This is a genomic window from Marseilla massiliensis, assembly GCF_016899855.1.
GTDB lineage: Bacteria > Bacteroidota > Bacteroidia > Bacteroidales > Bacteroidaceae > Prevotella.
The window spans coordinates 1-115,343 of sequence record NZ_JACJJG010000001.1; the positions used below are offsets into that span (position 1 = coordinate 1).

97 protein-coding genes and 4 pseudogenes (1 of these 101 running past the window's edge) are annotated in these 115,343 nt (G+C 46.8%); 79 read left to right on the plus strand and 22 right to left on the minus strand.

Annotated elements, in window-relative coordinates:
- Positions 1-6: 6 nt before the first annotated feature.
- Positions 7-381 carry a RagB/SusD family nutrient uptake outer membrane protein gene (locus H6A34_RS00005; RefSeq protein WP_205102678.1) on the minus strand — a complete coding sequence of 125 codons (375 nt, stop codon included), beginning with the start codon at positions 379-381 and terminating at the stop codon, positions 7-9.
- A gap of 39 nt (positions 382-420) precedes the next feature.
- On the opposite strand from H6A34_RS00005, the gene H6A34_RS00010 reads away from it, so the two are divergent.
- Both H6A34_RS00010 and H6A34_RS00015 read left to right on the plus strand, forming a co-directional pair.
- Complete coding sequence (locus tag H6A34_RS00010; RefSeq protein ID WP_338088575.1) at positions 421-933, plus strand: RagB/SusD family nutrient uptake outer membrane protein; 513 nt, start codon at positions 421-423, stop codon at positions 931-933.
- 29 nt (positions 934-962) lie between these two features.
- Positions 963-2,618 (plus strand): DUF5123 domain-containing protein, encoded by a 1,656-nt coding sequence (locus H6A34_RS00015; RefSeq protein WP_205102679.1) that lies wholly within the window; start codon positions 963-965, stop codon positions 2,616-2,618.
- Positions 2,619-2,985: 367 nt separating this feature from the next.
- Here H6A34_RS00015 and H6A34_RS00020 read toward each other — a convergent pair whose 3' ends face one another.
- The 14 genes from H6A34_RS00020 to H6A34_RS00090 form a co-directional block, all read right to left on the minus strand.
- Positions 2,986-5,001: an alpha-L-arabinofuranosidase C-terminal domain-containing protein gene (locus H6A34_RS00020; protein ID WP_205102681.1), complete on the minus strand. Its 2,016-nt coding sequence runs from the start codon at positions 4,999-5,001 to the stop codon at positions 2,986-2,988.
- A 291-nt stretch (positions 5,002-5,292) separates the two neighbouring features.
- Positions 5,293-7,626, minus strand: a complete 2,334-nt coding sequence (locus tag H6A34_RS00025; RefSeq protein WP_239480696.1) for a glycoside hydrolase family 3 N-terminal domain-containing protein — start codon at positions 7,624-7,626, stop codon at positions 5,293-5,295.
- A 41-nt stretch (positions 7,627-7,667) separates the two neighbouring features.
- The gene (locus H6A34_RS00035; RefSeq protein WP_420870780.1) at positions 7,668-9,953 is read right to left on the minus strand and encodes a glycoside hydrolase family 3 C-terminal domain-containing protein; all 2,286 of its coding nucleotides are present in this window, start codon (positions 9,951-9,953) and stop codon (positions 7,668-7,670) included.
- 116 nt (positions 9,954-10,069) lie between these two features.
- Positions 10,070-11,065 (minus strand): hypothetical protein, encoded by a 996-nt coding sequence (locus H6A34_RS00040; RefSeq protein ID WP_205102685.1) that lies wholly within the window; start codon positions 11,063-11,065, stop codon positions 10,070-10,072.
- Between the two features lie 22 nt (positions 11,066-11,087).
- Entirely contained in the window at positions 11,088-12,839 is a 1,752-nt protein-coding gene (locus H6A34_RS00045) for a SusD/RagB family nutrient-binding outer membrane lipoprotein (protein ID WP_205102687.1), read from the minus strand.
- 16 nt (positions 12,840-12,855) lie between these two features.
- Entirely contained in the window at positions 12,856-16,035 is a 3,180-nt protein-coding gene (locus H6A34_RS00050) for a SusC/RagA family TonB-linked outer membrane protein (protein WP_205102689.1), read from the minus strand.
- Positions 16,036-16,310: 275 nt separating this feature from the next.
- Positions 16,311-17,513 carry a glycoside hydrolase family 5 protein gene (locus H6A34_RS00055; protein ID WP_420870784.1) on the minus strand — a complete coding sequence of 401 codons (1,203 nt, stop codon included), beginning with the start codon at positions 17,511-17,513 and terminating at the stop codon, positions 16,311-16,313.
- A gap of 193 nt (positions 17,514-17,706) precedes the next feature.
- Positions 17,707-19,092, minus strand: coding sequence for an MFS transporter (locus tag H6A34_RS00060; protein WP_205102693.1), 1,386 nt, complete (start codon positions 19,090-19,092; stop codon positions 17,707-17,709).
- 34 nt (positions 19,093-19,126) lie between these two features.
- Complete coding sequence (locus tag H6A34_RS00065) at positions 19,127-21,619, minus strand: glycoside hydrolase family 94 protein (RefSeq protein WP_239480697.1); 2,493 nt, start codon at positions 21,617-21,619, stop codon at positions 19,127-19,129.
- Between the two features lie 28 nt (positions 21,620-21,647).
- Positions 21,648-22,763 carry a glycoside hydrolase family 5 protein gene (locus H6A34_RS00070; protein ID WP_205102695.1) on the minus strand — a complete coding sequence of 372 codons (1,116 nt, stop codon included), beginning with the start codon at positions 22,761-22,763 and terminating at the stop codon, positions 21,648-21,650.
- A 681-nt stretch (positions 22,764-23,444) separates the two neighbouring features.
- Positions 23,445-26,192 (minus strand): AraC family transcriptional regulator, encoded by a 2,748-nt coding sequence (locus tag H6A34_RS00075; RefSeq protein WP_205102697.1) that lies wholly within the window; start codon positions 26,190-26,192, stop codon positions 23,445-23,447.
- Between the two features lie 902 nt (positions 26,193-27,094).
- Positions 27,095-27,832 (minus strand): HNH endonuclease, encoded by a 738-nt coding sequence (locus H6A34_RS00080; protein WP_013619294.1) that lies wholly within the window; start codon positions 27,830-27,832, stop codon positions 27,095-27,097.
- Positions 27,829-29,154: an AAA family ATPase gene (locus H6A34_RS00085; protein WP_205102699.1), complete on the minus strand. Its 1,326-nt coding sequence runs from the start codon at positions 29,152-29,154 to the stop codon at positions 27,829-27,831. The genes H6A34_RS00080 and H6A34_RS00085 overlap by 4 nt, the downstream gene beginning before the upstream one ends.
- 1 nt (position 29,155) lies before the next feature.
- Positions 29,156-29,401 carry a helix-turn-helix transcriptional regulator gene (locus H6A34_RS00090; RefSeq protein ID WP_013619296.1) on the minus strand — a complete coding sequence of 82 codons (246 nt, stop codon included), beginning with the start codon at positions 29,399-29,401 and terminating at the stop codon, positions 29,156-29,158.
- Between the two features lie 321 nt (positions 29,402-29,722).
- On the opposite strand from H6A34_RS00090, the gene H6A34_RS00095 reads away from it, so the two are divergent.
- The 7 genes from H6A34_RS00095 (at position 29,723) to H6A34_RS00125 (ending at position 35,552) form a co-directional block, all read left to right on the plus strand.
- The gene (locus H6A34_RS00095; protein ID WP_013619298.1) at positions 29,723-30,028 is read left to right on the plus strand and encodes a helix-turn-helix domain-containing protein; all 306 of its coding nucleotides are present in this window, start codon (positions 29,723-29,725) and stop codon (positions 30,026-30,028) included.
- Positions 30,029-30,043: 15 nt separating this feature from the next.
- Positions 30,044-30,421 (plus strand): helix-turn-helix domain-containing protein, encoded by a 378-nt coding sequence (locus H6A34_RS00100; RefSeq protein WP_013619299.1) that lies wholly within the window; start codon positions 30,044-30,046, stop codon positions 30,419-30,421.
- Positions 30,418-32,460, plus strand: coding sequence for a toprim domain-containing protein (locus H6A34_RS00105; RefSeq protein WP_087248253.1), 2,043 nt, complete (start codon positions 30,418-30,420; stop codon positions 32,458-32,460). Before H6A34_RS00100 ends, H6A34_RS00105 begins: the two co-directional genes overlap by 4 nt.
- 108 nt (positions 32,461-32,568) lie before the next feature.
- The gene (locus H6A34_RS00110) at positions 32,569-32,775 is read left to right on the plus strand and encodes a helix-turn-helix domain-containing protein (RefSeq protein ID WP_239480707.1); all 207 of its coding nucleotides are present in this window, start codon (positions 32,569-32,571) and stop codon (positions 32,773-32,775) included.
- A 63-nt stretch (positions 32,776-32,838) separates the two neighbouring features.
- Positions 32,839-33,708, plus strand: a complete 870-nt coding sequence (locus H6A34_RS00115; RefSeq protein ID WP_338088569.1) for a toprim domain-containing protein — start codon at positions 32,839-32,841, stop codon at positions 33,706-33,708.
- Positions 33,709-33,874: 166 nt separating this feature from the next.
- The gene (locus H6A34_RS00120; protein WP_205102701.1) at positions 33,875-34,636 is read left to right on the plus strand and encodes a type IV toxin-antitoxin system AbiEi family antitoxin; all 762 of its coding nucleotides are present in this window, start codon (positions 33,875-33,877) and stop codon (positions 34,634-34,636) included.
- A complete protein-coding gene (locus tag H6A34_RS00125) occupies positions 34,629-35,552 on the plus strand; it encodes a nucleotidyl transferase AbiEii/AbiGii toxin family protein (RefSeq protein WP_205102703.1) in 924 nt (307 codons plus the stop codon). Before H6A34_RS00120 ends, H6A34_RS00125 begins: the two co-directional genes overlap by 8 nt.
- A gap of 135 nt (positions 35,553-35,687) precedes the next feature.
- Here the strand turns inward: H6A34_RS00125 and H6A34_RS00130 are convergent, their stop codons facing one another.
- Positions 35,688-36,206, minus strand: coding sequence for a hypothetical protein (locus H6A34_RS00130; RefSeq protein ID WP_205102705.1), 519 nt, complete (start codon positions 36,204-36,206; stop codon positions 35,688-35,690).
- 451 nt (positions 36,207-36,657) lie between these two features.
- Here H6A34_RS00130 and H6A34_RS00135 point away from each other — a divergent pair, with 451 nt between their 5' ends.
- The 53 genes and pseudogenes from H6A34_RS00135 (at position 36,658) to H6A34_RS00395 (ending at position 91,875) form a co-directional block, all read left to right on the plus strand.
- Positions 36,658-37,089, plus strand: coding sequence for a hypothetical protein (locus tag H6A34_RS00135; RefSeq protein WP_013619306.1), 432 nt, complete (start codon positions 36,658-36,660; stop codon positions 37,087-37,089).
- 1 nt (position 37,090) lies between these two features.
- Positions 37,091-37,411, plus strand: a complete 321-nt coding sequence (locus tag H6A34_RS00140; protein ID WP_301638875.1) for a DUF4134 family protein — start codon at positions 37,091-37,093, stop codon at positions 37,409-37,411.
- A gap of 51 nt (positions 37,412-37,462) precedes the next feature.
- A complete protein-coding gene (locus H6A34_RS00145; protein ID WP_041584103.1) occupies positions 37,463-37,831 on the plus strand; it encodes a DUF4134 domain-containing protein in 369 nt (122 codons plus the stop codon).
- A 3-nt stretch (positions 37,832-37,834) separates the two neighbouring features.
- Entirely contained in the window at positions 37,835-38,137 is a 303-nt protein-coding gene (locus H6A34_RS00150) for a DUF4133 domain-containing protein (protein WP_420870781.1), read from the plus strand.
- A 104-nt stretch (positions 38,138-38,241) separates the two neighbouring features.
- Positions 38,242-39,756 carry a hypothetical protein gene (locus H6A34_RS00155; protein WP_205102707.1) on the plus strand — a complete coding sequence of 505 codons (1,515 nt, stop codon included), beginning with the start codon at positions 38,242-38,244 and terminating at the stop codon, positions 39,754-39,756.
- A 15-nt stretch (positions 39,757-39,771) separates the two neighbouring features.
- Positions 39,772-42,492 carry a TraG/VirB4 family ATPase gene (locus tag H6A34_RS00160; RefSeq protein WP_205102709.1) on the plus strand — a complete coding sequence of 907 codons (2,721 nt, stop codon included), beginning with the start codon at positions 39,772-39,774 and terminating at the stop codon, positions 42,490-42,492.
- Positions 42,493-42,525: 33 nt separating this feature from the next.
- A complete protein-coding gene (locus H6A34_RS00165; protein ID WP_013619312.1) occupies positions 42,526-42,876 on the plus strand; it encodes a hypothetical protein in 351 nt (116 codons plus the stop codon).
- A 6-nt stretch (positions 42,877-42,882) separates the two neighbouring features.
- Positions 42,883-45,450 (plus strand): hypothetical protein, encoded by a 2,568-nt coding sequence (locus H6A34_RS00170; RefSeq protein ID WP_205102711.1) that lies wholly within the window; start codon positions 42,883-42,885, stop codon positions 45,448-45,450.
- Positions 45,447-46,193, plus strand: a complete 747-nt coding sequence (locus tag H6A34_RS00175) for a hypothetical protein (RefSeq protein WP_205102713.1) — start codon at positions 45,447-45,449, stop codon at positions 46,191-46,193. Before H6A34_RS00170 ends, H6A34_RS00175 begins: the two co-directional genes overlap by 4 nt.
- A gap of 62 nt (positions 46,194-46,255) precedes the next feature.
- Positions 46,256-46,987, plus strand: a complete 732-nt coding sequence (locus H6A34_RS00180) for a DUF5045 domain-containing protein (protein WP_205102853.1) — start codon at positions 46,256-46,258, stop codon at positions 46,985-46,987.
- 71 nt (positions 46,988-47,058) lie between these two features.
- On the plus strand, positions 47,059-47,886 hold the full coding sequence (locus H6A34_RS00185; protein ID WP_338088570.1) for a phage antirepressor: 828 nt from the start codon (positions 47,059-47,061) through the stop codon (positions 47,884-47,886).
- A gap of 4 nt (positions 47,887-47,890) precedes the next feature.
- Positions 47,891-49,021: a hypothetical protein gene (locus H6A34_RS00190; RefSeq protein ID WP_205102717.1), complete on the plus strand. Its 1,131-nt coding sequence runs from the start codon at positions 47,891-47,893 to the stop codon at positions 49,019-49,021.
- 38 nt (positions 49,022-49,059) lie between these two features.
- Complete coding sequence (traK, locus tag H6A34_RS00195; RefSeq protein ID WP_013619318.1) at positions 49,060-49,674, plus strand: conjugative transposon protein TraK; 615 nt, start codon at positions 49,060-49,062, stop codon at positions 49,672-49,674.
- A 49-nt stretch (positions 49,675-49,723) separates the two neighbouring features.
- Positions 49,724-50,065 carry a hypothetical protein gene (locus H6A34_RS00200; RefSeq protein WP_205102719.1) on the plus strand — a complete coding sequence of 114 codons (342 nt, stop codon included), beginning with the start codon at positions 49,724-49,726 and terminating at the stop codon, positions 50,063-50,065.
- Positions 50,046-51,293 (plus strand): conjugative transposon protein TraM, encoded by a 1,248-nt coding sequence (gene traM, locus H6A34_RS00205; protein WP_205102720.1) that lies wholly within the window; start codon positions 50,046-50,048, stop codon positions 51,291-51,293. The genes H6A34_RS00200 and traM overlap by 20 nt, the downstream gene beginning before the upstream one ends.
- 26 nt (positions 51,294-51,319) lie before the next feature.
- Complete coding sequence (gene traN / locus H6A34_RS00210; RefSeq protein WP_087248314.1) at positions 51,320-52,162, plus strand: conjugative transposon protein TraN; 843 nt, start codon at positions 51,320-51,322, stop codon at positions 52,160-52,162.
- A 5-nt stretch (positions 52,163-52,167) separates the two neighbouring features.
- Positions 52,168-52,710: a hypothetical protein gene (locus H6A34_RS00215; protein WP_087248316.1), complete on the plus strand. Its 543-nt coding sequence runs from the start codon at positions 52,168-52,170 to the stop codon at positions 52,708-52,710.
- A 76-nt stretch (positions 52,711-52,786) separates the two neighbouring features.
- Entirely contained in the window at positions 52,787-53,455 is a 669-nt protein-coding gene (locus H6A34_RS00220) for an Lcl C-terminal domain-containing protein (RefSeq protein WP_205102855.1), read from the plus strand.
- A 34-nt stretch (positions 53,456-53,489) separates the two neighbouring features.
- Positions 53,490-55,676 (plus strand): type IV secretory system conjugative DNA transfer family protein, encoded by a 2,187-nt coding sequence (locus tag H6A34_RS00225; RefSeq protein ID WP_205102722.1) that lies wholly within the window; start codon positions 53,490-53,492, stop codon positions 55,674-55,676.
- Positions 55,673-56,191 (plus strand): glycoside hydrolase family protein, encoded by a 519-nt coding sequence (locus H6A34_RS00230; RefSeq protein WP_205102724.1) that lies wholly within the window; start codon positions 55,673-55,675, stop codon positions 56,189-56,191. Before H6A34_RS00225 ends, H6A34_RS00230 begins: the two co-directional genes overlap by 4 nt.
- Before the next feature lie 111 nt (positions 56,192-56,302).
- Positions 56,303-57,520 carry a site-specific integrase gene (locus tag H6A34_RS00235; RefSeq protein ID WP_205102726.1) on the plus strand — a complete coding sequence of 406 codons (1,218 nt, stop codon included), beginning with the start codon at positions 56,303-56,305 and terminating at the stop codon, positions 57,518-57,520.
- 717 nt (positions 57,521-58,237) lie between these two features.
- Positions 58,238-59,740 carry a transcription termination/antitermination NusG family protein gene (locus tag H6A34_RS00240; RefSeq protein WP_205102728.1) on the plus strand — a complete coding sequence of 501 codons (1,503 nt, stop codon included), beginning with the start codon at positions 58,238-58,240 and terminating at the stop codon, positions 59,738-59,740.
- Positions 59,741-59,856: 116 nt separating this feature from the next.
- Positions 59,857-60,978, plus strand: a complete 1,122-nt coding sequence (locus tag H6A34_RS00245) for a hypothetical protein (protein WP_205102730.1) — start codon at positions 59,857-59,859, stop codon at positions 60,976-60,978.
- 21 nt (positions 60,979-60,999) lie between these two features.
- Positions 61,000-61,854: a tyrosine-type recombinase/integrase gene (locus tag H6A34_RS00250; protein ID WP_205102732.1), complete on the plus strand. Its 855-nt coding sequence runs from the start codon at positions 61,000-61,002 to the stop codon at positions 61,852-61,854.
- Between the two features lie 47 nt (positions 61,855-61,901).
- The gene (locus H6A34_RS00255; RefSeq protein ID WP_205102734.1) at positions 61,902-62,420 is read left to right on the plus strand and encodes a DUF2589 domain-containing protein; all 519 of its coding nucleotides are present in this window, start codon (positions 61,902-61,904) and stop codon (positions 62,418-62,420) included.
- Complete coding sequence (locus tag H6A34_RS00260; RefSeq protein ID WP_239480699.1) at positions 62,417-62,953, plus strand: hypothetical protein; 537 nt, start codon at positions 62,417-62,419, stop codon at positions 62,951-62,953. The genes H6A34_RS00255 and H6A34_RS00260 overlap by 4 nt, the downstream gene beginning before the upstream one ends.
- Before the next feature lie 152 nt (positions 62,954-63,105).
- The gene (gene rfbD / locus H6A34_RS00270) at positions 63,106-64,017 is read left to right on the plus strand and encodes a dTDP-4-dehydrorhamnose reductase (protein WP_205102736.1); all 912 of its coding nucleotides are present in this window, start codon (positions 63,106-63,108) and stop codon (positions 64,015-64,017) included.
- Positions 64,018-64,039: 22 nt separating this feature from the next.
- A complete protein-coding gene (locus tag H6A34_RS00275; RefSeq protein WP_205102738.1) occupies positions 64,040-65,179 on the plus strand; it encodes a dTDP-glucose 4,6-dehydratase in 1,140 nt (379 codons plus the stop codon).
- A 65-nt stretch (positions 65,180-65,244) separates the two neighbouring features.
- Positions 65,245-66,774 carry an MATE family efflux transporter gene (locus H6A34_RS00280; RefSeq protein WP_205102740.1) on the plus strand — a complete coding sequence of 510 codons (1,530 nt, stop codon included), beginning with the start codon at positions 65,245-65,247 and terminating at the stop codon, positions 66,772-66,774.
- Positions 66,774-67,832, plus strand: a complete 1,059-nt coding sequence (locus H6A34_RS00285) for a glycosyltransferase (RefSeq protein ID WP_205102742.1) — start codon at positions 66,774-66,776, stop codon at positions 67,830-67,832. The genes H6A34_RS00280 and H6A34_RS00285 overlap by 1 nt, the downstream gene beginning before the upstream one ends.
- Before the next feature lie 10 nt (positions 67,833-67,842).
- Positions 67,843-69,051 (plus strand): EpsG family protein, encoded by a 1,209-nt coding sequence (locus tag H6A34_RS00290; protein ID WP_205102745.1) that lies wholly within the window; start codon positions 67,843-67,845, stop codon positions 69,049-69,051.
- 18 nt (positions 69,052-69,069) lie between these two features.
- The gene (locus H6A34_RS00295; protein ID WP_205102747.1) at positions 69,070-70,032 is read left to right on the plus strand and encodes a glycosyltransferase family 92 protein; all 963 of its coding nucleotides are present in this window, start codon (positions 69,070-69,072) and stop codon (positions 70,030-70,032) included.
- Positions 70,029-70,997: a Coenzyme F420 hydrogenase/dehydrogenase, beta subunit C-terminal domain gene (locus H6A34_RS00300; RefSeq protein ID WP_205102749.1), complete on the plus strand. Its 969-nt coding sequence runs from the start codon at positions 70,029-70,031 to the stop codon at positions 70,995-70,997. Before H6A34_RS00295 ends, H6A34_RS00300 begins: the two co-directional genes overlap by 4 nt.
- A 120-nt stretch (positions 70,998-71,117) precedes the next feature.
- Positions 71,118-72,272 carry a polysaccharide pyruvyl transferase family protein gene (locus H6A34_RS00305; protein ID WP_205102751.1) on the plus strand — a complete coding sequence of 385 codons (1,155 nt, stop codon included), beginning with the start codon at positions 71,118-71,120 and terminating at the stop codon, positions 72,270-72,272.
- 43 nt (positions 72,273-72,315) lie between these two features.
- Positions 72,316-73,401 carry a glycosyltransferase WbsX family protein gene (locus H6A34_RS00310; protein WP_205102753.1) on the plus strand — a complete coding sequence of 362 codons (1,086 nt, stop codon included), beginning with the start codon at positions 72,316-72,318 and terminating at the stop codon, positions 73,399-73,401.
- Positions 73,398-74,354, plus strand: a complete 957-nt coding sequence (locus H6A34_RS00315) for a glycosyltransferase (protein WP_239480700.1) — start codon at positions 73,398-73,400, stop codon at positions 74,352-74,354. Before H6A34_RS00310 ends, H6A34_RS00315 begins: the two co-directional genes overlap by 4 nt.
- Complete coding sequence (locus H6A34_RS00320; protein ID WP_205102755.1) at positions 74,347-75,507, plus strand: polysaccharide pyruvyl transferase family protein; 1,161 nt, start codon at positions 74,347-74,349, stop codon at positions 75,505-75,507. Before H6A34_RS00315 ends, H6A34_RS00320 begins: the two co-directional genes overlap by 8 nt.
- Positions 75,494-75,646, plus strand: a pseudogene (locus tag H6A34_RS15505) (4Fe-4S binding protein); the annotation flags it as partial. The gene H6A34_RS00320 and the pseudogene H6A34_RS15505, both read left to right, overlap by 14 nt.
- A 15-nt stretch (positions 75,647-75,661) precedes the next feature.
- On the plus strand, positions 75,662-76,678 hold the full coding sequence (locus H6A34_RS00325; RefSeq protein WP_239480701.1) for a Coenzyme F420 hydrogenase/dehydrogenase, beta subunit C-terminal domain: 1,017 nt from the start codon (positions 75,662-75,664) through the stop codon (positions 76,676-76,678).
- Positions 76,679-76,731: 53 nt separating this feature from the next.
- Positions 76,732-77,844 (plus strand): glycosyltransferase, encoded by a 1,113-nt coding sequence (locus H6A34_RS00330; RefSeq protein WP_205102759.1) that lies wholly within the window; start codon positions 76,732-76,734, stop codon positions 77,842-77,844.
- Between the two features lie 113 nt (positions 77,845-77,957).
- Complete coding sequence (locus H6A34_RS00335) at positions 77,958-78,767, plus strand: glycosyltransferase family 2 protein (protein WP_205102761.1); 810 nt, start codon at positions 77,958-77,960, stop codon at positions 78,765-78,767.
- 29 nt (positions 78,768-78,796) lie between these two features.
- Positions 78,797-79,705 (plus strand): glucose-1-phosphate thymidylyltransferase RfbA, encoded by a 909-nt coding sequence (gene rfbA / locus H6A34_RS00340; RefSeq protein ID WP_205102763.1) that lies wholly within the window; start codon positions 78,797-78,799, stop codon positions 79,703-79,705.
- 4 nt (positions 79,706-79,709) lie between these two features.
- Positions 79,710-80,270: a dTDP-4-dehydrorhamnose 3,5-epimerase gene (rfbC, locus tag H6A34_RS00345; RefSeq protein WP_205102765.1), complete on the plus strand. Its 561-nt coding sequence runs from the start codon at positions 79,710-79,712 to the stop codon at positions 80,268-80,270.
- Between the two features lie 12 nt (positions 80,271-80,282).
- Positions 80,283-81,194 (plus strand): dTDP-4-dehydrorhamnose reductase, encoded by a 912-nt coding sequence (gene rfbD / locus H6A34_RS00350; RefSeq protein WP_205102767.1) that lies wholly within the window; start codon positions 80,283-80,285, stop codon positions 81,192-81,194.
- A gap of 25 nt (positions 81,195-81,219) precedes the next feature.
- Positions 81,220-82,358: pseudogene (locus H6A34_RS00355) on the plus strand (dTDP-glucose 4,6-dehydratase).
- Positions 82,359-82,539: 181 nt separating this feature from the next.
- On the plus strand, positions 82,540-83,313 hold the full coding sequence (locus H6A34_RS00360; protein WP_239480702.1) for a YjbH domain-containing protein: 774 nt from the start codon (positions 82,540-82,542) through the stop codon (positions 83,311-83,313).
- 85 nt (positions 83,314-83,398) lie between these two features.
- On the plus strand, positions 83,399-85,303 hold the full coding sequence (locus H6A34_RS00365) for an AbiJ-related protein (RefSeq protein WP_205102770.1): 1,905 nt from the start codon (positions 83,399-83,401) through the stop codon (positions 85,301-85,303).
- Complete coding sequence (locus tag H6A34_RS00370) at positions 85,296-86,153, plus strand: HNH endonuclease (RefSeq protein WP_205102772.1); 858 nt, start codon at positions 85,296-85,298, stop codon at positions 86,151-86,153. Before H6A34_RS00365 ends, H6A34_RS00370 begins: the two co-directional genes overlap by 8 nt.
- A gap of 9 nt (positions 86,154-86,162) precedes the next feature.
- Entirely contained in the window at positions 86,163-87,110 is a 948-nt protein-coding gene (locus tag H6A34_RS00375) for a putative phage abortive infection protein (RefSeq protein ID WP_205102774.1), read from the plus strand.
- Positions 87,111-87,136: 26 nt separating this feature from the next.
- Entirely contained in the window at positions 87,137-89,425 is a 2,289-nt protein-coding gene (locus tag H6A34_RS00380; RefSeq protein WP_205102776.1) for a DEAD/DEAH box helicase, read from the plus strand.
- A gap of 91 nt (positions 89,426-89,516) precedes the next feature.
- Positions 89,517-89,721 (plus strand): annotated as a pseudogene (locus H6A34_RS00385) (eCIS core domain-containing protein); the annotation flags it as partial.
- Between the two features lie 307 nt (positions 89,722-90,028).
- Positions 90,029-91,075 carry a leucine-rich repeat domain-containing protein gene (locus tag H6A34_RS00390; RefSeq protein ID WP_205102778.1) on the plus strand — a complete coding sequence of 349 codons (1,047 nt, stop codon included), beginning with the start codon at positions 90,029-90,031 and terminating at the stop codon, positions 91,073-91,075.
- A 416-nt stretch (positions 91,076-91,491) separates the two neighbouring features.
- A complete protein-coding gene (locus tag H6A34_RS00395) occupies positions 91,492-91,875 on the plus strand; it encodes a hypothetical protein (RefSeq protein WP_205102780.1) in 384 nt (127 codons plus the stop codon).
- A 2-nt stretch (positions 91,876-91,877) separates the two neighbouring features.
- Here the strand turns inward: H6A34_RS00395 and H6A34_RS00400 are convergent, their stop codons facing one another.
- Positions 91,878-92,534 carry a M23 family metallopeptidase gene (locus tag H6A34_RS00400; protein WP_205102782.1) on the minus strand — a complete coding sequence of 219 codons (657 nt, stop codon included), beginning with the start codon at positions 92,532-92,534 and terminating at the stop codon, positions 91,878-91,880.
- Positions 92,535-92,809: 275 nt separating this feature from the next.
- Between H6A34_RS00400 and H6A34_RS15360 the strand changes: the two genes are divergently transcribed.
- The 16 genes and pseudogenes from H6A34_RS15360 to H6A34_RS00480 all read left to right on the plus strand — a co-directional run.
- Positions 92,810-92,959: a Fic family protein gene (locus H6A34_RS15360; protein ID WP_338088571.1), complete on the plus strand. Its 150-nt coding sequence runs from the start codon at positions 92,810-92,812 to the stop codon at positions 92,957-92,959.
- Between the two features lie 217 nt (positions 92,960-93,176).
- Positions 93,177-93,941 (plus strand): DUF4099 domain-containing protein, encoded by a 765-nt coding sequence (locus H6A34_RS00410; RefSeq protein WP_205102785.1) that lies wholly within the window; start codon positions 93,177-93,179, stop codon positions 93,939-93,941.
- 6 nt (positions 93,942-93,947) lie between these two features.
- The gene (locus tag H6A34_RS00415; protein WP_013619360.1) at positions 93,948-94,172 is read left to right on the plus strand and encodes a hypothetical protein; all 225 of its coding nucleotides are present in this window, start codon (positions 93,948-93,950) and stop codon (positions 94,170-94,172) included.
- Positions 94,173-94,203: 31 nt separating this feature from the next.
- Positions 94,204-95,805 carry a hypothetical protein gene (locus H6A34_RS00420; RefSeq protein ID WP_205102787.1) on the plus strand — a complete coding sequence of 534 codons (1,602 nt, stop codon included), beginning with the start codon at positions 94,204-94,206 and terminating at the stop codon, positions 95,803-95,805.
- A gap of 46 nt (positions 95,806-95,851) precedes the next feature.
- On the plus strand, positions 95,852-97,102 hold the full coding sequence (locus tag H6A34_RS00425; protein ID WP_205102788.1) for a toprim domain-containing protein: 1,251 nt from the start codon (positions 95,852-95,854) through the stop codon (positions 97,100-97,102).
- Complete coding sequence (locus H6A34_RS00430) at positions 97,099-97,605, plus strand: PH domain-containing protein (RefSeq protein WP_205102790.1); 507 nt, start codon at positions 97,099-97,101, stop codon at positions 97,603-97,605. The genes H6A34_RS00425 and H6A34_RS00430 overlap by 4 nt, the downstream gene beginning before the upstream one ends.
- Positions 97,586-98,278, plus strand: a complete 693-nt coding sequence (locus H6A34_RS00435) for a hypothetical protein (protein ID WP_205102792.1) — start codon at positions 97,586-97,588, stop codon at positions 98,276-98,278. Before H6A34_RS00430 ends, H6A34_RS00435 begins: the two co-directional genes overlap by 20 nt.
- A gap of 43 nt (positions 98,279-98,321) precedes the next feature.
- The gene (locus H6A34_RS00440; protein ID WP_013619365.1) at positions 98,322-98,993 is read left to right on the plus strand and encodes a hypothetical protein; all 672 of its coding nucleotides are present in this window, start codon (positions 98,322-98,324) and stop codon (positions 98,991-98,993) included.
- 34 nt (positions 98,994-99,027) lie between these two features.
- The gene (locus H6A34_RS00445) at positions 99,028-99,663 is read left to right on the plus strand and encodes an antitoxin (RefSeq protein WP_205102793.1); all 636 of its coding nucleotides are present in this window, start codon (positions 99,028-99,030) and stop codon (positions 99,661-99,663) included.
- A 39-nt stretch (positions 99,664-99,702) separates the two neighbouring features.
- Positions 99,703-100,530, plus strand: a complete 828-nt coding sequence (locus H6A34_RS00450; protein ID WP_204502406.1) for a M23 family metallopeptidase — start codon at positions 99,703-99,705, stop codon at positions 100,528-100,530.
- Between the two features lie 11 nt (positions 100,531-100,541).
- Entirely contained in the window at positions 100,542-100,838 is a 297-nt protein-coding gene (locus H6A34_RS00455; RefSeq protein WP_204502440.1) for a hypothetical protein, read from the plus strand.
- On the plus strand, positions 100,835-102,631 hold the full coding sequence (locus tag H6A34_RS00460; protein WP_205102795.1) for a hypothetical protein: 1,797 nt from the start codon (positions 100,835-100,837) through the stop codon (positions 102,629-102,631). Before H6A34_RS00455 ends, H6A34_RS00460 begins: the two co-directional genes overlap by 4 nt.
- An 18-nt stretch (positions 102,632-102,649) precedes the next feature.
- Positions 102,650-105,286: a MutS N-terminal domain-containing protein gene (locus tag H6A34_RS00465; RefSeq protein WP_205102797.1), complete on the plus strand. Its 2,637-nt coding sequence runs from the start codon at positions 102,650-102,652 to the stop codon at positions 105,284-105,286.
- A 31-nt stretch (positions 105,287-105,317) separates the two neighbouring features.
- The gene (locus H6A34_RS00470) at positions 105,318-106,787 is read left to right on the plus strand and encodes a glucosaminidase domain-containing protein (protein ID WP_205102798.1); all 1,470 of its coding nucleotides are present in this window, start codon (positions 105,318-105,320) and stop codon (positions 106,785-106,787) included.
- 50 nt (positions 106,788-106,837) lie between these two features.
- Complete coding sequence (locus H6A34_RS00475) at positions 106,838-107,455, plus strand: hypothetical protein (RefSeq protein WP_205102800.1); 618 nt, start codon at positions 106,838-106,840, stop codon at positions 107,453-107,455.
- Between the two features lie 2 nt (positions 107,456-107,457).
- Positions 107,458-108,528 (plus strand): annotated as a pseudogene (locus tag H6A34_RS00480) (ArdC family protein); the annotation flags it as partial.
- Between the two features lie 202 nt (positions 108,529-108,730).
- On the opposite strand, the gene H6A34_RS00485 reads toward H6A34_RS00480, so the two are convergent.
- The 3 genes from H6A34_RS00485 to dnaN form a co-directional block, all read right to left on the minus strand.
- On the minus strand, positions 108,731-109,201 hold the full coding sequence (locus H6A34_RS00485; RefSeq protein ID WP_205102803.1) for a hypothetical protein: 471 nt from the start codon (positions 109,199-109,201) through the stop codon (positions 108,731-108,733).
- 333 nt (positions 109,202-109,534) lie between these two features.
- Positions 109,535-110,113 carry a hypothetical protein gene (locus tag H6A34_RS00490; RefSeq protein WP_087249255.1) on the minus strand — a complete coding sequence of 193 codons (579 nt, stop codon included), beginning with the start codon at positions 110,111-110,113 and terminating at the stop codon, positions 109,535-109,537.
- Between the two features lie 77 nt (positions 110,114-110,190).
- Entirely contained in the window at positions 110,191-111,312 is a 1,122-nt protein-coding gene (dnaN, locus tag H6A34_RS00495; RefSeq protein ID WP_205102805.1) for a DNA polymerase III subunit beta, read from the minus strand.
- A 408-nt stretch (positions 111,313-111,720) separates the two neighbouring features.
- Here dnaN and H6A34_RS00500 point away from each other — a divergent pair, with 408 nt between their 5' ends.
- Positions 111,721-111,894 (plus strand): hypothetical protein, encoded by a 174-nt coding sequence (locus H6A34_RS00500; RefSeq protein ID WP_162614389.1) that lies wholly within the window; start codon positions 111,721-111,723, stop codon positions 111,892-111,894.
- Between the two features lie 472 nt (positions 111,895-112,366).
- Here H6A34_RS00500 and H6A34_RS00505 read toward each other — a convergent pair whose 3' ends face one another.
- Both H6A34_RS00505 and mobV read right to left on the minus strand, forming a co-directional pair.
- Positions 112,367-113,833, minus strand: coding sequence for an OmpA family protein (locus H6A34_RS00505; protein WP_087249259.1), 1,467 nt, complete (start codon positions 113,831-113,833; stop codon positions 112,367-112,369).
- Between the two features lie 173 nt (positions 113,834-114,006).
- A protein-coding gene (mobV, locus tag H6A34_RS00510) for a MobV family relaxase (RefSeq protein ID WP_087249261.1) crosses the window boundary here: on the minus strand, positions 114,007-115,343 show its 3' portion. It continues 124 nt past the right edge of the window; only the last 1,337 of its 1,461 coding nucleotides appear in the window; its start codon lies off the right edge, out of view; its stop codon occupies positions 114,007-114,009.

The window sequence follows — 115,343 nt, forward strand, 5'->3', positions numbered from 1 at the left end:
ATCCGGCTACGCTGTTTCGCTGTTCCAATCCAAAGGATACCTAAGTTTGTCATTTTTAATCCGTCGATAAGATGATATATTGTTTATGTATGCCTGTGCTTCAGTTAGGTCAGCCGAGTCGAACGCCCGGTTGTGCACTTGCGCCAGCGCTTCACGTGCCGTTATGCCGGCATCGCCGTCGTAACGGGCGTCAGGGCTGCCAGCCAATTCGTTCATCACTTCGGCATAATAGAGCAGAACCTGCGAATAACGCAGTTTCACGGGGTTGATACCATATCCTTGTTTTGCTGTTGCCACGAGGTTCTGTGACTTCCATGTGTCGCTCATCATTCGCGGATCCCATTTGCCTACGTAGATGGCGAATGGCGTGTTGCCGAGCATTTCTTCGACTCGGCTGACCTAACTGAAGCACAGGCATACATAAACAATATATCATCTGACAAAGATTCGTTTTTCGACGCGATTGTACAGGAAAACGCATGGGAACTGGCTGGCGAAGGCATGCGTAAATGGGACTTGATACGATGGAACTTGCTTGTACCAAAGATAAAGGAATCAAAAGAACTGTACCTTCAATACCTGCAAGACGGAACATTCAAGGAGACTGTTTATTTCAATTATTCAGACGCTGCCAAAACACAGATTGACATGTCAAGCATAACATGGTACACCGATCCGGCTGACATTACGGCAAGCGACTATGACGGCTCGGAAAGTTCCTATGGCAGCAGCGACATAACAGACACCAACGATACACAGGTGTACACCAACCTACCGTCGATAAGCAGCGGCCTCGTAGGCAGCAGCATAGAGTCGCTCGGGATATCAGGTACGGAGCCTTCGGTTGTAAACCGTTACCTGATGCCGATAGGATCGACTACAATTTCAGCCTCAAACGGAACGTTGCAGAACTCTTACGGCTATACTAATTAACAAAACGTAAACATTAAGTAACGAAAAAGATGAACACATTAAAGACCATATACGGATTCGCGATAGCGATAGCCATAGGCTTTTCGGCGGCATCGTGTACGGACAAGAACGACTGGGACGTGGACAGTTCGTACGACAGACTGTTCGGAGTATCTAACGACGACCTTACAGTATCGCCAGGCGATACTTACGCAGAAGTGACATTCACTAAAGTGTCAGACGCCGAATATTACATAATCGAAGTCAGCACGGACTCGCTTACCGACGACATCGCCCTTGGAGCGTCAAGCGGCTCGATAGCCTACGGCGAAGACAAAAGCATAATATCGTCGCCCGACACGATAAGCGGACTTATCGGCGACACTCCATACCATCTTAGAATAAAATCAATGTCGTCGCAAAAAAGCGAATCGAAATGGGTGTACTACGACAACGGAAATTCGTTCAGGACAGATGCCGAACAACTGTTCAACACACCCACAGACGAAGACCGCGGCGACACATGGATACGCCTGTCATGGACAGTGACCGACAACTTGACACACATCGCGCAAGTGCAAGGCGGCGACACGACAAGAATCGAAATGACGGACGAGATGATTTCGACCGGTGAATACACGGTAGAAGGATTGAAAAGTTCGACTACGTACACGTTCATCCTGTACTACAACGAATCGAAACGCGGCACACTGAACGTTTCGACGATGGCTTCACCGCCGTCTGACGCCTATCTTTACACTCTCGACAGCAGCATTACACGCATTGACCAAGACCTCATAGACGAGATTTCGGCACTTGCGTTGGCACAAAGCGGCACTGACCCGCAAAACTATGCCGTAACAATAGGCCTCAACCTTGGCACTACCGTGTCGCTCTACGCTACCGACCCGGAAACCGGGGACGACGCGGAAGTATCGATACCCGACGGTATGTCGGTGACGTTCTTCGGCCTGGCAGGAGGCAGCACGCCAACCCTCAACATCAACCAGAGTGTAGACATAGCCGGTTCGCACAACTACATACGGTTTGAGAACGTATCAATAGTCGACAACGGTGCGCAATATCTGATTAACGAAGGCGACGCAGCAACGGTTGGCAGCGACCTGTCGTTCACAGACTGCAAGTTCAGCAACTTCGTGCGCAGCCTCATCCGCCTGAAAGACGAAGCAGCAATAACCATCGACTCAATCAAGATTGACAACTGCATCGCCACCGATATGTCAACCGGCGCAGGCTATGCCATAATGTACTGGAACAACGCTGCCTACACCGTAGGCGGAGTAAAGATTAGCAACTCAACGTTCGACACGTTCTCACACTCGTTCATGGACATCCGCAAAAGCAATACCGGCTCGGTGGAAATAAGTAACTGCACGTTCTACAACGGCCCCGGCAGCGACAAGTACATCATTGACGCACAAGACTGCTCTAGCATAACGTTTACAATTTCGGGCTGTATATTCTCGGCATGCCAGGACGAATCGAAATGCAGCGGAATAAGAAACGACACCGACCCGACCATATCCGAAGTCTACTTCACCAACGACTTTGCGCTCAGTTCGGCTGTCTTTACGCCGACCGTCCAGCTCGAATATGACGCCTCTTCACTATTCACCGACCCGGAAAACGGCGATTTCACACTGTTGAAGAGCGATGTTGACGCCGGCGACCCTCGTTGGGAATAACCTAATAGGTCATACTCCACAACGACATGACTTGTTGAACGCTTAGTTGCTATGTACCGTGTCCGCACTTTCTGAATAATGTACAAGACAAAAATACATATTTCCAGAATGGGCGGACACATTTTCCTTACCTGGAATAAAAGGGAAAATACCGAATAAAGAAAAAGTCCTTAAGCTCCAATCTTAAGGACTTTCTCAATTTTGAGCGGAGAGAAGGATTAAAGCCATTCCCTCATTAATTTATTGATTTTCAAGGTATTTTATACGTTCAGAACTGTGTATCAATCATATACAGCTTTTTATCCAGTGAAAAAGACCTTCTTTTAGCATTATTACTATGGTTCATGTATAGAAAAAGCATATAAAATCATTTTATGGCCTTGATTCTGAAAATTGAGACCGAACAAGCGGCTACTTTTACTGTAATATGTGGACACATTACTTTCGATTCAGCGGTGTGTGGAATGATTCGCTCCGGATTATCGAGTGAGTTATCGCAATCAAGAATACTATGAACCTTGTCACTGCCATAATTAACATTTCCCAAAGGTTGGCTCTCAGAAGCAGATAATACAGTGGTAAGCATAGAACTTTCACAATTCATGCCTTTTAGGTTAATTGAGACAGGAATATCTTTTTCACCTGTATTCACAACTTTCACAATTACCGCATTTTTGTCGTCCTTATCCGCAACAGCGCTTGCATATATTTTATCCGTGTTCCCTGAAACAGAAATGGGTAATACATGCGTTCCACGATTGACGGAAAACAGTTGCTGCACATAATAGGATGATGTGCGTACCGACCGCAGGTTATCAAACCATATCATGTCGGGCCGCCATTGCCAGCCATTGATATGGGCAAAGAGAGGCGCATAAGTTGCCATTTTCACGACATCTGCATTTCTTTCAAGACCGGTCATAAATGCGGCTTCACAAATCGCAGAATAAAAACGGTTCCATTTCTTTCCTTTTCCATGACAGGCATATTCACCCGCATATACTTTGGGACCCTTTCGCGGGAAATTATCATAGCGACTGGCTCCGGAGAGAAAGAAGTCTTCGTCCTTATAGAAATGCTCATCGACAAAATCGACACCGGCCTTACGCATTTCCGGCCAAAGGTAATCGTATTCTTTCCCGTCAGGCCAGGGACCAGACGAACCTATAATCTTGATTTGTGGATAGAGCTTACGGATAGGCTTCATAAAGGCTTTGAGCATTGGCGCATACCATTCTCCCCACTGTTCATTACCGATGGCAAGGTATTTGAGGTTGAAAGGTTCAGGATGTCCCATCTCGGCTCTTATTTTTGCCCATTCATTTTTCTCCGGGTCACCGTTACAGAACTCGATGAGGTCAATGGCGTCCTGTATGAACTCGTTTAAGCTATCACCTTGCGCTATCCATGAACCTTTCGTGGTAATATCGTTATTAAACTGGCAAGCCATACCACAACTAAGCACAGGAAGCGGCTCGGCACCGATTTCTTCACAAAACTGGAAAAATTCAAAGAAACCGAGACCGTATGACTGGTAATAGTCAAAATGTGTGCGTTCCTTGCCATAGTTCCAGCGTGTTTCATTCAACGGACGGTTTTCAACTGGCCCGATACTGTTTTTCCAGTTGTATCTGGTGTTTAGAGTCGCTCCTTCAACGATACAACCGCCAGGGAAACGCATCACGCCAGGCCTTAAATCTGCAACAAGCTGTGCAAGGTCTTTACGCAATCCGTTTTCATGCCCACGCCATGTATTTACGGGAAACAGGCTGACATGTTCAACATCCACCGGAGTGTTACCCTTCAGAAACACCGTAAGAGATGCTTTCTTGATTGTGTGTGGCGGGGTAAGCACGACGGCATATTTACGCCACTCGCTACCGCATACGTTAATATTGGTGTCACATACAGTAAAACTTTCTTCCTGCGAATCAAGGTCACGCAAACCAACGTTCAGTTGCGCCTGAGCATCTCCTGGAACTCTCGCCCATACCGTAAACCGATACTCTTCACCGCCAAGAAGCGACATTCCAAGGAATCCCCTATTCTCAATCCCCGTGGACATATCGCGCTTGCCGCTATACGACAATCTCACATAATGGGGACAGCGGCTGAACGGGCCGTCATTCCTCACTTCCACACCACCTATGGTGTTCCATCCCATAAGCGGTTGCGGAAATTCAAACGACCTGTTCTTTACCAATTCGCCATAAAGTCCGCCGTCGGCGCCATAATTGATGTCTTCAAAAAAGATTCCGTACATTGTCGGGGCTATTTCCGCCCCACTTTTATTAGTGTTGATTTCCAACACGACGCCTTGTGCTTCCGCCTGGATAAAACAAGCGGTAAAGCAAAGTGTATAAAACAGTTTTAGAAAGTTCATATTGTTAATTTTGATTAATACCGCATTCATCCCATACCCGCGGATATGCAACTGAAAAGTGTCTTATGACATCCGGATTTTCAATATGCGCCATATCATGCCATGAAACGTGCTGTTTCAGCCGCTAAAACGTGCTGTTTCGGCTTCCGAAACGGCACGTTTTGCAACGCACTGATTATCAGACGATTAATCAAGACAACCGTTATCTGCTGCAATTAACATAAAAATATCAAAGGCAACATACGGCTGCCGTAGAAAGAATTGGATGTTTGCGGAATTCATATTAATTTATCACTTCACCACCTCTGACAGATAATGTTCGCGCAGTTTTTTTACATGGTGCTTTCCTGTGAGTACAATTTCTTGTTCCTGTCGTATATCTTGCGATGATGCGGCCACCTTGACCATGTAACGTCCAGGTGCAATATTCCATTGTCCACCGTCATAATATCCCAACTGCTCCGGGAAAAGCCTGAACCTCACTGTCTGTTTTTCCCCGGCCTTGAGGCTTACCCGTGCAAAGCCTTGAAGTTGGATAGGCTTTAACCGTGACTCGCTGTCAATTGGAGAGACATAGATTTGCACCACTTCGTCAGCATAAACATTACCCGTATTTTTTACATTAACACTGAGGCCGAACGCTTCAGCAGTAGTTGCCACTTGCCGGTCAATCTGCATATCACTATATTCAAAAGAAGTATAGCTCAAACCATAACCGAACGGCCATGCAATGCGAGAGTCTTTCTCCAAACCGTAATTGTAACAAACAGGTTCATGAAGCTCAACGGCAGGGTAGCTGACACAGAGTTTACCTGACGGTGACACATTGCCGAAAAGAATATCGGCAACAGCATTACCTCCTTCCTCACCCGGATACCAGGCTTGAAGCACAGCTGCACATTTCTTTGCCAAATCGCTAATTACCTGTGCACGTCCGCCAAACACAACAAGCACAACCGGTTTTCCAGTAGCGACAAGCGCATTTACATATTCCTCCTGCCGCCCCGGGAGTGTGAGTTTTGTACGGTCACGGTTTTCACCGCTAAGCATCACATTTTCACCCATAGCCGCAACGATTACGTCACACTGGCGTGCCATCCGCAGGGCTTCATCCCAATCAGCCGGTTCATGGCTGTCTACCATGCGGTTGTCGATTATCTTTTGTTCAGCCACCCTCGGGTCACCACCTTTTTCCATTATCGTTTCCGGTACATCAGTCCAGTCGCACCCACGTGAATAGAGCAGCGAGCCTCCTTGGGGCATCTTTTGCTCCATGCCTTCTTTTAAAAACACATATTTGGGACGCAGAGGACTTTCCTCTTTACCCTTCCAAAAATAGTGCATGGCCTGGAAGGTATAGTCGCCGGCAAGTGCCCACATTGAATTTGCATTAGGCCCTGTCAGGAACACGCGTCCGCCAAGTCTTGAAAGTTTTTCGGCTGTAAGCGGCAGAATAGGTTTATTATCACTCCCTATATTGCCGTTTTTCAATAATACGATGGATTGAGCGGCAAGATGGTAGGATGTGGCACGCTCTTCGTCAGTGTCAAACTCTATATGCCCATCGCTGTACAGACGCGCTGTATTGTCGAGCAAACCAAGCTTTGCCTTTAACATCAGCACATGCTTGACCGCCTTTTCCACTACGTCTTCACTGATGAGGCCTTTCTCCAACGCTTCAGGAATATTGACATATACTTCACCGGTAGGAAAATCCACTTCGTTGCCGGCATTCATTGCCACAGCGCACAGCTCTAACGGCGAAAGAGATTCATCAATCTGTGGAATAGAGCCGTAGTCACTAACAGTGAGCCCGTTGAATCCCACATACTTGCGAAGTAAATCCTGTTGAAGCCACTTGTTAGCCACACATTTCGTACCGTTAAACGCATGGTAACCGGTCATCACCACCTGGCTGCCCGCCAGACGGATAATAGCCTCGTGCGGTAGCAGAATATCCTCCATAAGTTCTTTTTCGGAAGCATTTGCTCCACCGCCATAACCAAGGAAATGCTTTGTACAAGCAGCAACACCTTCATGCAGATTTCCACCCATTTGCAGTCCTTTTACAAAGGCAACTCCCATTGCAGCCGACAAATAACCGTCTTCTCCGTAAGATTCTTCAAGACGGTTGAACGAAGGGTCACGAACCACATCCACCATAGGGGAAAGGGCAAGCGTTCCGCCCATAGCACGCAACGCCGCTGCCGAAAGCCGGGTTTTCTTTTCAGCCAGCTCTGTATTGAACGTACATGCCATACCTATTTGTTGAGGATAAACAGTGGCATCCAAGGCGTTCACTCCAGAGAGCACCTCCTCATGGACAAGTGCGGGAATATGGTTGGGCGTGTTCTCTATCAGCCATTTCTGCAACTGGGCAACCATGTCACGCTGCTCATTGGGCGATTTTCCTAAATCCATAGCAAATTGGGACACATGCCCTATGCCGTAAGGTATTAATTTCTTACATTTAGCCTCGTCAATCTTACCATCCGGCATAAATAATTCAGACATGTAAACGCTCCTCAACTGAGCCACTCGTTCAGCCAGGCTCATGCTGTTATAGAGCCGGTCCACACGTTGTTCCAATGTCGTTGCACCACAAGTCATATTAATACAAAACATGGCAATCAATATTTTGAAGACAAGCCTCATTACCGGTGCGATTAATAATTGAACTTCACCTTGCCATGAATATCGGCTGCCGATGAACCGACATAAATAGTAAACGTACCGCGTTCAGCTACCCATTCATGCTTTTCCTCATCAAAATATTTCAGATCATCGTCATCAATAGTATATGAGACCTGTTTTGTTTCTCCCGGTTCAAGTGCGATTTTTTCGAAATGTTTAAGTTCCTTTACTGGGCGGATTACCGAAGCCTTGTCGTCACCGACGTAGAATTGCACTACTTCCTGCCCGGCCACATTTCCGATGTTACGCACCGGCACCGATACCGTGCGCCCGTTAATCGTCGGTTTACCGTAACTGAATGTAGTATAACTTAAACCGAAACCAAAGGGGAAGCGCACTTTCGTTTTGAAATAGTCAAACCAGCGATAGCCCAAAAGAATGTCTTCGCCATATATTTCTGTTTCATTCTTCTTTGTTCCGTCCCCCGGCACAGCACAGAAATCAATGCCTTTCCAGCCATTCACGGCAGCTTTCAGCAACCGGGCGGAATTCAACGGTTTCCCCTCTTCGCCGCCAAAAGGCTGAGGCAACTTGTCAGGCGACACCCCGGGATAACCTATTGCACCCATTTTGTGGGCAGGATAATCAGTAAGTTCGTATGTAAACGTAAACGGAAGTTTTCCTGATGGGCACACGTCTCCTGAAATAATATCAGCCAAAGCGTGTCCGGCTTCGCTTCCAAGATACCAAGACTGTACCAATGCCGGAGTCTTGTCAATCCAAGGCGTGTCGTATGCGTTTCCGCTCACAATCACCAATACTGTGTTGCTGTTGGCAGCCAGCAATTCTGTTATGAGCTGGTCTTGTCCGAAAGGAAGATGATAAAATTCACGGTCACCGCCCTCGCAGTCTTGACTATGATTTTTGTTCAACCCACCTACATAGATGACGTAATCAGCTGTTTTTGCTTTTTCAACGGCTTCATTTCGGAGAGAATCATAAAGGGATTGAGGAAATACATCCACTTTACCAAACATTGCGCGTCCTGAAACATAGCCTTTAACATATTCTATGGTGCATTTGTCGCCGAAACGTTCTTTAATGCCACGCAATGGCGACACTTCATCGCGGGGCTTGAGTTCACTTGAACCACCGCCGGCACATAAACTACGGGTGGCATTTTCACCCACCACCAGAATCTTCATCTTATCCTTAGGAACAAGAGGAAGGATTCCGTTGTTCTTCAACAGAACTATACCTTCCTGCGCTATCTTACGAGCAGCAGCAACGTGTTCTGGAGAATTCATTGAGCCAAAGCCTTGATTGGCAGCGATTTCAGTACGAAGTATCAGGCGGAGCATACGTCTGGCCTTGTCATTGATTATCGAATCAGGAACTTCGCCCCTGCGGCATTTCTCAAGATAAGCTCTTCCAAGATAGTAGTCATCATACGAATTTATCGGAGCTTCAGCAGAAAGACCGTCAGTAAAACTGCCCATTTCAAGGTCAAGACCATTAAAGATGGCTTCGTCCGTATTGTGCGCGGCACCCCAGTCAGTAATCACAGCTCCATCAAAACCCCATTCTTTCTTCAGAATATCGTTAATCAAACGAGCGTTATGAGTTGCATGCTGATTGAGGTATTGGTTGTAACTGCCCATTACGCTCCATGCGCCTCCTTCAACTACTGCAGCATGGAATGGGCGCAGATAAAGTTCATACAAAGCACGGTCGGAAACTCGCACATCCACATGGTTGCGGAAGGTTTCCTGTTCATTAAGCGCGTAATGTTTTACGCAGCACGCCACACCCTTGGATTGAAGACCTTGAATATAAGGAACACACATCCGCGAAGCAAGATACGGATCCTCTCCCATATATTCAAAGTTGCGACCGTTAAGAGGCGTGCGGTATAGATTCACGCCGGGACCTAACAAAACATTCTTTTTACGATAACGGGCCTCTTCACCCACCATCCGCCCATAAAGGGAAGCCAGCTCCGGTTGCCATGTGGCGGCAAGACAAGTCAAAGCAGGAAAAGCCGTACAGGAATCATTGGTCCAGCCGGCATGGTCCCAGCTGTTCCAGCAGATTTCCATTCGTACGCCATGAGGTCCGTCGCTACAATAAAGTTCAGGGACACCTAAACGCGCCACACCCGGACTTGAGAATTTTGATTGTGCATAACTAAGGCGGACTTTCTCCTCAAGTGTCATCTTGTTCAGAAGCGTTTCCACCATTGACTCTATATCATCGTTGTTGGCAGCGCTTGATGTCAACATGCCTAACATAAAAAAGAGAAAAAGAAATTTTTTCATGATTTATAATTATTGATTGGTATCCACAAAAGCGAGAAAAGCAAGCCGTTGCCCTTTATAATTGGCAACGGCTTGTATTCACACATAGAATATAACCAATCTAAAATGGCGCTATGTTATTCTTTTGTAACCTTAGTAATCGTATAGCCGTCGCCGACGAAAAGGGCTCCGTCTTGTTCGTTCATCAGCTGAATAGAGTAGTCTGTCAGCTCAAACTCCAGAACCATAGATCCACTAATCGTAATATCACCGCGCTCAGGATCTCCTTTACCCGTAAGAATATTATTCCACCAGGCGGTAGTCATAGTGCCCGTTCCCTCGCCGGAAACATACGCACGGACTATATCACCGCTCTGTACCAAATCCTTAAACTGATCCTTGAGGAGATCGAACGGCGTATCCCATGTTACATCGAACGAGCCTTCCCAAAGAGTTGTTTCTTCCGTGACAGGAAGTTCGTCGGTTACTTCAATTTTATCGCCGCCATAAACATTGCCGTCACTGTCAGTAAGAGTTATGCGGTATGTGCCGAGAGCGAGGTCGCTTGGCACGGTGTATTCAATATAGTCATTGCCGTTATTGGGAACAAAAGTGGCAGCAGCCTCCTTGTCACCTATGGTTATTTTCACCACTTTGTCCATATTTGTGCCGTGCAGCTTCGCCTCCATTCCCGGAACAACCAGACGGTCGCTTGCAGCATCAGTGGGAGTAGGGTCGCCTTCAAGCGGTAAAACTTCAAGTATACCCGTTCGGGATGTTTGTTTTCCCTTTGTCGTGGTAGCGACAATCTTCAAGATATAATCTCCTGCCAAAATCGAAGAAAGCTGAATCTTAGTGCCCTCACATACTTTTTCGTCGTCAAGGAACCACTCTACGGTGGTGTAGAGGGCAGGGGTCACTACGGCTGAATCAACAAATTCCGCGTCGCGTGAAATACTCTTGTAAACAGCAGGCTCACCGTTCTCCCAATCGCCGAACCACGGCAGGAGTATCTGCGGGAAATCATCCTCGGTAGCCGTGATAAACCCTTCGTTGTCTTCAGAGCAGGAGCAAAGCATTCCCATTGAGAGAACAACTATTGCCGTTATCAATTTATATAATGTCTTTTTCATTTTTATTCAATCTGTTAATCTATTATTCAATTGATTCGCTAAACTTTTCAATGTCCATGAAATTCTGTTCGTTGACATCCCACCATACACGGGCGTGCCAATCGTCGGTTCCGCCCAAACGGTCAACGGCTTCCTCGTAATTTACGCTGTTATACCTGCCCTCAAGCAGCGGATAACGCAAGCGTACGGGTGTTTGCAGGTTGGGGTCTTCGTGGGGGAAGTCGCCACGGACAGGAAGCAAAGTACGGTCGGCCAGCGCGGGATAGTCCGAACGACGGAGGTTCGCCCAGCCTTCGCTTGGATTTGTAAGATGAAGAATCCATGCCTGGGTATTGATCGACTCACGGGGATTATCGCCTAACGGGTTTTCCGCTATGTATTCATCTATCTCTTCGTCGGAAATCTTTGAGACGATATCGTAGTAGTTGTTAAGCACCTGCATTGATGCGCGAATGCCTGCTTCATAATGACTTTCAGCGTCGCCGGGGACATTCCAGCCTTTCGAGGCAGCCTCGGCAAGCAGGAATTCTACTTCGGCCGAGGTGATAAGTATGCCGGGGCAGTCGGCATTGCAGAACGCTACGGCTATGGTAGGCCTGATCATACGGGCATTATAGTTGTTCTGATCGTATCCTCTGTCAGGATAAAGATTTACAAGTGAATCCAAGGTAGGGATGTCGCTGTTGGCAGGTGCGCTCACCCAGTCGCTCCACCAGGCGTCGCCGACATTGCACGGAACGATGCCTTCGCCGCCGCGCTCGCCCCAAGCCAGTACCTCGTCGGTAACGTCATAGTTGCCTGACGTATCGGTCTGGCTGCGCGTGGTGTGGATATAGCAGCGGCAAATACGGTAAAGGCGCGGGTCGTGCATCTTTTTCATATAATCAAACAAGGTGGAGCTGACAAACGAAGGCGACGTCGGGTCTTGTCCGTATATCATCTCGCTAAGTGCGTTGGCCCTGAAATCAAGGTCGGCGGCGCCGTCATAAAGCGTGAAGGGAACATCGATGTATTTTATGTAAGCATCTTCGTCGGCCGATGAGATAATGCCGCCGTCGGCATTTAATGCAGACTCAAATTCGGAACGCGCTCTTTCCGGAGCGACATCGGAAATACGCATTGCATAACGCAGGCGAAGAGTATTGGCATACCTCTTCCATGCCTCCGGGTCGCTTCCTAAAGAAGTGACGTCTCCGGAGATAACGTCAGTACCCGTACCGAGTTGCTCGGCACACGCTTTCAGCTCTGAGAAAATGAAGTCGTAGACCTCTTCCTGCGTGTCGTATTTCGGGGTGGCGTTGCCGTCGATGTACGACATTCCAGCCTCCGTGCAAGGTATGTCGCCGTAGATGTCAGAGAGCACGGCCATCATGTAGGCACGGTGGATACGCAGCGCCGCATTGGTGTTCGGCATATCTTCAGTGTGATAGATGGCATCTACAAGGTTCTTTATACCTACTTGATAATAACGGTTCCACGGATAAGCCATCTCCGAGTCCTTTGGATAAACCGCTCCGGCATAGTTGGAAACATTCCATCCTCCGGCATAATACTGCGTGAAGCCGGTGATATAACTGCGGTATGTGTCCATCAGGGAAAAGTCCCCGTATGTTTGCAGCAGAGCCGTGGTGAGCTGCGCATTCGGGTCGATGGTCTCCGCCTTTGAATCGTCGGTGTTGACCTCCTCCAGGTAAGAGTCGGAGCAAGAAGAAAGCCCCACGCCAAGCGTCAGAAGCATCATGAACGATGCTATGTTGAAAATATGTTTTTTCATAATCACAATATGTCTGTTAGAATTTCACATTTATATTAAAACCGTAGCTACGGCGTGACGGGAGCGAGCCGTACTCAAGCCCGTACCCTGATGTGTTGTAGTTTGAGTCAGGGTCAATGTTCGGGATGTTCTTCCAAACAATAAACGGGTTGCGGGCCACGAACGAGATGGAGAGCGACTTTATGAACTTGCCCAGCATCTTTTCGGGGAAGGTGTATCCGAACGTGATTTCGCGGCACTTGATGTAAGAATTGTCGTAGATGAACAATGCAGGAGCTTTTTCGGCAACGCTCTTCCAGTAGTTCTGCGGGTTCACGGGATATGTGTTCTTGCTGTACGTGCCGTCGCCGTTGTCAACGACGCCGTCTACAATAAGTCCTTCACACTTGCCTGCAGCGCGCCACTCGGCTTCCGTCATGCCGGCAGCCTTGCGGGCCTCTTCAGAGCGGTACCACTCTTCACGTCCTGCGAGCGTGCCCTTGGCCTTACCCGTTAAGTAGGCCGAACGCATCGAGAACGAGTAGAGGTCGGCTCCCATTTTCACGTCAAACGAGGCTGAGAGGTGGAAGTTCTTATACGTGAACGTTGAGTAGAAACCGCCCGTCCAGTCCCAGGTAGAGTTGCCGAGGGTCTTGAGATTCTCGTCGTAAAGCGGCAGACCCGTGTTCTTGTCTATGAGAATGTCGCCGTTCTCGTTGCGCTTGAAGTCTGTTCCGAGGATAGAGCCGTAGTTCTTTCCGACCTCTGCTCCAACCGAGACGCCAGCCCAGCTCGCATCAGCCAGCTGGAGGTAATCCATGCCTTCAACAAGAGCGAGAACCTTGTTCGAGTTCTTTGAGAAGTTGATACCTGCGTCCCATGCAAAATCCTTGATCTGGAGCACGCGGCCGTTGATGGCTAACTCGATACCCTTATTCTGAATCTTTCCGGCATTGACAAGACGGCTGGGATATCCAGAAGCCGAAGAAGAAGCAAGTGCTATAATCTGATCCTTTGATGTCTGGTTATAGTATGTAAAGTCAACTCCTAAGCGCCCGTTGAAGAACTTAAGCTCAAGGCCGAGTTCGTAAGAGCTGGTCATTGTCGGCTTAAGGTTATTGTTAGGCTGTGTGTTGTTGTTTATCATACCGATGGTGTAGCCCGGATATTTATATTTACCCGTCGAATAGATCAGGGCGAGCTGATACGGGTCAGTGTCTGAACCTACTTTCGCCCATGAAGCACGGACTTTACCAAAACTTAAGATTTTATGGTTCTTGAAAAAGTTAGAAAAGATGATACTTCCTGATACCGAAGGATAAATATATGTGTTGTTTGCCGACGGGAGTGTGGATGAACGGTCGCCGCGGATAGTACCTTCAAGATAGTATGTAGAGAGATAGCCAAGGCTTGCACTTGCATAAAGAGAATTTATCTGCTTCTTGTATGTGCTCGGCTGGACATTCTGCTCTGCATAATTTATGATTGAAACCACGTCGTCCATTTGCTGGTCGGTACCGGTAATGACGGTTGTCTTGTTGTCGACCTTAAATATGTTTCCACCCAGAGTGGCATTGAAATCGAAGTTGCCCCAGTTGTTGTTATAGAGGGCAAGAAGCTCTGCGTTCAGCGTACGGTTATTAAAGATCGAGTTGGTGAGCTTACCAGGAAGAACGCCAGGAGTCGTACGGGCAATGAACTCATCGAAGTTCATATTATTGATGTCAGTACCAATCGTTCCTTGGATTTTCAAGTGCTTGTTCACGTTGTAAATGGCTTTCGCTGTAAAGCGGAACACGTCTTTCGCTGAAGTGTTGTTGTTCTTGTAGAGGTCCCAATACGGGTTTCTGTTATACTGGTCGTTACCATTCCAGTTGGCATAAGTGCCGTCAGCATTCTGGTAATGCTTGAGCCATTCAACATTATATGTGCCCGCCAGGGTCATGAGGTTCTTGCCCACGTTGCTTTGTGAGTTGGAGAGTGCCGGACGGTTCTTCACGTTCTCACGCACATAGTTTGCCGTAAAGTCGAAATCAACAGGGCCCGCTGAAGTTGTCACACGGAGGTTGAAATTGTCACGGCTCATGTGCGTGTTGGGAAGGATGTCCTTGTTACGCATATCGGTAAAAGAGAAACGCACGCCCGTTTTGCCTGAGTTGACACTCAAAATAGCCGTATTCTGGGCTGTAAGACCGGTGCGGAAGAATGAAGACGTGTTGTTCGGATACATGAGGAACGGACGCACTGAACCATCATAATAAGTCTTGTCTATCATGTCCGCCTTCACGCCCCAGCTCTGGTTTGTGCCCGACGAGGCGTCAAGCTGGTACTGCCCGTTATCGCCCATACCATATATCTCCTGCACGTCGTCCCACTTAGCGAGCTGCGTGTCGATGGTCAGCGAACCGTTATACTCAACGGAAATCTTTTCTTTATCCGCCTTTTTTGTAGTGATGAGGATTACACCGTGAGATGCACGTGAACCGTAAAGAGCAGAAGCAGCCGGTCCTTTGAGCACGGTCATCGTTTCAATATCGTCAGGGTTAATGGCTGATATACCGTCACCAAGGTCATAACCGCCCTGCTCGCCGGCATTTCCGAAGTTGGTATTGTCCAAAGGAACGCCGTCAATCACGTAAAGAGGCTGGTTGTTACCGGTCAGCTCGGTCGTACCACGAAGTATGACTCTCGTTGAACCGGCAGAGCCACCCGCCGTATTCGTGACTACAAGGCCGGCTACCTTTCCGGCAAGTGAGTTCATCACGTTGGTCTCCTTCGCTTTGGTCAGTTCGTCGCCCTTTATTTCTGACAGTCCATAGCCGAGAGCCTTGCGGTCGCGCTTTATACCAAGTGCGGTGACAACCACTTCGTCCAGATTCGCCGTGTTCTCCTCAAGCGTGATTTTCAAATTGTTCTGAGCCTTCACGCGTACGGTTTTGTATCCTACATAGGAAATCTCAAGCTCATCGCCGGCGTTGCACTGTACGGTAAAGTTACCGTCAAGGTCGGTAATAACGCCCTTTGAGCTTCCTACCACCTTCACTGATACGCCGATTAACGGGCCTTGCGCATCGGAGACATTGCCCTTTACTGTAATACCCGTCTGGGTCGCCGTTATGCCTACGTCTGCTCTTCTTGGCGTGGTTGCCATGACCGCCGGCGCAATCAGGCTCGCCCCGAGCATGCATAACACTAAGTTAAATCGTTTAATTTCCATAATAGTATTTTTAAGATGTATTTCATTTTTGTCCGTTGACGAAGTTGTTTGCGGCTCTTTATCGCAAACACTTACGATATGTTGCGTTTCCGCGGCTTTTTCTTACGGTTTTAGCTTGCCTCATACATATTTGCAGGAAGCGTCCTTTTACAGCGTGAGAGGCCACCTTTTAAGAGGCGAAAAGCCATCTGTTGCAGGCCGCAAGGACACTGTTTGAAACCGTAACTGCCGCTGTTCCGCTCAAAACAACTCCGTTAACGTGCGTTTTTTATTGTTCACATAGGTTTCGCACTCTCTGCAATCCCTTCCTTAATGCCTTTTATTACCCAGTCAGCTTTAATCGCCATGTTCTTATTACGGTCGAAAATACCGAACATTTCAGAGCCGTTGCCAAACCGGTTGTTGTCCCAGATGAAAGTAGAGAATCCGCGTTTGCGCGCCTCTGACACCAATGTCTTGCAGTAATAAGACACATTTTCGTGCATACGGTCGGCTTCTGAACCTTTGTAATGGTCGGTAATGCCCCATTCTCCAATCACTATGCCCAATCCTTTAGAGCCCCATTCCGAAACTAACTTGTCGAAGAAATTAACCATCGTCGTCTCATCGCTCTGCGGCGTTTTCCCATACTGCTTGTACGGCTCGCCCCAGTAGTAGTATTCGCCGCTGCCGGCATATTCCCACGGATTGTAAAAATGCAGCTCTACGCTCATGTAATCATTGCCGTTGCCCTCAATGTCTTTAGGGATTACGAAGTCGCCGTTGTACAGGCCGAAATCAGCATTGCATACATAAGTCTGCACTATCAGGTGGCGCTTTACGTTATTTCCGCCCGTGGCCCGCACAATGTCGACGAACGTCTGGTTGTAGGCGTTCTGCACGTCAAGGTTTTCAGCAGTAGGTTTTCCCCAATTATTAGGCACATGAACCTCGTTGGTGCCTGCAAATGCGACACGGTCATCATATTTGCCGAGTTCATTTGCTATATTCATCCAGAGCAAAGCCAGTTTCCGGCAGTTCTCTTCCTTGTTGGCATAAAAGGGGCGGCTCTCAAGCCATTTCTCATGTTGCACGTTGACGATGACTTTCATGTCATATTCTAGGCACCAGTCTATCACCTCCTTTATCCTGTCTATCCACGTCTTGCTGATACTCATGGCCGCAGGGTTGGTGATGTGGCATTGCCACCTTATAGGTATACGTATGGCATTGAACCCCGCATCGTGAACGGCCTTAATTGTTTTCTTTGTCACTACCGGGTTTCCCCATGCCGTTTCAGCATTGTCGGCGCCATCAGGTTCACCTATATCCATAGACTCACCATCTTGACCTGGAGCAGAACATTCAAATTGGTTACCAAGGTTCCATCCAGCAGTGACTTCACTGTTCCATTGCCGGGCTGTCTTTTGGGCGTGACACGACATTACGGCAAACATCAGCGTCAACAGCCAACAAATCCTTAATTTCGTTTTCATGATTTTTAATTTAATTTTCCAAATATGTCGCAAAATAAGTAAAATTTCCCATAAGAGCGGGTTCACTATCTATTAATAAAGGTTTGATGAGCGTCTTTTGTCTGGAAACAAACCTTATTTCACGAGGAATAAAACCTTCGCTCCGTTATATTCAGATATTACTTGAAATAATAAGCTTTATTTTTTTAATAGTTTATCATTGCTTTTCCATATCTGAACTCTTGAACTCCGCGATACGCTTGGTGGTAAGCGGATACAACACCATCAGGCCGATTATCAGCAGCGCGATGAATGCCGGAATGTAGCTCATCGCCAGTTTCATGCCAAAGATGGCGTCAGGTGTCTGCGTGGCGGCATTAGGCTGAAGGCCGAAAAAGCTGAACAAAAGCAGCACGGCCGACCCGGCGATGGCACCACCGAACTTCTGGGCCATGGAACCGGAAGAGAAGATGAGGGCGGTAGAGGCTGTGCCGTGTTTGTAGTAAGAATAGTCGGCCACATCGGCATACATACTCCATACCAGCGGACTAACCACTCCGGTGAAAATGCTGATGAGTACCTGAAGTAGCAATATGCCTATGAATCCGCCATTGCTTAACGGCATATAGAAGAACGCTATGCTGAGTACGCCCATTGCCACAGCAGAGACAATGAACGTAGTTTTCTTGCCCAGCCGCTTACTCAAAGGCATGGCGCACGCCACTCCTATCATGTTGCTCACCTCACCAATGGCAAGAAACACGCCTGCGTAAAAGAAAAATGAGACAACCCCCAAGTCAACGATATTGCTATCTCCAATGTAGTATTTGAAATAATAAGCCACCGTGGCGCCACGCACCGTGTTAAATAGGTTAGTGCTGAGGGCCGTGCAGGTAATCATCCACCAAGGGAAGTTTCTCACCAGAAAGCGAAAATCGTTCATCAGTTTGTCTCCCTTGACACCCTTGACATGCTCACGGGTTAACAGGAAACTTCCAATGAAAAGCAGGAAACACACCGTGGCGATAACGATCATGGCGCCTTGCCAAGCACCGGCCTGACCTTCGACAGCGAGGAAAAAAGGTTTGTAATCGGAAAAGAACTTGCACAACGGCTCCCAAGAATACAGGGCAATGAACGAGCCGCCATAAGCGAAGAACATACGATAGCTTGAAAACACAGTCTTCTCGTAACTGTCGGATGTTATCACGCCAAGCATCGAAGCATAAGGTACATTAATGCAGGTGTAGACCGTCATCATAAGGATGTAGGTAATGTAAGCATAGACAAGCCGTCCTTGCTCGGCACAGTCAGGCGTGGTAAACAACAACACTCCGCTGACGGCAAATGGCAGCGAGAACCACAACAGGTAAGGACGGTACTTGCCCCACCGAGTGTTGGTTCGGTCACTGATAGCGCCCATCATAGGGTCGGACACTGCATCCCACACACGCGTCACAAACATCAAAGTGGCAGTATGGGTGAGCGACAGGTTAAAGATATCACTATAGAAAATGGGAAGATAATAAGAAAATATCTTCCAGAACATGGAAGACGCCATGTCTCCCATGCCATATCCTATTTTTTCAGTCAATTTGGCCATGATAAGCAGATTTCTGTGAAATTCACTTTTGACTTTACATCTCCACCTCTACTACGTGCTTGCCCGGAAGAGCCTTCACAACGTTGCCCTCAATGGGCTGTCCGTCTACGGTTATCCGGCTTACGCCTTTCGACTTGCCATTTGGATTGTTCACGATAATGGTCAACTCGCTGCCACGCAGCTTGCGCTTCACGGTGTACTTCTTCATTGTCTTAGGCAGGCATGGATCTATCTCCAATCCATCATATGTAGGACGTATGCCGAGGATATACTGGGTGATGGTGAGCCAGTTCCATGCTGCGGTACCTGTAAGCCAAGAGTTCTTTCCCTCTCCCGGACGTGCGGCGTCCTTGCCTGCCACCATCTGGCAATAAACATAAGGTTCTACCTTATGGAGTGTCTGATCCTTTATCCACGCCGGACATATCTTGGTGTAGTGATCCCAAGCGTCATCGCCACGTCCGGCTACAGTCTCGCCGATAATAACCCACGGGTTGTTGTGGCAGAAGATACCGGCATTCTCCTTGTAACCTGCCGGATAAGAAGATATTTCGCCCATCTCCACGTGGTAGGTGGTGAAGGCCGGATTGTTGAGAACCATGCCGTGCTCGCAGTCAAGGTAACGCTTGCAAGAGTCGAGAGCCTTGCTTACCATGCCGTCCTCCATTCCTATGCCGGCCATAGTGCAGAAACCTTGCGACTCAATGAAAATCTTGCCTTCCTCATTCTCTTTGGAGCCAATCTTGTTGCCGTAGAAGTCGTAAGCACGAAGATACCACTCTCCATCCCATCCGTACTTCTTTACCGCCTCTACCATGTCATCAACACAGCCTGTAGCGCGTTTTGCCTCAGTCTCCATACCACAAACCTTGCACAATTCGGCATACTGACGACCGCAGAAGACAAAGAGTCCCGCTATCATCAGAGATTCCGCCTTTGAACCCTCGGAAACGTTCTCCGTGGTTTGGAACGACTCGTTTGGATCCCAAGAGAAACAGTTAAGGTTTAGACAGTCGTTCCAGTCCGCGCGACCGATAAGAGGCAACTTATGGGGACCGAGATTCTCCACCACATGGTTGAACGAAATACGAAGATGCTCCATGAGCGACACTTCCGACCCCGGCTTGTTGTCCCAAGGCACTTTCTCGTCAAGGATGCCGAAGTCGCCCGTCTCTCTCACATATGCTACCGTGCCGAAGATGAGCCACATAGGGTCGTCATTGAACCCACCACCAATGTCATTATTGCCACGCTTGGTGAGGGGTTGGTATTGATGATAGCAGCCACCGTCGGGGAACTGCGTTGAAGCAATGTCGATAATACGCTGGCGGGCACGCTCAGGCACTTGGTGCACAAAGCCAACAAGATCTTGGTTGGAATCACGGAATCCCATTCCACGGCCTATGCCACTCTCGAAGAAGCTGGCTGAACGTGAGAAGTTGAACGTGATCATGCATTGGTACTGATTCCAGATGTTCACCATTCGGTCAAGACGGTCGTCGCCCGTAGAAACCTGGAACTTGTCGAGCAGCTTGTCCCACATGGCGTGAAGTTCATTAAAAGCAGTGTCCACAGCCTCAACGGTGCAGAATCTTTCGATGGTAGCGTGAGCCTTTTCCTTGTTTACGATGGTGCGGTCTAGAGCACCCAATGATGTGATGAGCGTCGGGTCGGCATGTGGATCGGCATATTTTTCCTCTTGCGCGTTTTCGACATAGCCAAGCAAAAAGATAAGGTCCCTCTGCTCACCCGGCATAAGGCTCACCTCTATATAATGTGAGGCAACGGGACTCCATCCGTGTGCCACGGAATCAGACGATTTGCCTGCCATGACGCACTGCGGATTGGCAAACTCATTGTAGAGACCTATGAACGACTCACGATCGGTATCGAACCCATCGGCCTTTGCATTTGCCAAGGCGTAATAGGCATAATGGTTACGACGCTCTTTGTACTCAGTCTTATGGTAGATGACGGTAGAGGCTGCTCCCTGCTCTATCTCTACCTCGCCAACGCTCAAGTTGCGCTGGAAATTCTCCATGTCGGTTGCGGCGTTCCACAAACACCACTCGGTAAACGAGAAGAGCTTAATAGTCTTCTTCATGTCAGTGGTATTGCGAATACTCAACTTCTGCACCTCAGCCCATGTATTCAGTGGCACGAAGAAAAGTTCGGAGACCTCAATGCCGTTCTTGCTTCCTGTTATGCGGGTATAGTTGAGTCCATGACGGCACTCATAGCTGTCGAGCGAGGTCTTGCATGGTTTCCAACCTGGGTTCCACACTACGTCGCCGTCCTTTATATAGAAGTAACGGCCGCCATTGTCCATTGGCACGTCATTGTAGCGGTAGCGCGTAATGCGGCGGAATTTGGCATCTTTGTAGAAAGAGTAACCTCCTGCCGTATTGGAAATAAGACTGAAGAATTCTTCATTGCCCAAGTAGTTAATCCAAGGGAATGGTGTTTCAGGGTCGGTAATTACATATTCACGGTTGATATCGTCGAAATGTCCGTATGTCTTTTTCATTATTCTGTTTGTAAGAAAGTTAATTAAGTTATTTCTTTTTTCCCGTCAGGAGATCCACCAGCGGACGATCCTTGAATGATTGACTTTTCTGGTCCCAGAAGCCGAAGTCATTGTCGTAGCACCAAGAGGCCCATGCTATATTGTACTTGTCGAACACCCACAGCATATCCTTTGTCCACTTATAAGCAAGCTCGCGATCAACCGGTTCATAAACTCCCCATTCTCCGCAGTAGAGCTGTACGCCATATTTTTTTGCCACGGCAATGGCGTCACGGAAGTCCTGGGCTATACGCTCACGATTCCAAACGCTGGTGTACTGTTTCAGTATAGGCTTCAAGCTATCAGGGGCTTTATCATAATCAGCCTGCGAAACGAGCTGCCCTGGATAAGTGAGTTTGCCGCTGTACTTGCCTATTGGTGTCCAAGGCGCTCCGTAGTGTGTAAGTACCTGTGGCTCATAGTAATGGAACGAAAGAATGATATTCTTGTCGCCTTCTGGTATGCGCAGGTACTTGAATGTCCATGTGCCCTGCCACTTGTTGGAACCTATAACTAACGTTCGCTGTGGCTCACGCTCTCGAATGGCTTTATGCACCTTGAAAATCAAATTGTTCCACTGCTCATGCTCATCGGCTACAGGCTCGTTCATCAGCTCGTAAGCCACGGAATCGTTGCTGTATGTCTTGAGCACGTCGGACAGCTGGTACCACAAATTTATATAGTTTTGCATGGCTTCGTCTGACGTAAAAAGCACATTGGTTTTGCCCTCGTTTACAGCATTGAAATTATGAGAGCGGATAATATGCATATCCACTATGGTGCGCAAGTGGTGCTTCCCGGCCCAGTTCAAGGCTTGCGTGAGCAACTGCCATGCTTCGGGCAGCTTGTTGCCCTGCTCGTCCCAAAATTGTTCCTCGTCGATCGGAAGGCGCACGAAGTCGAATCCAAGTTCCTCAAGGCGTGCGAAATCCTCTTCCTTGATATGCTGGCGGCGTGCTTCTCCGCGCTCCTCACTCTGCGAGAGCCAGTGGCTGATGTTTGTACCGCGTTTAATAGTAAAATTGTTTACAGTCTGCGCAGTAGAGGCAATAGAAGAACATGCCATAGTCACAACTGCGGCAGCGAGAATCATTATCTTTCGCATATTTCTTAATAATTTATTGGATTGTCACAAATTTCTTTTATTCTATATACTCATTCATGATTATTAACCTAAAAATCAAATATGTTGCAAAATAAGTAAAATGTTATAAAAGAGTTGGTTCGCTATCTATTGATAAAGGTTCAATAAGTGTCTTTCGTCAGGAAACGAACCTTATTTCACGAGAAATCAAACCTTTTTATTACGGGAGACAGAGCAATCGGACCGTTAAATACGGTGAAAGGTTCGGCAATGTCAAGTTAAAAAACTTTGTTTTTTAACTTGACATTGCCGAACCGCATCCTGTATTCGTGAAACAAATATAAAGAATGTCCGAAATCTGCCCAGACGTGCAAATATGCGACAAAGAACGTTCTCAATCTCCTTGATTCTCAATATGTGGCATTTCGCGCTGCAAAACGGCCTGTTTTAGCTCGCGAAACGAGCCGTTTCAGACCGTAAAAGGCGCTGTTTCGCAAGTTAAGACCGAGTTTTTTGCAACTCATTGTATATCAAATGGTTAACCAACATGACCGCCGTCACAGCCTTTAACATAAAAAAGTTAATCGCTGAGCGCAGTTTTAGTTAGTAGCAGGGCATATAAAAAAAGACACCTTCCTCATCTGAAGAAGGTGTCTTGATATAGGGGTGAAACTAACTGCAATTATTTAGTCAGACATTATTTTACCTGTATTTTGACGGAGAGACGCCAAAATATTTCTTGAATGCCGTGCTGAAATATTTAGCGTTATCAAAGCCTACTTCCTCGGCCACATTACCCACTTTGTGCCCGGAGCGCAGCAGGACTGCAGCACGTTCAAGACGCACTATACGGATAAACTCCTGAGGAGATTTTCCCGTGTATGACTTCAGCTTGACATAAAACATTGTGCGGCTCATCGCCATTTCCTTGCACAAGCGGTCAATAGTGAAGCCTGAATCAGAGATGTTGTCGAGAATAAGTTTTGTCACAATGTCAACGAAAGCCGTATTTTCTTTCTCGGCAGTTGCGGCGGCGTCGTCTTTGTTTCCGTCAAGTTGCAGCTCCTTATTTGCAGAAATAAGCTGCACGGCCTTATCTTGTTTTTGCTCAGGCAGTGAAGCCTGCAAATCTTTTTCATTGCCGCTGCCCACAGAGTTTACCACAAAGCGCATATACCGGGTGTGCTGGCCGTATGTCCATAAAGCCCCGTAGAACAGCAATGCGATTAAAGCGATGTAGACACACCACATCCACCACGAATTCCACCAAGGCCTGCCGATAATGATTGTAAGCTTCTGTTCATCAAGTACAATGCGGTTGGCTTTGCTTACCGCGCGGACAGTAAGAGGGTGTGTGCCAGGCTCAAGATTGACGAACCTGATGTATTGCTGTGTCGAGAGCTGGCTCCAACTGCCATCCCCGACCTTGTATTGATAAGCAATATCAAATTGGTAGCGCAAGTTTATGCTTTCAATATACAACTCAAATGTACGCTGTTGGTATGACAGTTTCAGTTTCCTTTCACCCAACATTTTGGCCACTTGCCCGTTGAACTCTACAGAATCATCATTGCAACTAATTCCCTTGAAACGCAATTTGGCCGTGTAATTGTGTTCCTGCACGTAGTGCGGGTCTATGACGACAGCACCTTCTACGCTCCCGAAAAGGAGTTTTCCGTCTTGTAAATTGAAGGCTGCGCCCTGTGAATACTCGCGTTGGGCTCCATAATGATAGTTTACTGAAATGATTTTGTCAAGACTGCCAGGGTATGCGAACGACAATCCCCTGTCAGTAGCGAACCACAGGCGTCCGAGTTCGTCTTGCGTGACGCTTGTGACGACGTTTGAAGGCAGGCCGTTTTTCATGGTAAACTGCCGGCATTTCCCCGTGCGGAGGTCATACACATACAGTCCTCCGCCATTAGTGGCGATATTTATGTAGCGTTCATCATAAATAAAGAGGTCAAGCACATAACGGTTAACTTGGTCGGTTGATGACGGGGAATAAGGCAGTTCCTTTACCGCTTTCTGACCCGGAGTCACAATAAAGAGCCCGTTTATTGTACCCGCCGCTATACGGCCGTCGGGCAAGAGGGCAAGAGACTCCACGTTTTCCACAGGGTAATATAGGAATTTTCCTTGTACTACTTCAACAAGTCGTGTATCTTGGCAACCAATCCAAAGATGGCCATTCCTGTCAAACAACAAATCCTGGATATGGCTGTCTTCCAGAACGTCAGTACCATACAACTCCCTTACCTCTCCGTTGGTGCTGATTTCACACACGCCGTTGCCATAAGTTGCAGCCAAAAGCCCTCCGCTGTCCTGCTTGGGACACAACGAAAGCACTACGATGTTCCGCGCAATATGACGCCACTCACCTGTGGTGGTGTTTAATACACTGATACCGCCGTCAGTACCCATCGCCAAAGTCGATGGTGACAGCTGTGCCACACAGTTGACATGGTCGTTAACCAATGTCGGCTTATTCGGCTGATGCATATAAACGGTAACGGCGTTACCGACGGGCCGCGCAATGTCTATGCCTCCCGAATAAGAACCTATGAATATGTCTTTCCAGGCATCAACAAGCACTGCGTAAATGCCATTGCCGTGAAGCACGCCATGCTCTCCCTCATTGGCATTGAACAGCAGTGAGGCTTTATTTTTAGCTGAGGATAAGCGTGAAGCCTGATACACGCCGAAGCCGTCAACCCCCACCAGCATCGTATTACTGTCATAGTCGACAATGCTGCGAACGGGATGATGAGGTATTCCGTCCATTGATGTGCACACACCTTTTCCGTCTGCAATTATAAGCCCCTGCTCGTATGTGCCAAGCCAAAGTTGTTTGGTGTCCGCGTCATAGTGCCCACTTACGACGTCATACGGCAAATAAGAAATAAGAGCCTTGTGATTACGGCTCAATGACTTTACACCCTGACGTGTGCCAAAGAGCAAAATGCCTTTCGGCCCGCGGATGATGCAACTTGCATATATCTTTGAACCTACCGTGACAATCTTTCCATTACGGAGCATATAAACGCCATCGCTCATTGCCAGCCAGTAAATGTCGCCGTCCTTATACACATCGTTGAGCTGGTTGTCATGCTTGAAAAAGACAGCAACGTCAGCTACAACATCAAAATGGTTTTGCTCCGGATTATATTCATATATGCGTCCACCGGCATCAAACACTTGCAACACACTGTTGTCGGCCGATTGGACAAAACAGTTATACTCACCGGTATTACCCTCCAAATTAAAGTTCTCTATGCTGACCCCGTTGTATCGGGCCACAAAACTCTGTGTCGTCAACCACACGGCTCCATCCTCCGTTTGTTTAAGCGAAAAGATGCGTTGGCTGTTTAATCCATCTGTCAGGCCCAGATGAGAGAACGTAAAGTCGTTTACATGTAAAGCTGCCGCAACAGCAGGTAACTGCGGCATTATAATGCTTATTATTAATATAAGGTATGTTTTTGCGGCCCTAAGTCTGCCCCAGCCGCTTTGATGTAGCTTGTCATGAAAAGCATTTACATCTTCTCTAACCAGGAAGGGGGGGGGGGTAAAAATGTCCTGTTTTTCCAAAAGAAGTTCATTATTTTCATGGTTTTCACGAATAGTTATGTCACGCCTGATTTCTGCCAATCGCCCTTAAGCAAAAAATCAAACATTTCTGTGAAACACATCTCATTGTCATCTGAATAAGGCATTATCCCATCGCAGTCAACGACAATCTATTTGAATGATTCTGCCCACTCAGTTATCTCGTCTGATGATCAAGTTATTAAAATATGTATCACGTTTAATGTTTTTGTTCTTATTCATTCCAGATTACGAATCTGCTACAAAATTACAACGTTTTCGGATGAAAATCAAATAAATATAGGAAAAGTTACAGATTGAATGGAGTCGCAACGTAATATCAAGGCAAAACACCAAAAGAAAGAGTCCCGTAAAATGTTGATTTTACGGGACTCTTTCTGTAATTTTCAACCTAATGTCTTTAGGCTCAAGCGGAGAGAGAGGGTAATGAACCTTTACCCTAACTCTCTGTATATTACGCTTTTGCGTTACACCGTATTGGCGTTTTGTAGCAATCTTGTAGCACAGCATTGAATGCTTCCTGAAGTCCATCTGACGACCTCTATCGTCACTTCTTTCGGGTACAAAAGTAGTTATTTTCGAACTAATCTCCAAATGTTTGAAAATAAATTTTTTAGGATTATTTCTGCTACACTTTTAGTGCATGGTGCAAGCCCCTTATATAAGGAGGCTTGCACCATGCACTAAGGGTGAATAAGGGAACCATTGGATGTTGTCTATATCGCTTTAACTAGCATTAAGAATTATACAGGATCCTCGTCATCCAGTGGATTCCGACAGATTGGTTCAAAATGGTTTTGTGCGTCAAAGCAAGAAGCTGCTGTGCCTGGAAACTCTTCTATAAGGGCTTTCCGTACCTCATCATGTCCTTTAAATACAGTAAACCATATAGACCAGCAACCATGCCCCTTGACTAAATCGACAATCGTATAAACATCAATTGATCCAGCTATATATTTTTCCAGATATATGTTTGCCAAGTTCCATTTTTCCAACCTTATCCTCCATCGATAGTCTTTCGCACTTGAATCTTTCGGTCCTTTATTTAGTCCCACAAGCTCAAGCAACGCACGGGCATTGTTCGCTGATTTTCCGCTTAAAGAAGGATTAACTTCTACCACGCCTCCTGCTTTATAGCAAAGGCTCAGAAAAGTGTTGTTGAGGTGTGGCAAGTGGCAACTTCCATACACAACGTTTTTTGTGTCTTTGTTGTCTGCTCCGTTGCAAGTTGGACAGGAAAGCAAGAAATTACTCCATGCGGTTTCAAGATGGGCATAGATATAGTTGCCATCAGCATCTTTGTATTTTTTAGGTTGGATATGTTCAACCTGCAAGTCCCGTTCATCGTCATAAGCTTTTTCGCAATAAGAACATATCGTTCCCAAGTTCATGCATAAAGGGTGCTTTGCATCTTTATAATTGGGATAATTATCATTGATGCGTGGCTCATTCTCAGGATTCCATTTCTCAACAGGCCTCATAACACATTCCTTTCTGCTCTAAGAAGTGCCACATAAGCCGGGTCGTCAGAAAACAGGCTTTCTATCTCATCCAACTCTTTCTTGACCTTTAGAGCATCTGGCGTGTCTGCCTTTTCTTCCTTCACAAGCCGGTAGTATTCTTCCGCTTTTTCTACCATTTCATTGTATTTGGCACTTCTGACAGTATCCATATTCATCTCGTTTATAACGATCTCCTCAATACTCCGTTTGTTCGGGTCATCAATACCCTTTACCCCGTCCAAAGTAATTACATTCTGGCTTTTCACACTTTGCACGATAAACGGCGAGTGAGTAGTCACAATAAACTGCATCATTGGAAATGCGGTCTGCAAATCCAAGAGGATGTGCTTTTGCCAATGAGGATGTAAATACAAGTCCACCTCGTCTATCAAGACAATTCCCGGTGTCTTTTTTACCGCGTCTACACCTAAAAAACCATTGAGTTCAATACACCGATAGGCGATTTCTGCGACGATGTTTATCATCGACTTAAAACCGTCGCTCATCATGTCATACGTGAGCCAGTAGGGTTGTGGATCTTTTGCCATCTGTATTTCGGCAGTAAACTCATTGTTTTTCCGGTCAATCTCAATTACTTTTAATGTAGGTATGGCATCAGATAACGCATTCAGAAAGGCAATGTCAGACCCTGCAAATTCACGCCCTTTATCCAGTTCCTTATCAAATCTATAAATCCAGTCAAATGCACTTTTGAAGTCCACTTTTTCATCCAACGCACATTTATATGCCTTTTCTTCCCTCGAAGCACGTGCTTTTGTTTTTTCTGCCCCATTATAGTTGTTCTCAAGACGGGAAGCACCGAATGATATCATTAACGGTAATACCGATGTTGTTTTTGTTATGTCAGCATCACGTCGTTTCTGTTCCATATTAGCCACCATATCTTTCAATTCCCCAGCATTTTTACGAGAATTTTTGGGACCAAGTCTAAGCCATTTGATGTCCTTTTCTTGGCAGGAGTATTCCTTTGATGTGAAATTGTAGTTTCCATCAATGAAGCAAGCATTTACTTCAAAAACTGGTTTCGCCTGCTGTTTTTGAAAACTTTTAGTCAATTCACTGTATTTCCTTACGACATCGCTATCTTTCGTGTTTCTGGCACAGCCGGTGACGAGAGTCAACTCTTGCAAAAAAGCGCCCAATGCTATTTGCACGGCATGAAGTAACGTGGTCTTACCTGTTGTATTATTTCCTAAAACAACATTCATTCTTGAATCAAAAATGAAAGATCGTTCTGTAAAACCACGAAAGTTCCTTATTGTTATGTCCTTTATCCTCATATTATGAATTTTGTATGATGATTACTTTTTCTGCCCTTGAAGGAATATTGGAGACTAATAAATCCTTAACGTCTACTTGTAGCACTTCAGCTATTCTCATGAGCATCTCCAAAGATGGTTGGGATTTATTCGTACACCATTTACTAACTGTTGTAGGGTCTTTGCCGAGCATTACGGCCAACCATTTAGCAGTACGTTTTTTTTCCGCAAGCACTACTTTTAATCTGTTTATATCTTTATCTACCATAGGATGTTGTGGATTATTATGCAAAGGTATAAAAATATATGTAACTTTGGCATGAGATATAGTAATTTTGCTGATAAATTAGCGTTTTAGTCCATTATTATGAAAGAGGAAATTAACTACAATAAAAATTATTCATCATCTGTATGAATAAGAATCCATGCAACATCCCATTCATATTCATGCAGCTGGTTCTCACTTGTATTTATTATCTTCCTACATATATATTAAACTTGCACCTGTTGAAAGGTTTGGTGCGTACTCTGCAAATGTTTGCATATTGTGCAATACAACCAATTGCAGGTGCCACTAAATTTGTAAAATATGGACAATATCGGTGCAAAACTGAAAAGGAAACGTGAAGAAAAGAACTATTCGCAAGAGTATGTGGCTGAACAACTGGATGTTTCGCCTTCGACTGTATCCAGGGTTGAGAGCGATGCAGGCAATGTAAAACTATGCATTATAGAAAAGTATTGCAAAGTGTTGGAGATGTCCATTGCTGAATTATTTGCAGGAGATGCAAGCCCCACAGCCTACACTTATTCTGTGACTATTCAGATAGGTGTACAACGCATTGAAGAGCTACAAAAATTGGAAAAAGTTCTAGTTTCCATGCAAAAGAAATAATAAAAACTTATAAATATGGAAGTTATCACAATTGACAGTGCAGCCTTTCTGAAATTGAAAGAGCAATTGGATAGAATAGAAAGCTATATTGAGCGAACTGTGGAGTTGAACAAGGATATTGACGATGCTTTGGAAATGAGCAGCAAAGATGTAATGGAGGTCTTGCGAATATCAGAATCCACCCTGTACAGGTGGCGGAAAAACGGGTTGGTAAAGTATCACTACGCTAATTCGGGTGATGTGAGATATTACTACAAATCTCTTTTCGTCGCCATAAAATGTTACCAAGTCAAGGTTCCAGCTACGCCTAAAGAAGAAGCCTTGAAAAGGCTCATGGAGTTTAAAGACAATGTGATTCTGAACGGCTATGTCACTAAAGATAAAACGAAATGATAAGCAAAGACGAGATACTTGAGAGGACTAACCGAGGGTTGGATGTATTCAAATACTATTTAGGAATGCCCTTCAAGCCCGGAAAAAACTTTAGGAATCCCCTATATGAAGATAAAAACGCTTCGTGTAACATCTATTTTGACAAGCATTCGATGATGTTTAAGATGAAAGACTTTGGCAATGAAGGCTATTCCGGAGATTGTTTTTGGTTTGTGGCTACATTGAAAGGGATGAATTTAAAGACGGACTTTGTAAGTATAATTAATCTGATAGCAAAAGACCTTCATCTGGATGTTGTTACAGATTCAAAACAATCCCTTCATCCGATAAGGCGTAATAAAGAAGCCACGATACAAATCATTGAGGTGGACGTCCCAATATATGAAATTGTAGAGAAGACCTTCACATGTTCCGAATTGGAATATTGGCAACAATACGGCATTACTAAAGTTGTTTTGGACACTTTTCATGTATCATCGGTCAATGTATTCAAAAGCGTGAACAGGAATAACGAACCTTTCAAAATCAAAAGTTCCGAAATAGACCCTGTTTTTGCATATAAGGGATTAGGGTACGTCAAGATATACCGCCCAATGAACAAGAAATACCGTTTCCTATATGGCGGAGAAATGCCAGATACCTATTGCTTTGGCTTTGAACAATTGCCCAATAAAGGTGACATCGTTTTTATTACGGGTGGTGAGAAAGATGTAATGTCTTTGTATGCGAAGGGATTCCATGCTTTGTGCTTCAATAGTGAAACAGCTACAATACCTATACAAATCATAGAAATGTTAGAGAGAAAGTTCAGGCATATCATATTCTTGTATGATTCTGACGAAACGGGTAAAAGAGAATCTTTGCGACAATGCTCAACATTATCAGGGCATAATGTCATAAGGATCGAACTGCCTTTACCCGGAACTAAAAAGGAGAAAGACATTTCAGATTTTTTCGCATCCGGCAAAACAAAATCAGACCTCCAGGCATTAATAACGGGTGCGCTTGAAAAATATTATTCAAATACACTCATGCTAATAAAATCATGTGAAATGGATTATAACAATCCCCCGCAAAATTCAAAAACTGTAGTCTCAGTCAACAATGTTCCACTTGGTACCTATGACAATCTATTATGCGTTACGGGTGGAGAAGGTACAGGCAAAAGCAATTTTATTTCAGCGATCATTGCAGGAACCCTGATAGAGGTAGACGAATATTCTGAGATTGACACATTGGGACTTGACATCACTCCGAATTTCAAGCACAAAGCAATCCTGCATTATGACACGGAACAATCAGAATACCAGCTATATAAGAATATGACAAAAACCTTGAAAAGAAGTGGTTTGTCCCATATGCCCGACAGTTATCATTCATTCTATCTTGCCTCTCTTTCCAGAAAAGAACGGTTGGATATAATAAGGGATAGTATGGATTTGTATTACCATAGGTTCGGTGGTATCCACCTTGTGGTCATTGATGGCATAGCTGATCTGATACGTTCTGCAAACGACGAAGCTGAGAGCGTCGCCATTGTAGACGAGCTTTATCGTTTAGCAGGCATCTACCGCACCTGTATTATCTGTGTGTTGCATTTTGTACCGAACGGGATCAAATTACGAGGGCATATCGGATCGGAACTCCAACGTAAGGCAGCTGCAATTATTTCCATAGAGAAAGATGATAATCCTGTTTATTCGGTAGTGAAGGCTATAAAAGTACGTGATGGAAGCCCACTGGATGTTCCTTTGTTGCAGTTCTCGTGGGATACGGATAAAGACATGCACATTTTTGCAGGAGAAAAACCCGTTGAAGATAAGGAGCGTCGTAAACGCAACGATTTAATCAATGTTGCCAAAGAAATATTCTACACAAGAAAATCCCTGTCATACAGTGAATTATCAGAATTGTTGTGTGAGATGTTGGATGTCAAAGAGCGTACATCAAAAAATTATATTCAATACATGAAATCTAATGGAATAATCAGCCAAAATACGTACAATAATTATATTGCAGGTAAACTCTGTAATATTTAAGAATTTGAAATTATGGGACAAAGCAAAAGTCATACAAATTCACCAAATTGTTCTTCTTGTTTCTTAAGATTATGTGCCATACAGTCACAGATAGACAGGTTAGAACGGATGCTTTCTTATTCAAAGGAAACCTTAAACTTTAAGGAAGCCTGCCTTTATACAGGACTTTCAAGCAGTCAATTATATAAACTGTTGAATGGAAAAGAAGTTCCTCATTATAAGCCCCATGGAAAGTTGATATTCTTTAACCGAAAAGAGCTCGACAGTTGGTTGTGCAGTAACAAAAGAAGCATTGAATTAGCGATGGAAATCTAAAATTGAACAGAAATGCCTATCATAAAGCGGATGAACATTAAATTGATCCGACAAATTCCAATTGTGGATTTTTTATTGGCAATAGGGATTTATCCGGTCAAGGTAACATCATGTTACGCATGGTACTACGCACCATACCGAGAGGACGAAGATCTGTCCTTCAAAGTAAACAAGAACCGCAATATATGGTATGACTTCGCTACAGCCAAGAGCGGCGACATTATCGACCTTGCGGTATTGGTGTACCGCACCCACAACATTCCTAAAATATTAAAAATGATTGAGCAGGCTGCTCCTGCTGCACCTCTCAGGATACGGACATTCGTTCCGCATCCGCAACAATCAGCTCCTGATAGGACGCAACTGAAAGCAACCGTATTCCAAAACCTGCGGTTGGAATTGTTGGAATCCTTACCATTGCTTTCCTACCTTTCCAAACGAGGCATAGATATGGAAATAGCCAGTCAAGAATGTTGGGAAGCGCATTACACCTGCCATGGAAATAGTTACTATGCCATTGCATTCCCCAACGAGGCGGGAGGCTACGAGATACGCAATCCCTATTATAAGGGGTGCATTGCTCCGAAAGCGGTGTCATTCATTTCCCAAGGACAAACAGACTGCGTATGCCTGTTCGAAGGGTTCATGGACTATTTGTCCTTTCTGACCTTGCGGAAACGGGAACGGTTGTCCGTACCCTGTTATGGCGCAGACCTGTTGGTGTTGAACTTGGCAAACAACTTGCCCAAGGCATTGTCACGGCTGAAAACCTACAAGCACATCTATTGCTATCTCGACAATGACGATGCCGGACGGCGTGTGGTGGACATGCTACGGGAAATCAAAGGCGATGCCGTGCATGACATGATGGAAACCTACCCGCTCTACAAAGACCTCAATGACATCCTTGTTGGTAAGAAAAAGATGCCGTAATAATACGGATTTGCTTATTACAGAGTCTGCAATTCCTTATTTATGCGAATTTGAATGAAAATATTCCGCAAGAATCACAAAGAATTGCCATGGAATATTTGGCAGTTCGGGATGGATGCAGTATTTTTGCATGGGAAATATCGTCAAATTCATAATAAAGGCGAATATGGCAACAAAAATACAGCAAATATTGGAATCGCATCCAAATAGTTCATTGTTTTTCGGGAATTGGCTCACGAAACAGGGACTTAACTCCAAGGAGCAACATTCGTACATGAAGAGGGGTTGGCTCACTCGTATATCCAAAGGCGTTTATGCTTTGAAAGGCAAATCGCCCACATTGCTGCAAACGGTGGCGGCTTACAATTCGCAACTTGGTAAACAGTGCATCGTGGGCGCTTATACCGCTTTGGAATTAAGGGGGTATTCACATTATCTTTCCCTCGGCAAACCTAAAGCCTACCTGTTTACCGACAAGGAAAACAAACTGCCCTTATGGATTGTTCAAGGGAATTGGGACATGGCTGTCAAGTACATGACAACCTCTTTCCTTGGAACAGACTTGAAGGCAGTCGAACCAATGGTTGTTGAAAGTAACAGTTTGCTCGTTTCTTCCCCTGAAAGGGCATTCTTGGAATGTCTTCATCTGCCAGATGCAGCTTCCTCCTTGCTGGATATGTATTACATCATGGAGAGCCTGACCACGCTTCGCCCTAAACTGGTGCAATCGTTGCTTGAATCATGCACTTCGCAAAAGGTAAAACGACTGTTTGTCTATATGGCAGAAAAAGCGGCCCACCCTTGGTTCAAGGCTCTAAAACTTGATTCTGTAACATTGGGCACATCACGATATATGATAGTGCCCACTGGAAAATACATCGCAAAATATAATATGACCATACCCAAAGAACTTGCTGAATATGAATAGAAACAACGCCAATACACAGATATACGCTCAGAAAGTGGAACTTCTGTTGCGACTGATGCCAATTGTCATGGAAGAGGGCGTATTTGCCGTGCATGGTGGCACTGCCATCAACCTATTTCTTAAGAACTTACCTCGCTATTCGGTTGATATAGACCTGACATATACTCCATTAGCAGACAGAAACCAAAGTTTGGAAGACATCAACCTGCACTTGAAATCCATCAAAGAGAAAGCTGAAAAGGCTTTCAAAGGGATGCACATCGTGCCTAAGTACGACATCTGCAAACTACTTTGCGAATACCGGGGCAAACAAGTCAAGGTGGAGGTGAACCAGACCAAGAGAGGTCTTGTCGGTGGCGAAGCATTAACCATGCCACTGAGCGACAAGGCACAAGAGGAGTTCGGACTCTACTGCGAGGCTGACATAGTTCCACTGACACAGCTATACGGCGGGAAGATTGCGGCGGCTCTTTCCCGGCAACATCCCCGTGACCTGTTTGATGTGAAATATATGGATTTGCCGATGGCAGATTGCAGGGAAGGACTTATCTTTAACTTGCTTGGCAGCGACCGTCCTATCCATGAATCGTTTTCCCCGCGGCTTATAGACCAACGTGAGGCAATGGTAAACCAATTTGATGGCATGACGGACATTCCTTTCACATACGAGGAATTTGAGGGAACAAGGACTAAACTGATAACCGAAGTCAACCGGTTGATGACTGATGATGACAAGAGATTTTTGGTCAGTTTCGAACTTGGCGAACCGAAATGGAATGGGTATGAGTTTGAATACTTCAAAGATTACCCGTCTGTTAAATGGAAACTTGTTAATCTTGCTAAGTTGGCAAAACAGAATCCCCAAAAATTGAAAGACGAAGCGGCAAAGCTTGAAGCACTTCTTGTTGTAGAGTAGTTTATCAGCAAGCTGCTTATAACAGGTTAGACAAATAATAAAAGGTATAAGCAAGCTTTGGCTTGCCAATTATCGCAAGGAAGGACAACCGCCCTATCACATCGGGGAACGGCTGTCCTTCCTTGTTTTCAGTCCTTATGCCGGTTTACGCCACCTGACTTTCCAGCCGTAGACATCGGCAACGTAGGGATAGAGAGAATGTGTGAGCTTGCGGAAGCCTTTCTCGTCAATCTCAAGGTTGTAGATTTTGTCGGCTATCCGTTCGGCATTCTCCCGGCTTTTCGCCACCCGGTAAAGCACATAGTTCGTGCCGTCGTGGTGCGCCATGCGGCTGCGGATATTGTAGCCGTCACCATACCATTCCACGTCAAAACAGGATGAACGCAGTATGTCGGCGACGTTGCTGCCCAAGATTTTATAGCCCTGTCTGCGTCCGCGCCACAAGCCCAAGTCGCCAAACGCAATGATAACGCCGTCCACTTCTTTATTCAAGTTGAGCCGCTCGTCACTGAGCCAGCCGTTGACCACATCCTCCCATTCCTCATCCGTAACCACATAGCTGTCATCCTCCAAGAACTCGCGTTGGCAGTCTTGGTAATACTCCCGTGCCTCGTCGTCCATAAAGCTGTCGTTTGACCAAATAATCTGTTTCATCGTTTTGATAATTTAATGTTAGACTTCTTCTTCCTTCCCTGCCGTCGGGCTTTTACCCGTCCAAAGGGACTTGTTTTTACGTGCAAGAGCCAAGGCGGAAAGGAGGGAACGAATGCAAGGAGGAAGCTGGCCGCCCTCCCGGAACTGCGCCTTGCAGCTTCCCGACCGCCTTACCTTCGCACAGGAAAAACAACGGCCGTGGACAGCCAGTGCGTTTCGTTGCCCGGAGAAGATATACTTCGATGGTCAGGCAAGTACAACAGAACAGCCGAAGCAGGTATAACTGCCTTTAGCAAGGTTGTCAAAGTATGATTGACAGTATGATTTCTCCGTCCGAAGAAAAATCAAGTTAAAGCAGCACAGTATTTCAGTCTGAGGTTTCGCAAGACGGCTTTTCCATTATTCTTTTGCAGGCAAAACGAGATTGTAAACCTATAAACCAGACAAAGCAATGAGTCCATTTATGATATTTGCCTTCGTGCTGACAATAGCCTACGCTATTTATTATGCGGTGGTCATTGCCAAGGACTTGCAGGGCAAAAAAGGACGCACAAACTCTACCGAGGAGGTGTTTGACTTGGAAGGCATGGAGGAAGAGGAATCCGTGCAAGTCAGCGAATCAGGTGACAGCTTCCATGTGGGCAGTTCAGGAGATACGTCGGCCGACCCGATAAAAAGTGAGGAAGAAAATGCTGCCGGGCAGCCGACCGAAGAGCCACGGAGTGCAGCCGAAGAAAAAGCGGACCGCATCCAGTCGGCCCTGTATGAAGCCGAGATAACGAGCGAGAACGGCGTGACCGCTCCCGAACTCCACGAATTGTTGGAGGGCAGGCGGGAGACCCTGTTCAAAACCCCCATGAAGATAACAAGAAATGAGTTGTAAGATGCGCAGGTGGACAGGCTTGTTGTTTGGCGTGTGCACGGCTTTGCCAGCCTCGGCCAAATGCGGTGGCGTGGATTATAGCTGGGGTGCTGACGCATTGGCTCTTATGCATGATTACGTGGTGACCATGATGCTGTATGTGCTCTACCTGCTCTACGCCATTGCCGCCATCGTCGCCATCTATGCCAGCCTGCAAATCTACATCAAAATGAATACGAGGGAGGAAGGCATCACGAGGGAGATAATGATGGTAGTCGGTGCTTGCCTGTTCATCATCGGCGCATCCATCGTGTTCCCGGCGTTCTTCGGCTACCGGGTATGACAGGAAGAAACGAGACAATTCACATAGTGTTTAATTTTTAAGGTAAAAAGAATGTTTAAAGGAAAAATCAGAAAGTGGATGAAGGGACTTTGCCCTTCCGGGAGATTGAAAATGCTCTCTCTCATGCTGCTAGCAGGCACCACAGCAGCACTCGCCCAGAACGCCGCCGGCGACTATACGGCGGGCACCACCGCCCTCGGCACGGTGACGACCGAAATCGCCAAGTACGTGCCTTACGTGGTGAAGCTGTGTTACGCCATCGCCGGTGTCGTGGCCATCGTGGGAGCCATCAGCGTGTACATCAAGATGAACAACGAGGAACAGGATGTCAAGAAGTCCATCATGATGATTGTGGGTGCTTGTATCTTCCTTGTGGCAGCAGCCCAGGCACTCCCGTTGTTCTTCGGCATCACCAGCTAAGCCATGCCCGGAATGCACGGTGACACCCGTCCTTTGGAATACCCCATGTTCAAGGGGCTGCAACGGCCTCTTGAATTCATGGGGATTCAGGGAAGGTACATCTACTGGGCGGCAGGGGCCATCGGTGGTGCCATTGTCGGATTCATCGTGGCTTACTGCCTCTCCGGTTTCTTTGCCGGGCTGATAGTCTTGGTGGCCGCACTTGGCTGCGGCGCGGCACTCATCCTGCTCAAACAGCGCAAGGGGCTTCACAGCAAGAAGAACGACAAAGGTGTGTTTGTCTATGCCCGCTCCAAAGGACTGTAAACGCCCATGCCAAGATTAAAGCGGCCTTGATGCGGGATATGATATTACTCCATAAAAACAGCAAATACGGAAATGATTAAATAACCATACAAAACAACGAACGGATGCAAGTCTTTCTAATGATATGTATCGGGCTGCTGCTCGCCTCCTGCGGCGGAGAGAGGCAACCCAAGCCCACGGTTGCCGCCATCGAATCGGGCGAGAAAACACGCATGGAGTGGCAAAAAGCCCGCAAACCAATTAAAGTCTGCATTGAGGGTATGGAGGCAACAACCCCTGCATGGCCCCACCTTGGCGTATATATGGACGTAAGCACTGCCATACCCGAAGAAAGGCAGGCATTAGCAGGAGCGATGTTCACCCGGAAGGGAGACGTGTATGTGTCGGCAAACCGTCATGCACTCACTTCCGACACGACGGCGACCGTCAGCGTTTGTTATCCTTTCCGAAAAGGACTAGGGACAAACGATACTCTCCGCCTGATCGCCCCGTTCGATGAGAACCTTTATGGAGTGGAAACCCGCCGCATCATCGGGACTACCATCCAACCGACATTCAGGCTGCAAAGTTCCATGGCATTGCTACGCATCGTCTGTGAGGGCGATGACCTGCGTGACCGGTTGGACGGCATCACCCTCATCGGGGATGACATCTATACTGAAGGTGGCTATCAGCCTTACACAGGCAGATGGCTCGATAAAAAAGCCAACGGCAGCCTACAAGCAGGAAGTACGGACTGCCTGCTGAACAACGGCAGGAAGCATGACCTTTACCTGATTCCGACCGAAACCGCCTGCTCCGTTACTATCATCATCCGCATCAACGGCAAAGACCATGTGTTGCGTACCATGTTGCCACCCTTAACGGCAGGAAGCATGACGCACCTCTCCATCCGCAAAGGCAACGAGGGCGTGGCCATCAACGGCAGTTGGGTGGAGCCGGAGCGTAGCCTGGCGTATAAATTCCGGATGATGCCGGTTGATTCCGTGCAAACGGGGCATTACCTGCAAAGGGACGGGACGATACAGGCGAAGCGTGACACTCTTTCCATGGCCGTGGTCATGGAAACGGACGGCAAGCACGGCAAGGCGGTTGCCTTATCTGATTGTCCGGGATCGTTCGTATTCTCCGGAAACGGCGTTTCAAGCGGCAGGCGATTCCCGACCATTGACGGGAAACGAAAAGAAGGCATTATCAATCCGACCACCGGCATCGGCGAGGATGACAAGGTCATCTACAAGCCAGGAATGCCCTATTCGAGCGATTGCGCCTTGGGCTATACTGATGGGGCAACCCTCACGCAAGGACTGGTGGAAGCCGATGGACAAACCAAGCGAAATTCTCCTTTGGGCAGGCGAACCATGCTGCAAGAGACGGCACGGCATCCCGGCGGTTATGTGCCCTCACTCGGTGAATTGGCCAAGCTCTATTACCTGCTGGAATGTGCCAAGCCCTCCACGCTGAAAGGCCTGATACCCCCCTTGCAAGGCGAATACCTCACTTGCTCCGAAAGCGGCAAGGAGACCTTCTATCTGATGGACTTCTCCCACGGCATCGTGACCGGAAGGTTATCTAAGCGGTATACCCAGGCGAAACTACGACTTTTCTACCTATTCTAAAATGAAGAAGACCCCATGACACTATACGTACTATTGACATTCACGGCACTTTTGGCGGGCATGGCCATCTCCGTCCGGGCATTCGGCACGGGCTGCAAGCGCAAACGTATGTTCCGGGAAATCTATTTCTCCATTGAGGACGTAGACGGCATCGGCATTCTCTACACCAAGACCGGGGAATACTCCGCCATCCTGCGCATCGAAAATCCGGTGCAGAAGTTCTCCGCTGACATCGACAGCTACTATGAATATACCCGTTTATTCACCGCCCTTGCCCAGACACTCGGCGAGGGCTATGCCCTGCACAAGCAGGACATCTTCACGAGGCAGGGCTTCGAGGAAACAGGCAACGGCAGACACGAGTTCCTGAGCGAATCCTATTTCCGCTATTTCAAAGGCAGACAGTACACCGACAACCGCACCTACCTGACCGTGACGCAGGAGAACCGTAAGGGCAACCTGTTCTCCTATGATGACAAACGGTGGAAGGACTTCCTGGTGAAGATACGCAAGGTGAAAGACCAGTTGCGCGACGCAGGCATCCGTACCCAGTTTCTGGACAAGGCAGAAGCAAGTACTTACGTTGACCACTACTTCACGATGGACTTCTCAGACAAGCCCGTGGCGATGGACAGCTTCAAGGCGGGCGAGGAATGCGTGGAGATGGGCGGCAGGAAATGCAAGGTGTTTTCCATTGTCGATGTGGACAGCGCGGGCCTGCCCTCATTAGTACGCCCGTTCACCAACATTGAAGTGAACAACACCGAGATGCCAGTGGACTTGGTGTCGATGATAGACAGCATCCCCGACGCACGGACGGTGGTTTACAACCAGATGATCTTCATGCCCGGCCAGAAGAAGGAGCTTGCCGCACTGGAAAAGAAGAAGAACCGCCATGCCAGCATACCCAACCCCTCGAACCTGATGGCCGTGGAGGACATCAAGCGGGTGCAGGACGTGGTGGCAAGAGAGAGCAAGCAGCTTGTCTATATGCACTACAACCTCATGGTGTGCTGCGACAAAGGCACCGACCTGCAGAAGCCCACCAACTACTTGGAGAACAGCTTCGGCAGGCTCGGCATCCACATCAGCAAGCGGGCGTACAACCAGCTGGAGCTGTTCGTGGCTTCGTTTCCCGGCAACTGTTACGGCATGAGCGTGGACTACGACCGCTTCCTCACCCTCGGCGATGCAGCCGCCTGCCTGATGTACAAGGAGCGTATCCAGCACAGCGAGGACACCCCATTGAAGATATACTATACCGATCGTCAAGGCGTGCCCGTGGCCATTGACATCACTGGCAAGGAAGGGCGCAATAAGCTGACAGACAACTCCAATTTCTTTTGTTTGGGGCCAAGCGGAAGCGGCAAATCGTTCCACATGAACAGCGTGGTGCGCCAGCTGCACGAACAAAACACGGACGTGGTGATGGTCGATACGGGTAACTCCTACGAGGGACTGTGCGAATACCTGAACGGCAAGTACATCAGTTATACGGAGGAGAAGCCGATTACCATGAACCCTTTCCGCATCAACCGCCAAGAACTGAATGTGGAAAAGACCGGTTTCCTGAAAAACCTTGTGCTACTGATATGGAAAGGCTCCCAGGGCACGGTCAGCAAGACGGAGGACAGGCTCATCGACCAAGTAATCACCGAATACTATGACGTTTATTTCAACGGTTTTGACGGCTTCACCCCTCCCCAGCGGGAAGACCTGCGCAAGAGCCTGCTGGTGGACGACCGCAACAACTCTCGTGATGGCAGGGAAACGGAAGAGGAACGGCTGGCCCGCATCGAAAGGGAGATCGACGAGATAGAACGCCGCCGTAAGGAGCTGAAGGTGGAGGGCCTTTCGTTCAACACGTTCTATGAATACTCCGTGCAACGCATCCCCGACATCTGCCACGAGAACAACCTTGCGGGCATCGACCTCTCCACCTACCGCTACATGATGAAGGACTTTTACCGAGGCGGCAACCACGAAAAGACGCTGAACGAGGAAATGGACGGCACCCTGTTCGATGAAACTTTCATTGTCTTCGAAATCGATGCGATAAAAGATGACCCGTTGCTTTTCCCCATCGTGACGCTCATCATCATGGACGTGTTCCTGCAAAAAATGCGCCTGAAAAAGAAGCGCAAAGTCTTGGTGATTGAGGAAGCGTGGAAAGCCATCGCCTCTCCGCTGATGGCCGAGTACATCAAGTTCATGTACAAGACCGCCCGCAAGTTCTGGGCAAGCGTTGGCGTGGTGACGCAGGAGATACAGGACATCATCGGGTCGGAAATCGTGAAGGAGGCCATCATCAACAACTCCGATGTGGTGATGCTGCTCGACCAAAGCAAGTTCCGGGAGCGGTTCGACGGCATTAAGGCGATACTCGGCCTGACCGATGTGGAGTGCAAGAAGATATTCACCATCAACCGCTTGGAAAACAAGGAGGGGCGCTCGTTCTTCCGGGAGGTGTTCATACGTCGTGGCACGGCCAGTGAGGTGTACGGCGTGGAAGAACCGAGGGAATGCTACATGACCTACACTACGGAGCGGGCTGAAAAGGAAGCCCTGAAACTTTACAAGCGGGAATTGGGATGCAGCCATCAGGAGGCCATTGAAGCCTATTGCCGTGATTGGCAACTTTCGGGCATCGACAAGTCCTTGGCGTTCGCCCAGGAGGTGAACAAGGCAGGCCGTGTGCTGCATCTGGAACGGAACCGTCGGAAAACCATTCAGTAATCACACAATAATCATCTACAAATAATCGACATTATGGAAGCAGAAAAATTCATCCACGACTTTTGGAAGGCCAACGAAATCAGCAACTTCTCGAAAGAGGCCACCGTGTTGTTCTTCTACCTCATTTATGTGTGGGAGAACGAGAAGAAACCTGACGTGTTCTATGTGCATCCTGCCAGCCTGCTGTGCAAAGTAAGGGGATTCAGCGTAAAGGGAGTGTTGACTGCCAGTGAGGAATTGCAGGAACGCGGCTACATCACCTACAAAGCCCCCGACCAGCAATGGTGTTCTGGGGAGTATTCGCTTTGCCTTGACCGGGACATGAAAACAGGGAAGAATGAAAATCCGGGCAACAACCCGAACAATACAAACATCAAGCCCTGATAATCTATGATAAGACTTCTTGTCCTATTGGTATGCGCCTGTGCTTCCGTCATTTTGGCGGAAGCACAGTACGTGCGTGTCAACTACGACAAGAAGACCGTGGCGGCGATGGCGGCAGCCTATGCCACGGAAACGACCACGGAAGCCTATTATACCGAGCAGGTGAAGGACATACTCGACAAATACAACGCGGCGGAAGTGGCCGCGGCGGGTATCTTCCTGTCAAAATACCTCGACCGTAAGGCATTGACGGAACTGGGCGTCTGGAGCGACGGGACAGAGAACTACTATTACCGCCGCATCTATAACCTCGTAAGTGCGAAGATTATGCCGAAAATCTGGACAGTGGCAGGCCAGATGCTCCATTCCCCGCAGACAGCCCTGTATTGGGGCAGTTACTTGATGAAAGTCTGCGCCGAGGTAAAGGCCCTCTGTATGCAATTTGAATCGGTGGTGACGAACGACACATTGTCGTTCCGGGACGTAGTGTTCCTGGAAATCGCCCCGCAGTTTGCTCCATTGTTCAAACTGTCGGAAAGCGGCGGCATCGACTGGGATGCCTTCTTCGACGATCTGGGCAATATCCGGCACAATTTCACCAAGGAAAACCTGAAAACGGACATTGACAACCTATATAACATGGGGGTAGGACTGGCTCAGGCCGGGGCGGACAATTTTTCGGATGCCATTCTGGGCGGGAGCAGTTTTCATGACCTGCTGAACGGGAAGATAAGCGACATTGCACGAGTGGCCGGGAATGCTTACGACCTGTACGGACAAATGGAACATTCCGTGGGCAATACGCTGCTCTCGATGGTCGGAGGACCGGAGGGAGTGGCCAACCTGTTCCAGACCGGCAACTACAACCTGACTTCGTGGATAAGCGACTACCTGAAAGAAGCGGTCGGGCAATACTACACCCAACGGTGGTACATTTACCGCAGGGATGCCGGCACGGAAACCCTGTGCGACTACACCCCGCCCACGGACGACAACAGCATAATTTACGGCGGAGAGTGGACACGGTTCAACACTTCCGATGCAGGATTCTATCCCAACAGCGCACAGACTGAGCAGATACTCAGCAATTCAGAGCGGTATGCCGGATGGTCGAGGGCGCAGGTGGAACAGATGAACCAGTCAAACGACGGCTATACGTACCACATCAGCTATTATCGTTCCGTTTACAACATCAACCGGGGCGGTAATCTGATACAGAAGGCATACGCTTACAGCATAAAAGTAACCAGAAGCTGGAACCACGAGGAAATGGTGTATGAAGACGTGTTCGATTCCTACAAGATGGACTTGAACGCTTTCAAGGCCGGGCTGAACGCCCGGTTGTCGGAGTTCAACGACAATGAGGAAGGATACACCTATGTCATCGGCAGCGATGCCAAGCACTATTACCAGGCCACGGACGAAGCCAAGCTGCAAGGTCGCGAGAGCGTGATCGTCAGCGTGACCTGTCATGACGGGGTGACATTGGGCAGCGGAAGCACCCAATACAAGTGCCGCACCTGCGGCGGTAGTCTGAACAGCCACTCCAAGGACTGCGCCATGCAGACTACCGTGTCCGGGGATGACGAACTGGATTTGTCCGGTCTGGACGAACTGGAAAACGAATACAATGCGGAAGCGGCGGCCTTGCAGTCGCAGATAGATGCCTTGGAAGCCGAGAACGCCGAGTTGGTGAAACAAATCGCATCGGCCACGGTGGAAGAAGCAGCCTCCTTGCGGCAACAGTACAACCGCAACAAAGATGAAATCACCCGGCTGGAATCCGACCTGTCCTCTATCCGGAAGAAGCAGGAGGAGCTGGCGCAAGCCAAGGAGGAAGCGGCGGCGGAGAACGACGTGCCTACGGATGACTATTACCGCATCCCCGCCATTATGCAGGAGTGCAAGAACGCCTATAGCCTGACGTGGCAGGGTGACGGCTGGTGGAGCGGCTACAGCTACCTGCGGGAAGCCATCGCCCCGAACATCAACGGAACCATCACTTTCAAGGCCACCCTGTCCATTGCCCGCAAGCCCAAGTATTTCTTGGGAATCAAAATACACCGTGCCATCATGCAGATAAACTGGGAACTGACGGCGGAGTATTCGGACACGGAAGTGGTGGACATCATCGAGCTTGATCCGGCCATGAGCGAGTCGGAAAAGGCAACGTTGGTCAATGACCGCCTGTCGGAGATTGCCCGGCAATACCCTTCGTGTGAAATCACCACGGAATATGTGAAATCGGAACCGGTGGAGGAAGACACGACCACGGACACCTACCACCTGCTGTGGGCATCCGACCGGCTGGAAATCGCCCGTCAGGTGGAAGCCCGGCTGACAAACATCTACGCCGACCTCGTTGCCTTGGAGAAGATGATGAATTACAAGCTCGGCATCATTGACGTGCTGAAGGACGTCGCGCCTTTTGTCAACGAGGAGCGGGGACGCAGGCTTACTCTGGTGGAGGAATGCCGACGCAGATGGTTGCGTGGTGCGGCGAACAGTCTGCACTCGGTGGATTACAACGGGAAATACGAGGAAACGGATGAAAATAGGGAGGAAACGGAATGAAGCTGGCTATAAGAAATATCAGGCATATCATCCTTCTGATGATGGTGACGGCGTTTTCGTTGGAGATGTCGGCACAATGGAACTTTGACATCGTTTCAGTGGAAGCCTATATAAATGACCACAAACAACAGCGAAGCCTGTTACTGGCCCGTTCGACACTGGAACTGAGCAACCAACTCCTGCACGAATACAGCAGCGAAGCAGCGGTGGACTTCAAGGAACTGAACGTGGATTTGGACAAGTACACAAGGGCTTTTGATGTCATTGACATCCTCTACCAGTCGCTGCGTACCTCGCTCAACGTGTATTCCACCTACAATAGCGTGAGCGACCGAGTCGGGGACTACAAGGATTTACTAAATGACTATTATACAAAAGTGGTGGAGCGGAACAGGATGGAACTTCATGACACACTGATTATCGGCATCAGCCTAAGGTGTGTGGAAAGGATTGCAGAAGACGGCAAGCAACTCTACCGCTCGATGAGCGACTTGGTATTGTATGCCACCGGTGCGGCGGCTTGCTCCACCTCGGACTTGCTGCTGGTATTGGAAAGCATCAACCAAGGACTGGACAACATCGAGCGGCATTTGAACAAAGCCTACTTTGAAACATGGCGGTATATCCAACTCCGCATGGGGTATTGGAAAGAAAGCATTTATCTGGCCAAGGACAAGTCGCAGATAGCGAACGAGGCTTTCCGGCGGTGGAGGGATTCCGGGCTGAATCCGTATAACCGATGAAAGGGAATGGAGGCATGGAAACGAAAAACAAGATGCGAGAAACCAAATACGAGAAAATTGAAATGAAACGAGCGGTATATATAATAATAGGTATTGGGGCGGCTATGTTCGGCCTTGCACCCAAGGCACTTGCCCAAAGCGTAACCTACAACCACGATGCTGCCAAGATGAACCAGATAACGGTGGCTGAAATCGGGTCGGGAGGATTGACACCGGCATTTTATTACCAACTGCTGCATAACTCCTATCAAAAGAGCGCGGCGGCAAAGAACAAATTGGGCTTCCGCACGGCGGCGGGTATCAACCTGTACAACCAGGTTGACGATGCCGAGGCATTGGATTCCGCCATGACCCAACGTGCCCGGATTGAGGCGTTGAACGTGGCCGACCGAAGCGGCGGTGCATTGGACATGGCCTGGTTGACCGAGGGCGAAAAGGTCAATGCTGCCTTGGAGAACTTCGAGCGGAATATACGGCGGATTACGGAAGCCGGGGGCAGCAGTCGTGAGCGGGAGCTTTGGGAGGATTGCTACCGGATGTACCAATGTGCAGTCAAGGCGATGCACAATGCCTATATGCCCAATTCGGAACGCAAGAAACAGTACCTCCGCATCCATGCTGACATTATCCGCAAGAATGAAACCTTGGTGCGCTACTTGGTGCGGTTGGCCAGCTCCACCAAAGTCGCCGAACTGTTGGAGGCTTCGGCAACCATAGAAGACCGCCGGACGCAAATAGCTATGGCGGCAATGAACCGATGGCGGGAGGCCGGCTGGCGGGCAAAGGGGAATTAAACCGATGGCAGGGATAAGAAAATTCAATAACCAATACATATAAGACAATGAGCAAGGATAACGCGATTCAGGTGTTTAGCCACCCACAGTTCGGGAGCATCAACACCGTAGAAACGGAGAATGAGAAAGTGTTGTTCAAAGGAAACGATGTGGCAAGGGCATTGGGGTATTCAGATGCCCCACAAGCTGTCCGAATGCATTGCAAGGGGGTTGTTGTTTTAACAACCCCCTCTGAAAACCAGTATGGTACGGTGGTTATGTTACCCACCAAGTACATTGCGGAAGCGGATGTTTACCGCTTGGTGATGCGTAGCAAACTGCCCGAAGCGGAGAAGTTTCAGGATTGGGTATGCGAGGAAGTATTGCCGAGCATCCGCAAGCACGGGGGCTATCTGACCGATGCCGCCTTGCAACGGGTCGTGACAGAGCCGGACTTCCTGATAGGTTTGGCCAATGCCATCAAGGAGGAACGGAAGAACCGTCTGGAAGTGGAAGCCAAGTATGAGGAGCAAAAGCAGTTGATTGGCAAACAACAGGAGCAGATAGAGGAACTGGGCAAGCGGACAAGCTACGTGGAACTCGTGCTGCAATGTAAAGGACTACTTGACATTACACAAATTGCGCAAGACTATGGAATGTCGGGACGGAAAATGAATGCCATTCTGCACGAGAAAGGCATCCAGTACAAGGACAACAAGCAATGGATTTTGTATGCCGCCTACAAGGACAAGGGCTATGTGCATAGCGCCACACTTTCCTTGGAGAGTGGCAAATCGGTGATGCGCACCCAATGGACGCAGAAAGGACGGATGTTCATTTATGAAAAACTGAAAGCGGACGGCATCCTGCCGGTGATGGAACGGGAGAAATCCCCAATAGATAACGAAATGACAGCTTAACGACATGGACGACGATATACTTTCGGATTTCGGCATCCACCTCTTGGAAGAGGAGATTGACGATGTGATATTCCAGACCAACGAGTTCCTGACAGATGCCACCTTTACGGGGGCGCAGGGACCCTTTTGGTGGATCTTGCAGATGTGCATGGCATTGGCTGCCCTGTTCGCCATCATCATGGCGGCGGGCATGGCGTACAAGATGATGGTGAAGAAAGAACCATTGGACGTGATGAAACTGTTCAAGCCGTTGGCGGTGGCGGTCATCATGTCGTGGTGGTATCCGCCCGCCGACACGGGTATTACCAACAGCGGGAGCAGTTGGTGCGTGTTGGACTTCCTGTCCTATATCCCAAACGCCATAGGCTCGTACACCCACGACCTCTACCAAGCGGAAGCCTTGCAGATTACAGACAAATTCGAGGAAGTGCAGCAACTCATTTATGTGCGTGATACCATGTACACCAGCCTTCAGGCACAAGCCGACATTGCCCGTTCCGGCACGATGGACCCGGCGTTGGTGGAATCAACTATGGAACAGACAGGTGTCGAAGAAGTGACGGAAATGGAGAAAGATGCCAGCCGCCTGTGGTTCACCTCCTTGGTGAGCGGGGCGACCGTCTGTCTGGATAAAATCGTGATGGTCATCGCCTTGATTGTATATAGAATCGGTTGGTGGGCTACAATCTATTGTCAGCAAATATTACTTGGAATGCTGACGATATTCGGCCCGATACAATGGGCTTTCAGCCTGCTACCCAAATGGGAAGGGGCTTGGGCGAAATGGATGACAAGGTACTTAACGGTACATTTTTATGGCGCGATGTTGTACTTCGTGGGCTTCTATGTACTGCTTCTGTTTGACATCGTGTTATGCATTCAGGTGGAGAACCTGACGGCGATAACCGCCAGCGAGACAACGATGGCGGCATACTTGCAAAACTCGTTCTTCTCGGCGGGCTACCTGATGGCGGCCAGCATCGTGGCATTGAAATGCCTGAACCTTGTACCAGACCTTGCGGCATGGATGATACCGGAGGGTGACACGGCATTCAGTACGAGAAACTTCGGTGAGGGCGTGGCGCAACAGGCGAAAATGTCGGCCACCGGGGCTATGCACTCGTTGATGAGATAAAAGAAGAATAATGAACGACGATTATAACTGTTAAGATTATGGTCATAAAAAACTTAGAGAACAAAATCAAACTGGTGGGGATTGTCTGTGTGGCGGTCATCGTGGGATGCGTGGTCATCAGTTTGTCGAGCATTTGGACGGCAAGGGGCATGGTAGCCGATGCACAGCAGAAAATCTATGTGCTGGACGGCAATGTGCCGATACTGGTGCAGCGCACCTCGATGGAAGAAACGCTCGATGTAGAAGCCCGCAGCCATGTCGAAATGTTCCACCACTACTTCTTCACCCTTGCACCGGACGACAAGTATATCCAGTACACGATGGAGAAGGCGATGTATTTAGTGGATGAAACGGGATTGGCTCAGTACAACACTTTGAAGGAAAAAGGATTCTACAACAACATCATGGGTACGAGTGCCGTGTTCAGCATTTTCTGCGACAGCATCAAATTCGATAAGGAAAAGATGGAGTTTACCTATTATGGACGGCAGCGCATTGAGCGGCGCACCAGCATCCTGATGCGTGAATTGGTGACAGCCGGACAACTGAAACGTGTACCACGGACGGACAACAACCCGCATGGGCTGCTGATTGTGAATTGGCGTACCTTGCTCAACAAAGACATTGAGCAACGGGCGAAGAACAACTACTAACCAATTAACAATTGATAATTGACAATTCAAATTCAAAAACATAACGATTATGGGATGGAAGAAACTGATTTTCGGAGAGAAGATGCCTGACAAGGACGACCCGAAGTATGAGAAACGGTATAAGAAGGAAGTGGAGGCAGGACGGAAAGCCGCACGTTTCCTGCGGATAGACAAGATGGCAGGGCGTGCGCAACGCTTTGCCTGCAAGCATCCGAAGTGGTTTCTCGGTATCGTGTTCGGCATCGTATTGGGATGCCTGGCACTTAATGTGTATCGCGTGGTATCGGTATGCATATTACCGGACAATGGCAGGCACGCCACGGCCACCGAACGGCAGGAGATTCTTTTGAAACAAAAACAACCTATGAACCATGATGACGGACAGGATTAACTTCAGACAACCCAAGTACGTGTTGCCGGCCATCCTCTACCCTTTGTTGCTGGTGACGGGGTATTTAGTGTTTGACATATTCGACACGGAGGTAGCAGAATCGCCCACTTCCCTACAAACCACCGAGTACCTGAACCCGGAATTGCCGGAGGCGCAGATGCGCGATGACGGTATCGGAGGCAAGTATGAGAGCATGGTTAAGTCCTACGGCCGGATACAGGACTATTCCGCTGTAGAAAACATTGAACGGAACAACAATGAAACAGAGAAAGAAGATTACGATTCCCGCTATAGCGATGAAGACCTTGCCCTGCTCGATTCGGAAGCAGCCGCAAGGTCGGAGGAACTGGAACGTTTGCGTGAGATGCAGGAACGCCTGCGGCAAAGCGCCGAAAGAGGCGAAGCGATGGTGGCGGACACCACCGGGGTGCAACCGTTGAGCGAAGAAGAACGCCTAGCGCGAAGCGAGCAACGGCGCAAGGAGGCCTTGGCGGAGTTGGACAAGGCACTGGCAGAAGCCAGAAAGCAAGGGCAAAAAGGATTGCAGGACGTGGACAGCACGGACACGGAGAACCTCGCCCCCACCGGCAGTGTCGCCATAGGCGGCAAGGTGGAAATCAACGAAAATGCCGTGAACGAGCTTGCCGAGAATGCCGAGAACGAGCAAGTGGTAAAAAAAGTGAAGACCTCTTCGGAGTACTTCAACACCTTGGCCGAAAACGAACCGGACCCCCGCTTGATAAAGGCCATCATCGACGAGGACATCAAGGCGGTGGAAGGCTCACGGGTGCGCTTGCGCCTGTTGGACGACGTGGAGATAGACGGCAAGGTGGTGACCAAAGGCTCGTACCTGTATGCCACGATGAGCGGCTTCGGCAGCCAGCGCGTGAAAGGGAGCATCAAGAGCTTGCTGGTGGAGGACGAATTGGTGAAAGTGAACCTCTCCCTCTACGATACGGATGGGTTGGAGGGGCTTTATGTACCCGGTAGTTCCTTCAGGGAAACCACGCAGGATGTGGCATCCAACGCCCTCGGCAGCACGATGAGCATTAACAACGGAAATACCGGGAACACCTTTGCCCAATGGGGAATGCAGGCCATACAGAACGCCTATCAGCGCACGAGCAACGCCTTGTCAAAGGCCGTGCGCAAGAACAAGGCGAAGCTGAAATACGGCACGTTCGTCTATCTGGTGAACGGCAGGGATAAAAGGGACAATAATCGTTAGACACAACAACCATAAGCAATAAGAAGATGAAACTGACATCAGGAATCCTGGCCGTTGCCGCACTGCTGGCAGGACACGCGGCCAAGGCGCAGCAGACCTACAATGAAATGGAACAGCTGACAGTGAACGAGCAGGTGACGACTGTCATTACCGCCACTGAACCTATCCGCTTCGTGGACATCTCCACGGACAAGATAGCGGGTGACCAGCCGATAAACAACACCATCCGCCTGAAACCAAAGGAGGCCGGACATGAAGATGGCGAAGTGCTTGCCATCGTCACCATTGTAACGGAACGCTACCGCACACAATACGCACTGCTTTATACGACCCGTTTGCAGGAGGCCGTGACAGACAAGGAGGTACAACCGGTAGAGATGACCGCCTACCACAATCCGGCGGTATCGCTTTCTACCGAAGACATGTACCGGTTCGCCCGTCAGGTATGGCTTTCGCCTGCCCGCTACCGGAACGTAAGTCGCAGGCAGCACCGGATGACCATGCGACTGAACAACATCTACGCTGTAGGTGACTACTTCTTTATCGACTTCTCCATTGAGAACCGCACGGACATCCGCTTTGATATTGACGAAATCCGCGTCAAGCTGGCAGATAAGAAAGTATCGAAAGCCACCAACTCACAGGTCATCGAGCTAAAGCCGGAAATGGAACTGGAACAAAAGGGATCGTTCCTGCACGGATACCGCAATGTACTGGTGGTAAGGAAAATGACTTTTCCCAATGACAAGGTACTGACTATCGAGGTCAGCGAAAAACAGATTTCAGGACGTACTATCGCCCTGAACATTGACTATGAGGACGTGCTTTGCGCGGACAGTTTCAATGAGGTCTTATTACAGGAGGAGTAAGGGAAATGAAGAATGCAGAATTAATAATTAAGAATTTGGCTGTGCGAAAAGGCTTTGTCGCACTGGTTTTCTTGTTGGCAGCCATACTGCCCGGCTTTGCTGATGACCGGCATGGCAGAATACTAATTGGAACGGGATTGCTGTATGAAAGGGGCATGGACTTGACCATCGGCTATGAGTACGAAACGAACTACCACCATGCGTGGGAGTTCTTCGGAAATGTCTATCTGAAATGGGACGAATGTGAGGATTGCGGACACGTCTGCCCCGAATTGTTCTGGAACCATTACAATACGTGGGGTGTGGGTGCTGCCTACAAACCCTGCGTGTTCCGTAGCCGTAATCACCACGGCAACCTGCGCTTGGGCGGGTCGCTGGGCTCGGATAGGGACAAGGTGCTGGGCGGCATCCATGTGGGGTATGAGCATAGCTATGCGTTGCGCAAGGGCTGGAAGCTGTTTTGGCAGGCCAAGTGCGACCTGATGATAAAAGGGGAAGATTTGTTCCGGACAGGCATTGTCATCGGCGTGAAGATACCGACAAAATGAAGAATTAAGAATGAAGAATCCGGCACGTGAAGCAGACAAATTTTACGGAATATATAATTAAGGTATGAAAGGAAAGATGAAGAAGATAGGAAAAGCGTGGGCGGCAGTAGTGCTAATGCTGGTTGCCGTCCTTGTGGGCTGTGACGGGCATCACGACCCGTTGGACACCTCGATGAAAGTAGGACATATACTTTGCACGGACGGCAAGACACGAAGCTACGAAGATTATGCGGGTTCCGGCAAGGAAGCCATAGCCGTGGTGTTCCATGTGAACCACGATGAAGAAATAAATGGCACAGGCTATGCGGTCTATTTGCACGACCTTGCCCCGGAAGCCTTTGCTGACAGTTTGGGCATTGCGCAAGGAACGTCTGCCGACTTGGCGACTTACGATGGAAACGAGAATACCTTTGCCTTGTATGACACAGACGATGTTTCTTCACCTATGGCCATGCAGGTGTTTGATATGTGGCGGTACGGGCAGAGTGCCTACGTACCTTCGGTGGCGCAGATGCGGTTGCTCTATGCCGCCAAGGAGTTTGTAAATCCCTACATAGAGGCTTGCGGCGGCGACCCGCTGTCGAACGAAGCCGATGGATGTTGGTATTGGACGAGTACCGAAGTGGAGGGGCAGGAAACCGCCAAAGCTTGGCTGTTCTCGATGGGGAGCGGTGCCATACAGGAAACGCCCAAACTGCAAGGGCACAAGGTGAGGGCGATAGTCACTCTGTATAATGAAGAATGATGAATGAATAATTAAGGATTAAGGAAAGTACGAGATGGAAGAAAGCAAGGAACTGCAAGGCGCTTACAAGATATTCCGGACGGTGGTGTACGTGTCCGTCCTGCTGGAGTTTTTCATGTATGCGTTCAACCCGGCTGTGTTCGACTATTGGAACGGCATCGTGTGTGACGTGCACGACCGCATGAAGACGTGGCTCATCTACCATGACGGCAACCTTGTGTACAGCAAGATTGCCACCTTCCTGCTTATCTGCATCACCTGCGTGGGTACGAGGAACAAGAAACACTTGGAGTTCGATGCACGGAGGCAGGTGCTTTACCCGCTGGTGTCGGGCATTGGGCTGTTGGTGCTTGCGGTGTGGCTGTTCGGGTATGAAATGGATGTCCGCCTTTACTCCATGCGCCTAAACGTCATCCTCTACATGGCGGCATCGGTGGTCGGTACGATACTGGTTCACGTGGCATTGGACAACATCTCCAAATACCTGAAGGAAGGTTTGCTGAAAGACCGCTTCAACCTGGAGAACGAGAGCTTCGAACAATGCACGGAGTTAGTGGAGAACAAATACTCGGTCAATGTGCCCATGCGTTACTATTACAAAGGCAAGTTCCGCAAGGGATGGGTGAACATTAGCAATCCGTTTAGGGGAACTTGGGTGGTCGGCACTCCGGGTAGCGGAAAGACCTTTTCCATCATCGAGCCGTTCATCCGGCAACATTCCGCAAAAGGCTTTGCCTTAGTAGTTTACGATTATAAGTTCCCTACATTGGCGACCAAGCTGTACTACCATTACAAAAAGAACCAGAAGCTGGGCAAACTGCCCAAAGGATGCAAATTCAATATTATCAACTTTGTGAATGTGGAATACAGTCGCAGGGTGAACCCGATACAGGCGAAGTACATCCCCAACCTTGCCGCTGCCAGCGAAACGGCGGAAACATTGCTGGAGTCTTTGCAGAAAGGCAAGAAAGAAGGTGGCGGAGGTAGCGACCAGTTCTTCCAGACCTCGGCAGTGAACTTCTTGGCCGCCTGCATCTACTTCTTCGTGAACTACGAACGGGAGCCTTACGACAAGGACGGGAACAAACTGTATGCGGAGAAAGTGCAGGACAAGGAGACCAAGTTCTGGAAACCTACGGGCGTGGTGCGCGACCGCAAGGGCGGTAATATTGTGGAGCCTGCCTATTGGTTGGGTAAATACTCGGATATGCCGCACATCCTGTCGTTCCTGAACGAGAGCTACCAGACCATCTTCGAGGTATTACAGACCGACAACGAGGTGGCACCGCTGCTTGGCCCGTTCCAGACGGCATTCCAGAACAAGGCTATGGAACAGTTGGAAGGCATGATCGGTACGCTGCGTGTCTATACTTCCCGACTTGCCACCAAGGAATCGTACTGGATATTCCACAAGGACGGCGATGATTTCGATTTGAAGGTGAGTGACCCGAAGAATCCCAGCTACCTGCTGATAGCCAACGACCCGGAGATGGAGAGCATCATCGGGGCGTTGAACGCCCTGATACTGAACAGACTTGTGACACGTGTAAATACAGGGCAGGGAAAGAACATCCCCGTAAGTATCATCGTGGACGAGCTACCCACGCTGTATTTTCACAAGATAGACCGACTTATCGGAACGGCACGAAGCAACAAAGTGAGCGTGGCATTGGGCTTTCAGGAACTGCCGCAGTTGGAAGCCGATTACGGGAAAGTGGGTATGCAGAAGATTATCACCACAGTGGGCAACGTGGTTTCAGGCTCCGCCCGCTCTAAAGAAACGCTTGAATGGCTGAGCAACGACATCTTTGGCAAGGTGGTACAGCTGAAACGTGGCGTGACCATCGACAGGGACAAGACCAGCATCAACCTGAACGAGAACATGGACAACCTTGTTCCGGCATCCAAGATAAGCGACCTGCCTACAGGCTGGATATGCGGACAGGTGGCACGCGACTTCGTGAAGACCAAGACCGGACGGGGCGGCAGCATGAATATACAGGAAGCCGAAGAGTTCAAGACCTCGAAATTTTTCTGCAAGACCGACTTCGACATGGAAGAGATTAAGAAAGAGGAAGACGGGTATGTGCCGCTTCCCAAGTTCTATACTTTTCCATCGAAAGAAGAAAGGGAACGCATCCTGTACCGGAATTTTGTGAAAGTGGGCCAGGACGTGAAGGAGATGATAAAGGACGTGGTAAACAAGAAAGGGGCAAGATGAGATTGGTTTTATGTGTTTTATCCCTGCTGTTCCTGTTTTCACTCAACTTGACAGCGCAAGCCTCCGACAAAGGAAAGCGGCTGAGGATATACGAATTGCCACCGTTCGAGCGTGCCATATTTTGCACCAAGCATTACGAGGGTTGGCATGGAAGCCGTAAGCATCTGCCTTACATTGGATACGGGCACAAATTATTGCCTGGTGAACGGCTGACCCATAAGATAAGCCGCGCACAGGGCGACAGCCTGCTCCGTGCCGATATGCGGAAGCTGTGCCGTATGTTCCGCCGCTTCGGTCGTGACTCGACACTGCTTGCCTGCCTTGCCTATCAGGTAGGCCCGTACCGTCTGTTGGGAAACGAGAAACTTCCCAAAAGCAGACTGATACGCAAGCTGGAACGCGGCAACAGGGACATCCATAAGGAATATGTGTCCTTTCGGAAATGGAAAGGCAGGGTTATCCCAAGCATAGAAAGGCGCCGACGGGTGGAACTCGCCCTGTTGTTTGAGCCATGACAAGTAGAAAAAGACTAAACCATCTGCAAACAATACGGCACGGAATGACGGAGTTTTTCAATGGTTACACTGTGTATTTTCAGTTTAATAACAAACTAAAAATCAGAAATTATGGCAACATTCAAACTAAAATTCCGCCCTTCCACCGCTGAAGGCAAGCCTGGCACTATGTATTTCCAAGTGACTCACCGCAGAAGCACGAGAGCAGTTTATACCGATTACCACATCACACCCGAAGAATGGGACGAACGGACTTCGTTCATCCGCATCATTGGCACACCGGAACGGCAGGCGGAACTGCAGCTGATTGTCTCCAAGATACGATGGGACTGCAAGCGGATCGCCGCGTTCATTACGGAAAGGGAACAGGCCATGCTGGAATACACGGCGGACGACATCGTGTCGGCATTCCGTCTCCTGCCACCCTGCCAGACCTGGTTCAGCTTCATCCACGGTATGGTGGCGAAAAAGCTCCGCATCGGCCGATTAGGTACCGCCAAGACCTACCGTGATGCCTTGATGAGCTTCTCCCGTTTCCGCAACGGTGAGGACCTAACCATCGACGCACTGGACGCGGAGACCATGAACCTGTACGAGGCATGGCTGAAAGGACGGGGCGTGAAGCGCAATTCCTCGTCGTGCTACCTGCGTACCTTGCGCACCCTCTACCGCAAGGCGGTCGAAACCGGACTGACAACCGACAAGCATATTTTCCGCCACGTGTTTACCGGCTTTGCCAAGACCGCCAAACGCGCCATTCCGTTAGGCTCATTGCGTGCCATCAGGCAGCTTCAGTTGTCCGAAGGCTCTGCCATTGCCTTCGCACGGGACCTCTTCATGCTGATTGTCTACCTTCAGGGCATCTCGTTTGTGGACCTTGCCTATTTGAAGAAAGACGACATCCGAAACGGGCAGCTGCACTACAGCCGCAAGAAGACCGGACAGGAGCTGACCGTCGGTTGGGAATCCGTCATGCAGGACATTGTGGACAACTACATCCACCTGACGAAAGGCAGTCCGTATCTCTTACCCATTATCACTAAAACGGACGGCACGGAACGGCAGCAATACGAGCGGATGGAACATAAGGTGAACTATTACCTCAAGAAAATCGGCACGATGGTCGGGTTACAGGCATCCCTGACGACATATACGGGGAGGCATACCTGGGCCAGCATCCTGCGGGACATGGGCACCAGCCTGTCCGTCATCAGCAAAGGCTTGGGGCATGAAAGTCTGAAGACCACACAAATCTATCTTTCCTCCATCGACATGGAGGGCGTGGTGAAAGCCAACCGAAAAATGATAGGAAAAATTTTTCGTAAATAATAACCGGAAATGTTCGACAAATTTCACACCTGTATAATATGAAACGGCGGATTTTTGCAACTGACTGATTATCAATGTGTATTTTTGTGTGGAATCCCATTTTAGTCGAACAAATGCAGCTTTTGTTCGACTAAAATTCCGAATCTTTAAAATTTTCTGCCTATAAAATGGCTCTGTATTAAATCTTTTTATTACCTTTGCAACGTGTCCGCCGTTTCATATTATACAGCAATAGTAAAGCGGTGGGTATAGAAGAGACTTAATTGATTGAAAACTAAATACTTGTGATATGGAGGTAAAAATGTTAAAGCGCATTGCGCTTTGCTCTTCTCGTCACATAACAACGGCAGGCCATTGTTGCTGAGTTTTTACTCCAGAATGCTGCCGCTAAACCTAAAGAATGCTGTAAACAACGCCTGAAAAACGTCTTGAAAATGTTTGAAAAGCGTGGTGATTCAAATTCGGAGAGGTATCAGTTAGCCGTCATGCGATTGCCATGGGGGTAGCGTAAAGAACGCTTTTTCGTGAATGAAGAATGAAGAGTGAAGAATTAAGAGTTTACCATGCGGCATGACAACATAACGATGCTTCATAACTTAGCTCAAAACATCTTTTGCTCGTTATAACAGCGAAACAGTCATCATTCTTCAATCTTCATTGGCTTACGCCGAACGTTGTTTCATTATTCTTCATTCATCATTCTTAATTTATCTCACAGTGCCTGACAAACTCAACAGTGTAGATTACCATTGGTTTCTTGTCTGCACCAAACCGGGACATGAACCAGAGTTGTGCTCGCTCATCGAGCGCGAAAAGGACAAGATACGGAACATACTGGAGGTCTATTGCCCTACGCATACCAAGGTCTATGTGCGCCGTGGTGACAATGAACAGCAACAGCCCTTTTTCAACGGCTACGTGTTCGTGCTTGCCACCCAAGATGCATTGGTAGAGTTTCTCCGTGACAACAATTCCGACGCTTATATTTGGTACAACCGGAAGTGCACACCGGACGAGAAAGCCACAGTCTGCACCATCCCCGAATCGCAGATGCGTGCATTCCGTGACTACAACGAGAACTATGCCGACAAGGTGATTGTGTTGGAACGGCCTTACACCGACTATGCGGTTAACGCGAAAACGGACGAGCCGAACGAAATCGTGCGTGTGGTTGACGGTCCGCTTGCCGGATGTGAAGGCTACATTTGCCGCTTCCACAAGAAAAAAGGACTGGTATTCCGCGTTCAGGGCTTGATACCGGGCAGCTGGCTGACCGTCACTTACCCCAATGTATCCGACCTCCACGTTGTCCGACTACACAATGCCGAGGGCGACCGTTTGTCCATAGGCACGGAGAAAGGACGCGCCGTTGACCTGCTTACCGGCATCCTGCAAGGCTGCGGTTACGGAGAACGCACACAGTCCCTGTTTTATGAACTGATGGAGCGTCTTGCCGCCGACCTGTCGTTGGAGGCTCTTTGCAAGTATTTCCAGAAGCAAGGGGAAAAGGCATTGGCAGACCGTCTTGCCAAACTGACTACCAAAGAGGCAGAACTTCTGATAAACCTTGCCCGTTATGAGCATGACACGCCCGGATATGTGAAGGAAAACTGGCCAAGCCTCATTTTCCGCCCGCTCCTTACGCCGACATCGGGAATAGTCATAGAAAAAGACAAGGGTGAAGTGGAGTTGCAACATAAGGATTACACGGAAATCATCCGCAGGGTGGACATCACCGAAGAGGTCTATTACCCCAGCAGGCAGGAGGACGGGAAAGTCACCACTGCCTATTATGCCCACATCGGCATGAGGAAGGAAAAGGACGACCTCGTTTTCTTCGCCAACTGGGACGATTTTCTTCGCGAATATTTCCTGACGGCAGGAAAAGCCAACGAGAAGTTGGTTTCCGGTAAGGTGCAGAAAGTCCGTAACGAGATTACACTTAAGGAAACGGAAAAGCTCATTGAGTCTTTCCGCAACTATGCGCCTACATTATATAAGGTATTGACGGATGCGGATTCTGCCGTAAAAGCCGTGCAGGACTTTAAGGTCGGTGAAGATACGTTGAATGTCTTTACCATCCGGTCTTCAGCACAGGCAAAGGATGCGGCAAAGGACAAGCTGATACAGACCTGCGTCCGCATCTGCAAGGAAATCAACACCACCAACCACCTTGCCGTATGGCGCAGGTACCTGCGGACGGTATGGCTGCACAATTGAAGTTGACAAGGTATCAGTTGACAAGGCAACAAGGTTCTGAATAGTTTCACTAATGGCATCTAAAACCTTGTTAACTAGTTAACTAGTCAACGAGTCAACTTGTTACCTAAAATAAAATGCTTACATTTATCCAATTCTCCTCCCGTTGGAAGCAGCTCCATCACCCCACCATGAACGTGGATGGTGACGTGGCTTTCTTTTATCAGCTGTACGTCAGACTGTATCATCTTATCGGACAGGAAGCGAAGTGTTTCGACAATCATAAAATATTTCACTTTCTGCTCTATATAGAGAATACCGTTGCCGTCGGGATTGACGGCGTTTATGAATACAGGTACCGCTGCGTAGGCGATGTGGACAGCCGCTGGTGCGACGGATTTGACATGAGTGCCAATGCAGATTCTGAAGTCCACAACCTCGTGGGCAGAGCCGTGGCGGACGCAAAATATAGCGCCCTTCGGCAATGGATGGTCGAAAGCGTGCTGTCAGGTGATTTCTCCCGTTTGAGTGAAATGCTGGCATGGTTTGTGCGCGAGGACAAAATCCTGCAGCAGGTCTTTCCCGACCTGCGTTGCCGCAAGGCGATGTTCATGCAGCTCGTTGGAAATAAACAAACTGCCAAGAATATGCTGTGGGCAGATCTTGCTTTCAACTGGCATGACAAGCGCGGCGACTCTTTGGCAAATACCATAGCCAAACAGTTCCGCTATGAAGCATCTTTTGTAGAGGGAAAGGAAAAGACTTTGCTGAAGGAAGCGGCAGAAATACTCGATGCTATCCGTTCCGAACGACTGGATACTTATACGGTCATTGAAATGAAAGACGAACGCACGTTTACCTTGCTCCACAGGGACGGACGTATGTTCAGTGACGTGATTCTTCCGCAGCCGATGCCTGAGAATGCACAAGGCTGTCATATTGCCGTCCAACTCGTCACATACAATAATATAACATACATAAGCGGTTCAGCAGTCCGGCTTGATAAAGAAGCCCTGCCTACATGGAACGGCGAAACCAACTGGAACGACATCGTGCAGAAAGAGCAGGATGCGGCGAAGCTCACATCCTTCACCACCACGTTCGGCAAGCGGATGTGCTTATATGATGACCTTTACACCGTTCCGGAAGATCCGGAGGAAGCCTATTACGCCGATATGGGCATCCATTTCGACGAGCCGAACATTTTTGATTTTCTCGGAGGTCGGCCGAACGGCAGGGTAATCTATTTTGGCAGTTGACAGACAGACAAAATATAAAAAATGGATAACAACAGACAGAAGAATGTACAGACGGTAGCTGTTCACGTTGACAGCCAAAATGTAACTGGTTTTGGTTTTGTCGCCTATACCAATTCTCGCGTTGAGAAGCTGCGGGACGAGGGGCGTTATGATGCGGCAATAAAACTGAAAAAGTATCTCAGGAAGTTCCTCAACTATTTAGGCAAGAACGAAGTGCCTTTCAAGGACTTCGATGCCCTGCTGATGCGCAACTACCACACCTGGCTGAAGAACCAAGAGTTAGGACGCAACACCATTTCCCTCTATATCCGGAATTTGAAGCGTGTCTATAAACTTGCTGTAAATGACGGACTTGCTGCTGACTGCAACCCTTTCGAGGGCCTGGACGTAAGCTACCGCGTCAAGAAATACAGGTACGGCCTGACGCTCGATGATGTGAAACGTCTGCGCGACCTTGACCTGAGCGGTGAATCAGAGATGACCGTCTTCGCTCGCGACATCTTCCTGTTCACGGTTTATACCAAGGGCATGAGGAGCGACGACATCTTCCGCCTGACAAGCAAGAATATCAAGAACGGACAGCTCACTTACCGCCAGCACGTCACTGGCAAGGAAATCTCCCTTCCCTGGGAGCTGGCGATGCAGGAGATTGCCGACCGCTACAAGCGGAAAGGCTCGACCCTCCTCTTCCCCGTCATCACGGCAAAATCCCCACACGAGCAATGGATACAGTATGACGGTATTCTGCACCGCATTAATTACAATCTGAAGAAATTGGGCGAAAAGATAGGACTCGATTATCCGCTGAATCTTACCGTCGCAAGGCATTCGTGGGAAAGTATGACCAAGAGCGTAAGCATAAGCGACCTATTGTAACCATACTGCACTTCCTACCCGGTTGAAATAAGAAGATTACAGTCTCTATGCTAAAGGACATTCCACAAACTCTGACATGCCCTGTATGCAGGTCGCGGATTCCTTTCACCCTCAGCGGATTGCTGCTTGGCGAACGATTCACCTGTCACGGATGCCCGGCTATCGTATCATTGTCTACGGAAAGCCGGCAGGCGGTACAATCCGTAACGGATGAATTCGACCGCATTTTACATCATCAGACATTAATGGAAAATGATTTGCCCTCAGTAGCTCAAAAATTTACCGGTCTTCCTTGGGAAGAACTCATTGGCAGTTCCTTAAACGCAGCGGAAAATGCTGAAGCAGCCTTGGCTATGTATATGACCCGCTTCTTGAAAGAGCATGGCCTTGAAGATTCTTTTGAATCCATCCTGATAGAGATGAGACTTGAGCATCCTCATGTTGAAGCCTCGGATGCGGATAGAACATCGGAAGACAAGAGTTCCAATGCCTCATTCAGCCTCCCCCTGTCGGCTGTTATTCCATTCGGCTCATTAGGGATTGAAACACGACCCTTTTCAAAATGAAACAAGATTCACAAAAAGAGATGCGCAAGGAGATGTTCGACCGGATGGAAGCCGAATTGCAGAAAACCTGCAAGCCGGAAGAACGGATGTTTGCCTTGCATCCTGACGAAGACCATATCATCGTTTCGCACGCCTTGTTTCTGATGATGAGCAAGCCGTTGGCGGTCAAATTGCCAAGTTTGAAAGGTCGTTACCTGTTGCGCAAGTTGGAGGAAGAGATGCTGACGGCATGCCTGACCGAGTCTGACGGGTTCCCCGAACTGCTGCGTTATTGCAACCTCCTGTACGAAGTCTTTCCTTACGAACTGGCAGCGGCGGCACGCAATGCAGCCATTGCATCCAAAATCAGGAAATTGCAGGCTATCGGAATGGTTGCCGCAGGATATGGCGGTGATATGGATGATGACACAGTGGATGACATCCTTGACGACAGCCTGGGCATAGACTGGCGCATACCGACCGGCAAGGCCCTGCTGAGCGAGAAGGATACAAAGCACCCGCTGCTCAAAGACTTCGAGACACCGTTCATTTAAGTTAAAAGTGAAGAGTGAAGAACGAAGAGTGGAGAACGAAGAGTGAAGAATCAGAATGCCCCTGTGGTGTCGGAACTTTGATGTATCCGATACGCAAGGCCATTCATTCCTGCAATTATGAATTTAGTATTCCAAAATAAAAAATCAGGACAATGAATATTTTGGTAACCGGCGCAAACGGCCAGCTTGGCAACGAGATGCGCATAGTAAGCGGACAGACCGCAGACAATTACATATTTACCGACGTGGTTAACATCGAGGGCGTCGAAACCACGCTGCTCGACATAACCGACGCGGATGCAGTAAGGCGCATCGTGAAGGAAAACGGCGTGCGCTGCATAGTCAACTGCGCTGCCTATACGAACGTGGACAAGGCCGAGAGCGACGAGGCTCTCTGCCGTAAGCTCAACGCCGAGGCTCCGAAGATACTTGCCGGGGGCATGAAGGAAGTAGGCGGCCTGCTCATTCAGATTTCGACCGACTACGTGTTCGGCGGCGACCCGTACAACACCCCGTGCCGCGAGGACCAGAAGGGCACTCCGACGGGAGTCTACGGCGCTACCAAGCTCGAGGGCGAGCAGAACATCGAGGCCGTAAGCTGCGACCACGTAATAATACGTACCGCATGGCTGTATTCCGAGTTCGGAAAGAACTTCGTCAAGACCATGCTCAACCTGACGGCCACGAAGCCCAAGCTGAACGTGGTGTTCGACCAGGCAGGCACCCCGACCTACGCCTACGACCTGGCAGTGGTTATAAAGACCGTGCTTGCCGACTATGCGGCTGAGAATCCGCAGTCGGGCTACAGCAAGACTGGCGTCTACCACTTCAGCAACGAAGGCGTATGCTCATGGTACGACTTCACGAAGAAGATAGCCGAACTTGCAGGCAACACCGGTTGCGACATCCAGCCCTGCCACAGCGACGAGTTCCCCAGCCCCGTGACACGCCCTGCATACTCCGTGCTCGACAAGACAAAGATAAAGCAGGTGTTCGGAGTAAGCGTCCCTTACTGGACCGACTCGCTTAAAATATGTATGGACAACATGAAAACTATAAAGTAAACTGATAAAAAAGAAACAAGTCATGGAATTCAAGCGTAACATAATCATCACAGGCGGAGCTGGCTTCATCGGCTCCCACGTAGTGCGCCTGTTCGTAAACAAGTATCCCGAGTACCGCATCATCAACCTCGACAAGCTGACATACGCCGGCAACCTTGCCAACCTGAAGGACGTGGAGGACAAGGATAATTACATGTTCGTCAAGGCCGACATCTGCGATTACGGGACTATACAGAAGCTGATGAAGGACTACAACGTGGACGGCATAATCCACCTTGCAGCCGAGAGCCACGTAGACCGCTCTATAAAGGACCCGTTCACCTTCGCCCAAACCAACGTGATGGGCACGCTGACGCTGCTCCAGGCCGCCAAGGAATACTGGGAGAGCCGTCCCGAGGGCTACGAGGGCAAGCGCTTCTACCACATCTCTACCGACGAGGTTTACGGCGCGTTGGAACTGACAAACCCCGAAGGCATAGAGTCGCCGTTTACGACAAAGGCAAGCTCGGAGCATCACCACGCCTACGGTACCGAGTTCTTCACAGAGGAGACTAAGTATAATCCTCACTCTCCTTACTCTGCTTCAAAGGCAAGCTCTGACCATTTCGTACGCGCGTTCCACGACACTTACGGCATGCCTACGATAGTAACCAACTGCTCCAACAACTACGGGCCTTACCAGTTCCCTGAGAAGCTGATACCATTGTTCATCAACAACATACGCCACCGCAAGCCGCTGCCGGTTTACGGCAAGGGCGAGAACGTGCGCGACTGGCTCTATGTAGAGGACCACGCCCGTGCCATCGACCTGATATTCCACGAGGGCAAGACGGCGGACACTTACAACATAGGCGGCTTCAACGAGTGGAAGAACATCGACATAATAAAGGTTGTGATAAAGACCGTAGACCGTCTGCTTGGCCGCAAGGAAGGCGAGGACATGGACCTGATAACCTACGTAACCGACCGCAAGGGCCACGACATGCGCTATGCCATAGACTCGCGCAAGCTGCAGCGCGAACTCGGCTGGGAGCCTAGCCTGCAGTTCGAGGAAGGCATAGAAAAGACCGTGCGCTGGTATCTGGACAACCAGGAGTGGATGGATAACGTTACTTCAGGCGACTACCAGAAGTATTACGAGAGTATGTATAAAGGAAGATAATTTATAAATTATATATAACGTAAAATAAAAGAGTGCATCTTTTGATGCACTCAAAAATAAAATACATGTCTGATACAGTGCAGAATAATAAACGAATAGCAAAGAATACAATACTATTGTATATTCGAATGCTATTTATAATGATAATAAGCCTTTTTACAAGCCGTATAAATTTACAATCTTTAGGTGTAGAGGATTTTGGCATTTATAACGTTGTAGGCGGTGTTGTTGCAATGTTTTCTGTATTCTCTGGTTCATTAGCTACTGCTATTAGTCGTTTTATAACGTTTGAATTAGGCAAAAATAATAAAGATAGATTAAACAAGGTTTTTTCAACTGCAGTATCAATACAAATTTTATTGGCTGTATTTATTATCTTCATAGCAGAGATTGCAGGTGTCTGGTTCTTAAACAATAAAATGATAATTCCTGAAAATAGGTTACATGCTGCAAATTGGGTTCTACAATTATCAATTTTCTCTTTTGCTGTTAACTTAATTAGTGTCCCATATAATGCTGCCATTATTGCACATGAGAAGATGTCAGCATTTGCTTATATAAGCATATTTGAGGTTGTAATGAAGTTAATTATATGTTATTCATTATTCATATCTCCTGTTGATAAATTAATAACGTTTGCAGTGTTATTATTTATATTATCTATTAGTTTAAGACTAATATATGGTATATATTGTAAGAAACACTTTGCTGAATGTCAATATAATTTAATTTTAGACAAGAAACTTTTTAAAGAAATCGCAGGATTTGCAGGGTGGTCGAGTTTTACGTTAGTTGCATATTCTTTATATAATAGTGGTCTAAATATTCTATTAAATCTATTTTTTGGCCCTGTCGTAAATGCGGCAAGAGGAATAGCTGTCCAGGTTCAAAATGCAGTTCAGGGCTTTAGTAGAAACTTTCAAACAGCTCTAAATCCGCAAATTATTAAAAGTTATGCTGAGAAGGATTTAAAAAGAGTATATACATTAATTTTTGCAGGATCTAAATATTCGTTTTTTCTAATGTTTTTTCTTTCATTACCGATTATTTTGGAAGCAAATATAATATTATCCTTATGGTTAAAAGATGTCCCTGAGCATACTGTTACATTCGTTCGATTAATATTGGTTATAGTAACAATAGATTCAATAGGAGGTCCATTGTATTGTGCCCAACAGGCAACCGGAAAAATCAGGAACTTTCAATTAATGACTGGTACATTGATGCTTCTTATACTTCCTGTATCATATATAGCATTAAGATTGGGGGCTGAAGCAGAAATTGTATATGTCGTATATATATTAATATTGTCAATAGTTCAGATATTAAGTATAATTATGATACATAGAATGATAAGGATGCCTTTGAATCTTTATTTAAAAGAAGTTGGATTAAAAATTATATTTGTTGTTGGTACATCTATTATATTGCCACTAGTAGCATACAATTATTTTTCTCATGGGATTACTGCTTTTTTCATTGTTTGTACGATATGTGTTTTATCCACTATAGTTTCAATTTATTTTTGTGGACTTTCACGAAAAGAAAGAAAAATAGTTAATAATAAGATAATACAAAAAATTAAGCGATACTAATGAAATATTTAATTGTACAGGATTGGGCCAGTACACATGGCAATCATGCTGGTATGGTTCATATGTGTAATATGCTTAAGATGAAGTACCCCAATGATTATGAAATAATAATTAAGGGAGTCCCAAAAGAATTTAAAAATAGTTCAAGTAGATTATACAATAAAATAATAAATCTAGAACAAAAATTTTATCTATATCATACATATTTTTATGAATATAAAAAAATATGTAAAAATATGTTTGATAATTTGACAGACAGAGATTCCATTTTTTTATTAGAATATTGTATGCCTACGACTCCACAGAAAAGATTAGCATACTATATAAAGAGAAAATTTCCGAATGTTAAACTTTTTGCATTATCACATTTGACTCCGACGTATTTTAGTGATAAAAATAGGTACCCTAAGATTCTTAAAGATTGGACTCCTCCCATAGACAAGATGCTTACCTTAGGAAGTTCATTATCGCAATACTTCATGGAAAATAATATACCTAAAGCCAAAATTAGTACAGGTTTTCATTATGTAGATTCTGCTTATTATCATAAGCAAACAGAACTACAAGTTTCGAGAAGTCGACTTAAAATAATAATGATGGGAGGTATGCAAAGGAACTATTCAATGTTAGCTAAACTTTGTGAAATGACTCCATATGTTGATTGGATAATATGTAGAGGTCGAAAACCGGTAGATAAATATTTTGAAAATATACCAAATGCCCAATTAAAAGGATTTTTAACAGAAGATGAACTTAAGAATCAGATGGACATTGCAGATATATCATTAAATATAATGGAGGATACTGTTGGTAGTAATGTTATTACAACATCTCTGTCTATGGGATTAGCTATGATTTGTAGTAATGTTGGCTCAATAAGAGATTATTGTAATGAAAATAACACTATTTTTTGCGAAAACAATGTAGATTCATTTATTAATGCTATTGAAACATTAAATTCAGATAAAGATAGGGTTCTTAAAATGAAAAAAGAGTCATTAAAACTATCTCAAATTTTTACGATAGAAAAATTAAACAATTGGTTCTCTAATATCTAAAAATAGAATAATGAATATTTTTGCAGGCTATGGTGTTGGGGATCCTGTTATTTATTGGGTTCTGAGAATTCTTTTATTGGGAATTCTTATCTATTGTGGATGGGGCATTTCATATGATAGTCCTAAGAAATTCACAAAATATGCTTGGATTGCTGGAACATTTTATTCTCTTATTCAAGGATTAAGATGGCTTCGTGGCGCTGATTATCCACACTATTATGACGATATCGTTACACTACTTGGAAAATATCCAGGGGGTATTTCTAATGGTGAAGAAACGGTTGATCCAGAGCCATTATATGAATTGTGGTGTAATGTTTTCTATTATTCAGGTCTACCATTTTGGGTCGCGTTTATTATATATTCTGCTTTATTAATTGGTGGAGTATTCATGATATTAAAGAAAATTCCCAATTGTGCTATATGGGTATTACCTACATTTTTTTTATTAACTCAATCTTCTGAAAATATTATTAGACAATACATAGCTATATCCTTCTTACTATATGCAATTTATTTCTATCTGAATAATGATAAGAAAAAAATGATTTATTCACTGGTTGCAATTATATTAATTCATTATTCAGGAATTATAGCAATAGTTGTTTTTCTTCTTACAATAGTTCTACCAGAAAAAATATTCAAAGTTCTTGAAAAAAGAAATATGATATATATATATATAGGATTGTTTATATTCATATATTTCTTTTGGGACATTTCACAACTTTCAACGTTTGCAGATTGGATTGGGAATAATCTCCATTTATCTGAAGACTCAAAAGGTGCACATTATATAGATAACGCTGAAAGATGGTTTTCTGACGAAGGTAGTATGTCTGTCGTATTAGGAAATAAAGCGGCAGGTATTAGTAGGATTAACCAAACAATAACCTTTTTGACATATTCATCCATAATATATTATGGATTTAAATTTATAAGATTAAATAAAAAGTATAGGGTATTTTTTTATCTAAGTTATGTGGCAATAATAGTCAAGGCAATTGGGGGTGATATTGAAATGTTTTCTCGAGTTTATCATTGGCTGGTTGTATTTATTCCTTTTTTAATTGGATTATATATGGTTAATGGGAATATTAATAAAAATAGTAAATATTGTTTATATGGAATATATGGATTATTCTTTTTATGGTTTGCTTTTCTCGGTAATATATTAACAACGTCTATGTTTGGATATGGTTTTGTATGGGATAAATATTAATAAAAAACTATGTGTAAAATGGTGATAAAGAAAATAAAGAGATATATTCTTGATGAAATAATTCCATTTTTTCAAATGTTATTTTATAATATCATTTGTAAAGGATGGATAGAGTTATTTGGAACTAAAGATAAACGCAAACTTAAATATAACATTTCATTATGTCTCATTTTTAAGAATGAAGCACCATTCTTAAAAGAATGGTTAGATTATCATATAACTGTAGGTGTTAGCCATTTTTATTTATACAATAATAATTCTGATGATAATTATTTAGAAGTTATTCAGCCTTATATTGATAAAGGTTTTATTACTTTAATTGATTGGCCTGAAAATAATGCTCAATTTAAGGCATATAAACATTGTTTTGAAACATATAAAAATCAAACGAATTGGATCTCATTCCTTGATGCAGATGAATTTATTTGCCCAAAATATAGCAATACAATTGGTGATTGGTTGGAAGATTTTAGCAAATATCATGCAGTCAATTTGCATTGGTTAATGTTTTGCACTGGAGGAAAATTAAAACATGATTACACAAAAAATGTAATTGAACAATATTATTCTTGTTGGGAAAATTTAAGTCCTCATGGTAAATGTATAATTAATACCCGATTTGATATAGCAAACTTTGATACTTGGTATGTTCATCATCATACATATATGTATCGTAAATTATTTGGTATTAAAATTATTATTCCAGCAATAAACCAATTTGGATATATGTGTATAGTTGATCATACTTGGGGAGGCGGTAAAAACAAATTAAATAAATCTACAATACAGATAAATCATTATTTTACAAAAAGTTGGGATATTTGGAGTTCTAAGATGCAAAAAACAGATGTTTATTTTAAAAATAATCCAAAATCAGATATAAAATATTTTTATCGATATGAGAATAGATGTGTAAGTAGAAATTATACGATACAAAGGTTCTATATAAAGATGAAATTAATGCAAGGTATTATTCAATGACAGAAATATTAAATAATTCATTAGATTACTATATTGGACATTCAACAAATTTTGAAGAACGTATGAAAGCTTCTTCAGGTGGAATAGGTTCTGCTATTACACGATATTTGTTGTCAAAGACAGAATTTAAGACAAGTATAACCTTATTTTATGATTCTAAAAAATGTTCATATCAACCCAAATTAATTTTTTCTCCAAACGAAATAAATGTTTGTGGTAGTGTATATCAAGATATTGATATTGCGACATTTTTGAAAAAGAATATAGAAAAAGTAAAATCGGGAATTGTCTTGACATGTCCACCATGCCAGGTATCAATAATTAGAAATTTATTAAGTGAAAAAAAAATTCCACATTTTATAATGTCTTTTTGTTGTTCAGGACAAACTACAATAGAAGGCACATGGTGTTATTATCGTTTTATTGGGATTGATAAAACACAAATTGTTAACATGCAATATCGTGGTAATGGTTGGCCAAGTGGTATTCAAATTAAATTAAAAAATGGAAAAAATATTTTTTATAAGAATTATACGAATCCATGGAAATTAATTCATCAATCCCTATTATTTAGACCTAAGCGCTGTCTTTTCTGTAAACGAGATACAGGTCATAATGCCGACATTTCTTTAGCAGACCCTTGGTTGGATGAATATAAATCAAATGATAATGTAGGTAATACTTTATTTATGGTTAATACGGAATTAGGCCGTTTAATTTTTAATAATCTTAAGAATGATAAAATTATTGATATAGTTAAATCAAATTATGATGAGTATGCAAAAGCTCAATATACAAATATCCAGAAAGAATTTTTTGTAACAAACAATATTAAATATATAAAAAAGCTTTCAGATATTATATATATTAAATGGTATCGTAAGATAGTAACATCAAGTATTTTTTCTATGAATATTCATATAAAATTCATGCATTTGTTAAAATTTATGTATAAAAGTAGATGAAAATTATTTACTCTCATAGGGTAAAGAATTGTCAAAACACGCTTTTCTAAATTAGATGTTTTTGTATTTTTATTAGTAAGCATACAAAAGTTGTTATAAATTTGATTTTAAGACGAAAAAATGAGGAAATATAAAAAATATGTTGATATTTCAGGATTTGATATAAACCAAGAAAATCGAGGAAATGCGGCATTAAGTTATGGGGCAATATCATTTCTTATGGAAAGAGGCCTACTGAGAGATGATCAAGATTTAATTGTTTTTCAATATTATAGGAATCCATTTAAGGCAAAACATTTACGGCTATATAAAGAAGATGTTGACATAAACAATGTAAAGCGAAAGTATTACATTGTACCGGTGTTTGGTATAGAGAAATGGCTCCTTATGAGATTTGGCATTCTACTTCCATTTACTAGATACGGAAAGATGATGAGGCAGGTTCAATATGAAGCTGCTGATTATGGAGGTGACGGGTTCTCTGATATCTATGGAGATAGATTATTTATTAGCCGTTTATACCAAACAATTCCATTTATGGCTGCTAAGGTTCCGCTTGTAATACTTCCACAGACAATAGGACCTTTCACTAAAAATTATAATAAAGAAATAGCCATTAAAATTCTGAAATATGCAGATAAAGTTTTTGTCAGAGATAATAAATTCGAAAATGAGCTTAAATTGTTAAACATAAAATATGAAAGGACAAAAGACTTATCAGCTTATATGAAACCTCAGAAATGGGATATTAATATAAAAAATAATGCTGTAGGAATAAATATTAGTGGCTTGGCTTATTTTAATTGTTTTAAAGGTTTAGAGAATCAGTTTGATATGTATCCTATTCTGATAATGAGAATAATTGAATTATTTAGATTAAAAGGATGCAATGTATATTTGATACCACACTCATACAGATGGTCTAAACCAAGTAAAGATAACGATGACTTACTTGCATGTAGAGATGTGTACAATAAGATTAATAATAATAAAAATGTTTTTCTAATTGAAAAAGATTTAACATCTCCTCAAGTAAAATATGTCATTAGCCAAATGAGTTATTTTATTGGAACTAGAATGCATGCAAACTTTGCTGCAATTTATACCAATGTTCCTGTTTTTGGTCTTGCATATAGTTATAAATTTAAAGGAGCATTCGATTCAAACGGTCTTGATGGTGAGGCTCAAACTGTAATGATTAATAATATTACAAATGACAAAATCGATCAGATAATCGAAAAAATAAACAATCATTATACAAGATCTATAAGATAAAAATTCTACTACTTATCTATAGTTAATTAAAGCATATATTTACATGGCAGATAAACGAGTAATAGCTATTCATCTCCCTCAGTTTTATCCGTTCCCTGAAAATGATGAATGGTGGGGTAAAGGTTTTACTGAGTGGCGTAATGTAGCTAAAGCGAAACCGAGATTTTGGAGGCATTACCAACCACATATTCCTGCAGATTTAGGCTTTTATGATTTGAGATTAAAAGAAGCTCGCATTGCTCAACAAAAACTTGCAGAACAGTATGGTATATTTGGCTTTTGTTATTACCATTATTGGTTTAATGGAAAACTCATAATGGAAAAGCCTGTAGAGGCTATGTTAAAGGATAAGGATGAAACTTTTCCATTCATGCTTTGTTGGGCAAATGAGAATTGGTCAAGAAACTGGTCAGGAGGTTTCAATAAAACATTAATAGAACAGCATTATAGTGAAGAAGATGACATCAAACATTTTAATTATTTGTTGTCATATTTTAAAGACCCAAGGTATATAAGAGTGAATGGGAAACCTGTGTTTTGTGTCTATAAAGCCCATCTGTTCCCTGACTTTGAAAAGACTGCTCAGACATGGCAGAAAGAGGCAAGTAAATATGGATTTGAACTATATATTTGTCATTTTGAAGCGGGTGAGTCACGTAATAAGAAGTATATGACTCCTACCGTAAATGCAGCAGTGGAATTCCAACCGATGTATTTAGGAAAATTTGGACGTTATTCGAACATTCTTTATAATCTTTCAAGAAGATGTCTCCACAAAGAACTTTTCAATAAAATAGTCAATTATAAGAAATATGTGGATTATCAATGTAAGCAGGTAATAAATATAGATTACAAAAGATATCCAAGTTTGTGTCCATCATGGGATAATTCACCAAGACGTGTAAATGGACATTTCTTTGCGTTTACTCATAATACACCAGTGGCATTCAAAAAATGGTTTGAACATGTTTATACTTCATTCAAACCTTTTTCTAAAGAAGAAAATTTTATTTTCATCAATGCATGGAATGAATGGGCAGAGGGAAATCATCTTGAACCAGACTTGAAAAATGGGACTGCATTTTTAGAAGCTATAAAAGAGGTAATTGATGCAAATGAGAATGTATGAAAACAATTGATGTAAGTATTGTGATTGTTTGTATGAACAATCTAAAAAATTTATATCCATGTTTAAATAGTATTTTAAAGAATACGACAGTAAATTATGAGGTCTTCGTTGTTGCTTTTCTTTTTTCAGATGAAAACTTGCAAAAGCTTCGTTCGGATTATCCTACAATAAATATTATTATTAGTGACAAGTTACGTGGTTTCTCGGAGAATAATAATATTGCATTGAAACAGGCTGTCGGAAAATATTGTTTTATAGTAAATGATGACACTTATTTTTCCGATCATGTTATTGATAATCTTGTTGAAGACTTTAACAAAGTAAATGATGATGTTGCTATAATAAGTCCTGTGACGTTAAATGTAGATGGTTCAGTTCAAAGGTGTGGAAAACCGAAATATAATTTATTTACATATTTGTTGTATTGGATGAAATTAGTTGGCATTTATGAAAATAAATCGAAATATACTAATGGTAAGGGCTTATTTCAAACATATAATATTTCGGGAGCTTGTTTTTTAATTAAGACCGATATTTTTAAAAATATTGGGTGGTTTGATGAACGATATTATTTCTGTCCTGAAGATATCGCACTTTCCACTGTTTTAAATGAGAATGGATATAAATGCTATGTCGATTCAACGATAAGACTAACGCATACAGGTGGCGGGAGTTGGTCGAAAACTATGTATGCGACAAAACCGGCTCAAATTAAAGGTGAAATAATTTTCTATGGTCAAAAATCATTGTTTCATAAAATTGCAGTCAGACTAATACTTTTAATATTTCTCCCAATTTATAGTTTATTGTGGAAAATATTTTACATGTTTAGAAAAAATGAAAAGTCAAAAATCTTTTGTAGGGCTTATTTAAATGGAATTAAAGCAATATTAACTAGAAAAACTCCTAAAGAATTGTTTATTCAATTTTATAAAAACAATAAAAATGCGTAAAATAGGTCTTGTTTCTGTACATAATCCAAATTATGGTAGTCTGTTGCAGACATATGCCCTTCAGACATATCTTAATGAAATAGGTGTAAACAATGAAATAATATTGTATACCAAAAAGAATGATCTTCGACAAATACGTAGATTGATGAACGTTCAGTTGGTATTAATGAAATGGAGAGTGGTATATCGTGACATCTATTGCAGATTCTTTTATCCTGATATAGCAAAATCATTCTCCTTGAGAATGAAAGCGTTTGAAAATTTCAAGAAGAAATATTTTAAGTTTTCACCTAATCATATTGGATGGAAAGATTTGTTGACCACGAATCAGGATTATGATACATTCATTATAGGAAGCGACCAAGTATGGAACCCTATTAATATTGGAACTGATTTTTTTAACTTGTTATTTACAGAAGATGATAAATACAGAATTTCATACGCTTCAAGTTTTGGCGTTTCAAGTATACCTAACTCACAAATAAAGAAGACCAAGCAATATCTTGAAAGAATACAATGCCTTTCAACACGAGAGAAAACCGGAGTTGAAATTATAAAAGACTTGACCGGAAGAGATGCGGAATTGGTCTGCGATCCAACTCTTTTAGTAAATAAAGACCTGTGGGATAGGCTGAAAGGTGAAAAACGTTTTATTAATGAGAAATATATTTTCTGTTATTTTTTAGGGAATAATCCTGAACATCGTGATTTTGCCAATAGATTCAAAGCCAAAACCGGCTATAAGTTGGTTGCACTTCAGCATTTGGATGAACTTATTCTATCAGACATTAATTTTGCTGACATTAAGCCCTTTGATGTCGGTCCCGCCGAATTTGTAAACCTTATCAGTAACGCTGAGTTTGTACTAACAGACTCGTTCCACGGGACTATTTTTTCTTTGTTGTACCATAAACGTTTCTTTACATTCTCTAGATTTGAATCGTCCTCAAAAGGTTCTACAAATTCACGTGTGGTTTCTTTACTGGAAATGATGAATGTTAAAGGACATCATATTAAAGCAACACAAGCTATCGATGATTGCCTGAAGGCTGAGATTAATTTTGATTTAGTTGACAAAAAAATAGAAGCATTCCGACAAAAAAGTCGAGAATATCTGCATAAAGCATTGACAAATAGAGATGATAACAATTAAAGATAAAACCGATTGTTCTGGTTGCTCCGCATGTTATGCCGTTTGTCCCAAACATTGCATAACCATGTGCCCTGACAAGGAAGGATTTTTATATCCAACCGTTGACACAAATCTATGTATAGATTGTGGAGCGTGTGACAAAGTTTGTCCACTCATGAAACCTTTAGTCATAAATAATGGAAATACATCGGCGTTTGCCGTACAAAATAAAGATGAATCTATTAGGATGCAAAGTGCCTCAGGTGGTGCATTTTCTGCATTCGCAACAGTTGTATTAAATAAAGGTGGAATTGTTTTTGGTGGATGTTTTGATAAAGATTTCAATGTTTGCCATGATAGTGTATCTACAATAAATGATTTAAAAAAACTTCGGTGCTCAAAATATGTACAAAGTGACATGGGAAATACTTTTTCCAAGATTAAATCACTTTTAAAGGAAGGTCGCTTAATACTATTTAGTGGAACTCCATGTCAAGTGGAGGGATTAAATTCTTATTTAAAGCGGAAATATGATAATCTCATAACCCTGGACTTGGTGTGCCGTGGCACACCAAGTCCAGGGTTATGGAAAAAATATTTGGCGTGGCACTCTGCAAAAGAAAAATCTCCTATAACTTATGTATCTTTTCGAAATAAACATTTTGGCTATGCCGGTTCTACAATGGCCATAGGATTTAAAAATGGAAAGATAAAATATCAAAGCCGTGCAATACAGTTCTTTAAATATACTTTTTTCCAAGATTTGAATAGTCGCCCATCGTGCTTCAGATGCCATTTCAAAACCATCCAGCGAAACGCCGACATCACTTTATATGATTGTTGGCACGTAAATGCCTTTAGCAAGGATATGGATGATGACCGCGGCACAACTATGGTATTATTACATACAGAAAAAGGTGAAAACCTTTTCAATGAAACAAAACCTTTTATTCGGTTTAATAAAGCTGACGTAGAAAAAGCCATTAAACTGGATGGTATTATGGCAACACAATGTACTGTACCTAATCCACAAAGAGAACAATTTTTTAAAGATGCACAAGATATACCGTTTGAACAATTAATAAAAAAATATTTTCCGTTATCCATCAAGAAACAATGTATTCAATGGTTAAAGCCTGTCATATATAAATTAGGCATACTTAATCATCTCAAACGTTTCATTTCAAAATAAGAAACACCATAAATTCAGATTTCTTTTGTTCCGATATTAACACACAAATATTTATGAAAAAGATAAAACTCTGTTATGTCATTTCCTCCTTAAGTAATCAAGGCCCACCAAATGTCCTGTATAATATCATTCGCTACATGGATTTTAACAGGTTTGATGTTAGCATCATCACCATGGTGCCTGAACAGAAAATATCAAGAATAGAGGAATTCAAAGCATTACCTATAAAAGTTGTACAAATGTCGCCCGACAAATTCCTCAATCCGGTTTCAATGTTTCTGACACTTCGAAGAAAGGTTAAAGAAATTGACCCGGACATTCTTCATACGCATTGCCCACGTTCCATGTTTCTAGTGCCATTCCTATCCAAGCGATATAAAAAAGTAGAAACTGTCCATATATATCCAGGCATTCAACAAAAAGTAATGTATGGAAAGATAAAGGGTACCATCGTAATAGCATTAAGCCATTTCTTTACAAAAAGAATGGACTTACCAATCGCCTGCTCGGAGAGTGTGGCTCAAAGCTATTGGGATGAACAGCATTTCAAAATGCTGGCAATACCTAACGGATGCTCATTACCGATATGGAAAAGAGATCTTAAACAGAAACAAGAATTGCGCAAGCAATTAGGACTAAAATCAGATTTGAAATATTTTATATTTGTAGGACGCTTTTCGCAAGAAAAAAATCCAGATCTGATTATACGGGCGTTTGAAGAAATTCACAATAAAGATATTGGCATAATCTTGCTTGGTGATGGTGCTTTATATAGCACATTAAAAATGCATGAGAATGACAATATATTAATTCCTGGCTTTAAAAGTAATGTTTATGATTATCTTATTGCTGCCGACTACTATATCTCAGCGTCAGATGTGGAAGGATTGGCCAATACATTGCTTGAAAGCATGACTGTCGGGCTTCCATGTGTTCTTTCAGACATACCATCGCATCGGGAAGTGATAAAGAAGGCAGAAAGTCCAATTGGATATACATTTGACAATCGCAACATAGAAGATTTGAAGACAGCGATTGATAAAATCCTGAAATTAGATTATGAATCGACTTCAAAGTACATTCAACATCTGTTTCAAAAACATTATACGGCACAAAGTATGTCAGAAAAATATCAAGATGCGTATATTAAATTATTAAAGAGCTAATATTTTTACCAAAGTTTTTTGTTGAAAACTTATTCTATATAGCTGCGCATTATTGAGAGCTGACATTTTGAATTTCGTATAAAGATACAATACTTTATCAGATTTTTCTTTTCATGACACAAATTTCTATTATCACTGTAGGCATGAATCATCTTTCATACCTAAAGCCGATGTTGGCTTCTGTGTATGGAGACAACAAGCCCGAAACTCCATTTGAGATGATATATGTTGACAACTGCTCAACAGACGGCAGCGTTGAATACATTAAAGCAAATTATCCGCAAGTGAAGGTTATTGTAAATACTGAGCCATTAGGGTTTGGTGAAAACAATAATAAAGGAGTGTTCGCCTCTACTGGTAAATACATCGCAATAATCAATCCAGACATCGTGATGCACCCCGGAAGCTTGGACAAGCTTTTCGATTTTGCCGAAAGTCATCCTGACGTGGGAATCGTTGTACCTAAACTTTTAAATCCTGATGGTTCGTTGCAATATTCAGTAAGAGGATTTATTTCATTAAGTATCCTGTTGGCGCGAATACGGACAAAAGGGAAAGATAATGTTGATGATAAAGAGGTTGATAAATATTTGTGCAGGAACTTGGATTATAGCAAGACACAAGCCGTAGATTGGGCTATAGGTGCGGCATTTTTCCTATCAAGAGATATGTTTGCAGAGCTTGGAGGTTTTGATTTAGATTATTTCTTATATATGGAAGATGAAGATATTTGCTTACGTTCATGGAAACTAAACAGACCCGTAATCTATTATCCGGAAGCGGTTATGACTCATAATCATTTACGAGGAAGTTCTAAATTAGGAAAAAAGACTTTGTTTCATCTGAATAGTATGAAGACATTTTTTCGGAAACATGGATTTCATGTGCCGAGTTTCAGAAGTTCATTCAAAGGCATTTTGTAATTAGATAACACCAACTAACTTATATAAATATGAAAGGAATCGTATTGGCCGGTGGCAGCGGTACACGGTTGTATCCTATCACCAAGGGAATTAGCAAGCAGCTTATTCCAATTTTCGACAAACCGATGATTTACTATCCCATCTCGGTGCTGATGCTTGCTGGGATAAGGGAGATACTGATAATCTCGACACCTTACGACTTGCCTGGTTTCAAGCGGTTGCTGGGCGATGGAAGTCAATTCGGAGTGAAGTTTGAATATGCAGAACAGCCGTCGCCGGACGGACTTGCACAGGCGTTCATCATTGGAGACAAGTTCATCGGGAACGACTGCGCCTGCCTTGTATTAGGTGATAACATCTTCTACGGTGCCGGACTGACCGCAATGTTAAGGCAAGCCGTAGCGGATGCCGAGGAGAACGGCAAGGCTACGGTATTCGGCTATTGGGTAAGCGACCCAGAACGTTACGGCGTGGCGGAGTTTGACAAGGAAGGCAACTGTCTGAGCATCGAGGAGAAGCCGGAACACCCGAAGAGCAATTATGCCGTGGTAGGACTCTATTTCTACCCGAACAAGGTCGTGGAAGTTGCCAAGCATATCAAACCATCCGCTCGTGGAGAACTGGAAATAACCACTGTGAATCAAGAGTTTCTGCATGACAATGAATTGAAAGTGCAGACGATGGGTCGTGGCTTTGCTTGGCTAGATACGGGCACACATGATTCCCTTTCCGAAGCATCGACATTCATTGAGGTACTGGAGAAACGCCAAGGATTGAAAGTGGCTTGTTTAGAGGGAATCGCTTATCGGAAAGGTTGGATTACGGCAGAGAAACTTCGCGAGGTGGCCCAACCGATGCTGAAGAATGATTATGGGAAGTATCTGCTTTCTGTCTTGGACGAAAAAGAAGAAACGTTGGAGAAAAACTTGGAGTATTAAGAACATGGAAGTAATCAAGACAGAGATAGAAGGCGTGGTCATCATCGAGCCACGCATATTCAAGGACGCAAGAGGTTATTTTTTCGAGAGCTTCTCGCAAAGAGAGTTCGATGATAAAGTCGGTCATGTGGAGTTCGTTCAGGACAACGAGAGCATGTCGTCCTACGGCGTGATGCGCGGTCTGCATTTCCAGCATCCGCCTTTCACACAAGCAAAACTGGTGAGGTGCGTAAAGGGGAAAATGCTTGATGTAGCCGTTGACATACGCAAAGGTTCGCCGACATACGGCAAGCACGTGGCGGTAGAATTGACCGAGGACAACCACAGGCAGTTCTTCATTCCGAAGGGCTTTGCCCACGGTTTCGCCGTGCTGAGCGAGACGGCAGTGTTCCAATACAAGTGCGATGAGTTCTATCATCCAGAAGCGGACGGCGGCATAAGCATTCTTGACGGCAGCTTGGGCATTGACTGGCGCATACCGACCGGGCACGCTATACTTAGCGAAAAGGACACAAAGCATTCCTCATTAAAGGACTTTGAATCTCCTTTTGTTTATTCAAAATAACGAAATGCCATCATGAACTTACTTGTAACAGGCGCAAACGGCCAACTTGGCAACGAGATGCGCATCATCAGCAAAAAGACGAACGACAGCTACATCTTTACGGATGTTGTCGAGGTTGAGGGTGTCGAGACGACTATTTTGGACATCACCGATGCCGAAGCGATAAGACGTATCGTCAGGGAAAAAGATATACGGTGCATCGTCAACTGCGCCGCTTACACCAACGTGGACAAGGCGGAGAGCGACGAGGCACTGTGCCGGAAACTGAACGCTGACGCCCCAAAGATACTTGCTGAAGCAATGAAGGAAGTTGGAGGACTGCTCGTGCAAATCTCAACCGATTATGTTTTCGGCGGAGACCCGTACAACACGCCTTGCAGAGAGGACCAGAAAGGAACACCAACGGGAGTGTACGGCAAGACAAAACTTGAGGGCGAGGAGAACATCAAGGCGATAGGTTGCGATTACGTCATCATACGCACGGCATGGCTTTATTCCGAATACGGCAGGAACTTCGTAAAGACAATGCTCAACCTTACGGCGACCAAGCCAAAGTTGACTGTTGTTTTCGACCAGGTGGGGACACCGACTTACGCTTACGACCTTGCGCTTGTCATTCAGACAGTGCTTGCAGACTATGAAAAAGCGAACCCGAAAGGCGGATATTCTAAGTGCGGCATCTACCACTTCAGCAACGAGGGCGTATGTTCTTGGTTTGATTTCACGAAGAAAATAGCCGAGCTTGCCGGAAACACGTCTTGCGACATTGAGCCTTGCCACAGCGACGAGTTCCCAAGTCCCGTCAAGCGTCCTGCATATTCGGTGCTTGACAAAACGAAAATAAAGGAAACTTTCGGGCTGAAGATACCCTATTGGACAGACTCATTGAAAGTCTGCATGGAGAATATGAATGCCCTAAAATGATAACGACAACAAAAATATAAACGACATGGAATTTAAAAGAAACATCATCATAACAGGTGGAGCGGGTTTTATCGGAAGCCATGTGGTGCGCCTGTTCGTAAACAAATATCCTGAATACCGCATCATCAACTTAGACAAGCTGACATATGCCGGCAACTTGGCTAATCTGAAAGATGTGGAAGACAAACCGAACTATACTTTCGTAAAAGCCGACATCTGCGAATACGGAACGGTGAAGGCATTGCTAGAGAAGTACAACGTTGACGGGATAATCCACCTTGCGGCAGAGAGCCACGTTGACCGAAGCATAAAGACCCGTTCACTTTTGCACATACAAACGTTATTGGTACGCTGACGTTACTGCAAGCCGCAAAGGAATACTGGGAGAGCCGCCCCGAAGGATACGAGGGAAAGCGCTTCTATCATATCTCGACCGATGAGGTTTACGGTGCGTTGGAGCTAACGAATCCCGAGGGAACAGAGTCGCCGTTCACCACTAAAGCATCGTCGGAGCACCACCATGCTTACGGAACGGAATTCTTTACCGAGGAGACGAAATACAATCCCCATTCTCCCTACTCTGCATCGAAGGCAAGTTCAGACCATTTTGTCCGTGCTTTCCATGACACATACGGTCTGCCGACAATCGTAACCAATTGCTCAAACAACTACGGACCATACCAGTTCCCGGAGAAACTGATACCTTTATTTATCAATAACATCCGCCATAAGAAACCGCTGCCTGTCTACGGGAAGGGCGAGAACGTGAGGGACTGGCTGTATGTCAAGGACCACGCAAGGGCGATTGACCTCATTTTCCATAATGGCAAAATAGCAGACACCTACAACATCGGTGGCTTCAACGAGTGGAAGAACATCGACATCATCAAGGTGGTGATAAAGACCGTTGACCGTCTGCTCGGAAGAAATGAGGGCGAGGACATGGATCTCATCACCTACGTTACAGACCGCAAAGGCCACGATATGCGTTACGCCATCGACTCAAGGAAACTTCAACGTGAATTGGGTTGGGAACCGAGCCTGCAATTCGAGGAAGGCATTGAAAAGACAGTCCGCTGGTATCTTGACAACCAGGCTTGGATGGATAACGTGACAAGCGGCGACTACCAACGGTATTACGACGGGATGTACAAGAACAGATAGTACACAAATAAGAGTCAAAATAAAATAAACGCTATTTAGAGGGAGGCAATAACATAATATTACCTCTCCTCTAATGAAATATATCAGTAAATGTGCATTTCATTCAAATGCAATAAACATAGTCACAACAGGCTATGCAAAGAAAACATGGCCGATAATTTTCTTCCTTCTACTCCTTGCAATGGGAGACAAGATCCATGCCCAAGCCATGTATGGGACAACCGGACTGCTCCACGCTTCCACAGCCGAAATGCAACGTGACAAGACAGTAATGGCTGGTGGCAACGTATTACATCTTACACCGTTGCATTACTTCAACAGCAACGAAATAAAATACACGTTTAACTATTTCTTGAACATCAGTATTTTCCCGTGGTTGGAAGTGGGCTACACCTGCACCATCAACTATGCAGAGCATGGTTCGACTTATTTTCCAGAAAGTGTCTGGGGCAAATATTCCAATCAAGACCGCGCTTTCTATGGCCGTCTACGGTTGTGGAAAGAAGGTTGGTGGAAGCCATGGACACCACAGATTGTTTTTGGTGCGAACGACCCGGGTACACATGAAAGCGCCGGTGGAGGGGGTATAGGCAGTCGGGACAGCAATGGAGGCAACTGCTGGTTTACCCGGTGGTATCTTGCGAGCACAAAGCACTTCACCTTTGAAAACATAGGTACGTTTGGAGTACACTTGTCATTCATTTGGGACAGAGGATTGAGAGTGGAGCATAAGAACAGCCCCGCAGGTGGCTTGAACTTCAGACCGAACTTGCCCGACGACGGATTCTGGCGCAAAGCGGTGAACGGACTGAACCTGATGGCAGAATATGACTCTCGCACTTTCAATGTTGGCGGCACATATTCCATCTGGAAAGACCGGATCAACCTTGTGGCAGAACTGAACGGCGGCAAGTATTTTAGCGGTGAGGTTTATTTCAAGGTGTGTTTGAAGTGAATGACATGCTAATGTCGTTAGGGGTAATATGGCCTACCCCTCGATTATTGGATTTTATAAAACTTTCAACCAAGAATTATATTCCATGAATAAAGAAAAGAGACTCGAAATATTCAGGTCCATTCAGAAACTGGGGTCTATCTGGGGAAAGGCGGATTGTGTGGAAATGCTCGAAAGCATTTGGAATCTTCACCTGTTCACATCGGAAGATCCAAGGTTTAAAGACGCATACGGGGATGCTGTTCAACATTTGAGGAATAATGATGACTGGGATGAGGAATATACTTTCTTAACCAGGTTTGGATTGCTAACTTCCAACGATGAAGTATTCCACAAGTTTCTTAATGCTGTTGTTTCTAAAAATGCCAGAAGTTCCAAGGAGGAAATAGAGCGTTATGTGGATACATTAAATCCGTTGTTGAGAAATGAAGGCATTGAATACAGATTGCAAGATAAAAGGGAAGAACTTCCAATCTATGAGATTGAAGAGTTAAAAGACAATGTGGAAGAACACCCCCGCGATATTGCCAAAAACCATATCAGCTTCTATGTCAACAAAACTCCATCATCGTTTCCAGCTCTTGTGCTTTATAGTGACTTATGGGATGATTATAGCAGAAAAACACGTTTCCAACTCTATTATATGCAGAACGTGAATGTGCAAAGTGTGGAGATTGGTTCTGTGAAAATCATGCACGCCAATGAATTTGTGACCAAGAATGTCATTCCACAATGTTTTTTCGAACTATCGGAAGAATTCTGTTCCGTCGGACAAGAAGTGGAATACTACAAAAATATCAAGGAACAGTTCCCTGAAAATTACAAGGTCATCTTGTATGCCTTGCGGGATGCCGCCTACTTTTCCATCATAGCCGACCGCTACCAACACACCATATCTTTCCAAAAATCCTTGCTGAGATATCCAGACGCATTGAAAGCATTCAGGGATGCACATGGTATTATGGAGGGAATTGACATGAGCAACAGGTATAATTTTACTCTGTACGCGAAGAGGCCATACTTTGACAACGTGGTAAATGTGGATATGAGTTTCGGCGACTTGGATGGTAAGGACAATCTCAACAGAATAAAAGCCTTGATAGGCGAGAATGGTTCGGGCAAGTCATCGGTGCTTTACTCTCTTGCCAAAGCATTGCATGACAGAGATGAGACGGTTTTCGAGAATGGCAAAATTCCAGACTTTTCAAAGGTGATAGCCATTTCTTACAGCATTTTTGATAAGCTCTTTGAACTGACCCACAAATCTTCCTTTAACTTTGTTTATTGCGGATTGCGTAATAGGGATAATGAGCTGATAACTGAAAAAGACAAAAAGGAACGGTTTGAGATCTCTCTTGAAGAGATAGTATATAAGGAGCGTACCTCTGATTATCACAGCACTTTAACAGAAGTGGTGAACGAAGAACTTTTGAATGAAATATTTCTGAGTAGGGAAAATATCGACAAGAGGAAGTTTCATGGGATTATAAGTAAAATGAGTAGCGGACAAGCGATGATTACGTCAATCATTACAGAATTGTATGCCCATATCCGTGAAAATTCACTCATACTCTTTGACGAACCTGAAGTGCATCTCCATGCCAACGCGGTCACAGAACTTGTCCGGATTCTATTCGAAATCTGTAATGAATTCAATTCGGCGTGCGTGGTCGCGACGCACTCTGCGGTCGTCCTGCAGGAACTTCTTGCAAGAAACGTGATTGTGCTGGAACAGGATAAGGTCACCAAAGAACGCCGAACCAGACTTATGAACACAGAAACACTTGGCGAGAACCTGACTACCATCACAGAAGATGTGTTCGGACGTTCAACAATAGACAAACATTATGGATATGTCATTCGGCAACTTGTTCGTAAGGGTAAAAGTATGGATGATATAGAAAAAATATTGAAGTCGGAGGAGTTACCGATGAGTTTGAATCTCTATATGTACATAAGAAGGCAAATGGAAATAAAAGCTGATGATTAACTTCAAACATTATAGTGAGGATGCCTTTACACTCTATAAGGATGCAGTTGAGCGGAAAACGGGCCATGGTAAGGATGGATTAAAACGGATAGAGGAAAAGGTGAAATCTGCTTATGATAGTTACGATTCTGCATTTGGTCAAAAACATGTGCATACATTATTGCCCTCTGATTTGTTCTCAGAAGAGGAAAAAGAGTTATTGGAGGGGATGTTTGATAGTGACAATAAAATCGTGAGAACCATTCGGAAATGGATAGATGCCAATAATAACAGAACTTATCTGAACAGGTGCCCTTACTGTACCTTAAATGCGGCCAACACAACCGAGCATATCCTACCCAAGTCTTTTTATGAGGAGTTTGCGGTGCATGCTTTAAACCTTATTCCCTGCTGTTCCGAATGCAACTCCAAGAAAGGTGATACCTTTAAGGACAGAAGTGGGAACCCACTGTTTTTGAACTTCTATTATGACATATTGCCAAAAAAACAGTATTTATTTGTGGATTTGTCATTTGACGGAAAGGGTGTCGTGAACTTCAACTATCGCTTGGATAATATTAATCATATAGATGTCAGGTTGTTTTATTTGATTTGTAGGCATTATGAGAAGTTGGATTTGCTGAAAAGGTTTAAGACGAAAGCTATCTCTGAATATCCTGAAATTGAAAATAGTTTGCGAGCTTTTTGGCCTCATGGGAATATTGATGCATTCATGGCCAATCTGAAAATGAAGGCACTGCTGGATGCTAAGAGTTATGGGTATAACTACTGGAAAGTAGTGTTGTATCTTGCCCTTGCAGATTCAAATGATTACAAAGCATATTTGGATGGAATCAAGAAAAGACGTTAGGTTGTGCGAATGAAACTGATTATCATATACATATTATTATTCGTTGGTTGCATTTTGCTGTCGTTTAAATTCCTTTACGAAAATGTACCAAGCTCAGAATCCGATATGCTGGTCAGATTATATTACATCGGAGGTGTTGTCAGCGGTATTTTTGCATTCGGCGCGTTTTTCGTAGCTATTCTAACCTATCACAATCAAAAGAAAACCGGAGATCTACAGCGGTTTGAGACCACACTGTTTAATATGTTGCAACTCCAACAACAGATTACCAATGAACTTCGGTATGAAGATACAGAGCCTGACAGGAATCCTAACCATGAAGAAAACACCGGTTGGAGAACCATTGAAAAACGTGGAAGGGATATTTTCGAACATTTCTGGGTTTCCAAATGGTTCAGTTTTAGAGAAATCATCGATGGTAAGATTTCTCTTGATGAAAAATCTTGGTATGAAGGAATGATGAACGTCTTGATGAGCAGGGGCTCTGAAGCGTATAATCAATTAACCGAAATAACCACTTTCGATCATTATTTCAGACATTTATACAGAATTATCAAATTTATCGATAAGAACAAGGCACTCAATGACAAAGAAAAATATGCTTATATAAGCATTGTAAGGGCTACATTGTCAAGATTTGAATTAGTCTGGCTGTATTATAATTGCCTTTTCGGTGTGGGTAAACCAAAATTTAAGCCACTAATAGAAAAGTATGCGTTGTTGAAGAATCTGCGGGATGAGTTTCTCACAATCAGTAAAGATGTGATTGAAAAAGACTATTTTCGGAAATATCAAATGATAATTGACGATTACCTGAATTATCTGACCATAGACAAGAATGATACGTCAAAGTATTATATCGGTGCATTTTACAATTCAAGGGATAAAGAAAGTTTTTTTAAGGTCATAGAAGATTTCAAAAGCTGTCCTGCCGCAAAATTGGACAAAGAGAGTTGATAAACTCTTATAAATCCCTTACCATTATGTTGCGTAAATACCAACATAACATAAAGCAGTCTCTTATTTCTGAATGGGAAAAGCACAATAGCATTATGGTGCAAATGCCCACGGGAACAGGCAAGACACACCTGCTTGCCTCGGTCATATCCGACCATTTGGAGAAAACCGGAGGCAAGGCCGTGTGGATTGTCGCCCATCGGCGGGAACTGGTAGAGCAGATAGAGGAAACGGTCGCGCAGTACAGCATCCGGAAAGAGGACGGGCTGGTCAAGGCTATGTCCATCCAATGGCTGTCAAGGCATTGGGAGGACGTGGATGATGAAAGGCCGAGCCTGATTGTGATAGACGAAGCCCATCATGCATTGGCGGAAACCTACCAGGAACTGTGGCTACGCTATCCTGAAGCGAAGAAATTAGGTATGACCGCCACACCTTGCCGACTGAACCGCAAGGGGTTCACGGACTTGTTTGACACGCTCATCACATCGGACAGCATAGCGGACTTCATCCGTCAAGGGTGGCTTTCGCCTTTTGATTATGTATCCATACGTCCAGACAGTGAAGACCAAAAGCTAATAGACTGTTTGGAAAAACGTGGGGCGGACGGAGATTTCCAAGTAAAGGAGATGGATACCGTGCTGAATAAACGGCCAAGCATCGAGAGACTGTATGAAAGCGTAAGACAATACGCCGACGGAAAGAAAGGCATAATCTATGCAATAAGTATCAGCCACGCACGGAATATCGCGGAATATTACAAGGGACACAGAATGAACGCCGTCGCCATAGACAGCAAGACACCTGCAAAAGAGCGAAAACGACTTGTAGAGGATTTCCGGCAAGGCGGAATACAGGTACTGGTCAATGTGGATGTGTTCAGCGAGGGGTTCGATTGTCCGGACGTTGAGTTCGTGCAAATGGCTCGGCCGACCCTTTCGCTTGCCAAATACCTGCAGCAAGTAGGACGCGGACTGCGCAAGACAGATGGCAAGGAAACCTGCATGTTGATAGACAACGTGGGGCTGTACCGTCTGTTCGGGTTACCAACAGCTTACCAGGACTGGCAGGCCATGTTCGAGGGACGGTTGGCAGGAAAAGGTTATCTAACCGCAAACGCGAGGAATGTTTCCTGTATGGCTGCCGGGCAACTGAAAGACGAGACATTAAATGCGGACGGTTTACTGGAAACGATTGTATCGCACGGACAGTTGATGGATTACCTGCAAAGCGGTTCTTCCCGGTTTGATAATGACGCTTTGCAAGCAGAAGCCCTGAAACCATATAAAGACCGTCAAAGTGGGCTTTGGGGATTGAAGCAAGGACAGACTATCACAACCAAAGCGCAATACCGCACCGTATTTGACGTGAAAGACAATTTTGCAGCCGTAAGATTCGAAGACAACCGGGTCGGCATCGTGGATGGAAACGGGAACATACGGATGAAGCTCAACCGGTATCGGTACATAAAATTCCTGCCGGACGACATTGTAGCCGTGACGGACAATACCGGACATACATTTTACATTGATTTGAAAACAGCCAAACTGTATAACGGGAAACCGGAAGTGCTGAAATACGGGAGGATTGAGATGCTGAGGGTCGGAATGGTGTATTATAGCCGCACCAAGAATGTCTATAAGAGTCCGTTGGGAATAAACAGTTTTGACTTGGTGCCACGTGGCTTCTATTTGCGGATTTATACAAGTCTGACCGACAACTGTAAGTTCAGACACATAGACAGCGAGGATGCTTTCCTTCATCAGGATTGTGTGTGCATCCTGGCGAATGACGAAGAAGAATACTATGGATTCTGCGGCGAACTGGTAGACGGCAGCATCGTGATTACGGACGGAAAGGGAAATTACTACCATGCCATGGACGGCAAGGAGAAGCAATACATCGCCTGCGAGCACCCAAAGACACAAGACGAGGATTTTGATGTGGCGGTGTCACGACTGAAAGCGGAAGCCGAGGCGAGAGCCGCTAAGATGAAAGCGGACCATCAACGGGAAAAAGAAAAGAAACAGCAGATGCGACTGGCTAAAATACAAGATGCCGTTCCGTTCCAATCGGGATTGAAATGGGGGCTGAGAGCAGGCAGCCGCGTCATCGTGCCGCCCATTTACCGCAGCATACAGAACCCCGTGGGCAACTATTGTGTCGTGGAAACCAATCCCCGTCAATGGGGCATCATCAGGCTGGACGGCAAGGTAGTAGTGGAGGCACGGTACACGAATGTGGAGATAAGCAATGGCGGGACAGCCCGGTTGACCGTCTTCCCTGGCATAACAAAGACGGTGAATTTAAAATAGTCCCGAAGTTTATCTGATGCTATTTTTACATCTCCACTTTATTTGTTATTATTGCATTAAATTCAACCATTAAAGAGAATAATATGATAACCAAAAAAACGAAACAGATATGCCTGACAACCTGAAAACGGGCATCGAAAGCCTCTCCAGGCTTTTCAAAGGATGACGTGCGTGTGCATTACAATTCCGACAAGCCTGCCACCGTGCAGGCATTGGCATATACGCAAGGAACATACATCCACGCGGCTCCTGTCCAAGAACGGCATTTACCACATGAGGCATGGCACGTGGCTCAACACAAGAAAAGCCACCCCTAAAGGTGGCTGTCTTGCTGAACGTGTCCTTGTCGCTACCGAAAACGGAGAATAAGTCAGGACACGGAATATTACATTAATGTAATGATAGTGGGATGCCGAAGCTGCGGATGAATGAAAAGGTTTCCTCCAATCCCGTTGAGGGTTTCTCACCGGAAAATACGGGACTTCCGCTGGATGAGCCCTAACCAGATATGAATCCGTACACCTTCTCCTGAATTTGCACGGAACATCCGCTTGTTTAATGTCGCTACCCCCATAGTCCGACACTGCAAAATTATAAAAAATCATGGATTATCCAATAGAAATAACAGGAAAAACGATAAAACAGGTCACTAAGCTGAACTTATCCAACCTTGGACTGACTGAAATTCCCGAAAATATTTTTCTTTATACGAATTTGACCAAACTGACACTAAGCGGCAATCAAATACGGAACATACCGAAAGACATCTTAAAATTAAGGAAGTTGAAAACCATCGACTTGTCTAAAAACGAGATCAAGACATTGCAAAGCGCCTTGTTCAAACTGCCGAATTTAAGGACACTCAATCTTTATTGTAATAACATTACCGCTTTACCGAAACAGTTTTATGACTCTTCTATAACGTGCCTGATAGCCGGTCACAACAGGCTAACGGCGGTGGATTTTAAGAAACTGCACAACATCGAATCGTTAGACTTGACATACAACCAATTAACCTCCATTCATATAGGAGCGGAAGCCAAGGAGTTGAAGGTGTTGAGAATTAAAGGAAATCCTTTGGAAAATTGTTCTATAGACCAAGCTGTGAGAAATCAGTTAAGCTACATAGACGTTGACATTAATAAATATATCAATAATAAACTATCCATCATGAAAGCAGCAGAAAGTATCGTTAAAAAAGATACAGGAATTCATCACATATTTATAAGTTACTCACACGATGATGCCAAATGGCTGGAAAAATTGAAGAAACACCTGAAGGGGCTGAAAAACTATTATGATTTTGATGAATGGGACGACCAAAGGCTCAAGGCCAGCGATGAATGGGAAAAGGAAATATCAGAAGCGTTGGAACGTTCAACAATAGCCATCTGCCTTGTGTCCGCTTCATTCATGGCTTCCGACTATATTATGGGAAACGAACTGCCACCCTTGTTCAATAAGGCCAATCATAACGGCACAAAAATAATACCTTTGATGGTCAGTGCCTGTGGCGTATTTGAAGACTGTTGGCTGTCAAAATATCAAGCTGCAGGCAGCCCGCAAAAAACTCTTTCCGAATGTACGGACGCAGAAGTCGAACGTCGACTGGCAAATTTGACGATAGCCCTCAAAGAACTGATCAAGTAATCCCACTATATTAAAGAACTAAATGCCATTCCCTATTCCTGTTATCAGGAACAAGGAGTGGCATTTTCTTTATCCGGCCATTCATATATAAAATGTTCATTGTTGAATACATTAAAATATAATATATTTTTTACTTTCTGGAACTTTTCATCAAAAGGATTACAGCATTGTACAACCAATGCTTAACACAAGGTCGGTAGCTCACGTTCAATCTGTTCCATCAACCGTTTATACGAGCACTTTCTCTCCCTTTCATCAATCAGTGACACTCGTCGAGAGAGGTACAAGTCATATTTGCCTTAATTTTGCGCGAGAAAATCAACAGAAATATCTTTAAGGAGAAAGGCAAAATACAAGCAGGATTTCTTGCATAAATGGAAAAGATTGTTTAACTTAGTAGTCTAATAATCAAAGGTATGGAGTACATTGTATTACTGGCTTTTGCCTATATTCTTTTGAAATTGTGCGGGAAAATGCTAAGGCATTTCCTATCGCCGGAGACAACCGCTTTCTGGTTGGTTGCCATCGGGTTGTGCCTGTTCGGGTTGGAATGGGCCGGATTATTGTTGATAGTGTGGCGGTACATTGTGATACCGATTGGAATATATTATGAGAGGCATCCGGGGCGCAGGTATAACAGGAAAAGCCATGGAAATTCAAATATCAACCGGGCGGTCATGTGGCTGATACCCGTGTTCTGGCCGTTCCTGATAGCAAGGATGTTCTTGTCGGAAAAGACCTATAAGCCGGGGATGAATGAATATGACTACGAGCAGTTCTTAAAAGGAAATGGAAAGTAAGCTCAGCCGATTGCCAGACGTGCCAATGCTTCTTCACGGGTTTCCTTAATCAACTGAAGCAAGATGGCCGGGTCAATGTGCTTCTTGCCGTATTTGGCGGTGATGTGCAAGTGCGGACCGGTACTACGCCCCGTGTTGCCACTGATAGCCACTACTTCTCCTGGTAAGACCTGTGCGCCTTTCTTTACCAATGTCTTTGAAAGATGGCAATAGCTGACGGTGTAGTCACCGTGACGGAGGACAATGTAATTGCCAGAACGCTTATCAGAAGATACTTTTATGACCTCGCCAGGCATCATGGCATAGACCTCCTCGCTGTTTGCCCGCAAGTCCAACCCTTTGTGGTTGCTACGTTTGCCTGTAAAAGGATCTTTGCGCCTTCCAAAAGGTGAAGTGACTATGATTTTCTTCAAAGGGTAAGACACGCTCATATAACAGCCTATCCAATGGCTCCGCATTTCATCTGGCTGTTTCCCTGCCATCGAAGTAAAGGAAACAAGTTTGTCTGCCTCTCCATCTCCGGGGAGGCATTTTGTTTCTGTAGGCTCGACCACTCCCTGCATTTTGTACAGTGGCTTGCTATATGCAATGGTATGGAACTGTGCTTGTAAGGACAAGCAACAGAATGATAAAGTGAGTAATAGCCATGACTTTTTCATGGCACAAAAGTAATATGTAGATGCGTATAAAGGGAAGAATGGCAATGGGAATGGTCATATTATAAGATATTATAGGGAATCAGACCTACGAATCGGACTTAGAGTGTCTATAAAGTCAAAGCTGACCGAGGAAGTGCAACCCGACTATGTGGTGTTGACGTTACCCATCGGCAAGACCCATCAAGAAAGACCCATCAAGAAAACCCATCAAGAAGGACTTGATGAGAGCGTTAATACTGGATTTCTGCAAAGAGCCCAAAAGCTTTTTGGAAATAATGAATTTGCTCAATTTGAAAGACAGGGTAAACTTCAAGCGAGTGTATATTTCTCCCTTGATTGCGGAAGGTTTGCTGTCAATGACAGAACCCGACACCCCAACCAGCAGAAACCAAATGTATGTGGCAGCCAAGGCTGAAAAGTCCTAATTGCACCTGTAAACATAACCACCTATACCCGAATGGGGCTTCCCAAGGCACGTTCATGCCGGGAAGCCCCATTCTTCGTTTGGAGTCTGATTGACAGTATGATTTTTCTCTTCAGCTATAAATAAACCAAAATCTGAGCATTTTTCTGCCCAGCTTTTACTTTGCTTCATTCTACCGCCTTACATTTGTCCAAGTGTAACAACTATAATTTGGACGAATGAACAGATACAAATTCTCGGAAGAGGAAGTACCCTACGGTACTCTCGAACAATTCGGGCTGACAAGGGAGATGGTTGGTGACCTGCCGGTGGATGTACTGCAAGCCATCCAATCAGGCCGCCGCTCACCCGTTTTGCCCATCCGTGCGGATGATTCGGAAGGCAACACCATCCATGCAAGAACTCGCTTCTCGTTGGTGCGGCGTGAGGACGGCACAGCCGACGTGTTGTTTTACCCAGTACTGGTAGAAAGCCGGCTGGAGCGTTTCAGCGAAGAACAAAAACAACGTCTGCTGGAAGGAAAGGCAGTCATCGCACCGATGCAGGACAACAACGACAATCCCGTGCAGGCATTCCACCAGATCGATTCCGGCACGAAGCAAATCCTCTCCGTACCCACGCCCGTCATCGGGCGCAACCTGCAAATCATAGCCGACGAGTTCCACCTCTCCCATGCGGAAATCAACTGCCTGCAAGTGGGCGAACCGCTAACCGTGGCTGAGGGCGACGACCTGATGACCATCGGCATTGACCTGAACGAGCCGACCGGCATCTTGGTATGTGTGGGTGACGGCGTACAATGGAAACAGGAAGCGAAACGCGAGTGGGACAAGTATAACTTCGGCTGTTTCGGCTGCTGGGTGGCAGACGGCGAAGGCGGACTTGACTATGTGCATGAGGACGACTACACCGAAGAAATGTGGAACGAGTTGAAGCGGAGCAGCCAGCGCAGGATGCAGAACGCCAACACTCCCAAAATGTAAGGCATCATGGCAAAGGAAGAATACTATCCGGAAGAGACCCTCGTGGAAAAGGTGCAAAGCGGTGAGTACGGTTGGAAAGACTATGTATGGTACCATTCGAGGGAGTGGAGAACAGAATACGAAAAGTACTGCCGCCTGCGTGACCTGCCAATGGACGACGACACCGCCTTGCGCTTCCTCGACATGAAGCAGGAGGAGATGGAAACGGCACTCGCCTACGGCGATGCCTGATGAGCATATAACCGCATGACAACAATATGAAATGAGCATACGAAAGAACACTAACCCACGCCCTTTGGAACTGCCGCCGGAGATGCGAGACCTGCTGGCCCGCAACGGCATGAGGGGGCATATAGCAGGAAGCAGCGAGGGTTTTGTCCTGATTGTGCAAGGACATGATTCCCCGTTGCTTTCCTATCCCATCACCGAAAAACAGCTGCAAGCACTGACCGACTGGGGTACGAATTACGCAAACCGAAAGTGCTATAACACCTTCGCAAGTATTGTGGCGGCGGACTTCGACCTGCCCAGGGATTTCGTACACGCACGGAATGCCAACGGACGGGTGGCCATGGGCTTACACGGCTACCGTATCGGCGCTGGTGAATACGGACGATCAGGTTGGGCGCATCCCATGTACCGCCACCCATGGGGAGCGTGTTTTCTCGGCTGGACACCCCGGCAGCAGGACGGCTTCCACCTGCGGCGCATAGGCGGCAACCTCTATTTTCCCGGCGCACCGATAGTGCCTAACCGCCCCGACGGACGCATGAAACCCGGAGAACTGCAAAGCGGCGGTTATGGTTTCTACTACAAGGGGCAACCCACCACGACAGTAGCCGGACAGGATGTGTTGGAGGAACTGGAAACGGTCATCACACCTTTGCAACCCAAGCCACGACCCACCGAACCGGCCAAGCCTTACCACACGCTCATCACTTCCCCCGTCTATTTCACCAACGAGAAATGGCAGGAATGCTTAGCGAGCCACGGCATACTCATAGATTCCGAGCGCAAGACGCTGACCATACAGTCTTCCTCCGTCTCTGCCGATTTGCAGTATGACCTGAAAGACGAAGAATTGGCAGCTTTGACCAACAACTCTGCACAGGATGTGCCGGTGGAAAAACGGCTGGAAATCATTAATGGCATCATCAAGGAGGATTTTTCCGCACCTATCACAATGGACATGTTGAATAGTGACAAGATGATTGCCATCGAACTGCATCCGGCGGTCAAGGAAGACTTGGACCGCCAGCTTTCCCAAGTGGGGCAAATAGAGCAAGGCGGGCAAGGGCAATATGTCAATGAAGGCCTGTACGTAGAGCCTGAAGAAAGGGTACTGCCCAAGGGAACGGTGGTGATGTACGGTAACGACCTCGCCTACATCAACCCGGACAAGGGCTGGTTCCGAGAGGGCCGGCATGGACGGGAGGTGACCGTGGACGAGATACGGGTAGAACCCACCGAAACTGAGGGCAAGTACCGCATGACCGCCGTCATAGACGGCGAAGCAGTGAGCCACGAAATCACCCAAAAGCAATATGACAAGTTCATGGCCATTGATGACTACCACCGGCTGAAACTCTTTTCCAAGATATTCGGAGAAGTGGACATGAAGTCTAGGGACAACGTGCCGTTGGGAACGAAAATCGGGGCGGCTTTGTTGGCGGGCGTAGCCGTCATGGGCGAACTGGGCCGTGGACCACGCCCCGACATTTACCTGGAAAGGCATGGCCCTCCACCGCCTCCCCGGTGTTACTTCAAGCCCGGAGTGGACACCCCTATGGACGTGGCGGCACGCAATTATGAAGCAGCCGTGAACACGGAACGGATGCAGCATGAAATGAGACATGGAATGTGATTCAACGAAGAGCGAAAAATTAAGAATGAAGAATTGAGAACCAATCATGGCAGAACTGACTTACGAGGATTACAAGAGGAGGCTGAGCATACAGGAACTGTTGGTGGACGCAGGCTATCGGCTGAACCGCCGTGACGGCCTGCGCTATCCGTCGTATGTGCGCATTGACAGCGATGGGCGGCGTGTGCGAGGAGACAAGTTCATCGTCACGGCCAACGGCTTCTGTTGTTTCCAGCCGCCCGAACGCAAGAATTACAATGTCATTTCCTTCATCAAGGAACATCCCCACTTTTTTGCCGAATACACTCCGGGGATGTCCGCCGACCGGTTGGTCAACCTCGTATGCCGCCGTCTGCTGAACGAGCCGCAAGAAATCCGTGAAACAAGGATATTCAACCCTGGCAAGGAGGGCAAACCGTTTGACATGGATGAATACGACCTGCAAGCCTTCCGCATGGACGATTGGGAGAGCCAAAAAAAGTTCTATCCCTATTTCAAGAACCGGGGCATTGACCTTGACACCCAACGCGCCTTTTGCAGTCATTTCTTCCTTGCCTCCAAGCACCGGACGGACAGCAAGGTATTTATCAACCTCGCTTTTCCATTGTCACTGCCCGCATGGCCGGGCAAACAGATTGTCGGCTTGGAAGAACGCAGCCGCCCCAATGCGGAGGGCAAGACCGCCTACAAGGGCATGGCGGCAGGGAGCAACGCCACCAAGGGAATGTGGATAGCCCAGCTGAACAGCCACCGCAGTGATGTCGGTTTCAACATCCCGTTGTCAGGCGTGAAAGACGTGTACTGGTTTGAGAGTGCCTTCGATGCGATGGCGTTCTACCAAATCGAAAAGAAGGAAACTGTGGCATACGCCGACTTGGGAAATGCCGTATTCGTTTCCACGGGAGGCACGCCGAGCATCAGGCAGTTTGCCGGGATGCTGGAACAGACCCCTGATGCCAACCACCACCTCTGCTTCGACCGCGACCAGGCGGGACAGCTCTATGCCGTGAACTTCGCCTTGCAGATGAACGGACGGGTATTCAACACACACATGACGAAGAAAGACACCTTGGTGGTGACTGACCTAACCGGGAAATACGGAAGGACGGAACTGGACGTTCGCACATTTGACTTTGAAGCTATTTGCAAGGAACTTGGCTTGGAGAAAGGACGCATTGCCTACCGTCCACCCAGCGAGGGCTACAAGGACTGGAACGACCAACTTATGGGCAAACGGATGGATGAGGATAAGGAACAAGAAAATACGGAAGAACGACAAACCCGATTCAGACGATGACACAAACTACTTCACAACCGCCATTTACGCGACCCGACACCCTGCAACTGCGGCCACGGACGTTGCAGTTTTTTATCGACAACCTGCCGTTGCTGACGCTCGACCTGTGCGGTTACGCTTGTGCCGGGATGGACGGAATGCTGTTCAAGGGATTGTTGCTTTGGTTGTCAGTGGCCATGTCGTTGGTCTTGGCTTACCGTTTTATCTACCTCAAACGCATGATTTACCGCATTACGGACGAACAACTGATATACGAGCACGGGGTGATTACCCGGAGCAGCGATTATGTGGAACTATACCGGGTGGTGGATTTCGCCGAGCGGAGCAACCTGCTGCAACAGCTTTGCGGACTGAAAACCGTGAGCGTCCATTCGGGCGACCGCACCACGCCCCGGCTTGACATCATCGGCATGGACATGAACAATGACCTGGTGTCTGTCATCCGTGGACGGGTGGAATTGAACAAACGAAGAAAAGGAATCTATGAAATCACGAACCGTTAAGATACTGACTATTGTATTTGCCTTGTGCTTCAGTATCAGTGTACAAGCGCAATACGTGCAGACCAATCCTTTGGAATGGCTGGCCCTGGCGGAAGGCAACGAGGCCATCAACGGCCAGATACAAGACCAGATAGAGGGGCAGACCAAGACGGCGGTCTTGCAAAACACCATAGCCGCCGAGTTCAACCGTATCCACGAATGGGAACGGAAGTACAACGATTACCTGCAGACGGTGGAAGGTTATGCCTCCTCCTTGAAAGCAGCCACCACCCTGTATGAGGACGGGGTGCGCATCTTCATCACCCTCGGTAAGCTGCGCAAGGCCGTTACCAGTAATCCGCAGGGCATTGTCGCCACGATGAGTATGAACAACCTCTACATTGAAACGGCTACGGAATTGGTTTCAGTTTATACGCTGCTCAGGAATGCCGTGGCCACAGGAGGCCTGCAGAATATGCTGACCGGGGCGGAACGGAGCGAAACCCTCTGGGCTTTGTCCGACAGGTTGGACGCTTTCAGCAAGAAACTGCACTTGTTGCATCTGAGCATACGCTACTATACGATGACCGATGTATGGAACAATGTTACCGCCGGGATGATAGACAGGAGCAACGGGGAAGTTGCCCATGCCGCCTTGGACAGATGGCGAAGGGCGGCAAGGACTATCCAATGAAGAATGAAAAATGATGAATGAAGAATTAAGAATGGCAGAGATAATGAGACACATCGTGATAATGGGCTTGCTGCTTGTTTGCTCGTTGCAATTAAAGGCACAAATCGACCCGACCCTGGCCGGGATGGTGTACCTCTATACCGAAAAGGCGGAAGACCAGTTGAAAGCACAGGAGCGGGCGATGCTGATGCAGACCACCGGGCATATCTGGACACGGGAGGAAGTGGAAGGCACGACGGACATCCAACGGAAGTTCAACGACTACCTCGATTCTTTCCGCGACATCATCAGCTATGCGGCACAGATATACGGCTTCTACCACGAGGTAGGCAAACTGGCCGAAAATATGGGGAGCCTGAACGACCAATTGCGCAGCCATGCGGGAAACGCCATTGCTGTGGCACTCACCCCGAACCGCAACCGCATCTACCAAGAGCTGATATTGGGCAGCGTGGAAATCGTGAACGACATCCGGCAAGTATGCCTGAGTGACACCAAGATGACCGAGAAGCAGCGGATAGAATTGGTGTTCGGCATCCGGCCGAAGCTGAAAGCGATGAACCGGAAACTGCGCCATTTGACATTGGCGGTGAAATACACCTCGCTGGCCGATGTGTGGGCGACCATCGATGAAGGGGCAAGGCCGCAGAAAGCGGACAAGGCGGAAATAGCCCGTGCCGCCATGCGCAGATGGAGAAGAAACGGAGATTTATAAACGGATGGAAACAACTACAAAATAAGTATAGAATATGGCAGGATGGGCAAGAATACTGGGTTTTGGCAAAAAACTGGTCAACAACTCCGCCACCCGCTCATTAGGCGGTGCGGTAGTGCATCCCCAACGCACCCTAGCCGGATTAGGCCATGCCACCAAAACGGCTGTTGTCGGAGGCGGCATGGGCTACCTTGCGTGGGAGAATATCGTGAACGACAAGCCGGTGGTGCGCACCGTGGCCGACGTGCTGGTCGGCGAGGAAAATGTGGACAAAGGAGTGGAAATGGCCGGACAAGCCGCCGACCGTGTGGAACAGGCTGTTGACCAAGCCGGTGAAGCCCTGCAAGGCGTAAAGGAGGGCGTTTCCACCATGAACCGGACATGGGGAGGCATCGGAACATTCTTAGGCAACCTGACCGGTGGGAACGGCTTGGATATGTTCGGCAATTTCTTCTCCAACTTGGGGAAAGGAAACGTGTCGGGCTTGGGAATGCTCGGTTTGGTGGCTTCCGCCTTGCTGGTGTTCGGCCGTTTCGGCTGGTTGGGCAAGATAGGCGGCCTGCTGTTGGGCATGATGCTTATAGGCAATAATTCGCGGATAGAGCAGAAACAACCAGCAGGGCAAACGCCGCAGGAGGAGCAAGGACGACAAGGAGGAATACGAAGATAAAAAAAGAAGACAAAAGAGAAAATTGACAATATCGAGAATATGGACTATATACAGGAAATGAACCTCGCTTCCGCCAGCGGCTACTGTATGCCGTTTGAGGAGCGTGACGGAGAAGTGAAGCTGCTCTTGGGCTATGGGGAACAGACCCACCCTAAGACCGGCGGAAAGTTTTTCCACCACGGTGTGGATTTCGGCACACACCGGTACATACTGGCTGCGGTGGCCGACGGCGTGGTGACGGGCATCGGGAGCAACCCCACGCACGGGCTGTTCCAAGTGACCCGGTACGGCAAGTATGAAGTGACCTCCGCCCATCTGGCAAGGGCGATGGCTCCGTTCGGGGCAAAGGTAAAGGCAGGTAGCGTGTTGGCCATCAGCGGCGACCTGCTCCATATGGAAGTGCGGTATGACGGGGAAGAAATCAACCCCATCGACTTCCTCGCCATGCTATACGGCAATTTGAGGATGATGCGGCAGCAAGGACATACCGGGATGCCCGATTTCGAGACTATCGAAATGGACATCCCCACGGACTATGACGATGACCAGGATGAGGTGGAGGAACTGATGTTGCGCTTCTACCCGGACTACCTGTCTGAAATAGGCAGCGGGATGTACCGTGTGCCGGAGCATACCGCCCAGTCCTTGCGCAACATCTTCTCCTTGTCGGCCATCCGTAACTATTTCTACGAGGTGATACCCTCATTGGCCAACCCGCTCGGCATCGGCACACGCGCCATGCCCATCGCCGCCAAGGTGCAGAACCTGCTGATAAGCGACTTCCTGAACTATTTGGCGTTCCGTCACGGGGTGTTCCTCTCCACCTTGGACGGAAACGGTAAAAAAAAAGACTTGACGAAGCGGTAGCCGCCATCGGCATCACCGACCCGCTAGCGAATTTAGAGATTGACGTGTGCAGTTTCGACATACCCAGATTAGTGACCGTCTATCCCGACCGCGCCGGACTAAGGTGGTGGACGAAGGCCTGGTTCAACAACAAGGAGGAAGGGGAAGCCTCGGTGGAAATCAACCGGCAGACGGCGGTGGGCTTCATCCGCGATGAGATAGCCAAGGACGCGATGCTGGAGAAATACTACCCCAAGCAGATGGAGGCCTGCCGCCACGCGATAGAGCAGACAAGGGAACAACTGATGAAACAACTGAACATCACATGAGCAACGGAATACGACATGACGGACGGTTCGCCGAGGTGGAATACTGCCTGCAAAGCTACTTCGACACTTATCTGGTGGCTGTCATGCAGGACGTAAAGGACTACATCGGAAAGAAACAGGCGGAGGAAATAGGCGAATACACCATGAGTCCGGCAGGACTGCTGGGCAGTCTTGCAAGCGGAGCCACGGAAATGCCCGACAACACGCTCCGACACCTGCGGCTCACGGGAGAATGGAACAGCAAGACCGCCGAGGATTATGTGGAGATGTGCAGGGAAAGGATTGCCGGAAACGAGGACATCGCCTCCGACCTCACCCTGCTTGCCGGGGAATGGCGCAATGCGGTCGTGGCCGAGATAGGCAGGGAACGGTATGACAGCCTCTCGGCCCGATTAGGGGGCGACCTGGCTTTCGCCTATGTGGACTACCGCATGGAACAGCTGATGATAGACCGTATGGTGGCCGAGCGGATGCCCAAGTCATCGGTGGAATACGTGCTTCGCAAGGGTATGGAGGGCAGCCTGTTCGGTTTCGCCGACTCCCTGATGAAATCTCCCCTGCAACAGGAAATCGACGCAAGAAGCGAAGCCGCCTACAAGCCGTCCAAAGGGGAAAGGGCAGCCGGACGTGGCGTTTCCCTCGTGGCGGATGCCGCAGCCACTGGCGGCATCACCTCATGGACAGCACTGGTCGGGACTTTGGGTCTGGAAGCCGTTTCCTACGGTGTGGAACGGTATATCGACGGCGATAAAGAAGGAGGTGTAAAAGTGCCGACCGTGGAAGAGTGCATCAGCCGTGGCGTGTTCGGTGCGGAAGGCAACGTGTTCACGGGCTTCCGCCAAAAAGGGAAGCAAATCGTTTCCTACGAGAATGACTATGTACTTTCCGTCAACAGCCGGCTGGTAAAGCCCATGGGCATCCTCACGGAAAAACCGTTATGGGCGGATTATTCGGAACAATACAAACTACCCCATATGGATCTGAAATCATTTATTCCGGAAAACAAGCGCGATGACGAACGCTACAAGGACGTGCCGATGATTGTCGCGCCGGGGCATGAGGAGGAATACCTCCGGACCTTGGCCGAACAGGAAGAAGCGCAGAAGAAGAAAACAGGAACCGCGCAATCGGAAAGCGAAGAACAACACCCTGGACAACAGCCGCAACAGGAACAAACACCGGAAAGCGGCCAGAACGAAAACCAGCAACAGACCAATGAGAGCGGTTGGGATTCCTTTCTGAGGACATTCGGGTTGGACGGGCTGGACGGCGTGGGCAAGAACCTGGGCTATGTGGTTTCCATGCTCCCCGATGTGCTGATAGGCTTGTTCACCGGTCATACAAAATCTTTCGGGGTAAAGGACAGTCTGTTGCCCGTCGCTTCCATATTGCTGGGCATGTTCGTCCGTAATCCCTTGCTGAAAATGGTATTGATAAGCATGGGCGGCTTGAACCTGCTCAACAAGGCCGGGCAAGAAGCTCTTGACAAGCAAGAAGAAACACCTACCAGACAGCTATACAAGCCTTATCCCGATGAACAACTGAACGCAAGGCTCGCCAATCCCGTGCTTCAAGGCGACCACCTCTTTATGGAAATCAACGGTGTGCCGTGCAGCGTCCTGTTGCCACACAATGCCGCCGAAGCCTGCCGGGAGGGGGCATTGCCGATCAATACCCTTGCCAATGCCGTGTTGGCCAAGCATGAGCAAACCAAGCGGATAGCCCAAGGGAACTTTAGTGCCTCGGAGCAGGCATTGGAGGAAGGCAGGGAAAGGACATTTGGTATCAAGTAACAACATAATCTGAAAAAAATGAGCAAGAATAAAAGTCCTCAAGAGAAAGCCGCAGTGGAAAGGGAAAAGGAACTGCTGTCAGGCGCATTAAACGGAGCGGCAAGCAGCGGCGGCTACTGGCTGAACGCTTCGGGCAGGACGGCTCCCATGTTTTACCCGAAAGGCCCTGAAGTTAGTCCATTCAACGCTCTCATACTCGCTATGCACACCGACCGTGGAGGTTACAAGACCGCCCGTTATTTCTCGTTCAACGAGGCCAAGAAATACGGACAAGCGGTGCTGCAAGGTGAAAAAGGTGTGCCCTTCCATTGGTACAAATGGGAGAAGTATGTTAACCGCAACGACCCGAACGACACGATGTCGAGGGAGGATTACCTCCGGATGGACAAGGAAGAGCGGAAACAATACAAAGGAGTGCGCAACCGGGAGATACGCATCCTGTTCAACGTGGACCAGACCACGCTGCCCGATTCCAATCCCGAAACCTACCGTGCCCTACTGGAGAGCCATGGCGGCATCAACGACCGGGGCAACCTCAAGGCGGAAGAGCGGCAGTTGCGGAACGCCGTCAACCATTTCGTGGCGCAGGTCAAGGAAAACCTCGTACCTATCCGCAAGGACGGCACAGGCATACCCCGTTACGACACCGCCAAGGATGCCGTCTATATGCCAGACCAAAAGCATTTTGCCTCTTACCCCGACTATGTGCAGGAATTGGTGCGCCAAGTGGCAAGTGCCACCGGGCATCAGCAACGTCTTGCCCGTGAAGGCATGGTGATGCAAGGCGGCAAGGCACCTTCGGAAGATGCCGTGAAATATGAACGACTGGTGGCTGAACTCGCCGCTGGCGTGAAGATGTCGGAGTTCGGTCTGCCGGCCAAGATGTCAGCGGAGAACCTGCCTTTGGTGGAATACTGGACGAAGGAACTGCACGAGAACCCAATATTGCTGGAAGCCATCGAAACGGACGTGAACAATGCCGTGGAGGTGATGCGCAAGGCGGAGCGTGGCGAGAAGATAGAATACGCGGCCTTGCGGGATCACAAACGCACCACCGAACTGCGCGAGAAACAGAAGCCGCAAGTAGATTCAAGGGAGAGCGCCATCCTGCTCGACATCATCCGTAAGGGAGGCATGGGCGTGGACAGCCGCAATTTCGCCTCTCCCGCCGAGAAACAGGGCTTCATGGAAAAGTTTAGTCTGGGCTTTTATGACAAAAAGGTGGAAGAAGCATTGTCGAGGGTACGTGACGAAGACCCCGAAGTGGTGGAAATCGCCTTTACCGAAGCCGCCAATTACGGCACCCAGATGGCGGAGTCCTGCAAGGAGTACATTCCTGCCGAGTGGAATACCAAGGGCAGCTATGCGGTGTCTGACAGCTTGGAAGGGATACCCGACCGCTCCACCAAGGAGATGGTCATCGTGCGCGACAAGCAGACGGGCCTCGTGGATGTCGTGCTGCCTGGCGGGGCGTTGGAAGGTGGCCATGTGGTCTTGCCCGACGGTGACAAACGTCCGTACAGCCTGACACCGGACGAGGTGATGAGTGCCCAAGAACGGTCGGAACGCGGGGCAAAGGCGGTGACGAACAACCTGCCCGGCTTCTCCAAGCCACGCATCGAGAGTGCCTTGCGGGCGCAAGGCGCTGCATTCGTCCGTTTCTTTAACAAGGACGGCTTACTGGGTTTCCGTCCCGATGACAGCTACTTTGAGGGCAAGGAGGTAACTACGGCCAAATTAGAGGGCAAGGAACTGCGGACACTTTCGCACATCGATGTGTCCGAGGCGGTGAAAAACGCGACCACCGTGCAGTTCGACCGCATACAGATGCTGCGTGACGATGACGGGCGGTGGGCGTTGTACCTTAAACCACAGGGAGAGGCGTCATTCAGCGTCTATCCCGACAAGGAGGATGTCAACCGTTTCTTCACCACCATCAAGCAAGGGCAACAGGAAGCGTCCGCCGAAGTCCGCCGCAGCTTGGCCAATAAATACTACGCCTTGGCGCAGAATAAGCCGGAACTGAAAACGGACTTGTTCGCTGGTCACACCGAGAATGCCGACCTGTCAAGGATTAAAAGAGTGAATATTTTCCGCACTAAGGACGAGCGCATCCTCTGCGCCCCGGTCATTGATGGCGTGGAGAAGGTACAGCCGAGGCTGGTGACGCCCCAACAGTGGCAACGGATGTGGGCGGCGGAGGATATGGCCGAATACAAAACTAATCTGGCAGGCATGCTCTTTGCCGATGTGTTGCAACAGGCAAACGCACAAATCCAGTCACAGGAATCCAAACAAGGAGAACAAACCAACATGGCATCTGAGGCCACCGCCAAAGGACACTCTTTCACCCCGTCCATGCAGGAACAGTTCGGCCAACTTAAATCCAAACACCCAGATGCTTTGCTGCTGTTCCGGACCGGCGACAACTATGTGGCCTACAAGGAGGATGCACAGACCGCCTCACGGATATTGGAACTTGATGTGGAACAGGGAGATAAGGCGGATACCGTTTCATTCCCCTTCGTGGATTTGGACACCCATCTTCCCAAACTTATCCGTGCAGGGCAACGGGTAGCAATTTGTGACCAATTGGAAGAATCCAAGCAAACGGTAAGCCATGAGAATGAGGCACGTGTGGGGCGTGGGAGATAACAGGGATTATTGACAATCAAAAGATTCAAATATGGGTAAAAGCAAGAACGAAATATATGCGGAGCAATACGCCAAATGTGCGATGGAGCAGATGCGCCGCTACGGAATACCGGCCTCCGTGACACTGGCGCAGGGCATATTGGAAAGCAGCAACGGCGAAAGCACTTTGGCAAAGAAAGAGAACAACCATTTCGGCATCAAGGCCACGCAAGGCTGGTTGGACGGTGGCGGCAGGTATGGCTTGTATACAGATGACAAACCCAATGAGAAGTTTTGCAGCTATGACAGCGTGGCCGCTTCCTACGAACACCATTCCCGTTTCCTGGCAGAGAACAAACGGTATGCCGGATGTTTCAAGTTGCAAGCCGATGACTACAAGGGCTGGGCGAAAGGGTTGGAACAGGCGGGATATGCCACGGGAGGCAACTACGCTGCCTCGCTCATTGGCATCATCGAGCGGAACGGGCTTGACAAGTACGACCGCATGGTAATGGAAGAGATGCAAGCACAAGGCCGGACACCTGGCGAGGACAGGGAAAGCCACCTTACCGAAGAGGGCAAAGGTTATGCCTTTCCATTGGAACGTTTGGAGTTTCTGTTGGTGACTGCGCCGTTCGGCGGACAACGCAGCATCACCCTGCAAACAGACCATGAAGCCGTTTTGGCCACGGAAGACAATGGCAAGGTGGTGGCGGTGGACACCGGTAAATCACTGACGGTAGAGTATGCACGGACAGACGGCACCACCTATCAGGTCAGCTACCAAGACTTGGCAAACACGAATGCCAAAGTGGGCGATACGGTAAACGCCGGACAGCAGGTAGGCGTGTCGGGGGACAACCTTCAATTCGGTGTGGTGCAAATCTCCACGGACGGCAGCAGGCGTAACATCGATCCTGCAGCATACTTGGCCGATGTCGCCCAAAAGGGGAACATCAACCTGCAACTGATGTATGAAGGCAAGGACTTGATGGAAAAATACAAGGCTGCTGATGGTGCGGCCATCAACACAACCCTGTCACCGGAAGAATGGATGAAAAAGTTGCTTTCCTCGGAGGACAGTGGTGCACGTCTTGGCTACGGCACTGATCCCGTAGTGGAGATGGCCATTACGATGTTCACTTCGCTCATGGCATTGGCCATGCAGATTGACAACAAGGATGAACAGATGAAAGTGGCCACCGAAGCGGCCTTGGGCAAGCGCATCGACCTTTCGGCATTGCTGCCCGCCTGCAAGGAATGCGTGTTGGAGATACAGGACGGCGGCCGCCCCATCTTGCATATGGACAATGGCAGCGGAATCTTCTCGCACGAACTGACCGCATCGGAGATGAACCGCCTTTCCCTTGTCCTTTCCGATACGGGTACCACAGCAGAGCAGAAACGCATCCAAGTGGTGGCGATAGTGAACAGCATCGCCCTATCCGGCCAAGTGGCACAGAACTATGAGCAGGGAATGGAACAACACAATGGTCAAGGCGAGAACCTGCAAATCAGATAAAAGACAGAATAGCGAAATAACGAATACATCACCAATAAAGGATAACAATTATGATCAAATGCAATGTGACAATCAACGGCACGGTCAGCCGGGCGGCGACGGTGCGGACCAACAGCGAGGGACAATCGTTTATCTGCCTTACCGTCAAGGCAACCATTCCCGCCAAGTCGGGTGCGGGCAAGCAAGTGGAAATCTCCGTATCAATGGACGGAGAAGAAACAGATACCACCTCGTATGCCGTGGGTGCAAGGGTGGAAATGCAGGGTACGCTTACTTTCCGTAAGCGTAGCGACAACCTATACTTGAATTTCCATGCCGAAGCAGTGGATTTTGCCCCTGTATCCGACAAGGACAGCATAACGGGCGACATTGAATTTCGCGGCACCATCGGCAAGCAGGTGGAGGAAAAGACCGACAAGAAAGGCGGCAAGTATCTTGTATTCTCGGCTTTCAGCACCGAGAAAGACGGAGAAGCCTTCGCTTTCACTTGGGTGCGTTTCATCCGTTTCTCGGCAGAGCGGGAGACTTTCCTTGCACCTAAGACGGGTATAACAGCCAAGGGCAAGCTAGAATTGTCAGCCTACCTTGACAAGCTCAACATCGCTTGCCGGGTGGAAGAGTTGGCTGAATGGGTAAAAAAGGATAATAACTATCAAACCCAGGAATAAGCATGGCAAAGAGGAATGATTACCACAGGGATGGTCCGTCAGCCGAAGACCGGGCGTTGGAACGTTTCACGGAACTGATGATCGAGAAGATTTCCACCCTGCAAAAGGACTGGTCGAAACCTTGGTTCACGGCGGGCATGATGAAATGGCCGAAGAACCTTTCGGGCAGGGAGTACAACGGGATGAATGCTCTGATGTTGGCATTGGAATGTGAGAAAAGGGGGTATGAGCTTCCCGTGTTCTGCACCTTCGATGCGGCCTTGTCGCTCAATTACAGCAAGAAGAAGGACGGCTCGCGGCAGCCTTTGCTGGATGAAAACGGAGAGAAGCTGTCGTTGGTGTCCGTGCAGAAAGGCGAGAGATCCTTCCCGGTTTTTATCACCACCTTTACCGTGGTGGACAAGGAAACGAAAGAGAAAATCAAGTATGAGGACTATAAAAGGCTGTCCGATGAAGAAAAACAGCGATATTCGGTTTATCCGAAGATGAACGTATATAACGTGTTCAATGTGGACCAGACCAACCTCCGCGAGGCTCGTCCCGAACTGTACGAGAAGATTCGGTCTGCCAATGAACTGAAACCGCCCGTAAAATTGGACGGCGAGTCATTCTCCTTCGCCCCGTTGGACGAGATGGTGGACAAAGGACTGTGGGTATGTCCTATCCGCCCCATGCATCAGGACAGGGCGTATTACAGCATCAGCAAGGACGAAATTGTCATTCCTGAAAAGGCGCAGTTCGTGAACGGGGAATCCTATTACGGCACCATGCTGCATGAGATGACCCATAGTTCCGGACATGAGAGCCGGTTGAACCGCTTGAAACCCGCTGCATTCGGGTCGGAGGAATACGCAAGGGAGGAATTGGTGGCCGAGCTGGGTAGTGCGCTGTTGGCTTCACGTTATGGTATGGCAAAGCAGGTAAAAGAGGAGTCGGCGGCTTACCTGAAGTCGTGGCTGGGCAGCCTAAAAGAGTCGCCGGAGTTCCTGAGAACGACCTTGTTCGATGTAAAAAGGGCGACCTCGATGATTTCGCAGCAGATTGAGGCCGTACAGGAGCGCATCGAAGCCAAGCCGGACATCATGGATGTGGACGGCGACGGGAACACACAAGAAGTGGCTCATGAGGAACGAGAGCTTGTGGGTACGGTGGCGGAGGAACACGTGCCGTACCGACGGGGACGGTAAAAGGGAAGCGGTCTCATAAAGGTACGGTCGGCAGGGTGGATTTGTTTGCTCCACCCTGCCGGCAGTTACCAATGTTGATGCATCCGTGTCAGAAATGATAGCGGATGACACCGCCGAAGAAAAGTACCGTTCCTTCCTCCAACCCGCTGACCCAGGACATGAAGCCGGCCGATAGCATGGGTTCGCCGTCGATGAAAAACCTGATGTTCGTATCCAGCGGATTTTCAATCTCCCTTTTCAGCCAGTATGCCTCTCCGACGAACTTGAATACGTTTTCGGATGACACTTTCACGGCCTTGCCGTGGATGCGGGCCACCCACTCTTCCGTCCACTTGCCGATGCCGCCGTTATACCGCAGGGAATTTTCGTCGATGGGCGTGAACATCCCTTCGGGCAGTATGCAGCTGCAGAAATCCTCAATCACGATTTTACGGTATGCTTCCAGGACTTCCGAACAATAGTCGAAGAAGCCATAACCGCCTTCATACAACGTGAGCGCGTTTATGAAATCCTCCTTGCCGATGACTTCCGTTCCGATTTGAATGATGTTTGAGTACATGGTTCTTGTTTTTATTAGTTGGACATTGTGTGCATTCCCTGTTGTCCGGGCTTTCCGCCCTTACCGCAAGGACATTTTACGTGCGGATGGAAACGGCAGGACAGGGAAACAAAGGCAAGCAATCTCGAAGGATAGTATGGCGGTGCTTGACGTGTTTCCCATGCCGTAACTTTGCACTGGAAAATGGGGCGGCAAGAATGGGCGTATGGCAAAATCCAATAAGGTATAAAAGGATTGGTCAAAACAATATATAAAAGTGTATAAAAGGGTGCTGCGGCATGGAAAGCCTATGGGAAATCGGCAGGGCTTCCCATAAGCTGTCCTTGCGGCTCATCACACCACATTGTATTGGTACAGGTAGCAGTAATTGTCCGTCCCTGCCGATTTCCACTGTCGGTTGAGGTCGCCCAAGTCCTTTTCGGAGCAGATGGCGCAACCGCACATTCTCGACACCCAGTCAAGGGTTTTCTCCAAGCAGGGGAAATATTCGGTCACGTACCCGTCATCGGGAAAGTGCGCATCCACGGCGTACCTGTCCTTGAAATAGCGGCCCTCGCTGTCGTTGGTCTCGTAAAAGTCCATCATCGGTTCTTCGGAAATGTAATAGTAAGTCAAGGAGGGGAACTTCTCGCAGATGAAGTCGTAGGTCTCGATGCAGGGCGCCCATGCGGTTTCCGTTTCCATGCGCAAGACATTCCCCTGGCATTGCAAGGACATCCATGACCCACGGCAATAGGTATTCTCCCACTTGCCGCCCAAGGCTTCGACAAGGCAACCCAACCAGTTTGTGCCAAAACCGTTTTCAACCAATGGAGTTTTGCGCCTTTCCAACTTTTTCATCGTTTGGTAAAGGGTCTTGATTTCTTGCTTGTCACCCTCGAATACGAGGGCTGTTGAACACCAATTAGGCATGATTGTAAATGATTTTAGTTATACATTATGTTTGGATGGGGTACAGGGCGTTAGGAACACCCTATACCTTTTGTCGTTCACTCAGGCAACATCATCGGCATCAGCAGAGCCAAGTGTTCCGACTGCACATCGCTTGAAACGGGTTCGATGATGGCGGCACGGCAGGCTTCGCTCATGCGGAAACGCACTTCGGCTGTATCCATGTTCTCCAATATCATCTTGAGGTTCTCTGCGTGGAAAGCGATACGGACTTCATCGCCTTGGTAAGTACAGAACACGGTTTCTTCGGCCGATGTGGCATTGTCAAAATCATGCCCTGTGAGGAGCAAGGCCATGCCCGAAAAGGACAACACAAGCTGGCGGCTCGTCCTTTCCGCGAATACGCCTACGCGACGGATGGCAGACAACAGGGCTTGGCGGTCGATGGTAGCTTCCTTGTTGCTGTTGGTGGGAACAATGGCATTGTAGTTGGGGTATGTTCCCTCTATCAGCCGTGTGCTGAAACTGTCCGTGTCGGTCTTGAACACAATGTTCCGCCCGTTGTATTCCACTTCCACGCTACCCTCCTTTTTATGCAACAACAACTTGACAATCTTTGCTGCCTTAGCCGACAAGACGAAACGGCAATCATCCGCATTTCCTGCCAAGGGATAGGTGTTGCGCACCAACTTATGCCCATCGGATGCGGCACACTCCAACTTACCATCGGAAATAGTGTAGTTTATCCCTGTCATCACGGGGCGCAAGGCATCGTAAGAAACGGCAAAGAGCGATTGGTCAATGGAATTGCACAATGTGGCTGCGTCCATGTCGAAACGAATGTCACTCTCGTTTTGCATCATGGGATATTCATCGCTGCCAAACCCTGCCATGCCGTAATGCCCGTTCAAATAGTTGATGGTCACACTTTTGTCCTTATCGTCAATGGTAAAGGTAATCGGTTGTTCGGGCAGGTTCCTCACTGCGTCCAACAAGGTGGATGCCGTGATGCACACTTTGCCTGCTCCCTCCTGTCCTGTGATATCCAGCGAGCCGTGCCATACACATTCCAGGTCGGAGGCGGTCACTTCCAGCGGTGCGTCCTCTTTCACTTCCAGCAAGAACGTGGAAAGGATGGGCAGTGCCGGTTTGTTGTTCATTACTTTGGCCATTGTAGCCAGTTTGTTTGCCATTGCGGTTGATGATACTGTAAATTTCATAATGAGAATGTTTTTGTTTCCCCTGCTTTCGGGCTGTTTGCCCTTGCCCGGAGGAAGTTATTTTTCGGTGCAGGATGAGCCGTCCGCCTATGACGCAAACTTTTTGGCAGGAATACGCTTTGGACAAAGGAGAAAGGAAGATTCCTGTCATCGGGAACAACCGCTTAGTCCGGCCTTTGTCCCAAAAGTTTTCGGCATCAACAGCGGGCGACTGAACTTCGCACCCGAAAATACGCCCGGCGGCAAGGGTATGGCGCGAGTGGTAAAAAGTCTGTATAATCGGATGACTGTCTGTATATAAAAGGATGGCAAAGTGGAAGTGTTGATTTGACATTTTCTTGAAAACCCGTTCCACAAAATATCGGTTTTATTATTTTTGCAGTCATTTATGCAGGCAAATAAGAGTATATGGAACGGTTTATCATCATAGTGTTGCTCATTCTGATACTGTCACTTACATGGTATTGGAGAAGAAAGCTGGGCGAAGCCTATTGTGCCGCCGCCCAATATGAGCCTACTTTGGAACTGCGCAGGGAGTTCAGCCGCAAGGCTGTGTTGGCGGGCAATCAGGAAGCGAGGTAGATTTTCCCCATCACCGTTGCGAGGTTTGCTGCCGACCATCAGCCACCCAAAAGTGTTCAAAAAGAAGAAAATCCCATGCGTATTCACGGACTATTACTTCCAGTCAAGGTACAACCCATACCTAAGCGAAGCACAAAAATAGTTCTGCCAATCCTTGATCATCCATACCAACGTCGTAAACGGGTATCTATGATGAAGAGTCGGAAGACATTGATTAGACGCCTGACAGGACGATTATTTATGTGAACAGCATGATTAACTTGTGGTATGGCAAAAGGAATGGGAAGTATGTAGTGGTAAAAAAGGAAGTCTTGCCGTTAGATCCGGAGAGCGACAAACCATGCAGCGACGACTTGTCGGAATTTGACTTGCGGATATAGAACAGGCCGACTTTCACAAGCCGGCCTGCCCTTAAAACAGTGGTTCGATTTGATCGTGAATCCCCCTGTCAAGAATAAAACAAAACAAAAACCTAATCAGTCGTGTTCGTTACAGGAAACAACAGCCTTACACAAGCATTGCGGTTGGCTTCTACGGGCTTGTAATCGTCGATACCACCGGCTGAAACAGTTTCTATCCTGTCGGCATCCACGCCACGCTTTCGCAACTGTCCGGCCATGTATGCGGCACGTCTTTGAGACAAGCCGTTGTTGATGGCATCGTTGCCTGTCGCACTGTCTGCCGCACCGATGATTTGGACGCGCAGCCCGTGCTTTTGGGCAATCCGGGCGATGCCGTCCAAATTGACCAACTGCGAATAGTCAGTAAGCCTGTCGGTGTCCAGCACGAAGAAGAAATAGATGGGCGGGCCGATATATCTACCGTCCACAGGCAAGGATGAAACAATGGAATCGTTGCCTTGAAACGAACCATCACTTCTATAATTGGAAACCTCGCCGTATGCCATATAAACTGTGTCCTTGCTGTGGATAAAAGTGCTGTCGCCTTTATGTGTGTCCATGTCTGCTTGGGCATCGCGCAGCCTTGCACGAAGCGAGTTCAATCCGCTGTAATCATTCTTGGGATAGCCGGTAGACAAGCCTTTGCCATCACGTCTATCTTTTATCGAAGAAAGCCTGTCCGCATACTTGTCAAGCAGTCCTTCCAACTTCAATATCTTCTCCAATTCGGCAATGATGCGGATGCTCATGCCATTCTTCTGCCTGAACCGTTCATTCTCACCGCGCAAGCTGTGGACATAATCGGTTAACCGCTCGTTACGCTTGATGTAAGGGGAGGCATTAACCACGCGCTTCCAACCTCTCTTGCCGATTGTGTAAGAGAATCCGGCGGTCAGCGACAACATACGGTCGCCCCACCTGTTGCCTGCGCCCATGCCGTCAAAGTCCTTGAAGGTGGTGGCGCAACCAAGTTCAGCGGTGAGGTGCAGGCGGTCGGTCAGACGGTATCGTCCTTGCACCCCGTAAGAAACGGCAAAGGGTTGCCGGTCGAGTTCGTCATTATGCAGGATACCCAAGCCGACGTAAGGAACCAAGTCCCAACGGAAATCCTCTTTGGGACATGAGAGGCCCGACAATACATTCCACATCAAGTCGGCATGGAGATGCTGGAAGTTTCTTGATTCAAACAGGGCATCCTTGAACTGCAAACCTTGGAAGGCAGCTCTCACACCTATGGCAGGCGTGAACCACTTGCCCGCAGAAACGGACAATGCTGGTCTCGTGCGGTCAAAGATGTCACCGCAGCCAAGCGGCGAACCGACAAAAGCCGACACACCGCCGGACACGTTCACGAACCAGTTTCCACGCCAAGGAGAAACCTCCACGGCATTCTCCAAATAGATCGGCTCCAACGGTTTCAGCCATTCCTCCCATTGTGGTAGGATCTCCCATCGGATAGTATCCGTCATGGGAACATTGTACGCCCTTGCCATGAGCGGCAGGGACAATACGGATAGCAATAAAAATCTTCTTATCATATTATCAGCATATTTGTTTTCGACTTACAAAAGAAATGATTCGCCACGTCTGCAAAGAGGCTTTCTTCCTCTTTCAACTCCCGCTTAACAAGAATTTCAGTCACGGCGATTTACCATACTGTCAATCATACTATAAGTCAGATATAAGTGATGACAAAAAGTCTCTTGGCCTGTCATTTCCTGCGGACGTTCTTGCCTCCTTTGGGCTTCATCATCCGGCTTGCCTGTATCAGGCAGCGTCTTGCCCAGGCCCGGTCGTCCTCGTCCTCTTTCCGTCCCCAAGGCAGGTCATTGTCACCACCTCCACCGCCGTGGCTTTCGGCAAATGTCGTGGCCAAGTCCACATAGTTCGCAAAGAGGTAGATGGCACATTTGAAGATGTCCTCGCCACGTTCGGCCACATCTTTCAGCAGCGTGCCGTCGAACAGATTTTGTCCTTCGCCGTCCAATGCTGGAAGCAATGACTTGAACTCGTTCAGTATGTCGCCCAACAGCGCATCGGCCAGCCGGTAGCGCACCTGATGTTCCAAGTCGTAGGTCGCAGCTTTGAGCTCTCGCCGGTATTCAACCGCACGTTCACGTGTTTCTTCCTCTATCTGTCTAAGTTCGGAAAGTTGTCTGTTCGCTTCTTCCAATTTGCCGCGTTTGTCGGTGAGATTATCAAGCACTTTCTGCAAGTCAAGGTCGAGTTTGCTTATCTTCTTGCGCAATTCCTCCGAATCGCCACGGCTCGCTTTCAATTTTTCCGCAAGGGCTTCCATCTCGGCAATCATCTGCTTCTTTTTCTCCTCTAAGTTGACGGTCATCGTGCCCAGTCCTTTCACCCGTTTCTCGGCAAAACGGATGTCGGCAAGCAACTCGCCGAGCAACTTCCTGTTGTTCTCAACCTGTTCCTCCAGGGTCGTACATTCCTCGCTCAACGCACGGCGGTATTCCTCCGTGGTCCGGTGTTTCGCACCGCTTAAGGCGATGCTCGTGCCTCGTTTCATGCCCCACTTCTCGTTCACCTTGGCGAACTCGTCATGATAGAAATAGAAACGTTGTTTGGAGTCGTATTTGTTGCCTCCGAAAACCTTGTTGTAGGAAATCCTGCCGCGTGGATCCATCGGTATCACGGAGCAGTGCACATGGGGGTTCAGCTCGTCAAGGTGTACATAGAAACCGACGACGTTATCTTCGCCCCAGTGTTCACATGCAAACCTGTACACGTCCTGCGCCCAACGCTCTATGTCCTTGTTGCGACAGATATGAGAGTTGTCCGCCCCGTGCGTGAAGTTCACTCTCTGGTTGCCGAAGGCGAGCTGGTGCATCCGCTCCCTCGAACCGCCGAAGATGATGTTGGCTACAGTGCGGAACCCCGGCTCGGAGAGTCCCTCGTTGGGATCCTTGATGCCACGGGATTGCAGGGATTCCGCCATGCGTTGCCCGATAGACTTGGACTTATCCACGGGCACAACTTTCCCGCCCTTGACTATTTCAAAGTTGAGCCGTTCGCGGGTGCGGTCATAAT

Coding starts and splice junctions, on each gene's coding strand:
- H6A34_RS00075 (WP_205102697.1), bottom strand. CDS start 26,192: ATGCCGCAGTTACCTGCTGTTGCGGCAGCTTTACATGTAAACGACTTT.
- rfbA (WP_205102763.1), top strand. CDS start 78,797: ATGAAAGGAATCGTATTGGCCGGTGGCAGCGGTACACGGTTGTATCCT.
- H6A34_RS00180 (WP_205102853.1), top strand. CDS start 46,256: ATGAAACGAGCGGTATATATAATAATAGGTATTGGGGCGGCTATGTTC.
- H6A34_RS00310 (WP_205102753.1), top strand. CDS start 72,316: ATGGCAGATAAACGAGTAATAGCTATTCATCTCCCTCAGTTTTATCCG.
- H6A34_RS00325 (WP_239480701.1), top strand. CDS start 75,662: ATGAAACCTTTAGTCATAAATAATGGAAATACATCGGCGTTTGCCGTA.
- H6A34_RS00475 (WP_205102800.1), top strand. CDS start 106,838: ATGATCAAATGCAATGTGACAATCAACGGCACGGTCAGCCGGGCGGCG.
- H6A34_RS00390 (WP_205102778.1), top strand. CDS start 90,029: ATGGATTATCCAATAGAAATAACAGGAAAAACGATAAAACAGGTCACT.
- H6A34_RS00505 (WP_087249259.1), bottom strand. CDS start 113,833: ATGATAAGAAGATTTTTATTGCTATCCGTATTGTCCCTGCCGCTCATG.
- H6A34_RS00085 (WP_205102699.1), bottom strand. CDS start 29,154: ATGAGGATAAAGGACATAACAATAAGGAACTTTCGTGGTTTTACAGAA.
- H6A34_RS00485 (WP_205102803.1), bottom strand. CDS start 109,201: ATGTACTCAAACATCATTCAAATCGGAACGGAAGTCATCGGCAAGGAG.
- H6A34_RS00290 (WP_205102745.1), top strand. CDS start 67,843: ATGAATATTTTTGCAGGCTATGGTGTTGGGGATCCTGTTATTTATTGG.
- rfbD (WP_205102736.1), top strand. CDS start 63,106: ATGAATATTTTGGTAACCGGCGCAAACGGCCAGCTTGGCAACGAGATG.
- H6A34_RS00175 (WP_205102713.1), top strand. CDS start 45,447: ATGAAGCTGGCTATAAGAAATATCAGGCATATCATCCTTCTGATGATG.
- H6A34_RS00430 (WP_205102790.1), top strand. CDS start 97,099: ATGACACAAACTACTTCACAACCGCCATTTACGCGACCCGACACCCTG.
- H6A34_RS00370 (WP_205102772.1), top strand. CDS start 85,296: ATGATTAACTTCAAACATTATAGTGAGGATGCCTTTACACTCTATAAG.
- H6A34_RS00300 (WP_205102749.1), top strand. CDS start 70,029: ATGACAGAAATATTAAATAATTCATTAGATTACTATATTGGACATTCA.
- H6A34_RS00460 (WP_205102795.1), top strand. CDS start 100,835: ATGAGCAACGGAATACGACATGACGGACGGTTCGCCGAGGTGGAATAC.
- H6A34_RS00425 (WP_205102788.1), top strand. CDS start 95,852: ATGGCAGAACTGACTTACGAGGATTACAAGAGGAGGCTGAGCATACAG.
- H6A34_RS00395 (WP_205102780.1), top strand. CDS start 91,492: ATGGAGTACATTGTATTACTGGCTTTTGCCTATATTCTTTTGAAATTG.
- H6A34_RS00415 (WP_013619360.1), top strand. CDS start 93,948: ATGGCAAAGGAAGAATACTATCCGGAAGAGACCCTCGTGGAAAAGGTG.
- traM (WP_205102720.1), top strand. CDS start 50,046: ATGATGACGGACAGGATTAACTTCAGACAACCCAAGTACGTGTTGCCG.
- H6A34_RS00135 (WP_013619306.1), top strand. CDS start 36,658: ATGAGTCCATTTATGATATTTGCCTTCGTGCTGACAATAGCCTACGCT.
- H6A34_RS00155 (WP_205102707.1), top strand. CDS start 38,242: ATGCAAGTCTTTCTAATGATATGTATCGGGCTGCTGCTCGCCTCCTGC.
- H6A34_RS00170 (WP_205102711.1), top strand. CDS start 42,883: ATGATAAGACTTCTTGTCCTATTGGTATGCGCCTGTGCTTCCGTCATT.
- H6A34_RS00105 (WP_087248253.1), top strand. CDS start 30,418: ATGATAAGCAAAGACGAGATACTTGAGAGGACTAACCGAGGGTTGGAT.
- H6A34_RS00235 (WP_205102726.1), top strand. CDS start 56,303: ATGGCAACATTCAAACTAAAATTCCGCCCTTCCACCGCTGAAGGCAAG.
- H6A34_RS00110 (WP_239480707.1), top strand. CDS start 32,569: ATGCTTTCTTATTCAAAGGAAACCTTAAACTTTAAGGAAGCCTGCCTT.
- H6A34_RS00490 (WP_087249255.1), bottom strand. CDS start 110,113: ATGCCTAATTGGTGTTCAACAGCCCTCGTATTCGAGGGTGACAAGCAA.
- H6A34_RS00080 (WP_013619294.1), bottom strand. CDS start 27,832: ATGAGGCCTGTTGAGAAATGGAATCCTGAGAATGAGCCACGCATCAAT.
- traK (WP_013619318.1), top strand. CDS start 49,060: ATGGTCATAAAAAACTTAGAGAACAAAATCAAACTGGTGGGGATTGTC.
- H6A34_RS00060 (WP_205102693.1), bottom strand. CDS start 19,092: ATGGCCAAATTGACTGAAAAAATAGGATATGGCATGGGAGACATGGCG.
- H6A34_RS00165 (WP_013619312.1), top strand. CDS start 42,526: ATGGAAGCAGAAAAATTCATCCACGACTTTTGGAAGGCCAACGAAATC.
- H6A34_RS00380 (WP_205102776.1), top strand. CDS start 87,137: ATGTTGCGTAAATACCAACATAACATAAAGCAGTCTCTTATTTCTGAA.
- H6A34_RS00140 (WP_301638875.1), top strand. CDS start 37,091: ATGCGCAGGTGGACAGGCTTGTTGTTTGGCGTGTGCACGGCTTTGCCA.
- H6A34_RS00420 (WP_205102787.1), top strand. CDS start 94,204: ATGAGCATACGAAAGAACACTAACCCACGCCCTTTGGAACTGCCGCCG.
- H6A34_RS00025 (WP_239480696.1), bottom strand. CDS start 7,626: ATGTTTTGTATTAATATGACTTGTGGTGCAACGACATTGGAACAACGT.
- rfbD (WP_205102767.1), top strand. CDS start 80,283: ATGAACTTACTTGTAACAGGCGCAAACGGCCAACTTGGCAACGAGATG.
- H6A34_RS00160 (WP_205102709.1), top strand. CDS start 39,772: ATGACACTATACGTACTATTGACATTCACGGCACTTTTGGCGGGCATG.
- H6A34_RS00500 (WP_162614389.1), top strand. CDS start 111,721: ATGGAACGGTTTATCATCATAGTGTTGCTCATTCTGATACTGTCACTT.
- H6A34_RS00150 (WP_420870781.1), top strand. CDS start 37,835: ATGCCCGGAATGCACGGTGACACCCGTCCTTTGGAATACCCCATGTTC.
- rfbC (WP_205102765.1), top strand. CDS start 79,710: ATGGAAGTAATCAAGACAGAGATAGAAGGCGTGGTCATCATCGAGCCA.
- H6A34_RS15360 (WP_338088571.1), top strand. CDS start 92,810: ATGAATTTGCTCAATTTGAAAGACAGGGTAAACTTCAAGCGAGTGTAT.
- H6A34_RS00335 (WP_205102761.1), top strand. CDS start 77,958: ATGACACAAATTTCTATTATCACTGTAGGCATGAATCATCTTTCATAC.
- H6A34_RS00035 (WP_420870780.1), bottom strand. CDS start 9,953: ATGAAAAAATTTCTTTTTCTCTTTTTTATGTTAGGCATGTTGACATCA.
- H6A34_RS00375 (WP_205102774.1), top strand. CDS start 86,163: ATGAAACTGATTATCATATACATATTATTATTCGTTGGTTGCATTTTG.
- H6A34_RS00440 (WP_013619365.1), top strand. CDS start 98,322: ATGAGACACATCGTGATAATGGGCTTGCTGCTTGTTTGCTCGTTGCAA.
- H6A34_RS00225 (WP_205102722.1), top strand. CDS start 53,490: ATGGAAGAAAGCAAGGAACTGCAAGGCGCTTACAAGATATTCCGGACG.
- H6A34_RS00315 (WP_239480700.1), top strand. CDS start 73,398: ATGAAAACAATTGATGTAAGTATTGTGATTGTTTGTATGAACAATCTA.
- H6A34_RS00295 (WP_205102747.1), top strand. CDS start 69,070: ATGGTGATAAAGAAAATAAAGAGATATATTCTTGATGAAATAATTCCA.
- traN (WP_087248314.1), top strand. CDS start 51,320: ATGAAACTGACATCAGGAATCCTGGCCGTTGCCGCACTGCTGGCAGGA.
- H6A34_RS00090 (WP_013619296.1), bottom strand. CDS start 29,401: ATGGTAGATAAAGATATAAACAGATTAAAAGTAGTGCTTGCGGAAAAA.
- H6A34_RS00275 (WP_205102738.1), top strand. CDS start 64,040: ATGGAATTCAAGCGTAACATAATCATCACAGGCGGAGCTGGCTTCATC.
- H6A34_RS00305 (WP_205102751.1), top strand. CDS start 71,118: ATGAGGAAATATAAAAAATATGTTGATATTTCAGGATTTGATATAAAC.
- H6A34_RS00255 (WP_205102734.1), top strand. CDS start 61,902: ATGCTAAAGGACATTCCACAAACTCTGACATGCCCTGTATGCAGGTCG.
- H6A34_RS00215 (WP_087248316.1), top strand. CDS start 52,168: ATGAAGAATGCAGAATTAATAATTAAGAATTTGGCTGTGCGAAAAGGC.
- H6A34_RS00435 (WP_205102792.1), top strand. CDS start 97,586: ATGAAATCACGAACCGTTAAGATACTGACTATTGTATTTGCCTTGTGC.
- H6A34_RS00245 (WP_205102730.1), top strand. CDS start 59,857: ATGCTTACATTTATCCAATTCTCCTCCCGTTGGAAGCAGCTCCATCAC.
- H6A34_RS00200 (WP_205102719.1), top strand. CDS start 49,724: ATGGGATGGAAGAAACTGATTTTCGGAGAGAAGATGCCTGACAAGGAC.
- H6A34_RS00285 (WP_205102742.1), top strand. CDS start 66,774: ATGAAATATTTAATTGTACAGGATTGGGCCAGTACACATGGCAATCAT.
- H6A34_RS00445 (WP_205102793.1), top strand. CDS start 99,028: ATGGCAGGATGGGCAAGAATACTGGGTTTTGGCAAAAAACTGGTCAAC.
- dnaN (WP_205102805.1), bottom strand. CDS start 111,312: ATGAAATTTACAGTATCATCAACCGCAATGGCAAACAAACTGGCTACA.
- H6A34_RS00320 (WP_205102755.1), top strand. CDS start 74,347: ATGCGTAAAATAGGTCTTGTTTCTGTACATAATCCAAATTATGGTAGT.
- H6A34_RS00450 (WP_204502406.1), top strand. CDS start 99,703: ATGGACTATATACAGGAAATGAACCTCGCTTCCGCCAGCGGCTACTGT.
- H6A34_RS00040 (WP_205102685.1), bottom strand. CDS start 11,065: ATGAAAAAGACATTATATAAATTGATAACGGCAATAGTTGTTCTCTCA.
- H6A34_RS00365 (WP_205102770.1), top strand. CDS start 83,399: ATGAATAAAGAAAAGAGACTCGAAATATTCAGGTCCATTCAGAAACTG.
- H6A34_RS00070 (WP_205102695.1), bottom strand. CDS start 22,763: ATGCGAAAGATAATGATTCTCGCTGCCGCAGTTGTGACTATGGCATGT.
- H6A34_RS00100 (WP_013619299.1), top strand. CDS start 30,044: ATGGAAGTTATCACAATTGACAGTGCAGCCTTTCTGAAATTGAAAGAG.
- H6A34_RS00015 (WP_205102679.1), top strand. CDS start 963: ATGAACACATTAAAGACCATATACGGATTCGCGATAGCGATAGCCATA.
- H6A34_RS00360 (WP_239480702.1), top strand. CDS start 82,540: ATGGGAGACAAGATCCATGCCCAAGCCATGTATGGGACAACCGGACTG.
- H6A34_RS00220 (WP_205102855.1), top strand. CDS start 52,787: ATGAAGAAGATAGGAAAAGCGTGGGCGGCAGTAGTGCTAATGCTGGTT.
- H6A34_RS00400 (WP_205102782.1), bottom strand. CDS start 92,534: ATGAAAAAGTCATGGCTATTACTCACTTTATCATTCTGTTGCTTGTCC.
- H6A34_RS00470 (WP_205102798.1), top strand. CDS start 105,318: ATGGGTAAAAGCAAGAACGAAATATATGCGGAGCAATACGCCAAATGT.
- H6A34_RS00050 (WP_205102689.1), bottom strand. CDS start 16,035: ATGGAAATTAAACGATTTAACTTAGTGTTATGCATGCTCGGGGCGAGC.
- H6A34_RS00190 (WP_205102717.1), top strand. CDS start 47,891: ATGGACGACGATATACTTTCGGATTTCGGCATCCACCTCTTGGAAGAG.
- H6A34_RS00145 (WP_041584103.1), top strand. CDS start 37,463: ATGTTTAAAGGAAAAATCAGAAAGTGGATGAAGGGACTTTGCCCTTCC.
- H6A34_RS00410 (WP_205102785.1), top strand. CDS start 93,177: ATGAACAGATACAAATTCTCGGAAGAGGAAGTACCCTACGGTACTCTC.
- H6A34_RS00095 (WP_013619298.1), top strand. CDS start 29,723: ATGGACAATATCGGTGCAAAACTGAAAAGGAAACGTGAAGAAAAGAAC.
- H6A34_RS00230 (WP_205102724.1), top strand. CDS start 55,673: ATGAGATTGGTTTTATGTGTTTTATCCCTGCTGTTCCTGTTTTCACTC.
- H6A34_RS00065 (WP_239480697.1), bottom strand. CDS start 21,619: ATGAAAAAGACATACGGACATTTCGACGATATCAACCGTGAATATGTA.
- H6A34_RS00005 (WP_205102678.1), bottom strand. CDS start 381: ATGCTCGGCAACACGCCATTCGCCATCTACGTAGGCAAATGGGATCCG.
- H6A34_RS00020 (WP_205102681.1), bottom strand. CDS start 5,001: ATGAACTTTCTAAAACTGTTTTATACACTTTGCTTTACCGCTTGTTTT.
- H6A34_RS00250 (WP_205102732.1), top strand. CDS start 61,000: ATGGATAACAACAGACAGAAGAATGTACAGACGGTAGCTGTTCACGTT.
- H6A34_RS00120 (WP_205102701.1), top strand. CDS start 33,875: ATGGCAACAAAAATACAGCAAATATTGGAATCGCATCCAAATAGTTCA.
- H6A34_RS00260 (WP_239480699.1), top strand. CDS start 62,417: ATGAAACAAGATTCACAAAAAGAGATGCGCAAGGAGATGTTCGACCGG.
- H6A34_RS00130 (WP_205102705.1), bottom strand. CDS start 36,206: ATGAAACAGATTATTTGGTCAAACGACAGCTTTATGGACGACGAGGCA.
- H6A34_RS00045 (WP_205102687.1), bottom strand. CDS start 12,839: ATGAAAAAACATATTTTCAACATAGCATCGTTCATGATGCTTCTGACG.
- H6A34_RS00125 (WP_205102703.1), top strand. CDS start 34,629: ATGAATAGAAACAACGCCAATACACAGATATACGCTCAGAAAGTGGAA.
- H6A34_RS00465 (WP_205102797.1), top strand. CDS start 102,650: ATGAGCAAGAATAAAAGTCCTCAAGAGAAAGCCGCAGTGGAAAGGGAA.
- H6A34_RS00280 (WP_205102740.1), top strand. CDS start 65,245: ATGTCTGATACAGTGCAGAATAATAAACGAATAGCAAAGAATACAATA.
- H6A34_RS00330 (WP_205102759.1), top strand. CDS start 76,732: ATGAAAAAGATAAAACTCTGTTATGTCATTTCCTCCTTAAGTAATCAA.